The organism is Rhizobium sp. 62_C5_N11_2 (assembly GCF_051811185.1).
Classification (GTDB): domain Bacteria; phylum Pseudomonadota; class Alphaproteobacteria; order Rhizobiales; family Rhizobiaceae; genus Rhizobium; species Rhizobium leguminosarum.
Genome location: NZ_JBPWPW010000001.1, coordinates 1 through 109,990 on the forward strand (window position 1 = coordinate 1; position 109,990 = coordinate 109,990).

General features: G+C 61.4%; 117 protein-coding genes and 1 tRNA gene (1 of these 118 cut by a window edge). 53 read left to right on the forward strand and 65 right to left on the reverse strand.

The genetic code is table 11. From position 1 onward, the window contains the following. Window positions 1-1,449, forward strand: a 1,449-nt coding sequence (gene dnaA, locus AB8B31_RS00005; protein ID WP_439001899.1) for a chromosomal replication initiator protein DnaA, incomplete at its 5' end; no start/stop codon positions are given. Window positions 1,450-1,586: 137 nt separating this feature from the next. Next, a complete protein-coding gene (locus tag AB8B31_RS00010) occupies window positions 1,587-2,669 on the forward strand; it encodes a saccharopine dehydrogenase family protein (protein ID WP_047617302.1) in 1,083 nt (360 codons plus the stop codon). A gap of 67 nt (window positions 2,670-2,736) precedes the next feature. Here AB8B31_RS00010 and hemW read toward each other — a convergent pair whose 3' ends face one another. From hemW to rph, 4 genes are read right to left on the reverse strand one after another with little or no spacing between them, the layout of a single operon-like run. Beyond that, window positions 2,737-3,939, reverse strand: a complete 1,203-nt coding sequence (hemW, locus tag AB8B31_RS00015) for a radical SAM family heme chaperone HemW (protein ID WP_018244484.1) — start codon at window positions 3,937-3,939, stop codon at window positions 2,737-2,739. A 9-nt stretch (window positions 3,940-3,948) separates the two neighbouring features. Further along, window positions 3,949-4,593, reverse strand: a complete 645-nt coding sequence (rdgB, locus tag AB8B31_RS00020) for an RdgB/HAM1 family non-canonical purine NTP pyrophosphatase (protein WP_018447798.1) — start codon at window positions 4,591-4,593, stop codon at window positions 3,949-3,951. Continuing rightward, on the reverse strand, window positions 4,594-5,019 hold the full coding sequence (locus AB8B31_RS00025; protein ID WP_128408369.1) for a VOC family protein: 426 nt from the start codon (window positions 5,017-5,019) through the stop codon (window positions 4,594-4,596). It abuts the gene before it with no gap. Next, a complete protein-coding gene (rph, locus tag AB8B31_RS00030; protein WP_011650181.1) occupies window positions 5,016-5,735 on the reverse strand; it encodes a ribonuclease PH in 720 nt (239 codons plus the stop codon). Before rph ends, AB8B31_RS00025 begins: the two co-directional genes overlap by 4 nt. 128 nt (window positions 5,736-5,863) lie before the next feature. Here rph and hrcA point away from each other — a divergent pair, with 128 nt between their 5' ends. After that, complete coding sequence (gene hrcA, locus AB8B31_RS00035) at window positions 5,864-6,952, forward strand: heat-inducible transcriptional repressor HrcA (protein ID WP_018244487.1); 1,089 nt, start codon at window positions 5,864-5,866, stop codon at window positions 6,950-6,952. Window positions 6,953-7,063: 111 nt separating this feature from the next. Then, the gene (gene grpE, locus AB8B31_RS00040) at window positions 7,064-7,696 is read left to right on the forward strand and encodes a nucleotide exchange factor GrpE (protein ID WP_018244488.1); all 633 of its coding nucleotides are present in this window, start codon (window positions 7,064-7,066) and stop codon (window positions 7,694-7,696) included. 39 nt (window positions 7,697-7,735) lie between these two features. On the opposite strand, the gene AB8B31_RS00045 is transcribed toward grpE, so the two are convergent. After that, the gene (locus tag AB8B31_RS00045) at window positions 7,736-8,680 is read right to left on the reverse strand and encodes a nucleoside hydrolase (protein ID WP_128408368.1); all 945 of its coding nucleotides are present in this window, start codon (window positions 8,678-8,680) and stop codon (window positions 7,736-7,738) included. 278 nt (window positions 8,681-8,958) lie between these two features. On the opposite strand from AB8B31_RS00045, the gene AB8B31_RS00050 reads away from it, so the two are divergent. Together AB8B31_RS00050 and AB8B31_RS00055 are read left to right on the forward strand one after the other, a co-directional pair. After that, on the forward strand, window positions 8,959-9,384 hold the full coding sequence (locus tag AB8B31_RS00050; protein ID WP_003583826.1) for an Hsp20 family protein: 426 nt from the start codon (window positions 8,959-8,961) through the stop codon (window positions 9,382-9,384). 47 nt (window positions 9,385-9,431) lie between these two features. After that, on the forward strand, window positions 9,432-9,689 hold the full coding sequence (locus tag AB8B31_RS00055; RefSeq protein ID WP_003556039.1) for a DUF1150 family protein: 258 nt from the start codon (window positions 9,432-9,434) through the stop codon (window positions 9,687-9,689). A gap of 278 nt (window positions 9,690-9,967) precedes the next feature. Here the strand turns inward: AB8B31_RS00055 and AB8B31_RS00060 are convergent, their stop codons facing one another. Continuing rightward, complete coding sequence (locus AB8B31_RS00060) at window positions 9,968-10,366, reverse strand: VOC family protein (protein WP_018244490.1); 399 nt, start codon at window positions 10,364-10,366, stop codon at window positions 9,968-9,970. 89 nt (window positions 10,367-10,455) lie between these two features. Here AB8B31_RS00060 and AB8B31_RS00065 point away from each other — a divergent pair, with 89 nt between their 5' ends. Then, a complete protein-coding gene (locus AB8B31_RS00065) occupies window positions 10,456-11,163 on the forward strand; it encodes a helix-turn-helix transcriptional regulator (protein WP_113541654.1) in 708 nt (235 codons plus the stop codon). Between the two features lie 129 nt (window positions 11,164-11,292). Here AB8B31_RS00065 and trmB read toward each other — a convergent pair whose 3' ends face one another. The 16 genes from trmB to AB8B31_RS00145 all read right to left on the reverse strand — a co-directional run bounded on the left by trmB (window position 11,293) and on the right by AB8B31_RS00145 (window position 25,707). Continuing rightward, window positions 11,293-11,994, reverse strand: coding sequence for a tRNA (guanine(46)-N(7))-methyltransferase TrmB (gene trmB / locus AB8B31_RS00070; RefSeq protein ID WP_018447791.1), 702 nt, complete (start codon window positions 11,992-11,994; stop codon window positions 11,293-11,295). Window positions 11,995-12,002: 8 nt separating this feature from the next. After that, window positions 12,003-13,241, reverse strand: coding sequence for a methionine adenosyltransferase (metK, locus tag AB8B31_RS00075; RefSeq protein WP_018244493.1), 1,239 nt, complete (start codon window positions 13,239-13,241; stop codon window positions 12,003-12,005). Window positions 13,242-13,419: 178 nt separating this feature from the next. After that, entirely contained in the window at window positions 13,420-13,836 is a 417-nt protein-coding gene (locus AB8B31_RS00080; protein ID WP_018244494.1) for a helix-turn-helix domain-containing protein, read from the reverse strand. Window positions 13,837-13,988: 152 nt separating this feature from the next. Next, entirely contained in the window at window positions 13,989-15,593 is a 1,605-nt protein-coding gene (gene lnt / locus AB8B31_RS00085; protein ID WP_026188588.1) for an apolipoprotein N-acyltransferase, read from the reverse strand. Window positions 15,594-15,673: 80 nt separating this feature from the next. Further along, window positions 15,674-16,819, reverse strand: coding sequence for a hemolysin family protein (locus AB8B31_RS00090; protein WP_018244496.1), 1,146 nt, complete (start codon window positions 16,817-16,819; stop codon window positions 15,674-15,676). Further along, window positions 16,816-17,331: an rRNA maturation RNase YbeY gene (ybeY, locus tag AB8B31_RS00095; protein WP_018244497.1), complete on the reverse strand. Its 516-nt coding sequence runs from the start codon at window positions 17,329-17,331 to the stop codon at window positions 16,816-16,818. Before ybeY ends, AB8B31_RS00090 begins: the two co-directional genes overlap by 4 nt. Beyond that, the gene (locus tag AB8B31_RS00100) at window positions 17,331-18,383 is read right to left on the reverse strand and encodes a PhoH family protein (RefSeq protein ID WP_018244498.1); all 1,053 of its coding nucleotides are present in this window, start codon (window positions 18,381-18,383) and stop codon (window positions 17,331-17,333) included. The genes ybeY and AB8B31_RS00100 overlap by 1 nt, the downstream gene beginning before the upstream one ends. Before the next feature lie 18 nt (window positions 18,384-18,401). Continuing rightward, window positions 18,402-19,835, reverse strand: coding sequence for a tRNA (N6-isopentenyl adenosine(37)-C2)-methylthiotransferase MiaB (gene miaB, locus AB8B31_RS00105; RefSeq protein WP_018244499.1), 1,434 nt, complete (start codon window positions 19,833-19,835; stop codon window positions 18,402-18,404). Between the two features lie 320 nt (window positions 19,836-20,155). Beyond that, a complete protein-coding gene (locus AB8B31_RS00110; protein ID WP_128408950.1) occupies window positions 20,156-20,953 on the reverse strand; it encodes a lysophospholipid acyltransferase family protein in 798 nt (265 codons plus the stop codon). 27 nt (window positions 20,954-20,980) lie between these two features. Continuing rightward, the gene (locus AB8B31_RS00115) at window positions 20,981-21,409 is read right to left on the reverse strand and encodes a Fur family transcriptional regulator (protein WP_003544875.1); all 429 of its coding nucleotides are present in this window, start codon (window positions 21,407-21,409) and stop codon (window positions 20,981-20,983) included. A gap of 82 nt (window positions 21,410-21,491) precedes the next feature. Continuing rightward, complete coding sequence (locus AB8B31_RS00120; RefSeq protein WP_018244501.1) at window positions 21,492-21,992, reverse strand: GNAT family N-acetyltransferase; 501 nt, start codon at window positions 21,990-21,992, stop codon at window positions 21,492-21,494. Next, complete coding sequence (tsaB, locus tag AB8B31_RS00125; RefSeq protein ID WP_018244502.1) at window positions 21,989-22,651, reverse strand: tRNA (adenosine(37)-N6)-threonylcarbamoyltransferase complex dimerization subunit type 1 TsaB; 663 nt, start codon at window positions 22,649-22,651, stop codon at window positions 21,989-21,991. Before tsaB ends, AB8B31_RS00120 begins: the two co-directional genes overlap by 4 nt. Window positions 22,652-22,740: 89 nt before the next feature. Next, a complete protein-coding gene (locus AB8B31_RS00130; protein WP_018447786.1) occupies window positions 22,741-23,307 on the reverse strand; it encodes a NifU family protein in 567 nt (188 codons plus the stop codon). 219 nt (window positions 23,308-23,526) lie between these two features. Further along, complete coding sequence (locus AB8B31_RS00135; RefSeq protein ID WP_003544884.1) at window positions 23,527-24,018, reverse strand: universal stress protein; 492 nt, start codon at window positions 24,016-24,018, stop codon at window positions 23,527-23,529. 129 nt (window positions 24,019-24,147) lie between these two features. Next, complete coding sequence (gene trpS / locus AB8B31_RS00140; protein ID WP_128408949.1) at window positions 24,148-25,212, reverse strand: tryptophan--tRNA ligase; 1,065 nt, start codon at window positions 25,210-25,212, stop codon at window positions 24,148-24,150. 96 nt (window positions 25,213-25,308) lie between these two features. Further along, window positions 25,309-25,707 (reverse strand): VOC family protein, encoded by a 399-nt coding sequence (locus AB8B31_RS00145; protein ID WP_128408948.1) that lies wholly within the window; start codon window positions 25,705-25,707, stop codon window positions 25,309-25,311. Between the two features lie 187 nt (window positions 25,708-25,894). On the opposite strand from AB8B31_RS00145, the gene AB8B31_RS00150 reads away from it, so the two are divergent. Next, the gene (locus AB8B31_RS00150) at window positions 25,895-26,323 is read left to right on the forward strand and encodes a YcbK family protein (RefSeq protein ID WP_128408947.1); all 429 of its coding nucleotides are present in this window, start codon (window positions 25,895-25,897) and stop codon (window positions 26,321-26,323) included. A gap of 24 nt (window positions 26,324-26,347) precedes the next feature. On the opposite strand, the gene murJ is transcribed toward AB8B31_RS00150, so the two are convergent. From murJ to mutS, 4 genes are all read right to left on the reverse strand, one after another. Further along, the gene (gene murJ, locus AB8B31_RS00155; RefSeq protein ID WP_128408946.1) at window positions 26,348-27,928 is read right to left on the reverse strand and encodes a murein biosynthesis integral membrane protein MurJ; all 1,581 of its coding nucleotides are present in this window, start codon (window positions 27,926-27,928) and stop codon (window positions 26,348-26,350) included. 24 nt (window positions 27,929-27,952) lie between these two features. Continuing rightward, window positions 27,953-30,859 (reverse strand): [protein-PII] uridylyltransferase, encoded by a 2,907-nt coding sequence (locus AB8B31_RS00160; protein WP_018244508.1) that lies wholly within the window; start codon window positions 30,857-30,859, stop codon window positions 27,953-27,955. A 134-nt stretch (window positions 30,860-30,993) separates the two neighbouring features. Continuing rightward, complete coding sequence (locus AB8B31_RS00165; RefSeq protein WP_018244509.1) at window positions 30,994-31,269, reverse strand: hypothetical protein; 276 nt, start codon at window positions 31,267-31,269, stop codon at window positions 30,994-30,996. 12 nt (window positions 31,270-31,281) lie between these two features. Continuing rightward, window positions 31,282-34,008 (reverse strand): DNA mismatch repair protein MutS, encoded by a 2,727-nt coding sequence (mutS, locus tag AB8B31_RS00170; protein ID WP_128408945.1) that lies wholly within the window; start codon window positions 34,006-34,008, stop codon window positions 31,282-31,284. 113 nt (window positions 34,009-34,121) lie between these two features. Between mutS and AB8B31_RS00175 the strand changes: the two genes are divergently transcribed. Further along, a complete protein-coding gene (locus AB8B31_RS00175; RefSeq protein ID WP_128408944.1) occupies window positions 34,122-36,407 on the forward strand; it encodes an NADP-dependent malic enzyme in 2,286 nt (761 codons plus the stop codon). Between the two features lie 325 nt (window positions 36,408-36,732). Further along, window positions 36,733-37,722, forward strand: coding sequence for a helix-turn-helix transcriptional regulator (locus AB8B31_RS00180; RefSeq protein ID WP_128408943.1), 990 nt, complete (start codon window positions 36,733-36,735; stop codon window positions 37,720-37,722). Window positions 37,723-37,751: 29 nt separating this feature from the next. Here AB8B31_RS00180 and AB8B31_RS00185 read toward each other — a convergent pair whose 3' ends face one another. The 6 genes from AB8B31_RS00185 to AB8B31_RS00210 form a co-directional block, all read right to left on the reverse strand. Beyond that, complete coding sequence (locus AB8B31_RS00185) at window positions 37,752-38,630, reverse strand: GNAT family N-acetyltransferase (protein WP_018244513.1); 879 nt, start codon at window positions 38,628-38,630, stop codon at window positions 37,752-37,754. A 108-nt stretch (window positions 38,631-38,738) separates the two neighbouring features. Then, the gene (locus AB8B31_RS00190) at window positions 38,739-41,021 is read right to left on the reverse strand and encodes an ATP-binding protein (protein WP_439007335.1); all 2,283 of its coding nucleotides are present in this window, start codon (window positions 41,019-41,021) and stop codon (window positions 38,739-38,741) included. A gap of 55 nt (window positions 41,022-41,076) precedes the next feature. Beyond that, window positions 41,077-41,580: a signal peptidase II gene (lspA, locus tag AB8B31_RS00195; protein ID WP_018244515.1), complete on the reverse strand. Its 504-nt coding sequence runs from the start codon at window positions 41,578-41,580 to the stop codon at window positions 41,077-41,079. Beyond that, on the reverse strand, window positions 41,577-42,437 hold the full coding sequence (locus AB8B31_RS00200; protein ID WP_028731670.1) for a TrmH family RNA methyltransferase: 861 nt from the start codon (window positions 42,435-42,437) through the stop codon (window positions 41,577-41,579). Before AB8B31_RS00200 ends, lspA begins: the two co-directional genes overlap by 4 nt. After that, a complete protein-coding gene (locus tag AB8B31_RS00205; protein ID WP_439007336.1) occupies window positions 42,434-43,531 on the reverse strand; it encodes a class I SAM-dependent methyltransferase in 1,098 nt (365 codons plus the stop codon). The genes AB8B31_RS00200 and AB8B31_RS00205 overlap by 4 nt, the downstream gene beginning before the upstream one ends. A gap of 187 nt (window positions 43,532-43,718) precedes the next feature. Further along, on the reverse strand, window positions 43,719-44,309 hold the full coding sequence (locus tag AB8B31_RS00210; RefSeq protein ID WP_131702163.1) for an NUDIX hydrolase: 591 nt from the start codon (window positions 44,307-44,309) through the stop codon (window positions 43,719-43,721). Window positions 44,310-44,430: 121 nt separating this feature from the next. On the opposite strand from AB8B31_RS00210, the gene AB8B31_RS00215 reads away from it, so the two are divergent. Together AB8B31_RS00215 and AB8B31_RS00220 are read left to right on the forward strand one after the other, a co-directional pair. Further along, window positions 44,431-44,886, forward strand: a complete 456-nt coding sequence (locus tag AB8B31_RS00215) for an SRPBCC family protein (RefSeq protein WP_047617260.1) — start codon at window positions 44,431-44,433, stop codon at window positions 44,884-44,886. 37 nt (window positions 44,887-44,923) lie between these two features. Continuing rightward, on the forward strand, window positions 44,924-45,358 hold the full coding sequence (locus AB8B31_RS00220) for a GNAT family N-acetyltransferase (protein ID WP_065277028.1): 435 nt from the start codon (window positions 44,924-44,926) through the stop codon (window positions 45,356-45,358). A gap of 48 nt (window positions 45,359-45,406) precedes the next feature. On the opposite strand, the gene AB8B31_RS00225 is transcribed toward AB8B31_RS00220, so the two are convergent. The 3 genes from AB8B31_RS00225 to sppA all read right to left on the reverse strand — a co-directional run bounded on the left by AB8B31_RS00225 (window position 45,407) and on the right by sppA (window position 47,182). Further along, window positions 45,407-45,739, reverse strand: a complete 333-nt coding sequence (locus AB8B31_RS00225) for a LapA family protein (RefSeq protein ID WP_018447771.1) — start codon at window positions 45,737-45,739, stop codon at window positions 45,407-45,409. 163 nt (window positions 45,740-45,902) lie between these two features. After that, a complete protein-coding gene (locus AB8B31_RS00230) occupies window positions 45,903-46,202 on the reverse strand; it encodes an integration host factor subunit beta (RefSeq protein ID WP_003544934.1) in 300 nt (99 codons plus the stop codon). Between the two features lie 29 nt (window positions 46,203-46,231). Then, a complete protein-coding gene (gene sppA, locus AB8B31_RS00235) occupies window positions 46,232-47,182 on the reverse strand; it encodes a signal peptide peptidase SppA (protein WP_026188591.1) in 951 nt (316 codons plus the stop codon). A 225-nt stretch (window positions 47,183-47,407) separates the two neighbouring features. On the opposite strand from sppA, the gene lptC reads away from it, so the two are divergent. From lptC to ptsN, 7 genes are all read left to right on the forward strand, one after another. Beyond that, the gene (lptC, locus tag AB8B31_RS00240; protein WP_018244522.1) at window positions 47,408-48,073 is read left to right on the forward strand and encodes an LPS export ABC transporter periplasmic protein LptC; all 666 of its coding nucleotides are present in this window, start codon (window positions 47,408-47,410) and stop codon (window positions 48,071-48,073) included. Window positions 48,074-48,088: 15 nt separating this feature from the next. Further along, a complete protein-coding gene (locus AB8B31_RS00245) occupies window positions 48,089-48,724 on the forward strand; it encodes an LptA/OstA family protein (protein ID WP_018244523.1) in 636 nt (211 codons plus the stop codon). 40 nt (window positions 48,725-48,764) lie between these two features. Next, window positions 48,765-49,541, forward strand: coding sequence for an LPS export ABC transporter ATP-binding protein (lptB, locus tag AB8B31_RS00250; protein ID WP_047617258.1), 777 nt, complete (start codon window positions 48,765-48,767; stop codon window positions 49,539-49,541). A gap of 155 nt (window positions 49,542-49,696) precedes the next feature. Then, on the forward strand, window positions 49,697-51,256 hold the full coding sequence (gene rpoN, locus AB8B31_RS00255) for an RNA polymerase factor sigma-54 (RefSeq protein ID WP_018244525.1): 1,560 nt from the start codon (window positions 49,697-49,699) through the stop codon (window positions 51,254-51,256). 129 nt (window positions 51,257-51,385) lie between these two features. Beyond that, window positions 51,386-52,309: a DMT family transporter gene (locus AB8B31_RS00260; protein ID WP_065276758.1), complete on the forward strand. Its 924-nt coding sequence runs from the start codon at window positions 51,386-51,388 to the stop codon at window positions 52,307-52,309. 292 nt (window positions 52,310-52,601) lie between these two features. Then, entirely contained in the window at window positions 52,602-53,177 is a 576-nt protein-coding gene (gene hpf / locus AB8B31_RS00265) for a ribosome hibernation-promoting factor, HPF/YfiA family (RefSeq protein WP_017958734.1), read from the forward strand. A 73-nt stretch (window positions 53,178-53,250) separates the two neighbouring features. After that, the gene (ptsN, locus tag AB8B31_RS00270) at window positions 53,251-53,715 is read left to right on the forward strand and encodes a PTS IIA-like nitrogen regulatory protein PtsN (RefSeq protein ID WP_018244527.1); all 465 of its coding nucleotides are present in this window, start codon (window positions 53,251-53,253) and stop codon (window positions 53,713-53,715) included. Between the two features lie 88 nt (window positions 53,716-53,803). Here ptsN and AB8B31_RS00275 read toward each other — a convergent pair whose 3' ends face one another. From AB8B31_RS00275 to AB8B31_RS00285, 3 genes are all read right to left on the reverse strand, one after another. Beyond that, on the reverse strand, window positions 53,804-56,143 hold the full coding sequence (locus AB8B31_RS00275) for a methyl-accepting chemotaxis protein (protein ID WP_065276759.1): 2,340 nt from the start codon (window positions 56,141-56,143) through the stop codon (window positions 53,804-53,806). A gap of 347 nt (window positions 56,144-56,490) precedes the next feature. Continuing rightward, window positions 56,491-57,390 (reverse strand): ribokinase, encoded by a 900-nt coding sequence (locus AB8B31_RS00280; RefSeq protein ID WP_065276760.1) that lies wholly within the window; start codon window positions 57,388-57,390, stop codon window positions 56,491-56,493. Between the two features lie 80 nt (window positions 57,391-57,470). Further along, window positions 57,471-58,697, reverse strand: a complete 1,227-nt coding sequence (locus AB8B31_RS00285) for a DNA recombination protein RmuC (RefSeq protein ID WP_065276784.1) — start codon at window positions 58,695-58,697, stop codon at window positions 57,471-57,473. A 205-nt stretch (window positions 58,698-58,902) separates the two neighbouring features. Here AB8B31_RS00285 and AB8B31_RS00290 point away from each other — a divergent pair, with 205 nt between their 5' ends. The 6 genes from AB8B31_RS00290 to truA all read left to right on the forward strand — a co-directional run bounded on the left by AB8B31_RS00290 (window position 58,903) and on the right by truA (window position 63,780). Beyond that, window positions 58,903-60,399, forward strand: a complete 1,497-nt coding sequence (locus AB8B31_RS00290) for a globin-coupled sensor protein (RefSeq protein WP_065276761.1) — start codon at window positions 58,903-58,905, stop codon at window positions 60,397-60,399. 368 nt (window positions 60,400-60,767) lie between these two features. Next, complete coding sequence (gene def, locus AB8B31_RS00295; RefSeq protein WP_026230889.1) at window positions 60,768-61,283, forward strand: peptide deformylase; 516 nt, start codon at window positions 60,768-60,770, stop codon at window positions 61,281-61,283. A gap of 64 nt (window positions 61,284-61,347) precedes the next feature. Further along, entirely contained in the window at window positions 61,348-61,608 is a 261-nt protein-coding gene (locus AB8B31_RS00300; RefSeq protein WP_018447761.1) for a FitA-like ribbon-helix-helix domain-containing protein, read from the forward strand. Then, entirely contained in the window at window positions 61,605-62,024 is a 420-nt protein-coding gene (locus AB8B31_RS00305) for a type II toxin-antitoxin system VapC family toxin (protein ID WP_065276762.1), read from the forward strand. Before AB8B31_RS00300 ends, AB8B31_RS00305 begins: the two co-directional genes overlap by 4 nt. 20 nt (window positions 62,025-62,044) lie before the next feature. After that, window positions 62,045-62,980: a methionyl-tRNA formyltransferase gene (fmt, locus tag AB8B31_RS00310; RefSeq protein ID WP_115157059.1), complete on the forward strand. Its 936-nt coding sequence runs from the start codon at window positions 62,045-62,047 to the stop codon at window positions 62,978-62,980. Next, a complete protein-coding gene (truA, locus tag AB8B31_RS00315; RefSeq protein WP_065276764.1) occupies window positions 62,980-63,780 on the forward strand; it encodes a tRNA pseudouridine(38-40) synthase TruA in 801 nt (266 codons plus the stop codon). Before fmt ends, truA begins: the two co-directional genes overlap by 1 nt. A gap of 25 nt (window positions 63,781-63,805) precedes the next feature. Here truA and AB8B31_RS00320 read toward each other — a convergent pair whose 3' ends face one another. The 3 genes from AB8B31_RS00320 to dapD all read right to left on the reverse strand — a co-directional run bounded on the left by AB8B31_RS00320 (window position 63,806) and on the right by dapD (window position 66,544). Next, entirely contained in the window at window positions 63,806-64,402 is a 597-nt protein-coding gene (locus AB8B31_RS00320; protein ID WP_065276765.1) for a hypothetical protein, read from the reverse strand. Next, window positions 64,389-65,582: a succinyl-diaminopimelate desuccinylase gene (dapE, locus tag AB8B31_RS00325; protein WP_065276766.1), complete on the reverse strand. Its 1,194-nt coding sequence runs from the start codon at window positions 65,580-65,582 to the stop codon at window positions 64,389-64,391. The genes AB8B31_RS00320 and dapE overlap by 14 nt, the downstream gene beginning before the upstream one ends. A gap of 101 nt (window positions 65,583-65,683) precedes the next feature. Then, window positions 65,684-66,544, reverse strand: a complete 861-nt coding sequence (gene dapD / locus AB8B31_RS00330; protein ID WP_018447755.1) for a 2,3,4,5-tetrahydropyridine-2,6-dicarboxylate N-succinyltransferase — start codon at window positions 66,542-66,544, stop codon at window positions 65,684-65,686. A 193-nt stretch (window positions 66,545-66,737) separates the two neighbouring features. Here dapD and AB8B31_RS00335 point away from each other — a divergent pair, with 193 nt between their 5' ends. Next, window positions 66,738-67,604 (forward strand): LOG family protein, encoded by an 867-nt coding sequence (locus tag AB8B31_RS00335; protein ID WP_026230888.1) that lies wholly within the window; start codon window positions 66,738-66,740, stop codon window positions 67,602-67,604. Window positions 67,605-67,853: 249 nt separating this feature from the next. On the opposite strand, the gene AB8B31_RS00340 is transcribed toward AB8B31_RS00335, so the two are convergent. Further along, complete coding sequence (locus AB8B31_RS00340) at window positions 67,854-68,480, reverse strand: calcium-binding protein (protein WP_028731655.1); 627 nt, start codon at window positions 68,478-68,480, stop codon at window positions 67,854-67,856. 173 nt (window positions 68,481-68,653) lie between these two features. Beyond that, complete coding sequence (locus AB8B31_RS00345) at window positions 68,654-69,379, reverse strand: pyrimidine 5'-nucleotidase (protein WP_018447752.1); 726 nt, start codon at window positions 69,377-69,379, stop codon at window positions 68,654-68,656. A 102-nt stretch (window positions 69,380-69,481) separates the two neighbouring features. Between AB8B31_RS00345 and AB8B31_RS00350 the strand changes: the two genes are divergently transcribed. Together AB8B31_RS00350 and AB8B31_RS00355 are read left to right on the forward strand one after the other, a co-directional pair. Then, on the forward strand, window positions 69,482-70,555 hold the full coding sequence (locus AB8B31_RS00350) for a bifunctional transcriptional activator/DNA repair enzyme AdaA (protein ID WP_065276767.1): 1,074 nt from the start codon (window positions 69,482-69,484) through the stop codon (window positions 70,553-70,555). Next, a complete protein-coding gene (locus tag AB8B31_RS00355) occupies window positions 70,552-71,322 on the forward strand; it encodes an isocitrate lyase/PEP mutase family protein (RefSeq protein WP_047617232.1) in 771 nt (256 codons plus the stop codon). Before AB8B31_RS00350 ends, AB8B31_RS00355 begins: the two co-directional genes overlap by 4 nt. Before the next feature lie 67 nt (window positions 71,323-71,389). Here AB8B31_RS00355 and AB8B31_RS00360 read toward each other — a convergent pair whose 3' ends face one another. Both AB8B31_RS00360 and argB read right to left on the reverse strand, forming a co-directional pair. Then, window positions 71,390-72,538 (reverse strand): alpha-hydroxy acid oxidase, encoded by a 1,149-nt coding sequence (locus AB8B31_RS00360; protein WP_018244544.1) that lies wholly within the window; start codon window positions 72,536-72,538, stop codon window positions 71,390-71,392. Between the two features lie 69 nt (window positions 72,539-72,607). Beyond that, window positions 72,608-73,495 (reverse strand): acetylglutamate kinase, encoded by an 888-nt coding sequence (gene argB, locus AB8B31_RS00365; RefSeq protein ID WP_018068726.1) that lies wholly within the window; start codon window positions 73,493-73,495, stop codon window positions 72,608-72,610. A 143-nt stretch (window positions 73,496-73,638) separates the two neighbouring features. Between argB and AB8B31_RS00370 the strand changes: the two genes are divergently transcribed. The 3 genes from AB8B31_RS00370 to AB8B31_RS00380 all read left to right on the forward strand — a co-directional run bounded on the left by AB8B31_RS00370 (window position 73,639) and on the right by AB8B31_RS00380 (window position 75,576). Next, complete coding sequence (locus AB8B31_RS00370; RefSeq protein WP_018244545.1) at window positions 73,639-74,178, forward strand: sigma-70 family RNA polymerase sigma factor; 540 nt, start codon at window positions 73,639-73,641, stop codon at window positions 74,176-74,178. After that, entirely contained in the window at window positions 74,175-74,894 is a 720-nt protein-coding gene (locus AB8B31_RS00375; RefSeq protein WP_018447749.1) for an anti-sigma factor, read from the forward strand. The genes AB8B31_RS00370 and AB8B31_RS00375 overlap by 4 nt, the downstream gene beginning before the upstream one ends. 127 nt (window positions 74,895-75,021) lie before the next feature. Then, window positions 75,022-75,576 (forward strand): fasciclin domain-containing protein, encoded by a 555-nt coding sequence (locus AB8B31_RS00380; RefSeq protein ID WP_065276769.1) that lies wholly within the window; start codon window positions 75,022-75,024, stop codon window positions 75,574-75,576. 142 nt (window positions 75,577-75,718) lie between these two features. Here the strand turns inward: AB8B31_RS00380 and AB8B31_RS00385 are convergent, their stop codons facing one another. From AB8B31_RS00385 to rpmH, 8 genes are all read right to left on the reverse strand, one after another. Further along, window positions 75,719-76,795: a sensor histidine kinase gene (locus AB8B31_RS00385; RefSeq protein ID WP_047617223.1), complete on the reverse strand. Its 1,077-nt coding sequence runs from the start codon at window positions 76,793-76,795 to the stop codon at window positions 75,719-75,721. Window positions 76,796-76,916: 121 nt separating this feature from the next. Beyond that, on the reverse strand, window positions 76,917-77,192 hold the full coding sequence (locus AB8B31_RS00390) for a hypothetical protein (RefSeq protein ID WP_065276786.1): 276 nt from the start codon (window positions 77,190-77,192) through the stop codon (window positions 76,917-76,919). Between the two features lie 122 nt (window positions 77,193-77,314). Beyond that, on the reverse strand, window positions 77,315-77,539 hold the full coding sequence (locus AB8B31_RS00395) for a hypothetical protein (protein ID WP_028731647.1): 225 nt from the start codon (window positions 77,537-77,539) through the stop codon (window positions 77,315-77,317). Window positions 77,540-77,672: 133 nt separating this feature from the next. Next, window positions 77,673-77,882 carry a cold-shock protein gene (locus AB8B31_RS00400; protein ID WP_018244551.1) on the reverse strand — a complete coding sequence of 70 codons (210 nt, stop codon included), beginning with the start codon at window positions 77,880-77,882 and terminating at the stop codon, window positions 77,673-77,675. Between the two features lie 267 nt (window positions 77,883-78,149). Then, window positions 78,150-78,803, reverse strand: coding sequence for a ribosome biogenesis GTP-binding protein YihA/YsxC (gene yihA, locus AB8B31_RS00405; protein ID WP_011650240.1), 654 nt, complete (start codon window positions 78,801-78,803; stop codon window positions 78,150-78,152). A 153-nt stretch (window positions 78,804-78,956) separates the two neighbouring features. Then, window positions 78,957-80,750 carry a membrane protein insertase YidC gene (gene yidC, locus AB8B31_RS00410; RefSeq protein WP_018447746.1) on the reverse strand — a complete coding sequence of 598 codons (1,794 nt, stop codon included), beginning with the start codon at window positions 80,748-80,750 and terminating at the stop codon, window positions 78,957-78,959. After that, window positions 80,750-81,151 (reverse strand): ribonuclease P protein component, encoded by a 402-nt coding sequence (gene rnpA / locus AB8B31_RS00415; RefSeq protein WP_018068735.1) that lies wholly within the window; start codon window positions 81,149-81,151, stop codon window positions 80,750-80,752. Before rnpA ends, yidC begins: the two co-directional genes overlap by 1 nt. A 21-nt stretch (window positions 81,152-81,172) precedes the next feature. After that, on the reverse strand, window positions 81,173-81,307 hold the full coding sequence (gene rpmH / locus AB8B31_RS00420; protein ID WP_003545006.1) for a 50S ribosomal protein L34: 135 nt from the start codon (window positions 81,305-81,307) through the stop codon (window positions 81,173-81,175). A gap of 418 nt (window positions 81,308-81,725) precedes the next feature. On the opposite strand from rpmH, the gene AB8B31_RS00425 reads away from it, so the two are divergent. From AB8B31_RS00425 to AB8B31_RS00435, 3 genes are all read left to right on the forward strand, one after another. Beyond that, window positions 81,726-83,723, forward strand: a complete 1,998-nt coding sequence (locus tag AB8B31_RS00425; RefSeq protein ID WP_018447743.1) for a methyl-accepting chemotaxis protein — start codon at window positions 81,726-81,728, stop codon at window positions 83,721-83,723. Between the two features lie 157 nt (window positions 83,724-83,880). Further along, a complete protein-coding gene (locus AB8B31_RS00430) occupies window positions 83,881-85,401 on the forward strand; it encodes an ATP-binding protein (protein ID WP_439007337.1) in 1,521 nt (506 codons plus the stop codon). Window positions 85,402-85,523: 122 nt separating this feature from the next. Further along, window positions 85,524-85,600, forward strand: a tRNA-Arg gene (locus AB8B31_RS00435). Between the two features lie 214 nt (window positions 85,601-85,814). On the opposite strand, the gene AB8B31_RS00440 is transcribed toward AB8B31_RS00435, so the two are convergent. Together AB8B31_RS00440 and AB8B31_RS00445 are read right to left on the reverse strand one after the other, a co-directional pair. Beyond that, on the reverse strand, window positions 85,815-86,132 hold the full coding sequence (locus AB8B31_RS00440) for a sunset domain-containing protein (protein ID WP_439007338.1): 318 nt from the start codon (window positions 86,130-86,132) through the stop codon (window positions 85,815-85,817). 397 nt (window positions 86,133-86,529) lie between these two features. After that, the gene (locus AB8B31_RS00445) at window positions 86,530-87,225 is read right to left on the reverse strand and encodes a hypothetical protein (RefSeq protein WP_130768784.1); all 696 of its coding nucleotides are present in this window, start codon (window positions 87,223-87,225) and stop codon (window positions 86,530-86,532) included. 123 nt (window positions 87,226-87,348) lie between these two features. Here AB8B31_RS00445 and AB8B31_RS00450 point away from each other — a divergent pair, with 123 nt between their 5' ends. The 3 genes from AB8B31_RS00450 (at window position 87,349) to AB8B31_RS00460 (ending at window position 89,664) form a co-directional block, all read left to right on the forward strand. Then, on the forward strand, window positions 87,349-88,164 hold the full coding sequence (locus AB8B31_RS00450) for a hypothetical protein (RefSeq protein WP_130768786.1): 816 nt from the start codon (window positions 87,349-87,351) through the stop codon (window positions 88,162-88,164). A 519-nt stretch (window positions 88,165-88,683) separates the two neighbouring features. After that, window positions 88,684-89,241, forward strand: coding sequence for a hypothetical protein (locus AB8B31_RS00455; RefSeq protein WP_065276776.1), 558 nt, complete (start codon window positions 88,684-88,686; stop codon window positions 89,239-89,241). A gap of 51 nt (window positions 89,242-89,292) precedes the next feature. Continuing rightward, window positions 89,293-89,664, forward strand: a complete 372-nt coding sequence (locus AB8B31_RS00460) for a hypothetical protein (protein WP_130768788.1) — start codon at window positions 89,293-89,295, stop codon at window positions 89,662-89,664. A gap of 64 nt (window positions 89,665-89,728) precedes the next feature. Here AB8B31_RS00460 and AB8B31_RS00465 read toward each other — a convergent pair whose 3' ends face one another. The 3 genes from AB8B31_RS00465 to AB8B31_RS00475 all read right to left on the reverse strand — a co-directional run bounded on the left by AB8B31_RS00465 (window position 89,729) and on the right by AB8B31_RS00475 (window position 91,515). Next, complete coding sequence (locus AB8B31_RS00465; protein ID WP_018445435.1) at window positions 89,729-90,352, reverse strand: outer membrane protein; 624 nt, start codon at window positions 90,350-90,352, stop codon at window positions 89,729-89,731. Between the two features lie 226 nt (window positions 90,353-90,578). Next, a complete protein-coding gene (locus tag AB8B31_RS00470; RefSeq protein ID WP_065276778.1) occupies window positions 90,579-90,824 on the reverse strand; it encodes a DUF982 domain-containing protein in 246 nt (81 codons plus the stop codon). A gap of 169 nt (window positions 90,825-90,993) precedes the next feature. Then, the gene (locus AB8B31_RS00475) at window positions 90,994-91,515 is read right to left on the reverse strand and encodes a hypothetical protein (RefSeq protein ID WP_047617204.1); all 522 of its coding nucleotides are present in this window, start codon (window positions 91,513-91,515) and stop codon (window positions 90,994-90,996) included. Between the two features lie 160 nt (window positions 91,516-91,675). Here AB8B31_RS00475 and AB8B31_RS00480 point away from each other — a divergent pair, with 160 nt between their 5' ends. From AB8B31_RS00480 to AB8B31_RS00495, 4 genes are all read left to right on the forward strand, one after another. Then, on the forward strand, window positions 91,676-92,476 hold the full coding sequence (locus tag AB8B31_RS00480) for a hypothetical protein (RefSeq protein WP_065276779.1): 801 nt from the start codon (window positions 91,676-91,678) through the stop codon (window positions 92,474-92,476). Continuing rightward, window positions 92,473-93,030 carry a sel1 repeat family protein gene (locus tag AB8B31_RS00485; RefSeq protein WP_065276780.1) on the forward strand — a complete coding sequence of 186 codons (558 nt, stop codon included), beginning with the start codon at window positions 92,473-92,475 and terminating at the stop codon, window positions 93,028-93,030. Before AB8B31_RS00480 ends, AB8B31_RS00485 begins: the two co-directional genes overlap by 4 nt. Before the next feature lie 97 nt (window positions 93,031-93,127). Next, entirely contained in the window at window positions 93,128-93,310 is a 183-nt protein-coding gene (locus tag AB8B31_RS00490) for a hypothetical protein (protein ID WP_065276781.1), read from the forward strand. A gap of 29 nt (window positions 93,311-93,339) precedes the next feature. After that, complete coding sequence (locus AB8B31_RS00495) at window positions 93,340-93,636, forward strand: hypothetical protein (RefSeq protein WP_065276782.1); 297 nt, start codon at window positions 93,340-93,342, stop codon at window positions 93,634-93,636. A 125-nt stretch (window positions 93,637-93,761) separates the two neighbouring features. Here AB8B31_RS00495 and AB8B31_RS00500 read toward each other — a convergent pair whose 3' ends face one another. Both AB8B31_RS00500 and AB8B31_RS00505 read right to left on the reverse strand, forming a co-directional pair. After that, window positions 93,762-95,237, reverse strand: a complete 1,476-nt coding sequence (locus tag AB8B31_RS00500) for a hypothetical protein (RefSeq protein WP_115157057.1) — start codon at window positions 95,235-95,237, stop codon at window positions 93,762-93,764. A 187-nt stretch (window positions 95,238-95,424) separates the two neighbouring features. Continuing rightward, window positions 95,425-95,880 (reverse strand): hypothetical protein, encoded by a 456-nt coding sequence (locus AB8B31_RS00505; protein ID WP_115157056.1) that lies wholly within the window; start codon window positions 95,878-95,880, stop codon window positions 95,425-95,427. Window positions 95,881-96,091: 211 nt separating this feature from the next. Between AB8B31_RS00505 and AB8B31_RS00510 the strand changes: the two genes are divergently transcribed. Then, entirely contained in the window at window positions 96,092-96,679 is a 588-nt protein-coding gene (locus AB8B31_RS00510) for a hypothetical protein (protein ID WP_065275881.1), read from the forward strand. 86 nt (window positions 96,680-96,765) lie between these two features. Here AB8B31_RS00510 and AB8B31_RS00515 read toward each other — a convergent pair whose 3' ends face one another. After that, window positions 96,766-97,467 carry a class I SAM-dependent methyltransferase gene (locus tag AB8B31_RS00515; protein ID WP_065275880.1) on the reverse strand — a complete coding sequence of 234 codons (702 nt, stop codon included), beginning with the start codon at window positions 97,465-97,467 and terminating at the stop codon, window positions 96,766-96,768. Between the two features lie 200 nt (window positions 97,468-97,667). Between AB8B31_RS00515 and AB8B31_RS00520 the strand changes: the two genes are divergently transcribed. The 3 genes from AB8B31_RS00520 to AB8B31_RS00530 all read left to right on the forward strand — a co-directional run bounded on the left by AB8B31_RS00520 (window position 97,668) and on the right by AB8B31_RS00530 (window position 99,008). Further along, window positions 97,668-97,988: a hypothetical protein gene (locus AB8B31_RS00520; protein WP_026188598.1), complete on the forward strand. Its 321-nt coding sequence runs from the start codon at window positions 97,668-97,670 to the stop codon at window positions 97,986-97,988. A 191-nt stretch (window positions 97,989-98,179) separates the two neighbouring features. Then, entirely contained in the window at window positions 98,180-98,551 is a 372-nt protein-coding gene (locus AB8B31_RS00525; RefSeq protein WP_065275879.1) for a cell surface protein, read from the forward strand. 154 nt (window positions 98,552-98,705) lie between these two features. Further along, complete coding sequence (locus AB8B31_RS00530; RefSeq protein WP_047617188.1) at window positions 98,706-99,008, forward strand: hypothetical protein; 303 nt, start codon at window positions 98,706-98,708, stop codon at window positions 99,006-99,008. Here the strand turns inward: AB8B31_RS00530 and AB8B31_RS00535 are convergent. Together AB8B31_RS00535 and AB8B31_RS00540 are read right to left on the reverse strand one after the other, a co-directional pair. Further along, the gene (locus AB8B31_RS00535; RefSeq protein WP_018447724.1) at window positions 99,002-99,325 is read right to left on the reverse strand and encodes a putative quinol monooxygenase; all 324 of its coding nucleotides are present in this window, start codon (window positions 99,323-99,325) and stop codon (window positions 99,002-99,004) included. The genes AB8B31_RS00530 and AB8B31_RS00535 overlap by 7 nt on opposite strands. Window positions 99,326-99,330: 5 nt before the next feature. Next, entirely contained in the window at window positions 99,331-100,362 is a 1,032-nt protein-coding gene (locus AB8B31_RS00540; RefSeq protein WP_047617182.1) for an NADP-dependent oxidoreductase, read from the reverse strand. Between the two features lie 107 nt (window positions 100,363-100,469). On the opposite strand from AB8B31_RS00540, the gene AB8B31_RS00545 reads away from it, so the two are divergent. The 4 genes from AB8B31_RS00545 to AB8B31_RS00560 all read left to right on the forward strand — a co-directional run bounded on the left by AB8B31_RS00545 (window position 100,470) and on the right by AB8B31_RS00560 (window position 103,792). Beyond that, window positions 100,470-101,036, forward strand: coding sequence for a TetR/AcrR family transcriptional regulator (locus tag AB8B31_RS00545; RefSeq protein WP_065275877.1), 567 nt, complete (start codon window positions 100,470-100,472; stop codon window positions 101,034-101,036). Window positions 101,037-101,295: 259 nt separating this feature from the next. Continuing rightward, window positions 101,296-101,967, forward strand: coding sequence for a class I SAM-dependent methyltransferase (locus AB8B31_RS00550; RefSeq protein WP_018447721.1), 672 nt, complete (start codon window positions 101,296-101,298; stop codon window positions 101,965-101,967). A 19-nt stretch (window positions 101,968-101,986) separates the two neighbouring features. Continuing rightward, on the forward strand, window positions 101,987-102,622 hold the full coding sequence (locus AB8B31_RS00555) for a TetR family transcriptional regulator (RefSeq protein ID WP_065275876.1): 636 nt from the start codon (window positions 101,987-101,989) through the stop codon (window positions 102,620-102,622). A 273-nt stretch (window positions 102,623-102,895) separates the two neighbouring features. Continuing rightward, the gene (locus AB8B31_RS00560; RefSeq protein ID WP_115157055.1) at window positions 102,896-103,792 is read left to right on the forward strand and encodes an aldo/keto reductase; all 897 of its coding nucleotides are present in this window, start codon (window positions 102,896-102,898) and stop codon (window positions 103,790-103,792) included. Window positions 103,793-104,211: 419 nt separating this feature from the next. Here the strand turns inward: AB8B31_RS00560 and AB8B31_RS00565 are convergent, their stop codons facing one another. Further along, window positions 104,212-104,595, reverse strand: a complete 384-nt coding sequence (locus tag AB8B31_RS00565) for a hypothetical protein (RefSeq protein ID WP_026188599.1) — start codon at window positions 104,593-104,595, stop codon at window positions 104,212-104,214. A gap of 199 nt (window positions 104,596-104,794) precedes the next feature. Between AB8B31_RS00565 and AB8B31_RS00570 the strand changes: the two genes are divergently transcribed. The 4 genes from AB8B31_RS00570 to AB8B31_RS00585 all read left to right on the forward strand — a co-directional run bounded on the left by AB8B31_RS00570 (window position 104,795) and on the right by AB8B31_RS00585 (window position 109,279). Then, on the forward strand, window positions 104,795-106,072 hold the full coding sequence (locus tag AB8B31_RS00570) for an alpha/beta hydrolase (RefSeq protein ID WP_065275873.1): 1,278 nt from the start codon (window positions 104,795-104,797) through the stop codon (window positions 106,070-106,072). Between the two features lie 183 nt (window positions 106,073-106,255). Beyond that, window positions 106,256-107,506 carry an NAD(P)/FAD-dependent oxidoreductase gene (locus tag AB8B31_RS00575; protein ID WP_065275872.1) on the forward strand — a complete coding sequence of 417 codons (1,251 nt, stop codon included), beginning with the start codon at window positions 106,256-106,258 and terminating at the stop codon, window positions 107,504-107,506. 9 nt (window positions 107,507-107,515) lie between these two features. Continuing rightward, window positions 107,516-108,226, forward strand: a complete 711-nt coding sequence (locus tag AB8B31_RS00580; protein ID WP_027681937.1) for an SDR family oxidoreductase — start codon at window positions 107,516-107,518, stop codon at window positions 108,224-108,226. A gap of 15 nt (window positions 108,227-108,241) precedes the next feature. After that, complete coding sequence (locus AB8B31_RS00585; RefSeq protein ID WP_065275871.1) at window positions 108,242-109,279, forward strand: 4-hydroxyproline epimerase; 1,038 nt, start codon at window positions 108,242-108,244, stop codon at window positions 109,277-109,279. 250 nt (window positions 109,280-109,529) lie between these two features. Here the strand turns inward: AB8B31_RS00585 and AB8B31_RS00590 are convergent, their stop codons facing one another. Further along, window positions 109,530-109,990 carry the 3' portion of a TetR/AcrR family transcriptional regulator gene (locus AB8B31_RS00590; protein WP_065275870.1) on the reverse strand. The gene runs 223 nt beyond the window's last position, so only the last 461 of its 684 coding nucleotides appear in the window; its start codon lies beyond the right edge, outside the window; the stop codon is at window positions 109,530-109,532.

The following is a 109,990-nucleotide window of genomic DNA, read 5'->3' on the forward strand; positions in this document are numbered from 1 at the left end:
ATGAAGCAGAACGTATTGTTTGAGCGCGTCAGTGCGCGCTTGAAGGCTCAGGTCGGTCAGGATGTCTACGCCAGCTGGTTCGCCCGGCTGAAGCTGCATTCGGTATCGAAGAGCGTCGTTCGCCTTTCGGTCCCCACGACCTTCCTGAAGTCGTGGATCAACAATCGTTATCTCGATCTCATCACCGGTCTGTTCCAGGCCGAAGATCCGGAAATTCTGAAAATCGAAGTCCTGGTGCGTACGGCGACGCGCCATGGCATGAAGCCACTCGACGAAGCGGCGGTGCCGGAACCAGCCGCCCCCACGCAGATGCGCCGCCCGACAAGCGCCCAGCCGGCCGGTCAGGCCGTCCAGCAGGCGGTGTCGGCTGTTGCCGCCGCAAGGCCTGCAAGCTTTGGCTCGCCGCTCTTCGGTTCGCCGCTCGATAGCCGCTTTACCTTCGACACCTTCGTCGAAGGCAGCTCGAACCGGGTCGCGCTTGCGGCGGCAAAGACGATCGCGGAAGCCGGTCAGGGCGCCGTGCGCTTCAACCCGCTCTTCATCCATTCGACCGTCGGCCTCGGCAAGACCCACCTGCTGCAGGCGGTCGCCAATGCGGCAGTGCAGAACCCGCGGGCGCTGCGCGTCGTCTATCTGACGGCCGAATATTTCATGTGGCGCTTCGCCACCGCGATCCGCGACAATGATGCGCTGACGCTGAAGGATTCGCTGCGCAACATCGATCTCCTGATTATCGACGACATGCAGTTCCTGCAGGGCAAGATGATCCAGCATGAATTCTGCCACCTCCTGAACATGCTGCTCGACAGCGCCAAGCAGGTCGTCGTTGCCGCCGACCGTGCGCCTTGGGAGCTGGAGTCGCTCGATCCCCGCGTTCGCTCGCGCCTGCAGGGCGGTGTCGCGATCGAACTCGACGCGCCGGATTACGAGATGCGTCTCGAAATCCTCAAGCGTCGCCTTGCTGTAGCCCGGCTCGAAGATCCGTCGCTCGAAATTCCCGCCGAGCTGCTCCAGCACGTCGCTCGCAACGTCACGGCCAGCGGCCGCGAACTTGAAGGCGCCTTCAACCAGCTGGTCTTCCGCCGCTCCTTCGAGCCGAACCTGTCGATCGAACGCGTGGACGAACTGCTCGCCCATCTGGTCGGCTCCGGCGAGCCTCGCCGTGTGCGCATCGAGGATATCCAGCGCATCGTCGCAAGACACTACAACGTCTCGCGTCAGGAACTGGTCTCAAACCGCCGCACTCGCGTCATCGTCAAGCCGCGCCAGATCGCCATGTATCTGTCGAAGACACTGACGCCGCGCTCCTTCCCGGAGATCGGCCGCCGTTTCGGCGGGCGCGATCACACGACCGTGCTGCATGCCGTGCGCAAGATCGAGGAGCTGATTTCGGGAGACACCAAACTTTCGCACGAAGTCGAGCTTCTGAAGCGCTTGATCAACGAATAATCGACGGGTTTTCTTAAGGATTCAACGGCTGGAAGCGATTCCGGCCGTTTTCCTTTATAAGTTTTTTATTCTATACCTCCCGCGCATTACGTGCATGTCAAAGACTGAAGCGCCAAAACGGCGCGTGGGAGGAATGAATGAGTTTTGAAAAGATCGCCGTTCTCGGCCTGGGCAAGGTCGGACGGCTGGCGGCGACGCTTTTGCATGAAGGCGGCTTCGAGGTCATCGGCGTCGACGCGCAATTGCCGCTTAGCGACGTCCCCTTCAAGTGCCGCACCGGCGACATCTCCGATCCCCAAGTGATCGGCGAACTGCTCTCGAATGTCGAGGCTGTGCTCTCCTGCCTGCCCTATCATTTGAACATCGAGCTGGCGCGCGCCGCCCATCTTGCCGGCATCCACTATTTCGATCTGACCGAAGACGTTCCCACAACCAATTTCATCATCGAGCTGTCGAAGACCGCCCGCGGCCTGATGGCGCCGCAATGCGGCCTGGCGCCGGGTTTTGTCGGCATCGTCGGCGCAAGCCTGGCCGACGGCTTCGATCGCTGCCGTTCGATCCGCATGCGCGTCGGCGCCCTGCCGCAGCATCCGACCGGACTGCTCGGCTACGCCTTCAACTGGTCGCCCGAGGGCGTCGTCAACGAATATCTGAACGACTGCGAGGTCATCGAGGGCGGTGTGCGCAAGCTCGTCTCGCCGATGGAATGGCACGAGACCGTCTATGTCGGCGGCGTCAAGCTCGAAGCCTTTACGACGTCGGGTGGCCTTGGCACCATGTGCGATACGATGCTCGGCAAGATCGACAATCTCGATTACAAGACCATGCGTTATCCCGGCCATATGGAGCTGATGAACTTCTTCTTCCATGAGCTATTGATGCGCGACAAGCGCAAGCTCGCCGGCGAGATCCTGACCAATGCCAAGCCGCCTGTTGAAGACGATGTCGTCTATGTCCATGTCGCTGCCGAAGGCAGCGAGAATGGCAGCCTGCGCCGCAAGGAGTTCGTGCGCGCCTATTACCCGATCGAGATTGCCGGCGCGCGCCGCACGGCGATCGCCTGGACGACGTCAGCCTCCGTCGTCGCCGTCATCGAGATGGTCCGCGACGGCCTGCTGCCGGCAACCGGCTTCCTGCACCAGGAGCATATTCCGCTGGAGATGTTCCTGAAAACGCCAACTGGCAGCCTCTTCAAGGCGGGTGCGACCAGCCACCGCTGAGACACACTTTTCGGCGCGGCGACAACATCGATGCCGCCGCGCTGCAATTCCGCTCGTCGTATTGACGTCAGCAGGCGAGATCGGCGACGACGGAATCGAGGATCAGCATGCCGGACGGCGTGCAGCGCAGGCGTGAATTGCCGATCCGCTCGATGAATTTGTGTTCGAGCAGGAATTCCTCGCGTTTCGGATCGAGGTCGCGGCCCGAAAGCTGCTGCCAGCGGGCAAGATCGACGCCTTCCCTGAGCCGCAGCCCCATCAGCAGCAGCTCGTCGGACTGTTCCTCGAAGCCGAGCCGCTCCTCGTCGAGAATGCCGTGCCCGTCACGCTCGACCATGTCGAGCCAGGTTTCCGGCTTGCGCTCGGTCGCCGTCGCGAGCTTCTCCGGGCCACGCGTCAACCGGCCATGGGCGCCTGGACCGATGCCGGCATAATCGCCGTAGCGCCAGTAGGTCAGGTTATGCCGGCTTTCAGCCCCCGGCCGGGCATGATTGGAAACCTCATAGGCCGGCATGCCCTCGCGCGCGGTGATCTCCTGCGTCGCCTCGTAGAGCAGCGCCGATTGCTCGCCGTCCGGTACGATCAGCTTGCCGGCCTTGTGCAGGCCGTAGAAGGGCGTGCCTTCCTCGATGGTCAACTGATAGAGCGAAAGATGGTCGACCGCGTAGGAGATCGCCTCCTTCAGCTCCTTTTCCCATTCCTCGACCGTCTGGTCGGGCCGGGCATAGATGAGGTCGAAGGACATGCGCGGAAAAATGTCGCGGGCCAGCCTTATTGCCTTCAGCGCGTCGGCGACATCATGCAGCCGGCCGAGGAATTTCAGATCCCGGTCATTCAGTGCCTGCACGCCGAGCGAGACGCGATTGACGCCGGCCGCCCGATAGCCGCGGAAGCGTTCGGCCTCGACGCTCGAAGGGTTGGCCTCCATGGTGATCTCGATACCGGCAGGCACATGCCAGTGCCGTGCAATGCCGTCGAGAATGGCCGAAACCGTTTCCGGCTTCATCAGCGAGGGGGTGCCGCCGCCGAGGAAGATGCTCGTCACCGTCTTCGGCCCGCTCATGGATCGGACCGTCGCCATCTCCGTCAGGAAGGCTGATGTAAAGCGCTCCTGATCCACCGGCTGGTGGCGCACATGGCTGTTGAAGTCGCAATAGGGACACTTCGCCGCGCAGAAGGGCCAATGCACATAGACGCCGAAGCCCGGCTCGCCGGTATCGGGCAGCAGGGCCGCGTCGCGCGAGATGCTTGGCGTGTCGAGATTGACCACGGACCGACCTTATGCCTCCAGGCAGGTTTCGACAAAGAGTTTGAAGGCGCGGGCCCGGTGCGACAGCGCTTGCGGCTTGCCGACATTCCAGCCGTGTTTTTCCTCGCCGCTCATTTCGCCGAAGGTGATGCCGTAGCCCTCAGGCTGGAACACCGGATCGTAGCCGAAGCCCTGGGTGCCGCGCGGCGGCCAGACGACGCTGCCTTCCACCTCGCCGCGGAACAGCTCCGTGTGCCCATCCGGCCAGGCGAGGCAGAGCACGCTGATGAAACGCGCCGTGCGCTGTTCGGACTTTGTCGCGCCCGCATCCTGCAGCGCCTTTTCCACCTTGGCCATCGCCATGTCGAAATCGCGCGTGCCGTCGGCCTTCTCCGCCCAATTGGCGGTGTAGACACCAGGATCGCCGCCGAGTGCGTCGACCACCAGCCCGGAATCGTCCGAAAGCGCCGGCATGCCGGCGGCATTGGCCGAGGCGACCGCCTTGATCGTCGCATTCTCCTCGAAGCTCGTGCCGGTCTCATCCGGTTCGACGAAGTTCAGCTCGGCGGCCGATTTGGCGGTGAAGCCGAGCGGCCCGATCAATTCCTGGATCTCGCGGATCTTGCCGGCATTGTGGCTGGCGACGACGATGGTCTTCGTTTCAAGCTTGCGCATTCAGATATCCTGTTCGATGCCCCAGATTTTAGCCTCCGCGCATTCCAGGCTGTTGCCGGCCGGATCGCGGAAATAGATCGAGCGGCCGCCGTTCGGCCAGCGCACCTCGGATTCGATCGCGACACCCGCCGCCGTCAGCCGTTCGGCCATGGCATCGATATTGCGGCCGGACACCCGGAAACAGGCATGGCCCTGGCCGGTCGTGCCATGCGGCGGCACCTGCAGTGCTTCAGGCGCCGGCGGCTTCACCGTTTCCTCGGGATTGAAGATCAAGAGAACGCCTGGCCCGCAGCGGAAGAAGACATGCCGATTGGCGGCGCGGGCGATCTTTTCAAGTCCGAGAACGTCTTCGTAGAACGTCTCGGCCTGGTCGAGATCCCGCGCATAGAGCGCCGTTTCCAACATGCCTTCCAGCATGGGGTTCATCCTTCGACGGCTTGCTTCTGCAGCGCCACGAGTTCGCCGATGCCGTTTCTGGCAAGCTGCATCAGCGAGGTGAATTCGCCTTCGCTGAACGGCGTGCCTTCGGCCGTGCCCTGGATCTCGACGATCCCGCCGGTTCCCGTCATGACGAAGTTCGCATCGGTCTCGGCCGAGGAGTCCTCGAGGTAATCGAGATCGATCACCGGCTGGCTGGCGAAGATGCCGCAGGAGATGGCGGCGACGTGATCCTTCAGGACCCGGTCGACCTTGATCATGTTGCGGCTTTCCATCCATTTCAGGCAGTCGTAAAGCGCGATCCAGCCGCCGGTGATCGAAGCGGTCCGCGTGCCGCCATCGGCTTGGATGACGTCGCAATCGAGCGTGATCTGCCGTTCGCCGAGCGCCTGCAGGTCGACGACGGCACGCAGTGACCGGCCGATCAGCCGTTGGATTTCCTGTGTGCGGCCGCCCTGCTTGCCAGCGGCGGCCTCGCGCTTCATGCGTTCGCCGGTCGCCCGCGGCAGCATGCCGTATTCGGCCGTGACCCAGCCCTTGCCGGTATTGCGCAGCCATGGCGGCGTCTTTTCCTCGAGGCTCGCCGTGCAGAGCACATGCGTATCGCCGAACTTCACCAGGCAGGAGCCTTCCGCATGCTTGGAAAAATTGCGCTCGAACGAGACCTTGCGCATCTGGTCGATTTTTCTGCCTGAAGGCCGCATTCTTATCTCCTGGAGTTTATTTGACCGCTTCTACGATTGGCGGCGCTCATTTGCAAATTCCCTTTTGCCACGGGTGCGAGTTTGACTTACTTTTCGGGAAGTATCATCAGCGCGGGTTCGAAAGCTTCATGGGCATCAGGTCGACGTCGGTTTCGGATGCCGTAGCTGCGCTGGACGAGCGCTCCAGGGAAATTTTTCGTCGCATCGTCGAAGGTTATCTGGAAAGCGGCGAGCCGCTCGGTTCGCGCAACCTGTCCCGGCTGCTGCCGATGTCGCTGTCGCCGGCCTCGGTGCGCAACGTCATGAGCGATCTCGAAGAGCTCGGCCTGATCTATTCGCCGCATGTCAGCGCCGGCCGGCTGCCGACCCAGATCGGCCTGCGCTTCTTCGTCGATGCCTTCATGCAGGTCGGCGACCTCTCCGCCGAGGAGCGCGCCAACATCGACCGGCAGGTGCGGGCCGAAAGCGGCGGTAACCCCGTGGAATCGATGATGAACGAGGCAAGCCGCATGCTATCCGGCATTTCGCGGGGTGCCGGCCTTGTCATCACCTCGAAAAGCGATCCGGTGCTGAAACATGTCGAGTTCATCCGGCTCGAACCGACAAAGGCGCTCGCCGTGCTCGTCGGCGATCACGATCAGGTGGAAAACCGCATCATCGAGCTGCCGGCGGGTGTCACCTCCTCGCAGCTGACGGAGGCGGCGAATTTTCTCAATGCCCACATGTCCGGCCAGACCCTGCCGGAGCTTCGCAAGCAATTAAGCCGGCTGAAGGACGACGTCCGCCACGAGCTCGATGCCCTGTCGCGCGATCTCGTCGAGCGGGGCATCGCTGTCTGGTCCGGCAGCCCGGACGAGGGAAAGCCCGCTCAGCTGATCATCCGTGGCCGCGCTAACCTGCTCGAGGGCCTGGCCGGCGCCGAGGATCTCGACCGGCTGCGCCTGCTGTTCGACGATCTCGAGAAGAAGGACAGCCTGATCGAGATCCTCAATCTCGCCGAAAGCGGTTCGGGGGTGCGCATCTTCATCGGTTCGGAAAATAAGCTCTTCTCGCTGTCCGGCTCGTCGCTGATCGTCGCGCCCTATCGTGACGATGATGATCGCATCGTCGGCGCCGTCGGCGTCATCGGCCCGACGCGGCTCAATTATTCCCGTATCGTGCCAATGGTGGACTATACAGCCCAGCTCGTCTCCCGCCTTTCGCGCAATCAGCTTTGACACAGCAGCTATCAAGTGTGCGGAATTTTCGCTTCTTTGTCACGCAGACTTGATTTTTTTCGGTCAAACCTCGATATCGGGCGCATCTGAAGACACCAACCGGAGACCGTCATGACCGATGACACGACGAAAAACGGACCTGACGCAACTGCGGCCGATGCCGCAGCCGACGCTGCCGCCTACGTCGAGAACGAAACTGCGCAGCAAGAGCCCGCCCAGCCGGACCCGATCGAGCTTCTGAAAGCCGAAAACGGCGAACTGCGCGACCGCTATCTGCGCCTTGCTGCCGAGATGGACAATCTGCGCCGCCGCACCGAACGCGAGGTGAAGGATGCCAAGTCCTATTCCGTCGCGGGTTTCGCGCGCGACATGCTCGCCGTCTCCGACAATCTGCGCCGCGCCCTTGATGCCATCTCTCCGGAGACCAAGGCTGCGGCCGATGCCGGCCTGAGCACGCTGATCGAGGGTGTCGAGATGACCGAGCGCGCCATGCTGTCGGCTCTCGAGCGCCACGGCGTCCGCAAGCTGGAGCCGGTTGGCCAGAAGTTCGATCCGAATTTCCATCAGGCGATGTTCGAGGTGCCGAACCCGGACGTGCCGAACAACACGGTCGTCCAGGTCGTGCAGGCAGGCTTCACCATCGGCGAGCGCGTGCTGCGCCCGGCCATGGTCGGCGTCGCCAAGGGCGGCCCGAAGCCGGCCGAAGCCGAAACCAACTCTGTCTTCGACGAGAAGGACGCCTGATATCATTTCCCTCTCCCTCGGGAGAGGGAGGCCAAAGGATCAGATGCGGGCGAAGCGTTCGATCAGCAGATCGAAGAAGCCGTCCGCATCGACATAGCGCATGACCCTGGCATTGCGCTTGCGCTCGGTCACATGCCACCAGTCGACGACCGTCATGCCGACGGTGAGTTCGGACTGGACCTCGATCTCGACATTGCAATCCCGGCCCTGGAAAAGCTCCGGCTTCAGCAGGTAGGCGACAACGGTCGGGTCGTGCAGCGGCCCGCCGTCGGAACCGTATTTCTCGATGTCGAAGCGTTCAAAGAATTCCAGCATCTCGACCATGGCCTTTGCCGGCGCCGTGCCGATCTCGGCCATGCGTTTCACCCGGTCCTTGCGGGTCAGCAATTGATGCGTCACGTCAAGCGGCATCATCACGATCGGAACGCCTGAGCGGAAGACGATGTCGGCGGCCTCGGGGTCGACATAGATGTTGAATTCGGCCGCCGGCGTGATGTTGCCGCCCTCGAAGAAGCCGCCGCCCATCATCACCAACTCGCGGATGCGGGGGACGATGTCGGGCGCCTTCTGGAAGGCTATGCCGATATTGGTGAGCGGCCCGAGCGTGCACAGCGTTACCGTGCCCTCCAGCTCGCGGCGCAGCGTCTCGATGATGAAGTCGACGGCATGGCCGGGCTGCAGCGCCATCGTCGGCTCGCTGAGTTCCGGACCGTCGAGGCCGGTCTTGCCGTGCACATGTTCGGCGGTTACCAGCTTGCGGGCGATCGGCGCATCGGCGCCGGCAAAAACCTTGGTCTCCGTCCGGCCGCAGAGCTCGCAGACGATGCGCGCATTGCGGCTGGTGAACGAAAGCGGCACGTTGCCGGCGACCGTGGTGATCCCCAAAACCTCCAGCTCATCGGGACTGCCGAAGGCAAGCATGATGGCGGCCGCGTCGTCCTGGCCGGGATCCGTGTCGATGATGATCTTTCTTGCGCTTGCCATTCCGATCGTTCCATCCTCGCACTGCGTGTTATCGGCATGCACCGATTTCTTCACTTCCCGTCACAAATCAGCACATTCCGCGCGGGCACGTTTTGATGCGAGGCAGCGGAGGCTTTGTCAAGGAAAGAGCCGGGCCGCCACCACCTCAAAATTGAGAGGGCGCGCCGACAGGTCGCGCCCACGCCTTGCAGCGCCGGGCTCTTCTCCCCATATTAGCGGCATCCGGATGCTGCGTTTGAGGTCCGGGATGGTCGCTTGCGTCAAGGACTTGAAAAGAGATGAGCCGCATTACCCCTTTCGCCAGCCCCCTGCTTCTGGGCTTCGATGCCATGGAAAAGACGCTCGAGCGCATTTCCAAGGCGAGCGACGGATATCCGCCCTATAATATCGAACGCATCGGCGCCGACAGCGGCGCGCCGGAACGTTTGCGCATCACCCTTGCCGTGGCCGGCTTCAGCGAGGAGGAACTCGATGTCTCCATTGAGGAGAACCAGCTTCTGATCCGCGGCCGCCAGGTCGAACAGGGCGAGCGGGATTATCTCTATCGCGGCATCGCCGCCCGCCAGTTCCAACGCACCTTCGTTCTTGCCGACGGCATGCAGGTGCTCGGCGCCGGCCTGAAGAACGGTCTGCTCTCCGTCGATCTAATTCGTCCGGAACCTGCGAGAATGGTCAAGAAAATTAACATTTCGGTCTCACAGTAGCACAACGGTTTGTCGAACCGTTGGTCCCTTCTCCCGGAGGAACAGGAATGTTGATGAAAGAAGCCACGTCTCACTTGACCAAATCCGAGCTTGCCCATATCGGCAACGGCGAGGTCGCCTATATCAGAAAAATGCGGACCGATGAGGTCGCCAAGTGCTTTCCCGAGGCGCCGGATATCGATCCGACCGTCGATCTCTGGGCACTCTTCGGCGCCGACGGCACGCCGATCCTTTTGACGGACAACCGCTCCAGCACCTTCTTCAAAGCTGCCGAGGACGAGTTGAAGACGGTCAGCCTGCACTGACCGTCAGTTAGCGTCCGTCGCGTTTCAGCGCTCGTCCGGTGCGTGGCCGCTTATCCGATTTCGCTGCGGTTGAGGCTGCTTGTCGCGACCTATGCGCGGAGCCTCCTTTCGACGCCTTATGTGCGAAGACGTTGAAAATTCCAGGATTCGGTAGCACCTGTCACCAGGCCTATCGAGGGCAACTATGAGCCAGAGGCGGCCGACGAGTCGTGCTGGTTGCGGTCGTCGACGCGCGGAACGTTACTCAAACAAAAGCTCCGGCAAACAGCGTCGGTCAATCAACGGCCGGCGAAACGCTGTCTCGCGGCGTCGGTTACGGGTGTATAGAGGGCAACGCGTGTCCCCTCGGGATCGGAAATCTGCACTGTCCGATTGCCCCAAGGCAAATCCTTGGGGGCGTGCACGACCGTGACCTGGTCCTTGAGCCGTGCGAATTCCGCATCGACGTCCGATACCATGAACTCGAGAATGGCCGTCCTGTTGGCCCCGGGCTCCGCACTGCCTTCGCTGAACAAGGCCACGGTTTCCGCGCTGCCTATTGCGAGGCTCGCGCCGGGGGTGACGATCTCGGCGAAGAGGGGCGCAAGCCAGTCGGCGCGACAGCCCGTCACAAGCTCATAAAAGGCCACCATGCCGGTCATATCCGAGGCAATGAGGCGGGTGGATGCGAACTTCATGATCTTCTCCTTGGGTGCGCGACCGTCTCTTTCCTTGCTTTTGTGACATAGCCGTGCTGACAGCGTTGTGGCAGCAGGAGTCATCAGGCATGCGAAAAGCAGATCGACTTTTTCAGATCATCCAGATTCTTCGACGGTCGAGCCGCCCGGTGACCTCGTCTGAGCTTGCGGATGAACTTGAGGTCGCGCGGCGAACCGTCTACCGCGATATCGCACACCTGATTGCCCAGCGTGTTCCAATCGAGGGTGAAGCGGGGTTCGGCTACGTCCTCGATCCGCGATATGACATGCCGCCGCTCATGCTGACGCCTGACGAGATCGAGGCCGTCGTGCTCGGCGTTCAAATGGTGGCAAGGTTGAATGACGCGGCCATGCGGAATGCCGCCAGCGATGTGATGGCCAAGATCACATCGGTCATGCCGCAGGACCTTCTTCCCTATATTGCCCAACCCGCCGTCGGCATCAAACCGGATGATGTCGGCGGCGATGTGACATGCGATACGCGTCCGCTCAGGTTGGCGATCAGGGAAGGCCGCAAGCTTGAGCTCGACTATCGCGCGGCGGATGAGACGATCACCAGCCGCATCGTCTGGCCTGTGCTTCTCGGCTATGCCGACACGCACAGCCTCTTGATCGCGTGGTGCCAATCGAAACAAGCCTTCCGTCATTTCCGCACGGAACGGATCCTCAAAGTCGAGATTCTCGGTGAATCCATAGGCATGTCCCGGAGCAAGCTGAGGCAGCGATGGCAGCAGTGGCGCGATGCCGAAATGCGGAATTCCCGTGGGGCGCAGTGACCGTTTCGGGGCCGTTAGCGGTCATTGATGGCACTTGCCGCACAATACCGGAAATCCGTCAGGCCTGCGCCTCATGCGATCTTTCGCGCCGAGGAACATCCCGGCGCGTTCGCCGACTTGTCGGCAGCCTCAGATCTTCCTGAATGTCAGATAGGCCGAAGACCGGCCCTCGCGCCTGGCCTTGGCCTCGTAACGTGTGCTCGGCCAGCCCTCATAGGGCGTCAGCCAATCCGCTGCATTGTCGGCGATCCAGTCGAAACCGCCATGGTCGCGGCATTTGATCAGCGTCCAGTTGACATAGGTGTCGATGTCGGAGGCGAAGCAGAACAGGCCGCCAGGCTTCAGCACGCGATGAAAGCGGTCGAGATTGGTTTTCGAGACGAAACGCCGTTTCCAGTGTTTCCGCTTCGGCCAGGGATCGGGATAGAGCAAGTCGATCTGATCGAGTGAGCCGTCCGGCAGCCAATCGAGCAGTTGCGTCGCGTCGTCATTATACACGCGGATATTGGAGGCACCCGTCTCGCCGATGCGCGACAACAGCTTCTGCATGGAATTGACGAAGGGTTCGACACCGATGAAGCCGGTCGAAGGCGTCTCCAGCGCGCGGTGGATCAGGTGCTCGCCGCCGCCGAAACCGATTTCCAGCCGCAATCTCTCGACCGGAACCGGGAAGAGGGATGTCAGCGGCTCCGGGGGAGCCGCTGAGAGATCGATCAGGAATGCCGGCAGGAGACTGTTCAGCGTCTCGGCCTGCTGTTCGCGCAGAGCCTTGCCCTTGCGACGACCGAAGAAGGCTTCGGTCGCCCGGCCGCGGCGTTCCATATCCGTCATGCTTTATCTCAGGCCTTCACGCTTTCCTTGAGCGCCTTCACGAGGTCGGTGCGCTCCCAGGAGAACGAGCCGTCGCGGCCGGCCTTGCGGCCGAAATGGCCGTAAGCGGAGGTCTTGGCATAGATCGGCTTGTTGAGGTCGAGATGGCGGCGGATGCCGGTCGGCGAAAGGTCCATGTTCTTGCGGATCGCTGCCTCGATCTGATCCTCGGTGAACTTGCCGGTGCCGTGCAGGTCGACATAGATCGACAGCGGCTGGGCGACGCCGATCGCGTAGGAGATCTGGATCGTGCAACGGTCGGCAAGGCCGGCGGCGACGACGTTCTTGGCAAGATAGCGGGCGGCATAGGCGGCCGAACGGTCGACCTTCGTCGTGTCCTTGCCGGAGAATGCACCGCCGCCATGCGGAGCGGCACCGCCGTAGGTGTCGACGATGATCTTGCGGCCGGTGAGGCCCGCATCGCCGTCTGGTCCGCCGATGACGAACTTGCCGGTCGGGTTGATGTACCACTTGCAATCGTCAGCGATCTTCAGCTCGCCGAGCGCTTCGCGGATATAGGGCTCGACGACGGCGCGGACCTTGTTCGAATCCCAGCTCTCGTCGAGATGCTGGGTCGAAAGCACGATCGAGGTTGCTTCCGACGGCTTGCCGTCGACGTAACGCACGGTCACCTGGCTCTTGGCATCGGGGCCGAGCTTGGCAACTTCGCCGTCGCCCTTCTTGCGGGCAACCGCGAGCAGCTGCAGGATCTTGTGGGAATAATAGATCGGAGCCGGCATCAGGTCCGGCGTTTCGCGGCAGGCATAACCGAACATGATGCCCTGGTCGCCGGCGCCTTCGTCGCCCTGCTGGTCAGAAGCGCTGTCGACGCCCTGCGCGATGTCGGCCGACTGCGAGTGAAGCAGCACGTCGATCTTGGCCTTCTTCCAGTGGAAGCCATCCTGCTCGTAGCCGATATCCTTGATGGCGCGGCGAGCGGCGGCCTTGAACTTCGACGGGTTGATGACGTCCTTGCCGTCCTTGTCCTTCTTCATCAGGCTCGGCGGCAGACGAACTTCGCCGGCGATGACGACGCGGTTGGTCGTCGCCAGCGTTTCGCAGGCAATGCGCACGCCCCATGGATTGACGCCGGTCTTGGCCGCTTCGCGGTAGACCAAATCGACGATCTCGTCGGAGATGCGGTCACAGACTTTGTCCGGATGACCTTCGGCAACAGATTCGCTGGTAAAGAGATAATTCGCGCGCATTTCGGGATTCCCCTCAAAGAATAAAAGCCAGCTAGTAGGTACTCAGTTCGAGGGCCGATGACAAGCGCAGAAGGACATAAATATATCTTTATATCTGCGGCAAAGTGACAAATTTTGCCCCAAAAACGCAAAAAAGGCGGCCTTTCGACCGCCTTTCGAATTCTGCGATGGTCGTCGTTCAGTCGGCGTCGGCTTCAGCTGCCAAAGCTTTCACCAGCTCCACGACCTTGCGGCGAACCTTGGGATCGGAAATTTTGACGAAGGCGCGGTTGAGCTGCAGGCCTTCCGAGGAAGACAGGAAATCGACGACGTAATTCGAACTGGAGGCTTCGGCCATGCCGCCGCCGGCAGAATGTTCGCCGGGCGCGTCCTCGAAGAAAAAGGACACCGGAACATTGAGGATGTTCGAGATGTTCTGCAGACGGCTTGCGCCGACGCGGTTGGTGCCCTTTTCGTATTTCTGGATCTGCTGAAATGTGATGCCAAGGCTTTCGCCAAGCTTTTCCTGGCTCATGCCCAGCATCGTACGACGGAGGCGAATACGGCTGCCAACATGGATGTCGATCGGATTCGGCTTCTTTTTGTTTTCAATCATGGTCGTGCCCTAGCTAAGAATTTCAACCTGTTTCTAACCGGCATGCCCCTGATCCATCCCAAAACGCCACGTTGCAAGCGGTGAGGAACCCACCTTCAAACATACGTTAAGAACGCCGATTGTCATCACTATGCAATTTTAGGGGTTTTTGGTCAATTCAACCCGGAAATAAAACCTCTGCGAGAAATTAGCGCAATCAGAATCAGCAGCGCCTCGGTCAACCAGAAGTAAGTTTGCCGGGGGTATGTTGTTCCGCGCCCGTCGCTGATACTATCGAGCGTTGCATCGATGAAGCCGGTTTCCGCAAGATCGAGACCCGCAATAATTTCCCCATGGGCATTCACCAGCGCTGAAATGCCGCTATTGGCATCACGAATCAGCGGCAGGCCGGTTTCCACGGCCCGTACCCGCGCCTGCTGGAAATGCTGGTAGGGGCCGGGCGTCGCGCCGAACCAGGCATCATTGGTGATATTGAGGATCGCGTTGGCGTCTTTTATGTCGCCGGTCATTTCATCGGGGAAAATGATTTCGTAGCAGATCAGCGGATAGAGATTGAGCCCGCCGGGCAGCGTCAGCAGGTGCCGGCTTGCCGCGGCCGAAAACCCTCCCGGCATCTCGACGACGTTCTGGATGCCGAATCCGGTGAGCACGTCCTCGAAGGGCAGATATTCGCCGAAAGGCACCAGATGCACCTTGTCGGAGGCGGCGATGATCTGGCCGCGGCCGTCGATCACGTAAATGGAATTATAGTAGCGCACCGGGGTGCCCGGTCCCATTTCCTCGGCGCGTACGGCGCCGGCGATCAGGATCTGATTGTCGTCAAGCGTATCGGCGATCCGCGTGAGCGCATCCTGGTTGTCGGTGAGGATGAAGGGGATCGAGGTTTCCGGCCAGACGATGATATCGGGCTTGCGCCCGCCATTCTTCGGCGCTTCGGCTGACAGCTTCAGATGCGTCTCGAAGATCGCGGCGCGGTCGGCGTCGTTATCCATCTTCGCCGCCTGGTCGATGGCCGGCTGCACCAGCCGCACCACCGGCCGCTTGTCCTCCGGCAAGGCGTCCGGCCGCGGCGCGAGATGGAGAGCATAAGCGCCATAACCGAGATGGGCGGCAAAGAGCAGGACAGCAAGCGCGATGCCCGGCCGCGCCCCTTGCCGTGTCCCGGCAAGGGCAGGCGCGGAAAAGACGAAGACGGCAAGGGCCGTCACCCCCATCGCCCCGATCACATGTGCCGACTGCATCATCAGCGGAACCGGCATCATGCCGTAGCCGATGGCATTCCAGGGAAAGCCGGTGAGGATCACGCTTCGAAGCCATTCCATCAGCCCGAAGCCTGCCGCAAGGGCGGCGATCCGCCCCATGCCATCTGACCAGAAGATGCGGGCAAGGGCAGCCGCCAGCCCGTAGAAGATTGCAAGACAGGCCGGCAGCCCGAGGATTGCCAGCGGCAGCGCCCAGGCGAATTCTTCCTGATCGACCAGCAGCGCATGGCCGAGCCACCAGAGGCCGGCGACGAAATAGCCGAAGCCGAACAGCCAGCCGGTGGCAAACGCCGGCCATAGCCTGCCGATCAGGCCGCTTTCAGGCGAAGCCGCCGCCCCGTCGATCAGCCAGACGAGCAGTGTGAAGGAGACGAACATCGCCGCGAAAAAACCGATGGGCGGCAGCGCCAGAACCGCGAATGCCCCGGCGGCGATGGCCAGCAGCGACCGTTTGAAACCCCAGACGAGGATAACCCTGTCCGCAAGCCGCTCCATGCGCACTCCCATCAAACCGCGAATCAACCCGTTCGCAGTCTTTCAAAAAAGCGGCTCTTTGTCCCGTCAGTTGGGTGCTGTCAGTTCGCGGTCGATTCCGCCGGCCGGTCGTCGCCGGCCTCGGAGCCGGGGGAGATGTCGCCATCCAGCTTGGTCCGGCGGCGGATCGCATGGCGCTTGCGGGTGATGCGCAGCCGCTTGATGCGGCGCGGATCGGCGTCGAGGATGTGGAATTCGAAGCCCGGGAGCGCCTGGACGACTTCGCCGCGCACCGGGATGCGGCCGAGCGCCGAGAAGATCAGGCCGCCCAGCGTATCGACCTCGTCGACCTGCTCGCTGATGTCGAAATCCGGCCCGATCGCCGCGGCGATCTCTTCCAGTTCGACGCGCGCGTCGGCGATGAAGACGTCTTCGGCGACGCGCTTGAACATCACCTCTTCGTCGTCATGTTCGTCGTCGATGTCGCCGACCACCATCTCGACGATGTCCTCATGCGAGGCAAGCCCGTCGGTGCCGCCATACTCGTCGATGACGAGCGCCATCTGCGTGCGGTTCACCTGCATGCGACGCAACAGGTCGGACGCCAGCATCGACGGCGGCACGAACAGGATCTTGCGGATGATACCGGCTTCGGCCAGCGTCTTTTGCAGGTCGACGCGGGCGAGATCGAAATTCGTCTTGGCCGAACGCGTGGTCTTCTGGATGTTTTCGGGCGCAACCTCGATCGCCGGCACGGCAACGGCCGGTTTCGTCGGGCCGCGGCGCTTGTTGCGCGCCTGCTTGGCGACGTAGGAGAGCAGGTCGCGGATATGGACCATGCCACGCGGATCGTCGAGCGTATCGGCATAGACGGGCATGCGCGAGCGGCCGGATTCCTCAAAGAGGATCATCAGCTCGCCGATGGTGATATTCTGGTCGACCGCCTCGATATCGGCGCGCGGCACCATCACGTCGGCGACGCGCACCTCGCGAAAGCGCAGGATGTTGTTGAGCATCGCCCGTTCGTCGGGCGAAAAGGCGTCGTCGCCTGCCGCATCGGTCATCAGCGCGTCGGCGAGATCCTCGCGCAGTCGCGAGCCCTGCTGCGGGCGAAGGATGCGCGCGGCGCGCGACCAGAAGGATTGCGATCGGCCGGATGGCCGACTACTACTGCCTGCCTCGTCCGAAGAGGAGGATGACTCGGAGTCCTTGGCGTCTGCCGCCGGCTTCGTCGTAAAGTCGCTCATGGTTCCATTTTAAGGTCTTGACCCTCGTAGGGATCAGATAGGCCGAGCTGGGCCAAAATGCGAGTCTCCAGCCCCTCCATAATTTCGGCTTCGGCACTATTCATATGGTCGTAGCCGAGAAGATGCAAGAAACCGTGCACCAGAAGGTGGGTCAGGTGGTCGTCGAAACTCTTTTCCAGCTCGGCCGCTTCCCGCTCCAACGTCTCCCGGGCGATGATGATGTCACCGAGCATCGGGCCGGGCATCTTGCCGGGCTGAACCGGAAAGGCCGGAAAGGAGAGCACATTGGTCGCCTTGTCCTTGCCGCGCCATTCGGCGTTGATGTCCTGGATCGAGGCATCGTCGGTGAAGACGAGCGAAACCTCGGGCGGCATCGTCGGGAAGGGCTGCTTCTCGCTGTCGCGGAGATAGACCACCGCGGCACCGAGCACGCGTTCGCAAAACGACAGCAGCGTCTCCTCGCCGGGCCAGCCGACGTCCTCGACGCTGATCTGGATGTCGAGTTCGGCCATTAGTCCTGCCGGCTGACTTCTTCGGTTTCGACGGCGTAAGTGGAATCATAGGCCCTAACGATGCGCCCGACCAGCGGATGGCGGACGACGTCGGTATCCTTGAAGCGCACGATCGAGATGCCCTCGACGCCGTTCAGAAGCTGCAAGGCCTCGACGAGGCCGGATTTGACGCCGCGCGGCAGGTCGATCTGGCTCGGGTCGCCGGTGACGATCATGCGGGCATTTTCGCCGAGACGCGTCAGGAACATCTTCATCTGCATCGACGTCGTATTCTGCGCTTCGTCGAGGATGATGGCGGCGTTGGCGAGCGTGCGGCCGCGCATGAAGGCGAGCGGCGCGATTTCGATGACGCCGGCGGTGATTGCCCGATCGACCTTGTCGGCAGGGATCATGTCGTAGAGCGCATCATAAAGCGGGCGAAGATAGGGGTCGACCTTTTCCTTCATGTCGCCGGGCAGGAAGCCGAGGCGCTCGCCGGCCTCGACGGCCGGGCGCGACAGGATGATCTTTTCGACCGCGCCACGCTCCAGGAGCTGAGCGGCATGGGCGACGGCGAGATAGGTCTTGCCGGTGCCGGCCGGGCCGACGCCGAAGACAAGCTCGGCGCGTTCCAGCGCCCTGATATAGGCATCCTGGGTCGGCGTACGGGCGATGATCGTCTTCTTGCGTGTGGAAACCTGTGCCATCGTCAGCTTGGCCTTGCGCTCCATGGTTGGCAGGCTGAGCTGATCGTCGGCGGCGACCGCCATACGGATTGCGCCCTCGACGTCGGATCGTTCCACGCTGCCGCCTTTCTGAAGCTTTTCATAGAGATAGTCGAGTGTGCGCCGCGCCTGGTTGGTGGTCACGATATCGCCTGTGATGACGACCGAATTGCCGCGCGCCCGCGCATCGATGTTCAGCCGTTGCTCGAGCAGTTTGAGGTTCTGGTCGAATTGACCGAAGAGCTCGCTGGCGAAGCGGTTGTTCTCGAACGTCAGGACGAAGTGATTGGTGTCGCTCGGCGTGCGGGGGTGGCGCGGTGAAGAAGAAACCAATTCTTGTCCGTTCAAGCGGTCGGGCTCCTTAGGTTAAACCGCAGCCTCTGCGCGTTCGGCAAACAGGCTGTTCGTTCCGGTTCCTGTGATTCGCACTTTGATAATGTCACCGATTTGCGATGCTTTTGCATCAACATTCACAGATTGAAGCCAGGGAGAACGTCCGATTAGTTGTTCCGGCATGCGACCGGGCTTTTCGAGCAACAGGTCAATCTCTTTGCCGATGCAGGATTCGGCAAATTCCTGCTGCTGCTTCAGGAGAAGCATTTGCAGGCGTTCCAGCCGTTCTGCCTTGATCTCTTCCGGCACCTGGTCCTTCAGTTCCGCGCCGGGTGTGCCCGGCCGTGTCGAGTATTTGAACGAGAAGGCCTGTGCATAACGGACCTCCTCCACAAGCCTCAGTGTATCCTCAAAATCCTTGTCTGTCTCCCCCGGAAAGCCGGTGATGAAATCGCCCGACAGTGCGATGTCAGGCCGCACCGTGCGGATGCGCGCAATCAGCGCCAGATATTCGGCCGCCGTATGACGCCGATTCATCGCTTTCAGGATGCGGTCCGAACCCGACTGCACCGGCAGGTGCAGATAGGGCATCAGCGCCCTGAGGTCCCGATGGGCATTGATCAGCCGGTCGTCCATGTCGCGCGGATGGCTTGTGGTATAGCGCAGCCGGGCAAGGCCGGGGATCTCGGCCAGCCGGTAGAGCAGGTCGCCGAGGCTCCATGCCTCGCCCCGCGGCCCGGCGCCGTGCCAGGCGTTGACGTTCTGCCCGAGCAGGGTGATCTCGCGCACCCCGCCTTCTGCGAGCTTTTCGGCTTCCTCGACGATCTGGGAAACCGGCCGCGACACTTCCGAGCCGCGTGTATAGGGCACGACACAGAAAGTGCAGAACTTGTCGCAGCCCTCCTGCACCGTCAGGAAGGCGGTAACGCCGCGGGCGCGGATCTTTCGGCTCTCGGCGATCGGCAGATGCTCGAATTTGTCTTCGATCGCATATTCGGTATCGACGACGCGCTGGCCTTGTTTGGCCCGGCGCAGCGCCTCCGGCAGGCGGTGATAGGTCTGCGGGCCGATGACGACGTCGACGGCAGGCGCGCGGCGCAGGATCTCCTCGCCTTCGGCCTGGGCGACACAGCCGGCAACGCCGATCATCATCTCCCGGCCGTCCGCCGCCTTCTTCTTTTTCATCTCGCGCAGCCGCCCAAGCGCCGAATAGACCTTCTCGGCCGCCTTCTCTCTGATATGGCAGGTGTTGAGGAGAACGAGATCCGCCTCTTCCATATCGTCCGTCGGCTCATAGCCGTCGCGGGCGAGGGCATCGCTCATGCGCGTCGAATCGTAGACGTTCATCTGGCAGCCGTAGGTCTTGATGAAGACCTTGCGGCTGTTGCTGCCGTCGCGGAGGGCCTCGTTGGGGCCCTCGTGGGGGATTGCCTTCGGGGCCGGGAGAAGGGCGCTGTCCTGTGTCATGGCGCGCTATTTAGTGGTTTTTGACGCCGGAGAAAATCGAAATCTTGTTTTAGAGCCTTTCCTGGTCAGATTGAAGCATTCTGTTGGCTCAAACGGAGTCGGATGCTCTACCGGCCGGCGCGCGTCGTAGCCAAGCTCTACGGCCAAGCCGGCCGGTCGATCAGCCGGCCCGTTTTAGCCAACCCGAAGGGCCGGGCATTTTTCCGCCAGGATCAGAGGCGATTGGCTCGGACGTACCAAGAGGTATGCCCTTCGCCAATCGCCTCAGCCCTGACGAAAACCTGCTCCGGCAGAATGATTCAATCTGACCAGGAAAGGCTCTAGAAGATTTCCCGCCCGCGCAGTCGGCTGTTGAGGAGGTTGCGGATGCGCAAGGCAATCGTCGCGCTCACCTCCTTGCGGCTGGTATCGGCACGGTAATCCACCGCCTCACCGAAGGAAACTTCGGCGTCGATGGCGCCGCAGCGCACGATATCGATGAGATGCGGCAAGAGGTCGAGATCCCCCGGCCAGGCGGCGAGCCGCCGGTGATAGCGCCCCATGGCGATGCCGTGCACCCTGGTATAGGCAACCGCCACCGGCTGCACCACGACCGTTCCCGTCGGCGACGTCGGCACCGCCATCGCGGCAGCGCCGAACAGCGACGACTTGACCTCGAGCAGCCGGTTGCCGTCCGAGGTCGTGCCCTCGGGGAAGAGCACGACAATCTCACCGTCGGCCATGCGCCCGGCGATCTCGTTTGCCTGATGGCCGGTCTTGCGCCGCTCCTCACGCACGACGAAGACACTCTTCTGCAGTTTGGCGAGCGTGCCGAAGATCGGCCAGTCGCGCACCTCGATCTTGGCAATGAAGACGACGTCGGCAACGGCCGACATCACCATGATATCCAGCCAGGAGGAATGGTTGGAACAGAGCATCAGCGGCCGGCGATCTTCCTGCTTGCCGCTCACGCGGACGCGGATGCCGAGGCAATAGCAGACGATCCGGTGCCAGACGCGCGGCAGGCTGCGGCGCAGCCGCCAGTCGAAACGCAGCGCCAGCACCTGCAGCGGCATGAGCACGATGCTGACGGCAAGGATGACGACCGCGGCGAAGGCGATGCGCAACCAGGCGATCAAATGCTGGTCTCCCGGGCTGCCATTGCTTCAGAGGTCTTCCTTCTTCAACGGCACGCCGTAGAGCTCCAGCCGGTGGTCGACCAGCCGGAAGCCGTGTTCGCGGGCGATGCGCTCCTGCAGCGCCTCGATCTCCGGCGAGCGGAATTCGATGACCGTGCCGGTCTTCAGGTCGATCAGATGGTCATGGTGTTCTTCCGGCACCGTTTCGTAGCGCGAGCGCCCGTCGCGGAAGTCGTGCCGGGCGATGATGCCGGCATCCTCGAACAGTTTCACGGTGCGATAGACGGTCGAGATCGAGATCTTAGCATCGACCTTCACCGAGCGGCGGTAGAGTTCTTCGACGTCGGGATGGTCTTCCGAGTCTTCCAGGATGCGCGCGATCACGCGGCGCTGCTCGGTCATGCGCATGCCGCGTTCGGTGCAAAGCTCCTCAAGGGTCTTGGCTACATCAGTCATCGCCGGCCTATAGAGACATTCGTGTTTCGACAACGCCGCACGGCATTTGCGCCGGCCTGCATGTCATCTTGCTGCCAGGGAACTACCGAAGAACGCGCTTCATGACAAGCGCCGTGGAGAGGGCGCCGTTTTCCTGTCTGTAGTAACCCTGACGTTCGCCGACCTTTTCGAAGCCGAGCTTGCGGTAGAGGCCAAGCGCTGCCGTATTGCCGTTGTCGACCTCGAGAAACATGCTCTCGCCGCCGCGCGACCGCGCTTCCCGCATCGCCGCCTGCATCAGCCGCCAGCCCAGTCCGGCACGGGCGACCTTCGCCTGCACGGCAATGGTCAGGATTTCAGCCTCGCCGGCGACATGGCGGGCAAGAATGAAACCCGGAAGCGGCTTTTTCAGGATGGCATTGGTCTGGCGCGCGACGAAGCCGAACACAGTGTCCTGCATCAGCAGGCCGTGAAATTCACCGTCGCCCCAGGGCCGGGCGAAGCGCTCGCCGTGCAGGACGGCGACATCGCGGCAATCCTCGCGCTCCATGGCGATGATCTCGAATTCCGGTTTCAGCGTCAGATAGGCTTCCAGCATCGTCATACTCGTCGCGCAATCGCGTATCCGGCCTGCGGTTTGGCATCGGGTCCGCGCAGATAAAGGGGCTTCGGCTTTCCGGCATCGGGGGAGGCGGCAGCGCCCAGGCGCGCCACGATGGAGATCGGGAACCTGTTGGTGTGATCGCCGCCGGCGTCGGCCTTCAGCAGCGCCGTCGCCGAACCGGTGATCTCGCCGTCGAAGCCGGCGGCAAATGCCTGTGCTTCTGCAACGCTGACTGCCCGTGGCGTGTCGAGGGACGAACCGTCGGCTGCGAAGGACTGGAGGTAGATCTCGTCGCGCTTGGCATCCATCGCCGCCAGCACGGCGCGATGAGGCGTCTTGTCGCGCTGGGCTGATGCCATGACTTCGAGTGTCGTGATGCCGACGGCCGGCACATTGAGGGAGAGCGCAAAACCGCGGGCTGCGGCAACACCGACGCGGATACCGGTAAAGGAGCCGGGACCGATGGTGACGGCAAGGCGGTCGATATGAGAAAGTGCCAGTCCCGCCTGATCCAGCGCGCGATCGACGATACCAATCAGATGTTCAGCATGCCCCTTGCCGATCATGTCCGATGCCTCCCCCAGCACCGTATCCCTGCCGCTGTCATAGACGGCGGCAGCGCAGTCCACACCTGCCGTGTCGAGCGCCAGAATGATCATGCCATCAATTTCCGAATAAACTAGTGTCGCCTATCGATAAATCCGTTCGGCCGAACCCTGAGGTGAACGGCCGGACGAATTCAAGATTTTTAAGCGGCAATCACTTCCTGCACTTCCGGAACGAAATGGCGCAGCAGGTTCTGCACGCCGTGCTTCAGTGTTGCCGTCGAAGACGGGCAGCCGGCGCAGGAACCCTTCATGTTCAGATAGACCTTGCCGTCCTTGAAGCCGCGGAAGGTGATGTCGCCGCCGTCTTGGGCAACGGCCGGGCGCACGCGAGTTTCCAGAAGCTCCTTGATGGTCAGCACGATCGATTCATCGCCTTCGTCGAAGAATTCGTCGCCGGCATCGGCGTCTTCGGAAAGGATGGAGGCGTCGCCCATGACCGGCTTGCCGGACATGAAGTGCTCCATGATCGAGCCTAATATAGCCGGCTTAAGATGTTGCCAGTCGGCATTGTCCTTGGAGACGGAAATGAAATCATAGCCGAAATAGACGCCGGTGACGCCTGATATTTCGAACAGGCGGGCGGCGAGCGGCGAGGCTGCAGCCTCCTCAGTGCTGCGGAACTCGGCCGTGCCGTTTTCCATCACCACCTTGCCCGGCAGGAACTTCTGCGTGGCAGGGTTCGGCGTGGCTTCGGTCTGAATGAACATCTGGTTCTCCATGCGGCCGGCCCATGGTCTCGGCCGTCTTTAGAATTCTTCAAAAGAAGATAAGCCGATTGACGGCGCTAATCAAGAGACTTGTACTCAAGAAAAGCTAGAACAGGATGATTTTAGGCCCGGTTGGCCTAAAATCTGAATCCTGTTCTAAATTATATAGTTAGAGCATGATGTCGTCCGAAAACCGCTCACACTTTTCGGCATCATGCTCTAGCAGAGGGCGTCGATTTCCTCGTTGGTCAGCGTATCCGGCAGCACGGTGACCGGGATCGGAAACGCCGCCGCGCGGCCGGCGACCGAGGAGACCAGCGGCCCTGGACCTTCCTTCGCCGAACCGGCGGCCAGAACCAGGATCGCCACATCGCGGTCTTCCTCGATCACCGCGTTGATCTGTTCGGCAGCACCGCCCTCGCGGATGACGACCTCAGGCTCGATGCCGATGGTCTCGCGCACGATCTGGGCGATCTTGGCAACGACCGCCTCGGCCTCTTCACGCGCTTCGGCCCGCATGATTTCTTCGACGCCGAGCCATTGCTGGAAATCCCCATCCGGGATCACGTAGAGCAGCACCAGCCCGCCATTGGAATTCTTCGCGCGCCGGCCGGCATAATGAACGGCGCGTTGGCATTCGGGTGTGCCGTCAATCACCGCCATGAATTTGCGGCGGTGACCTTCGAGCCGTGAGAGTCGCTTCGATACCATGGCGCCGACTCTGACACCCGAAGCGGAAAATATGCAAGTCCAGTTTTTGCCCTGATGCCCGAGAAGAAATCCTCTTCTCCCCGGGGGAAGGTCCCCTTCTCCCACGGCGGAGAGAAGAGGAGATTTATCTCAATAGAGGAAGCCGATGACGTCGCGCACTTGGCTCATCGTCACCTCGGCGCGCGCCCTTGCGCGCTCGCCGCCCTTGCGCAGGATCGCGTCGATATGGCTGGTATCGTCCATCAGCCGGCGCATCTCGCCGGTGATCGGCGCCAGCACGTGGATCGCCAAATCGACCAGCGCCGGCTTGAAGACGGAGAACTGCTGGCCGCCGAATTCGGCCAGCACGTCCGCCTTCGACTTGTCGGCGAGTGCGGCATAGATCGCCACCAGATTGTCGGCTTCCGGACGGCCCTGCAGCCCGTCGATCTCGCTCGGCAAGCCGTCCGGATCGGTCTTGGCCTTGCGGATCTTCTTCGAGATCGCGTCCTCGTCATCCATCAGGTTGATGCGCGACAGATCGGAGGGGTCCGATTTCGACATTTTCTTGGTGCCGTCGCGCAGCGACATGACGCGCGGCGCCGGCCCGCCGATCAGCGGCTCGACCATCGGGAAATAGGCATGTACCGGCTCGTTGCCGACGGTGATGTCGACGCCGTAGCCGGTCCTGCTGATATGCTCGGCATAGTCGAGGTTGAACTTCATCGCGATGTCGCGGGCAAGCTCCAGATGCTGCTTCTGGTCCTCGCCAACCGGAACATGGGTACCGCGATAGACGAGAATGTCGGCGGCCATCAGGCTCGGATAGGCGTAAAGGCCGAGCGAGGCCTGCTCGCGGTCCTTGCCGGCCTTGTCCTTGAACTGCGTCATCCGGTTCATCCAGCCGATGCGGGCAACGCAGTTGAAGATCCAGGCGAGTTCGGCATGCTGCGGCACGGCCGACTGATTGAAGACGATATGCTTTTCCGGGTCGATGCCGGCGGCGATGAAGGCAGCGGCGATCGAGCGCGTCTGGCTCGGCATGTCCTCGTGCACGAGCTGGGCGGTGAGCGCATGCATGTCGACGACGCAGTAGATGCAGTCATTGCCTTCCTGCAGTGCCACGAACCGGCGGATCGCACCGAGATAATTGCCGAGATGCAGATTGCCGGTCGGCTGCACGCCGGAGAATACGAGTTTCTTGAATTCGCTCATGTCGTCCTCAATAGGCTGGTGGAGGGCCCCAGGGCTTTGCGCCCATGTTGCTAACGCGGCGGCTTATGCACGGCCGACCGGTCGCAATCAAGGGGTTCAGGCAGCCGCGTGTTGGATCAGATCGAAAGTGTTGCCGTAGGGATCCGCAAAGACTGCCACCGTGCCGTAAACCTCATGACGCGGCTCTTCCAGAAAGCGCACGCCGACTGCCAGCATCGCGGCATGGTCGCGGGCGAAATCGTCGGTATTCAGAAAGAAGCCGACACGGCCACCCGTCTGATTGCCGATGGCCGCGCGCTGCGTCTCGTCTGCCGCTTGCGCCAGCAGAAACGCGGCTCCATCCCCACCCCTCGGCTTCACCACCACCCAGCGCTTGCCCTCCGGCTGCAGCTCGTCCTGAAGGCAATCGAAACCGAGACCATCGCAATAGAAGGCCTTGGCGCGGTCGTAATCGTCGACCACGAGGGTGACGAGGAAAAGAGACTGGATCGTCATGTGCTGCCTCGCGATTGAGATGTTTATTCCACTTTTGAGCCGCAATTCCCCGGATTTTAAGCCGAATTGATCAACAGACTTACTCATAATTGAGTATAAAATTTCACAAAAAAGCTTTTTTTGAACCGAAAATCCTGCGCCTGGTGCCGGCGCCGTTGGGGTCGCTGGATAGCCGATCGGAGCGACCATGCAGAACGCAATTTTGCTCGCCATGGCAGGCCTTTTCGCCTTTCAATCAGCAACGGGTGCCGTCGGTCAAGACATGAAAAGGCATGGCGTTCATCTTCCAGAACATCAGGCACGTCTCGCCTATACGGTCCAGACAGTCAGCGTTCGTGCCGGCTGCTTTCCAGGGCGCCTGCGAGCGGTCCTGTCGCATATTGCTGCGAAGACCGGCCGACGCCCTGTGATAACCTCGGGCCACAGGGCGCATCCCCGCCGCCATGGGTCCCTGCACGGGAAATGTCTGGCGGCCGATATCAGGATGCCCGGTCTGTCGGAACGCACGATCATTGCTGCCGCAAGAAGTGCGCCGGGCATCGGCGGCATCGGCAGCTATTGCAACGGCATCATTCATGTCGACGTCGGACCGCAAAGGCGATGGGTCGATTGCTGAAGCAATACCAGGAAAAGTGCGACCTCACCCGTCCTTTGCCGGTGCCGGCTTGCGGTTCAGATTGCGTCGGATCATGCCGAGATTTGCCCCGCCGACCAGGAAAGCGGCGGCGAAATAGATCAGCATCGCAATCGCAATCAGCAGCCCGAGGGTACCGATCTTGGTGACAAGCGGCGCGCCGGAGGCAAGCCAGGGGGCCCAGTGCTGCTTGAGGAAGACGATGGCAGCACCCATGACGGCCGCGGCGACGATCAGCAGAGCCGTGCGCTTTGCCAGCGCCCATTCCCATGTCAGGTGGCCGCGGCGCAAAAGCGTGGTGAACAGCAGCACGGTGCTGATCCAGCCGGCCGTGGCTTCGGCAACCGCGATGCCGGGCGCGCCCATATAGGGGAAGAGCGTCAGCGCCGTGGCGCAGTTGGTCGCAACCGCGACGGCCGAAAAGCGCATCGGCGTCTTGGTGTCCTCGCGGGCATAGAAGCCGGGCTGCAATGCCTTGATCAACACAAAGGCCGGCAGGCCGATGCCGTAAATCGCCAGGATCGAGCCGACGACCGCAGTGTTTTCCTGATGGAAGGCGCCGCGCTCATAGAGCACCCGGATGATCTCGTCGGACAGGATCCAGAGCGCGAAGGCGGCTGGGATCGTCAGGAACAGCACGAATTCGATCGAGCGGTTCTGCAGGTTTCCGGCCTCCCGCAGGTTGCCGCCTTTCAGCGCCCGGGCAAGTTCCGGCAGAAGCACCACGCCGACGGCGACGCCGACGACGCCGAGCGGCAGCTGATAGATGCGGTCGGCATATTGCAGCGCTGCGATCGCGCCGTCGCGGGAAGAGGCGATCGCCTGGCCGATCAGCTGGTTGATCTGGGTGATGCCGCCCGTCACCGCAGCCGGCACCGCCAGGATCAGCAGCCGCTTGACGTTCGGTGTCATCTTCGGGAAACGGAAGCCGATGCTCATGCCGGCTGCAAGCACGCCGACATAGACGACGGCGAGCTGCAGGACGCCGGCGGCAAGAACGCCCCAGGAGAGGTACCAGGCCGTCGCCAGCGGATCGGCGCCGGTATAGAGCGCATAAAACAGCGCCCCGATCATCACCACGTTGAGGAAGACGGGCGCGATGGCGGCGGCGAAGAAATGATGCAGCGAATTCAGCATGCCGCTCATCATCGCCGTCAGCGACATGCACATCAGATAGGGAAACATCACCGCCGCCATGCGGATCGTGATCGAGAACTTGTCGGGATCGTCGGCAAAGCCCGGCGCGATGACGAAGCGCACCAACAGCGGCATGGCAAGCTCCATCACGATGGTGATGAGGAGCAGTACCGAAAACAGCACGCCGAAGACTTCTTCCGAAAAACGCTTGGCGCCATCCGTGCCGTTCGCCTCGATCTCCTTGGCAAAGAGCGGCACGAAGGCGGCGTTGAAGGCGCCCTCGGCAAACAGCCGGCGGAACAGGTTCGGAAAGCGGAAGGCGGCGTAGAAGACGTCGGCCATCGGTCCGGTGCCGAGGGCCGCAGCCATCAGCGTTTCGCGGGCGAAGCCGAAGATGCGGCTGCCGAGGGTGGCGCCGCCGACGGTCGCGAATTTCTTGACGAGGCTCATGCGTTTGGGCTCATGCGTGGTGGCTCATATGGGGGAACCGGCCTTCTTTTCGGTGGTAGGCGGGGTCCGGGCGGTGGCTGCAGGCGCGATGATGCCGGAGGGCATACGCTCGCGCAATTCATCCTCCTCCTCGGCCATGACCGCCTTCATCCGGGCGGTGATGTTGGCGCGCTTGCTGTCGCCTGATATTTTCTGGCCGACCAGGTCGGTGACGTAGAAGGTGTCGATTACCTTCTCGCCGAAGGTGGTGATGCGGGCCGACTGGATGTCAAGCGACAGATCAGAGAGCACGGCGGTGATCTCGGACAGCAATCCCGGCCGGTCGAGGCATTCGACCTCGATGACGGTGAACTTGTTCGACAGGCTGTTGGTGATGTTGACCGACGGCGGAATGACGAATGCCTTGCTTTTCTTGCGGTTGCGCGCGCGCGTGGCGATGACTTCGGGCAGCCGCTTGCGGCCGGATAGCACGTCCTCGATCATCCGTCCGATCGTCGCCGCCCGGCGCAGTTCGTCGGCATCGTCGGTAAATTCGCGGCTGACATGGATCGTGTCGAGCGCCCGCCCGTCCGATGTGGTGAAGATCTGGGCGTCGACGATATTGGCCCCGGCCGCAGCACAGGCGCCGGCAATGACGGCGAGCAGTCGCGGATGGTCGGGCGACAGCACGGTGATCTCGGTGATCGCGTGGAAACTGTCGGTGCGCACCGTGGTGGCGAGCGCCTGGCCCGCCTTATCCGACTGGCGGATGAAATGGGCGTGACGGATCTGGTCTTCCAGCGGTACCGAGAGCAGATAGGGCTGGTAGTGCAGCTTGGTATAGGTATTGCGGTCCTTCTGGCTCCAGTCGGCGAGTGCTGAATGCAGCGCTTCGGCAGCGGCATTGGCCCGCTCCTTGCGGGAGACCTCCGAAAAGCCGCCGGCCAGCAGCAGCTCGGTCTCATAATAGAGCGTGCGCAGAAGCTGGCCTTTCCAGCCGTTCCAGACGCCCGGACCGACGGCGCGGATATCGCAGATCGTCAGGATCAAGAGCATCTTCAGCCGGTCGAGCGACTGCACGCGGTCGGCGAAATCGGTGATCGTCTTGCGGTCGGTGAGGTCGCGGGTCTGCGCCACCATCGACATGGTCAGATGTTCCTCGATCAGCCAGACGACGATCTCAGTCTGTTTCTGCGACAGGCCGAAACGGGCGCAGAGCTTGCGGGCGACGCGGGCGCCGGCGATCGAATGATCCTCCTGGCGGCCTTTGGCGATGTCGTGGAGGAGAACGGCGACATACAGCGCTTCGCGATCCTCGATGCCGGGCATCAGCTTGTTGGCGAGCGGATGCAGATCCTCGGCGCGCCCCTTGTCGATCTCGGAGAGAATGTCGACGGTGCGGATCAGATGTTCGTCGACCGTATAGTGATGATACATGTTGAACTGCATCATCGCGACGATCTTGCCGAATTCGGGGATGAAGCGGCCGAGCACGCCGGCCTCGTTCATCCGGCGCAAGATGAGCGCCGGATCACGCTTCGACGTCAGGATCGACATGAACAGGCGGTTGGCCTCGTCATTTTCCCGTAGGCTGTTGTCGATCAAAGCGAGTGAACGGGTGACGCGTTTCAGCGCGTCCGGATGGAATTCCAGCCCATTGATGTCGGCGACGTGGAAGAGCCGGATGATGTTGACCGGATCGCGCTTGAAGACTTCGGGGTCGGCGAGCGCGATGCGGCCGCGGTCCTCGACGAATTCAACGCTGCCGGCGATCTTGCGGTTGCGATGGGTGAAGCGGCTGATGACGCCGGTGAGGCCCGGGATCGACTTCGCCTGCTGGTCTTCGAGCGCAGCGCAGAGGATGCGCGTGAGGTCGCCGACATCCTTGGCGACGAGGAAATAGTGCTTCATGAAGCGCTCGACGGCCGAAAGGCCCGGGCGGGTGTGATAACCGAAGGCTTCGGCGATCTCGCGCTGGATATCGAAGGACAGGCGCTCCTCGGCCTTGCCGGTCAGGAAGTGCATATGGCAGCGCACCGCCCAGAGAAAATCGTCGGCTTTCTCAAGCAGACGGTATTCGTGCTTGGACAGCACGCCGAGCTTGACCAGTTCCGCCTGGTCGCGCACGTGATAATAATATTTCGAGATCCAGAACAGCGTGTGCAGGTCGCGAAGCCCGCCCTTGCCTTCCTTGACATTCGGTTCGACGAGATAACGCGTGTCGCCCGCCTTGCGGTGGCGCTCGTCGCGCTCGGCCAGCTTGGCGGCGATGAATTCGGGACCGGTGCCGGTGACGATTTCCTTGTCGAAGCGGGTCTCGAGCTCGGTTTCGAGCCGCTGCAGGCCGCAGATGTAGCGCATTTCCAGGATGGCGGTGCGGATGGTCATGTCGGACTTGGAAAGCGCGATGCATTCCTCCACCGTGCGGGTGGCATGACCGACCTTGAAGCCCATGTCCCAGAGCACGTAGAGCATGAATTCGACCGCCTTGTGCGTCTCTTCCGCCGGCCTCGGCAGGAAGAGGAACAGCAGGTCGATATCCGAGCCGGGCGCCAGCGTGTCGCGGCCGTAGCCGCCGACGGCGGTCACCGCAAACTTGTCCTTCTGATGCGGAAAGATATGGGCGGTGGCGAAATTGTAGAGGGCGGCGATGATCTGGTCCTGCAGCCAGGAAATCCGGTAGGCGCAATTGAGCCCGCCGCCGTCGGCCATCAGTGCGGCGCGCGCCTTCTGCCGACCTTCCGTGCTCGCCTTCTTCAGCACGGCCAGAAGATCGGCGCGCAGGACGTCGGGCCGGCTGCGGTTGGCCTCGGCAACGGCGTCACACTGCTTCTGCAAGAGCTCGACGTCGAGGATATTGGAGAAATCGAGGTCGCGCATCGCTGTCGCCGGGACGGTTTCCTGTTCATGCCGGGCTGCCGGTTCACGGCCTGCCGCTTGTTTCGTCTGCATGCGCTATAGCCCCTTTGCCCGGCGATTGACACGGGCTTTCATACTGCAAGAACCTTTAAATTTGGCGAAATGGTGTTGGTTCGCTGCAAGATGCAATGGCGCTTTGACGCAAGGCGCCGGCTTTCCCGGAATCCTCAGCCGGCGGCTCGCGCATTCAGCAAATGCAGAACCTGCCGTGTCTCGCGCATGATCTCTTCAAGCGCCTGCCTGTCGCATTCGCGATAGCCCGCCTTGGCGATCGACGTTCCGAGTTCGCAGATCATCGCGCAACAGCGGGTGATTTTCAGCATGCCGATCGGCGAAGTCCAGCCGCGCGCATTGCGGTCCTTGTCGGCGCGCCGCATCGTGTCGAGCATGGAGCAGATGAGCGAGAGGCGCTCGGTTTCGCGAACCAGTTTTTCCATGAACATGGCGCGCTACTCCTATTTCAGCTTCTTCTTGAGATCGTAAAGTGCATCCATTGCCTCGCGCGGCGTCATGTCGTCAAGGCTCATCGCTTTCAACGCCTCCTCGACCTTGGAGGGTCCGCGGGCGGTATCCTCGCGGCGCACCGCCACCTGGAAGAGCGGCAGGTCGTCGATCAGCTGGCTCGCCGGGTTCTTGCGGTCGGCATCTTCCAGACGGGTGAGCACATCGCGGGCGCGGGCCACGACCGAGGCCGGAAGCCCGGCAAGGCGCGCGACCTGAATGCCGTAGGAGCGGTCCGCTGCACCCGGCCCGACCTCGTGCAGGAAAATGACGTCGCCGTCCCATTCCTTGACGCGCATCGTGGCGTTCGACAGCCGGCCAAGCTTTTCCGAAAGCACGGTCAGCTCGTGGAAATGCGTGGCGAAGAGGCCGCGGCAGCGATTGGCCTCATGCAGGTGCTCGACGGCGGCCCAGGCGATGGACAGACCGTCGAACGTGGCGGTGCCGCGGCCGATCTCGTCAAGGATGACAAGGGAACGGTCGCTGGCCTGGTTGAGGATCGCCGCCGTTTCCACCATCTCGACCATGAAGGTCGAGCGGCCGCGCGCCAGGTCGTCTGAGGCGCCGACACGCGAGAAAAGCCGGTCGACGATGCCGATATGGGCTGATGTCGCCGGCACGAAGGAGCCCATCTGCGCTAGAATGGCAATGAGCGCATTCTGGCGCAGGAAGGTCGACTTGCCGCCCATGTTTGGGCCGGTCAGCAGCCAGATCGCCCCGTCCCGGTCGCCGGTCTTTGGCGAGAGATCGCAATGATTGGCGACGAAGGGGCCGCCCGCCTGCCGCCGCAGCGCCTGCTCGACAACCGGATGGCGCCCAGCCTCGATGGCAAACATCTTCGAACCGTCGACCTGCGGGCGGCAATAGGCCTGCTCCTCGGCGAGAAGCGCCAGACCTGCGGCGACGTCGATGACGGCAAGCGCCCGGGCGCCTGATTTGATCGCCTCGGCTTCCGCAACGACGGCCGCCGTCATCCTGTCGAAGGCTTCGAGCTCGATCGTAAGCGCCTGGTCGGCGGCATTGGCGATGCGGCTTTCGAGATCGGCAAGTTCGGTCGTGGTGAAGCGCATGGCGTTCGCCATCGTCTGGCGGTGGATGAAGCGGGCTTTCGCGTCCGCCGTCTCCGTCATCGGTGAGGCATTGCCGGCGGTGACTTCGATGAAATAACCGAGGACGTTGTTGTGCTTGATCTTCAGCGACCGGATGCCGGTTTCCTCGGCATATTGCAATTGCAGGCCGGCGATGACGCGCCGCGACTGGTCGCGCAGCGCCCGGACCTCGTCGAGCTCGGTGCTGGCGCCGTCGCGGAGAAAACCGCCATCGCGTTTCAACAGCGGCAATTCGTCGGCAAGCGTCTCGGCAAGCAGCTTTTCCAGCGCCGCGGGAAGGGCCTGCAGCCCGGATAGCGCCTGGCCGAGCTCTTCGGGCAGCATCGCCTTGCCGAGCATCGCCGCAAGTCCGCCCGCCGCTTCCAGGCCCTGGCGGATCGCCCAGAGATCGCGCGGACCGCCGCGGTCGAGCGCCAGCCGAGACAGCGCGCGCGGCATGTCGGGCACATGTTTCAGCGTGTCGCGCAGATTGCCGCAGAGCAAGGGTTCGCCGATCAGGAAGCCGATCGAATCGAGCCGGGCATTGATGCGGGTGGGGTCGGTCAGCGGCGACATCAGCCGCTCGGCGAGAAGCCTGGCGCCGCCGCCGGTGACGGTGCGGTCGATCGCCTTCAAGAGCGAACCGTTGCGATCGCCCGAAAGCGTGCGGGCAAGTTCGAGATTGGCGCGGGTGGCAGGATCGATGAACAGCGTCGAAGCGGCACTTTCCCGCTCCGGCTTTCCAAGCGGCGGCCGCTCGGCGATCTGTGTCTTCTCGACATAGGCGACGGCGGCGGCGGCGGCCGCCAGCTCGGCGCGCGAAAAGGTGCCGAAGCCGTCGAGCGTCGCGACGCCGAAATACCGCGCGATCCGGCCTTCGGCGCTGGCGCTGTCGAAGAGCACGGCCGGCTGCGGCACGGCTGTCCGGCCGAGCACGTCGAAGACCGGCTTGAGTTCGGGATCGTGGAAGATCGTGTCGGGCAGGATGAGTTCGCGCGGATCGATGCGCAGGATATCGGCAAGCAGGCGCGAGGCTTCGGTCTCGGCAAGCCGGAAGACGCCGGTGGAAATATCGATCCAGGCCAGCGCCAGCAAGGCCTCGCCGCTGCCGCGAATACGGGTCAGCGCCATCAGATAGTTGGATTCCGAGGGCGAAAGCAGCTTTTCCTCGGTGATCGTGCCTGGAGTGACGAGGCGGACGACGTCACGCCTGACGACGGATTTCGCGCCGCGTTTCTTCGCTTCCGCGGGATCCTCGATCTGCTCGCAGACGGCGACACGGAAGCCGAGGGAAATCAGCTTCTGCAGATAGTCGTCGGCCGCATGCACCGGAACGCCGCACATCGGGATATCCTGGCCCATGTGCTGGCCGCGCTTGGTCAGCGTGATACCGAGCGCGCGTGAGGCTTCCAGGGCATCCTCGAAGAACAGCTCATAGAAATCGCCCATGCGATAGAACAGAAGCGAACCGGGATTGTTCGCCTTGATCTCGATAAATTGCTCCATCATCGGCGTCGCCGAGGCACGGCTTTCCGCCGTGGCGAGCTCGGCAGCCGAAAAGGCTTCATTCCCTGTGTCTATTCGTGCGTTCACGGAGGTGGAGTTTTTCCCAAAAAAACAGGTGCCAACCCTATCCGCGCGCCGCTATAGATGACAACAGCATTTGAGGAAGAGCAAAGCGTCGCCCACAGGACGTTGGAGGATTTATGCCCGATATCGATAAGAAGGACCGGCCGGTGACGTCTGTTACCGACCAGGAGGCGCTCGAATTTCACGCAATGGGCCGGCCCGGCAAGCTGGAGATCAACCCGACCAAGCCGATGGCGACGCAGCGCGACCTCTCGCTTGCCTATTCGCCGGGTGTTGCCGTACCCGTCAAGGCGATCGCCGCCGATCCGCAGACCGCCTATGATTACACGGCCCGCGGCAATATGGTCGCCGTCATTTCCAACGGCACGGCAATCCTCGGTCTTGGCAATCTCGGCGCGCTGGCCTCCAAGCCCGTCATGGAAGGCAAGGCGGTGCTGTTCAAGCGCTTCGCCGACGTCGATTCCATCGACCTCGAGATCGATACGGAAAATGTCGACGAGTTCATCAACTGCGTGCGCTTCCTCGGTCCCTCCTTCGGCGGCATCAACCTCGAAGATATCAAGGCGCCGGACTGTTTCGTCATCGAAAGCCGGCTGCGCGAGCTGATGGACATTCCCGTCTTCCATGACGACCAGCACGGAACGGCGATCATCGCCGCTGCCGGCCTGATCAATGCGCTGGAACTGACCGGCCGCGACCTGAAGACGACGAAGCTCGTCTGCAACGGTGCGGGTGCTGCGGCGATCGCCTGCGTCGAACTGATCAAGGCGATGGGTTTTGCGCCGGAGAACGTCATCCTGTGCGATACCAAGGGCGTCATCTACCAGGGCCGCACCGAGGGCATGAACCAGTGGAAATCGGCGCATGCGGCAAAGACCGACACGCGCACGCTGGAAGAGGCGATGGAGGGCGCGGACGTCGTTTTCGGCCTGTCGCAGAAGGGCGCGTTTTCGGCCGAGATGATCCGCTCGATGGCCGAGCGGCCGATCATCTTCGCCATGGCCAATCCCGATCCCGAGATCACGCCGGAAGAGGTGGCCCGCATCCGCGACGACGCCATCATGGCGACGGGTCGTTCGGACTATCCGAACCAGGTCAACAACGTCCTCGGCTTTCCCTATATCTTCCGCGGCGCTCTCGATGTGCGCGCCTCCACAATCAACGACGCAATGAAGATCGCCGCCGTCAAGGCGCTGGCAAACCTTGCCCGCGAGGACGTGCCGGATGATGTGGTCGCCGCCTATCAGGGCAACCGGCCGCGTTTCGGGTCGCAATACATCATCCCCGTTCCCTTCGATCCCAGGCTGATCTCGGCGATCCCGGTTGCCGTCGCGCAAGCCGCGATCGAAAGCGGCGTCGCCCGCAAGGTCATCACCGACATGTCCGGCTACGCCCGCGAGCTTTCGGCGCGCCGCGATCCGATCGCCTCGACGCTTGCGAGACTCTACGAGCGTGTCCGCCGCCATCCGAAGCGGATCGTCTTTGCCGAGGCCGAGGAAGAACAGGTCCTGCGTGCGGCGATGTCCTATGCCAACCAGCAGCTCGGCACCGCCATCCTGCTCGGCCGCGAGGATCTGATCCGGGCGACGGCGGAACGCGCCGGCATCGATCTCAACCGGCCGGGCCTCGAGATCGTCAATGCCCGTATCTCGACCCGGGTCGAGGCGTATATCGACTATCTCTATGCCAGGCTGCAGCGGAAGGGTTATCTCCACCGCGATGCCCAGCGGCTGATCCACAACGACCGCAACCATTTCGCCGCCACCATGGTGGCGCTCGGCGACGCCGACGGCATGGTGACGGGGATTACCCGCAATTATTCGACGGCACTCGAAGATGTGCGCCGCTGCATCGACCAGAAGCCCGGCCATCGCGTCATCGGCGTATCCCTGGCGCTCTGCCGCGGCCGCACCGTCTTCGTTGCCGATACCGCGGTGCATGACATGCCGACGGCCGAGGAGCTTGCCGATATCGCCGAGGAAGCCGCAGGTCTGGCGCGGCGCATGGGTTATCCACCGCGTGTCGCCCTGCTTGCCTATTCCACCTTCGGCCACCCCTCGGGCGAACGCTCCGAGCGGGTGCGCGAAGCAGTGAAGATCCTCGACAAGCGCCGCGTCGATTTTGAATATGATGGCGAGATGGCCGCCGATGTCGCCCTGAACCGCAAGGTGATGGAGCAATATCCCTTCTGCCGCCTCTCCGGACCGGCCAACGTCCTCGTCATGCCGGCTTTCCACTCGGCCTCCATCTCGACCAAGATGCTGCAGGAACTCGGCGGCTCCACGGTGATCGGTCCGATCCTCGTCGGCGTCGACAAGCCGGTGCAGATCACCTCGATGGGCGCCAAGGACAGCGACATCGTCAACATGGCGGCGATCGCCGCCTATGGGGCTGGTTCGTAAACCTCGTCCTGCCGACATATGAGACGGAATTCTCTGCCCGGCCGACCGCCCGTCGGCCGGGCAGAAGTTTTCGTGGGCAGCCGCGATGAAGCTTCTGCCCGTGGTGTCAGCGGACACGGTTTTCTTTCAATGTCGGTGCATCGGGAGCCTCTTCCCGCCCAGGTAGTCCTGAGGAAGCGGAGCGTGCTACTCTTCCGATAAGTCATACTTTTGATATAATAACCCTATACGGGCGGCATAAATTTGCCCGCAGGAACCTAAAAAACTGCGGGCAGTCGATGCGGTTTCGCAGCTCAGTTGTTTAATACCAGCCGGTTGGTTTCCCATGCCAGAAAACGCATCTCCCAATTTCATCGCCCGATTTCAGGGGGCAACTTTCGACGATATGGTTGAAGCTCTGACCAAGGGGTTCGGTTCGTTCGACGCATGGCGCAATGGTCGAGAGAAACCACTCGACTGGAAGGTCGGGTTTTGGGGTGATGAAAGGTTGTCGCTGGTCAGCAACCAGGATTCCGGCGGCTGGGGTGCAAGAACGGCACATGGAACGCCGGAAACTCTGGCAATCATCATGCCGCGTACGGGTGCTCTCGATGTAGCGCTTGGTCGGACTGTGATCGAAGGGACACCTGGGCGGCTGTTGTTGATGAACAATCTCGAGCCGGAACGGGTTTCCGTGCGGGCAGCGCCGCACCGGTCGGACACACTGAGTCTGAACTGGACAATCATCGCTCAGACCGTCGCCGCCGTATTAGAGACCCCCTTGACCGGGGCAATGGACTTGGCACCGCTCATTGATCTTTCCACGGCGGCGGGCCAGTTGATCGGCAGTCTCGCCCAAACGATCATCATCGGCATGCGCAACAACTGGCCGCTCCTTCACTCGCCAATCGCCATGTTGAACCTGACCCAGGCGTTTGCCGATCTGCTGGTGCGCTCGGTTCCTCATCGGCTCTCGCATCTTCTTGACAAGAAAATCCATCTGATCGCACCACGGCATGTCCGTCGGGCAGTTGAATTTATGCATGCGAACATCGCACAGCCATTGACGATGCAGAGTGTCGCGGAGGCGGCAGGCATTTCCATTCGCGCTCTTGAAAGCGGTTTTCGTGCCTTCAAGGGAACCACACCGGCTGCCTACCTCAGGACGATCCGCTTGCAGGCGGTCCGAGAGGATCTCTGCGATCCTTCAAACCGGCAGCCGTTGCGGGACATCTGCTTGAGGTGGGGATTCTTTCACTTTGGCCGCTTTGCGGCAACCTATCGGGCGGCGTACGGAGAGAACCCGTCGGACACCAGAAGGCGAGCCGATCTGTGACAGACGATCGTCACTCTGCGTAGACTAAATTAGCTCGCGAAGCGGCCGGCGTCGGCGCCGTAATAATTCAGGTAGCGGTCGGAAATGCTGGAGATCGGCAGCACGATCAGCACGTCGGTTGTGTTGAAGGCATGATCAATGACCGCGCTGGAGCCGACCATCGCGCCGAGGCGCAGATAGCCCTTGATCAGCGGCGGCAGCGCCATTAGCGCCCGCTTCGGGTTGATGGCCTCGACCGGCATCAGATCCATGTTGCGGGCGAGATCCGGCAGTGCCCCGACGGCCCACTCGTTCTTCGCCAGCACGTTGTGATAGAGGAAGGACAGCGCCAGCGCGTGGCTTTCGAGATAGACACCCGGGAACGAGGCGCAGCCGAACATGGCGCTGACGCCGTGTTTCAGCGCATAGGCCCAGTTGCCCTGCCACAGGAGCTCGACGGTGCGCTTGGTGCGGTATTCCGGCAGCACGCAGGAGCGGCCGAGCTCCATGAAGCGTTTGTCCGGATGTTTCGCGATAAGGCCCTCGATTTCGAATTCGGAAGCCGAGTAAAAACCGCCATTGGCGACGGCGACATCCTGACGCAACAGCCGGTAGGTGCCGACGATCTGGTCTTCCGGATCGCCCTCGATCGAGCGATCGAGAACGAGAAGATGGTCGCAGACAGCGTCATAGGCATCGACATCACGCTGCCGGCGCATGGCATCCAACGGCAGCTGCGCCTTCATTTCGTCGACGAACACGCGGTAGCGCACGGCCTGAGCAGCATCGATCTCGCGCGCCGTGCGGGCAAGGCGGGTCTCCAGATTGCCGATGCGGCCGAGGATATCGCCGTCCTTCTGCACAGCAGCCGTCGAGGGTGGTGCAGCCTCCGCGGTGGTGTCACGATTCAGGATGTCGATGGCGGACATGACGATTCTCCCGTTGCCGGCTTATCGACGCCATAAAACACTTCTCTGCGACAGGAAAGTGACATTTTGAATTTCCAAGCGCAAGCAGCGGGCCGGTTCCTGAGGCGCTCACCGCGCCTCTGCCCGGCGGGCGGAAAGTGCGGCGACCGCCTGAACTTCGGTCAGCAGCCGCACCGGATCGACCGGCTTTACCATGACGCGGTTGGCGCCGTTGAGCAAGACCTGGCGGCGTGAATCGTCGCTCTTGTCGGCAGTCAGGACGATCACCGGCACCGAGGCGAGATCGAGCCGCCGCTCGTGGCCGCGCAGGCGTCCCAGCATGTCGATGCCGTTCCCACCCGGCATCGAGAGATCGCTGATGATGATATCGGGCCGGGCATTCGCCTCGCAGAGCGCGCAGTCGAGCAGCGACTCGAAATCTTCGACATGGCGCACCTTGTGCCCGCCCTTTTCCAGGACGACGCGCACCAGCATGGCATTGATCGGATCGTCCTCGCCGAGCAGGATGCTGAGCCCGCTGGCGGGAACCACCGTCTCCGCCACCGAAAGGCCGAAGCCCGGCTGGTTGTCGTTCAGCGCGTCGCGCTTCTCCATGCCGCGCATGCGCCCGCGCAGCACGTCGATCAGCGACTGTTCGCGCAGCGGCCGGATCAACCAGGCATCGAAAAGGTCGAGCGGATGGGCGCTGCGTTCTTCCGGGTTGACGAGCAGGACCTTGCGCAGGCCAAGGGCGGCGATTTCGGCGCGATCGGCAAGATGATCGGAAAATTCCGCCGACATGCGATGGTCGATGATGATATCGGTCGGCCGCCGTCCGCCCTTTGCCAATCCGAGCAGCGTTGACCGCGCCGTCTCGCCGTCGCCGACGAGATGGCAGAGGCCACCGAGCGCGGTGATCGTCTCGGCGATGGCGGTACGCGCGGCACCTGCCGGCGCCAGCAGCACGACGCTGTTGCCGGCAAGCAGCGTGTTTCGCCGGTCGGGGCGCTCGCTGCCGATATCGACCGGGAAGCGGATGGCGAATTCGCTGCCTCTGCCCTTTTCGCTGGCAACCGTCAGAGTGCCGTTGAATTCGCGCATGATGCGGGCGGAGATGGCAAGGCCGAGCCCGGTCCCGTTGCTCTTGTCGGCAACGGTCCCGCCCTGCTCGAACTCGCCGAAGACGCGCGCCTGCTCCTCCGCCGTCATGCCGGGACCGCTATCGGTCACAGTGATCAGCAAGTCGCCGGCGTCGAGCGACACGCGGATGAAGACGCCGCCGACCTGGGTGAACTTCACGGCATTGCCGATGACGTTGAACAGAACCTGGCGCAGCCGCGCCGGGTCGAAGCTCATATTTTCGGGGACATCGGATGACACGGTGGCGCCGATCTCGATACCCTTTTCATGCGCCCGGTGGGCGAGCATCTCGACGACGCTTTCCAGAAGCTTGCGCAGCGATTCCGAGCGCGGATGCAGCGCGAAGCGGCCGACCTCGATGGTAGAGAAATCGAGAAGATCCTCGACGAGCTGCGTCAATGCATGGCCGGACTGGCGGATGCTCGCGAGATAGTTCTGCTGCTCCTGCGTCAGTCGCGTCTCCGCAATCAGATGCGTCATGCCGAGAATGCCGGAAAGCGGGGTGCGCACCTCGTGGCTGACGGTGGCAAGCAGCCTCGATTTGGCGGCGCTGTTATATTCAGCCTTCTGGCGGGCCTCCTCGCGGCCCTGCGCGATGAGCCGCTCGTCGGTCACGTCGCGGGCAACGCTCTGCAGCAGCAGGCGGCCGTTCGCCGGGTCGCGGGTAACGACGTCGCGCCAGAGGAAGATGCGCTGGCCTTCCGGCGTCGAGATCTCGACATCGTAGCAGTGCGATATCGGACCGGGGCGGAAGGCAAGGCCGATCTCCTCGCAGGTTCGTCCTTCCGGACGCAGGCGCCCGGTCAGGCGGCGAAAAGTGTCGTTGGCGGAGATGATGCGCCGGTCCATGGTGCGGCCGACCGTGATGTCGCCGAGCACGTCGTGCACGTCGGCAAACAGCTTTGCGCCGGCGTTCCAATCCGGCATGGATTGGCCTGGACGCTGCCCGGCCTTGCGCGACCGAACCATCAGAAGGGCATAACTGGCGATGACGGCAAGGCCAAGAACGACGAGACCGCCCGAAAGCAGCAGCGGATCGCCGGCATGGGCAAGCAGCATCAGGATCGTTGCGGCAAGAAGGCCGGCGCCGCCCAGCCAGTAGAACAGCAGGCGCCTGGTCGCTGCGGGCCCGCTCTGGCGATCATCGGCTCCCCGGGGTGCCGCTGCGTTCGGTCGTGAGGAAAGGGCCTCCATCCGCTTCTCATGCGGCTTAGCGGCGGGTCCACCGAAGGCGGCGGACAATCTTTCCTGCAACTGTCCCAGGTTCTGCATGCTACCTAGCTAACATGAGGCCCGTTCCGAATGCCTTCAGGATTTCGATAAGATTTTAGCGGCCGGCCTTTTTCGGCAGCAGCAGCTCGTCGAGAATGACGCAACCGGCGCCGATGGTGATGAAACTGTCGGCGAGATTGAAGACCGCGAAGGACCAGCTCTCGGTGTAGAAGAGAATGTAATCGATCACATGTCCATAGGCGAAGCGGTCGACGAGATTGCCAATCGCCCCGGCGATGATCAGCGCATAACCGAGATGAGCGAGCCAGCGATCCTTCGCCGTGCGGTACCATAGCCAGATGACGAAGGCGACGATGACGAGCCGCATGCCGACGATGAACCAGCCATCCATGCCGGACAGCATCGAAAAGGCGACGCCGAGATTGTAGGTGCGGTAGAGCGCCAGCATCGGAATGACCGGCACGACCTCCTGTAGCGGCAGGTAGTGATCGACGGCGATCTTGACGACCTGGTCAATGAGAACGGCGACGACGATGAAGAAGAGGATCGGTGCCGGGCGCGAAAACAGCGCGGGGCGTGCAAGCGTCTGTTCGGTCATTTGCCCTCGGCAAGTGAGAGGAGATGGCGGCGCGCCTCGAAAAGCATGATGGCGGTGGCGACAGCGAGGTTCAAGGAATCGGCGCGGCCCTGCTGCGGAATGCGGGCAAGCGCGTCGGCCTCCTTGGCCAGTTGCTCCGGCAAGCCGGATTGTTCGTTGCCCATCAGGAGCACGACAGGCTTTTTCCGGTAGTCGATCGTCCGGTAATCGACCGCGCCGGCAAGATGCGTCGCGACGACGGAAACGCCGGCCGATTTCCGCCAGGCAATGAATTCTTCAGGGGTTGCCCGCGCGACCGGAACGGCAAAGACCGAACCCATGGTGGCGCGTACCGTTTCGAGCGAGAAAGGGTCGGTCGTTTCTCCGACCAGAATGATGCCGGAAGCGCCGGCCGCATCGGCCGTGCGGATGATGGTGCCGAGATTGCCGGGGTCACGCACCCGGTCGAGCGCTACCCATGTCTCGCCATCCCTCGGCCGGATATCCCGCAGCGGCTTCCAGCGCTGCTCGAAGATGCCGACGACCATCTGCGGATTGTCGCGGCGGGTGATCGAGGCGATCACCTTTTCGCTGACTTCGAGCACCAGCCCGCCCGAGGCGACGGTCCTGGCCGCCATCTGCTCGACCAGCGGCTTGCCTTTGGCGGCCTTGGCATAGACCAGCGTGCGGATCGCCCAGCCGAGTTCGATCGCATCGATGACGAGCTTGAGCCCTTCGGCCAGGAAAGTACCGCTTTCCTCGCGCGACTTCTTGTTCGTCAGCGCCTTGATGTCCTTGATGATCGGATTGGCGAGCGAGGTGACTTCCTTCACCTGCCCGACCCTGCGCGGTCCCTGATCGTGGAAATCCTTGCTCATTTCGGCACCCAGCGGGAAAAGAGGGAGGTGGAAAGCGCGCGGCCCTGCGTCTTGCCGTCGGTGCCGGCTTCGCGAATCACCAGCTCGCCGGATTCAACCACGCCGCCGGCGCCCCGCATCGTCTCGCGCATCAGCTCGTGGATCGAATAGAAGCTGGCGCGGATCGAATAGGCCGTCAGCACCAGGCCCACGGCCTTCGGCGACAGAATCTCGCGGCAGACATCGAGCATCAGGGGCAGATGCTCGAAGAGATGCCAGACTTCGCCATTGGGGCCACGGCCGAATTTCGGCGGATCGGTGAGGATGATGTCGTACTGGCTGCCGCGCCGTTCCTCGCGCAGGATGAATTTCATCGCATCCTCGCAGATCCAGCGGATCGGCAGCTTCTCCATGCGCCCGAGCGTCTGGTTTTCCCGCGCCCAGCCGATCGCCTTCTTCGAGGCGTCGACATGGGTGACCTCGGCGCCGGCTGCGGCGGCAACCAGCGAGGCGACGCCGGTATAACCGAAGAGATTCAGCACCTTCAGCGGCCGGCCGGCCTTTTCGGCCTGCTCTTTCATCCAGCTCCAATGGACGATCTGCTCGGGGAAGACGCCGACGTGACGGAAGGAGGTGAAGCGGCCGAGGAAATCGACGCCGAGCAGATTGAGCGGCCAGGTCTCGCCGAGCGCATCTTTCGGGAACCGCCAGCGGCCGGAGCCTTCCTCGTCGGTATCGCCGGTGAAGACGGCATCGACCTTTTCCCAGACATGAGCGGGCAGCGAAGGCCGCCACAGCGCCTGGGCCTCGGGACGGATGATGCGGTAGGGGCCGTATTGCTCCAGCTTTTCGCCGTTGCCGCTGTCGATCAGGTGGAAGTCGCCGGCCCCGAGCGATTCGAGGATGACGGGCACGCGCTCGACCGGACGTTCGCCGCTGCGTGTCATCAGAGGACGCTCGACCGCGCCAGGCACGGCAGCCTCGCGCACTGTCTCGCGGGCCGCCGCAGGCCGCGCGACCGGCTTCGGCGGCCGGCCTGTCCGATCGTTCCTCCGGCTTTCACCGGAAGAACCTGATGTTTTCTTCTGGCCCGGCCGGCCTTCTCTCTGTTTCAACGTGCTCTTCCGCATCTCTGTCGGGGTGTCTTATCGGCTTTGTGTCCGCTGCGGCGCCGTGCGTCTTTTCAGACGTGCAAAGGACGCTGCAGCACTTTGAATATGCAGTAGCCCAGAAAAGCGTGGCGGATCAACTGCGCAGCCGCCTGAGCCCGGGCAAGAGGAGCGGGTTCTCCCGGCGCAATGCCTATTTCAAGCCCTCGGAGGCCTGTGTGCGAAGCCAGCTTTCCGCCGTATAGAGGGCTGCGACATGCATCGACTGCATGATGACGGCGCCGGACTGCAGGTCGGCAAGGATGGCAGCAAGATCGGTAAACAGCAGCTCGACGTTCTCGCCCGGGTCGAAAAACGGTTCGCCGGCCTTGCTCAGGCCGAGCGCCAGCCAGCTGGTTACGGCGTTGCTGTGGCTGGCGGCATTCGGATAGGAGGTGAGCAGTTTGACGAAGGTCGAGGCTTCATAGCCGGTTTCCTCCCGGAGCTCGCGCCGGGCTGCCGCCAACGCCGCATCGCCGGTGTTGCTGTCGCTGCGTTCGACGCCGCCGGCGACGAGACCGAGCACAATCTCGCCGCGGCCGTGTCGGTATTCCCGCGTCAGCAGCACGCGCCCGTCGGGCATCACGGGGATGACGTTGATCCAGTCGGGATAATCGAGCACATGAAAGGGCGCGATGACGGTTCCATCGGCGGTGACACAATCGTCGCTCCGGACCCGGATCCAGCGGTCCTCATAGGTGATCCGGCTTGCCGTCACGCTCCAGGGCTTCAGTTCGTCGGTCATCGGCCCATCCCTTGTGTGTCAGATGTGTGACATCGGAACCCGGCAGATAACATTCCGTCCCGCCTTGGCAAAGCGCTTTCCCGCTGGGATAAGATGAGCGAATCGAAGATGGGGCCATCGAATGGATTTCACCGGCGAAGAACGCATCGCCGCGCCGCGGGACGTCGTCTGGGCAGCACTCAACGATCCCGACATCATGCGTGGCTGCATTCCAGGCTGCCAAGGTATCGAGCGGCTTTCGCCGAGCGCCTTCGAGGCGACGATCAAAGTCAGGTTCAGCCTGCTGTCCGCCACCTTCCATGGGCTGCTGACGCTTTCCAATGTAGACGCGCCGAAGAGCTATACGCTGTCGGCCGAAGGCAAGGGCGGTCTTGCCGGCTTCGCCAGGGGCAGCGCCGATATCGTGCTTGAGGAAAGGGGTGCCGAGACTATCCTGCACTACCGCTCGAAGGCCGAACTCGGCGGCAGGCTCGCCCAGCTCGGCGCCCGTCTGCTCGACTCGGCTTCGCAAAAGCTCGCCGAAGGGTTCTTTTCGGATTTCAATGCCGCGGTCGTCGCGAAGATGGCGGCCGGTTAGGCTTGGCGCGGGTTGGAGCTTCGTTTAAATCGGCATGATGACGTGGACCATTAGGCCGCCGCGGGCGGAAGACCAGGAAATGCTCGCGGAGATTTATCTTTCCGTGCGCCGCGAAACATTCGTCTGGGTCGATCCCGGCAAGTTCCATCGCGAGGATTTCGCCGCCCATACCAATGGCGAGACGGTCTTCGTTTGCGAGCATGCGGATGGCAGCGTAGCCGGCTTCCTGTCGCTCTGGCCGGAGGACGATTTCATCCACATGCTCTACTTAAGACCGGAATTCCAGGGTCGGGGCGCCGGCACGGCGCTGTTGCACGCCCTGCCGCAATGGCCGCAACACCGGTACCGGCTGAAATGCCTGGTCAAGAACCGGCGGGCAAAGGCGTTCTACCTTTCCCATGGTTTCCATGTGACCGGCAACGGCGCGTCGCCGGAGGGCGACTATGAGGAGCTGAGCTTTTTTCCGGTTTGACTGCCGCCGCCGGCCGCCGAAACCGAGCCAAACGAATATTGACCGGTTTTATCGCGCCGGCAGCTGCCCGGCGATCTCCTCGGCGCGGTTCTTGTGGCGGTCGGCCTCGCTTTGCCAGCGGATGGCTTCCTTGGCCTCGGTGCGGGCGCGCTTGCGGTGTTTGCCCTGGCTGAACCAGGTGGCGGCCGCGCCGATCAGCATGCCTGTAATCAGCGCGATGAACAGGAAGACGAAGAAGGGCGCGGAAACCGCGAGCACCTGATCATCAGGCCGGAACGGATTGAAGGCGAGCGTGACGCTCTGCCGGTTGGCGACGCAGAAGACGATGAGGATGACGCCGAGCGGCAGCAGAATCAATAGGTTGACGATCTTCTTGGCCATTTGAGGTCTCCACGCGGCAGATTGCGCCGGTCTTTTTGAGGGGCGCGTTTCATGCTTACAGCACGACGCGTCTTTGTAAGACGCGCAAAGCACGATGCGTTACCAGAATAGGAAAACGGCCCTCGAGTTCAAGTGCGGTTTCGCCGCAGGCGGTTCGCGCCGCTCAATCCTCTTCGTCGGCCTGGCCGGGATTGAGCCGCTCGCGCAGCTCCTTGCCGGTCTTGAAGAAGGGCACCCACTTCTCCTCGACGAAGACGGTGTCGCCGGTCCGCGGGTTGCGGCCGGAGCGCGAAGGGCGGTTCTTGACCGAAAAGGCGCCAAAGCCGCGCAATTCGACTCGGTTGCCCGCAGCCAGTGCATCCGTGATCTCGTCGAGAACCGCGTTGACGATATTCTCGACGTCGCGATGATAGAGATGCGGGTTGCGTGCGGCAACAATCTGCACCAATTCGGACTTGATCACATTCGCCCCCTTAAATTATTGATTTCTTATCAATCGTGGCCAACCTGCCAAACTGAAAGCAGCCCGTCAAGAAGCAACTTTGGGGGCAGGATTCCATTGATATCCTGGGTTTTCATGAGATCATCATAACCGAAGATCGTAATCAACCGCGAAACAGCCCCAGCGAGCAGAAAGGGCGTATTGCTCTTCTTGTCCCAGTCGACCATCGGCAGATCGCCGTCGACGCCGCGTGATTTGAGATAGGCACGGATCTCAGCCTCGCCGCCGATGGCATCGACGAGTTTCACCTTCAGCGCCTGGCGGCCGGTATAGATCGTGCCGTCGGCCAGTTTCAGCACCTCGTCGCGCGGCAGCTTGCGCCGGTCGGCGACCAAGTCGACGAACCAGTTATAGCTGTCGACCACCATGTTGCGGATCATCGCTTTGGCTTCCTCGCTCGCCTCGTGGAAGGGCGAGGGCTCGGCCTTCAGCGGCGAAGACTTGATCTCCTGCAGCGAGACGCCGATCTTGTCGAGCAGCGGCTGGATCTGCGGATACTGGAAGATGACGCCGATCGAGCCGGTAATCGAGCTGTCGCCGGCAATGATGGTATCGCCGGCGGTGGCGATCATGTAGCCGGCAGAGGCGGCAAGTGTGCGCACGTCGGAGACGACAGGCTTCTTGGCTGATATCGCGCGGATCGCCTTGAAGATTTTTTCGCCGCCATAGGTCGTGCCGCCGGGCGAGGAGATCGAAATCACTGCTGCCTTCACCTGGTCGCTGGTCTCGACCTTCTTCAGCCGCTCCAGAAGCTCGTCGTCGTCGACGATCAGCCCCGATATCGTCACATGGGCGATGTGCGGGCGCTCCGTCCCGGTATCGCCGAGGGCGAAGCGGTAGAAGGCGAAACCAAGTGCCACGATGAGGGCCACCGCGATGAGGCGCCAGAAGCCGAGCTTGCGGCGCAGCCGACGGCGATCCGCGATGATCGAACTGTCCATAAAAACCTCCAGCGCTGGCACCGGCTTCGGCATGGCGCCGATCGACCCGGTGAAATAGGGTGGCAGCGGCCCGTACGAATGCCACTTTTCAATGTTTTTCCGTTTTGTTGCTTGTTGCAGAAAAAATTCCATATTGGCAAGCCAATGTAATAATGCGAAACGAACTGTGATTGGCGGCCGGCTTTGTTATGAAGGCGCGGCGATCACCGCACATGGACGAGGCCTATGCTCGATACCCTGAAGAACAACGGACATGCCGCCTATTCAGGGTCGGGCAAGAATGCCTATGGCGATGCGTTGTTCCATTCCGCCCGCGTGCGGCGGCTGAAAATATTGCTGCCGGTGGCGGCCCTGGTCATCGCAGCGAGCCTCACCGCGGTGGCGTTGGTCCGCATCTATCTGCCCGAGAACATCAAGTTGGAAGGCGCCAAGATCGAGAACGGCAAGGTCGTGATGGAAAAGCCGGCGATCGCTGGCCGCAATTCCGACGGCATCAACTATTCGATGCTGGCCGAAAGGGCGCTGCAGGACATCCGCAATCCCAATCTCATCACGCTCGAAACCATCAAGGCCGCCGTGCCGATGAATGACGGCCTGATCGCCCGCGTCGTCGCCTCGACCGCAGACTACAACCGCACTACCGACAATCTGCATATGACGGCCCCCTTCACTTTGGTGCTGAGCAGCGGCCTCAATGCGAATTTCCAGTCCGCCCAGCTCGACATCAAGGGCGGAAACATGCGGAGCGACGATCCCGTCACCATCACCAAGGACAATGCCTCCATTGTTGCGCAGTCGATGGAGATAACCGATAAGGGGCGGGTGATCACATTCGAGGGGAATGTTCGCATGAATGTCGATCCATCCACCATCCATAAACAGGGCACTTAACCAGCCGGGTCATCCATGACAAAAGATTGTCGCATTTCCACTTGCAAGACAGGCATGGCATTCGTTGCCGGCGCATTTGCCCTCATTCTGACGGCCTCGGGCGCGGGTGCGCAGTCGACCACGATGTCGGGCATGAAGCTTTCCAACGACCAGCCGATCCAGATCGAAAGCGACAAGCTTGAGATCCATGACCAGGAACACACCGCGCTTTTCACCGGCAAGGTCAAGGTCGTTCAAGGCACGACGACGATGCAGTCCGGCAAGATGACCGTCTATTACAAGGACAAGGCGGCAAAGCCGGCTGCCGACGGGGCGCAACCCGCTGCCCAGCCGGAGCAGTCGGCCTCGCTTGCATCGGGAAGTGCAGATATCGACAAGATCCTGGTGACGGACAAGGTCCTCTTGACCTCGGGCACGCAGACGGCGACCGCCGATGACGGCAATTTCGACATGGCCTCGCAGACATTCATCCTCACGGCAGATGAGGGGAACAAGGTTATCCTGTCGGACGGGCCGAACGTCTTTACCGGCTGCAAACTGACGGTTCACATGCAGACTGGCCAGGCGGAGCTTGAAAGCTGCGGCGGGCGTGTCCAAATTCAGCTCGATCCGAAATCGAAGCCGAATACACCGCAGCAGAAGCAGAACTGAGAAGCCGGCCTCCCACGTGAAATTATCATCGCTATCCACCATGTTCGGCAAGCCCGGGCCACAAGCTGCGGGTGCCGCCGACAAGAGCCGTTATCAGGGAACGTTGATCGCACGCGGTCTGACGAAGACCTATGCGACGCGGCGCGTCGTCAACGGCGTCTCGCTGGTGGTGCGCCGCGGCGAGGCTGTCGGCCTGCTCGGCCCGAACGGCGCCGGCAAGACCACCTGTTTTTATATGATCACCGGCCTTGTGCCGGTGGACGAAGGCACGATCGAGATCGACGGCAACGACGTCACGACCATGCCGATGTACCGCCGCTCACGTCTCGGCGTCGGTTACCTGCCGCAGGAAGCCTCGATCTTCCGTGGGCTGACGGTGGAAGAGAATATCCGCGCCGTCCTCGAAGTGCATGTGAAGGACAAGGCTGAGCGCGAGCAGAAGCTGAACGAGCTGCTGGAGGAGTTCCATATCCAGAAGCTGCGCAAGAATGCCGCCGTCGCCCTTTCCGGCGGTGAGCGCCGCCGCCTCGAAATCGCGCGTGCGCTTGCGACCGACCCGACCTTCATGCTGCTCGACGAACCCTTCGCCGGCGTCGACCCGATCTCGGTCGCTGACATCCAGAATCTCGTTCACCACCTGACGGCGCGCGGCATCGGCGTTCTCATCACCGACCACAATGTACGCGAGACGCTGGGTCTGATCGACCGCGCCTACATCATCCATGCCGGTGAGGTGCTGACCCATGGCCGGGCGAACGACATCGTCAACAATCCGGAAGTGCGCCGGCTCTACCTCGGCGACAATTTCAGCCTCTGATACCGGGCGGCCCGCAGAAATTCACCTTGTCGGCATAGTTCCGCTTGACCAAATACAATAAAAAAGCAATTTTTGGGCCAACTTGGATTTCCGTGGCCTGAAGCCTTGATCGGACGCGGTTTCCCGGAGGAATCGAGGGGAGTTTCGCGTCCGTCATGGCACTGTCCGCCAATCTTTTCCTGCGCCAGACCCAGTCCCTGGTGATGACACCGCAACTGATGCAATCCATCCAGTTGCTGCAGATGACTCATTTCGAACTCAACCAGTTCATCGCCATGGAAGTGGAGAAGAACCCGCTGCTCGAATTTCCGTCGAATGACGGCGAGGCGGTCGGAGAACGTGGCGAAAGCGAAGATGAGCAGTATGCTCATCAGCCGGAGGATGCCGGGTCGGACGATGGCTATGACAACCGCGCCGAGGCGCTCTCCAGCGACTGGTATGACAATGGCGGCAGTGCCAGCACGAGCCGGCTGAACGACGAACTCGACGCCAATTATACCAATGTCTTTCCTGATGACGGCGCCCCACAGCGCCTCGATGCGCCCGAGCTCGTCAGCCAGTGGAAATCGATGCCGGGCAGCGGCGAGGGCGCCGACTACGATCTCGACGATTTCGTCGCCGGCCAGGTATCGCTGCGCGATCACCTCGCCCAGCAGATCCCCTTCGTCCTGCCTGACATGGCCGACCGGCTGATCGCGCAGAATTTCGTCGACCAGCTCGACGACTGCGGTTATCTGCAGGCCGATATCGTCGAGGCGGGCGAGAGGCTGGGCACGAGCCTCGCACAGGCCGAGCGCGTGCTCGCCACCCTCCAGAGCCTCGATCCGCCGGGTGTTTTCGCCCGCAGCCTTGCCGAATGCCTGGCGATCCAGCTCCGGCAGAAGGACCGATACGACCCCGCCATGCAGGTTCTGGTCGAAAACCTCGAACTGCTCGCCCGGCGCGATTTCGCCACGTTGAAGCGGCTCTGCGGCGTCGACGAGGAAGATCTTCTCGACATGCTCGGCGAGATCCGCCAGCTCAATCCGAAGCCCGGCAGCGGTTTCGAGGCAGGTGTTTCCGAAGCGATCATGCCGGATGTGGTCGTCAGAGCCTCCTCGGACGGCGGCTGGCTGGTCGAGCTCAATCCGGATACACTGCCGCGCGTGCTGGTCAACCAGTCCTATTTTTCCCGGGTGACAAAGAACGGCGAGGATCACGCCTTCCTCTCCGATTGCCTGCAGACCGCCAACTGGCTGACGCGCAGCCTTGATCAGCGGGCAAAAACCATCATGAAGGTGGCAAGCGAAATCGTCCGCCAGCAGGACGCCTTCCTGCTGCACGGCGTCGATTATCTGCGCCCGCTGAACCTGAAGACGGTCGCCGAGGCGATCAAGATGCATGAATCCACAGTCAGCCGCGTCACCTCGAACAAATATATGCTGACGCCGCGCGGCCTCTTTGAACTCAAATATTTCTTCACCGTCTCGATCAGCGCCGTCGCTGGTGGCGACAGCCATTCGGCTGAGGCCGTGCGTCACAAGATCCGTGCGCTGATCCTGCAGGAAAGCCCGGAAGCGGTGCTTTCCGATGACGATATTGTCGACATGCTGAAGAAGGGCGGCGTCGATCTCGCCCGCCGCACGGTTGCGAAATACCGGGAGGCGATGAACATCGCGTCTTCGGTCCAGCGCCGCCGCGAGAAGCGGGCGCTCGCCAAGGTCGCCGGCTTCTGACGCTGTCATGCTTCGACCTGGATCGAAGCATTCTGCCCGCAAATCCCGTTATTCCTCTCCAGCGCCCTGCGTCTTTTCAGACGCGCAACGGCGCTGCAACCCTTTGAATTTTCTTGAACGAAGATCGAAATGCCGACGATGACGCCGCGAAATCCGAACCTCGCCAGGGAGCTTTTCCTGCTGCTGGTGCTGGCGACCCTTTGGGGTTCCTCCTATAGCTTCATCAAGATCGGCGTCGAGACGATCCCACCTATAACGTTGATCGCCGCCCGCACGCTGATTGCTGGGGGCATTCTGCTGGCCGTGCTGCGCCACCGGCGTGTCCGCCTGCCGCGCGATCGTGCGACCTGGCGGCGGTTTTTCGTTCAGGCCTGTCTGAACAGCGTCGTTCCCTTCACGCTGATCGCCTGGGCGGAACAGTCCGTCGATGCCGGATTGGCGGTGATCCTGAATTCGGCAACGCCGATCTTCACCTTCCTGCTGACCGTGCTGATGACCCGCCATGAGCAGGTGACGCTGCGACGGCTTTTCGGCGTTATGGCCGGGCTTGCCGGCATCTGCCTCGTCATCGGCGTCGAAGCGCTCGGCGGTCTCGGCGAAAGCCTGATGGCGCAACTCGCCATCATCCTGGCGACCATCTGCTATGCAGGTGCCGCGATTTTCAGCAAGAACTTCAAGGGGCTCGATCCCGCAGTGCCGGCGGCCGGCTCGCTGATCTCAGGCGCGGTCATTCTCTTGCCCATGAGCCTCGTCGTCGATCGACCCTGGGAGCTCGATCCCTCGGCAGCATCGATGCTGGCGCTGCTTGCCCTCTCCGCTTTTTCGACGGCGCTCGCCTTTGCGATCTATTTCCGTCTCATCCAGACGCTGGGCTCGGTCGGAACCACCTCGCAAGCCTATCTCAGAGTGCCGATCGGTGTTGCGATCGGCATCGTCTTTCTCGGCGAGAGGCTGAGCTCGACGGCCTGGATCGGACTCGTCTGCGTCATAGCAGGCGTCGCTGCCATGACGATCCGCGCAAAGGTGAATACAACTCAAGAGCGAAACGCGTAAAGTGGTTGGGGTGGTGATTGGCGGCATGCGTTGCCCAGCAAGGTACCAGACACACGTTGTCCGAGTGCCGCTGATGGTGATTCGCCGCCCTATTGACTTTTCGGTAACCTGTGGCTAGAAGCGCGCCGCAATCGGTGCCGTGAACGGCATCTGGAGTTATCCCCATCATCCCCAGGGCACCAAGGACCCGCAGGCCTAAGCCGATCTTGCTTGAGATTGCGCGAAGTGCTTGGATGAACCTGATGCTTGGCGTAAACTGATACCCGCAAACGACCATAAGAAGGGAAACTCCATGAGTGTGCGTGTATCCGGGAAACATATGGAAATTGGTGAATCCTTCCGTCAAAAGATCGAGGACCAAATTGGTATGGCCATCACGAAATACTTCGACGGGGGATATTCCGGCCAGGTGACCGTGGAAAAGGCGAGTTCTCGTTACTCGGCGGATTGCAAGCTGCATCTGGACAGCGGGGTGGTGTTGCATGCGGCCGGCGAGGCGACCGACCCGCAGTTGGCTTTCGACGCCGCCTCCCAGCGGATCGAAAAACGGCTGCGGCGTTACAAGCGCAAGCTGAAGGACCATCACGCCGGAAACCATCTGAATGGTTTTGCAGAGGTCTCCTACACGGTTATGGATTCCGTTCCTGATCACGATGATGAAATCGCCGACGATTTCGCTCCCGCGATCGTCGCTGAAAGCACGAAGCAGTTGAAGACCATGTCGGTCGCCACCGCCGTGATGGCGCTCGACATGACCGACGAGCCGCTTCTCCTGTTCCGCAGCCCCGGCAAGGAACATCTGAACATCGTTTACCGTCGGCACGACGGAAATATTGGCTGGATCGATTCAGCCAGTATCAAAGGCTGAGATCAGGGTGGTGAGCGGCGGTATTGCCGCCGCTCCTTGCATTATCTGATCCCGGCGACAGAAGGAAAAAGAAATGGCATTGGCAGATTTGCTCCATCAGGATGCGATCATTCCCGCCCTCAGAGTAAATTCCAAGAAACAGCTGCTTCAGGAGTTGGCCGCAAGAGCCGCCAGGATCACCGGGCTCTCCGAACGGGAGATCTTCGACGTCATCCTGCAGCGCGAGCGCCTTGGCTCGACCGGCGTCGGCAACGGCATCGCCATTCCCCACGGCAAGCTGGTCAACATCCATTCGATCGTCGGCATCTTCGCCCGGCTGGAGCAGCCGGTCGATTTCGAGGCGCTGGACGACCAGCCGGTCGATCTCGTCTTCCTGCTGCTTGCGCCGGAAGGGGCGGGCGCCGATCATCTCAAGGCTCTGTCGCGGATCGCCCGCGTGCTGCGCGATCACGATCTGGTCGCCAAGCTGCGCGCCACCGATTCCTCCCAGGCGATCTATGCCTTCCTCAACGAAGAGCAGACGTCGAACGCTGCCTGACGCACGTCGCGCGATAACGCATCGATTCTCGAATGCAAAAAGGCGCCTGATCTCTCAGGCGCCTTTCGCATTATGATGCGCTGAACGATCAGAACTCTTCCCAGCTGTCCTGCGCCACGGCCGCGGATCCAGGCGACGGGGCAAGGGAGCGACGGACCGCCGGGGCGCTCACGCGAAGCGAAGGGGCCGTAGCTGCCGGCGCGCGCATCTTTTGCGCGACGGAGGCAAGGGCTGCGGCGTTCCTCGAACCCGAGACATTGAAGCGGGTGGCGAGCGCCTTCAGCGTCTGCGCCTCGTCGTTGAGTGCGACGCTCGCCGCGGTCGCTTCCTCCACCATGGCCGCATTCTGCTGCGTCACCTGGTCCATCTGGTTCATGGCCTGGTTGATTTCCTTCAGGCCGACAGCCTGTTCGCTGGCCGATGCCGAGATCTGCCGGATGAGGTCGTTGATGCCCATCACCTGTTCGGCGATCTTGTGCAGCGTGCCGCCGGCGCGCCCGACGAGATCGACGCCTTCCTTGACCTGGACGGCCGAGGTGTTGATCAGCGTCTTGATTTCCTTGGCGGCATTGGCCGAACGCTGTGCGAGTTCGCGCACCTCCTGGGCGACGACGGCAAAACCCTTGCCGGCTTCCCCGGCACGCGCCGCCTCGACACCGGCATTCAGGGCCAGCAGGTTGGTCTGGAAGGCGATCTCGTCGATGACGCCGATGATCCGCGAAACCTCCGTCGAAGATTGTTCGATCCCTTGCATCGAGGCAATCGCCTTCTGCACCACTTCGCCGGACTTTTCGGCATCCTGGCAGGCGAGGTTGACGTTCTCGGCTGCCGTGCGCGCATTCTCGGCGCTGGAATCGACCTGCGCGGTGAGCTCGTTGAGCGCGGCCGCCGTCTCTTCCAGGCTCGCCGCCTGCTGCTCGGTGCGCTTGGCGAGGTCGGAAGCGCTGTTGCTGATTTCACCGGTGCCGGAGCCGATATTGGCGACGCTGAGGTTCATCGTGTTGATGGTCTCTTCCAGGCTCGCGAGCGCTGCGTTGAAATCCTGTTTCAGCTTGCCGTATTCACCGGGGAATTCGTCGGTGATGCGGTGACCGAGATTGCCCTGCGACAGCGCGGAAAGGCCGGCGCCGACGATCGAGACGATATGGCGCTGCAGCGACACCGATTCCTGGCGTTCCGATTCCGAGCGGCTACGCTCGGTCTCGGCCGCCTGCCGTTCTCTGACGGCTTCGTCTTCGAGGCGGCGGCTGTCGGCGAGCGTGAAGCGGAAGCCTTCGAGCGCCTTGGCGACCGAACCGACTTCGTCGCTGCGATCTTGTGCAGCGACCGGTTCGCCATATTGGCCGTCGCTCAGCGCCTTGACGCTGGCGACGAGCCCGCCGAGCGGCCGCTGCACGAAAGAGCGGACGGCGAAATAGAGCGCCAGCATGACGGCACCAAGCACGATCAGCCCGTTGATGATCATCATGTAGGTCTGGTCTCGCACCGGCGCGTTAATCGCCGTGTGCGGCACGTCGACGAGCACGACCCAGGTGGCGTTGACGCCGGGAACCGCGAATGGATAGACAACGCGATCGAAGGGATCGAGGCCATCATAGGTGAGGTTCCTGACGAGACCGGGCTGCTTGCTGGACAGCGCCGTCTTGACGATGTCGGCGCCCTCGCCGTCAAATTCCTTGGTCATCAGGTCGGGGATCGGCGCGACGATCCAGTTGCCGGCCTGCGACAGCAGCGTGACGCGGCCCGAACCGAAAGGATGCAGCGCCTGCAGCTTGTCGGTCAGCGACTTCAGCGAAATGTCGACGCCGCCGACGCCGATCATCTTACCATCAGACATGACCGGATAGGCAATCGAGGTCAGCAGCGTCGGCACATCTGTTCCCTCGGCCATATAGGGCGTGGTGATCGCGCCCTTGCCGCTGTCGGCGGCAAGCTTCCACCATGCGGCGGTATAATCATTGTCGAAGGTCGAATATTGAATGCCGCCGTCCTTGGTCTTCGACCAGTAGGGCGTGAAGGCGCCGTTCTTGTTGGTGCCTTCGTCATTATTGTTGGCGATCTCGGTGGTTTTGCCGTCAAGCGCGCCGAGCTGCTCGCAGAACCAGCTGCCGAAGGCGAAGGCGTTCTGCTCGAGATTGGCCTTCAACACATTGATCATGCCCTTGCGATCGAGCGATTTGCCTTCATGGCCGCGGCCGATGACGCCCGACATGGTGCGTGCGGCGCTGGCGAGTTCGCCGACATTGGCGGCGATTTCATTGGCGATCGACTTTGCCTCGAGGTTGGCCTGATCCATCGTCAGCGTCTGGACGCGATCCCGGGTCTGGCCGATGAGGAAAAAGTTCGAAACGATGAGAACAAGCGCGATGGCGATGCCGGTGATGACGATGAGTTTCGCGGCAAGCGATTTCATGCGAAAAATGAACATGGGGTCCTCGGGCAAGGATGCGCCGAACGGGCATTCTCCGGCACAGGAGCAAAGGCTCGCCCCATCATGGGGCAGCCGCCTACAGCGCCGCGCGTCTTTTCGAGAGCCGCAAAGGACGCTGTAGCACTTTGAATGGCTGCATAATTTTTTCCTTAAATCGTTTCCGATTTAAGGAATTATGCAGTGGACGTCCGGAATCCGAAAGGCGGGAGGCGCCGGCGACCACGAGGAACATCGCTGGAAATCTCTTAAATTTAAATGAAACCCTATCGATCAGGGCCATGAAAATCGCCGGAACGCCCTGAATTACAGGGAGTTTTGCCGGCGGCTTCGCAAAGAGACGCGGACTATATCCTGTCTGCGACTTCCTCGCTCAAAGGGATCGACGGTTGCGCCCCGGCCTTGAGGCAGGCGAGCGAACCGGCAACCGCCGCACGGCGCAGCGCCGAGACAAAATCGAGGCCGTCGTCGAGGCTCGCGGCGAAATAACCGCAGAAAGTGTCTCCGGCGCCGACCGTATCGACAGGTTCGATCTTGAGACCTTGCGCCCTTGAAATCGCCCCGTCGCGAATGGCGATGACCCCATCGCCGCCGAGCGTTACGATCAGCGTCTGGCCCGTCTCCGCGTGCAGGCGCACAAGGGCTGCCTCACGCGCTGCGGCGTCCATGCCTTCCTGTCCGGCAAGCCGCTCGAATTCGGTCTCGTTGGCAATGACGATATCGGCGAGCCGGCCGAGACGCGGGGCATCGGGGATCAGCGGCGCGAGGTTGAGGATGCTGGTGACGCCCTTGGCGCGGGCGGCCGACAGCGCGCGCTCGACGGCAGCAGCCGGCACTTCGAGCTGCAGCATCAGGATATCGCCTTCGTTCATGCGGCCGATCGCCGTCTCGGCATCGGTGGGCGTGACCTGGCCATTGGCGCCGGGAACGACGGCAATCATGTTTTCGCCGTCGCCGCCGACAAGGATCAGCGCCGTGCCTGTGGGACCATCGACATGTTTGATCAGAGAAAGGTCGGTGCCTGCATCATCGAGCAGGGCCAGCGCCTCCGTGGCGAAAGCATCCTTGCCGACGGCGCCGGCCATATGCACGTAGCGGCCGGCGCGCCGGGCCGCCAGCGCCTGGTTGGCGCCCTTGCCGCCGGCGGCCGTGGCAAAGCCGTTGCCGGCCACCGTCTCGCCGGGCTTCGGCAGGCGCTCGGTCGTGGCGATGAGATCCATGTTGATGGACCCGAAAACTGTGATCATGAATGTGTCCCGTCTTCTGGAGCCTGCAAATGAAATCATGCTCCAACTGTTTCATGCGGGCGAGACACTGCCCGAAGCGGTCACTCCTCGTCAACCACCCGGAGCTTCAGAAGACCGGTGCGGCTTTCCACCGATTTGGCCGCGGCTTCGCTGTCGCGGGCGGGTTTTGCATCGCTGCCACCCGCCTCGAATTCCAGCGCTTCGATCTTGGCGCCGCGCCTGGTGAGCTTGTCGGCTGACGTGACCACCATGTCGATATCCTTCTGCGCCATGGCGAAATGGCCCTGCAGCTTGCGCACCCGCTCGTCGAGGCGGCTGAGATCGTCCATCAGGATCGCCACCTCGCCCTGGATCAGATGCGCCTGCGCCCGCATGCGCTGATCCTTGAGCACGGCCTGGATGACCTGGATCGACAGCATCAGCAGCGACGGCGAGACGATGACGATACGCGCGCGGTGCGCCTTCTGCACTACCGGTTCGAAGTGCTCGTGGATCTCGGCGAAGATCGATTCGGACGGCACGAAGAGAAAGGCCGTATCCTGGGTTTCGCCCTGGATCAGATATTTCTCGGAAATGTCCCTTATATGGACCTCCATGTCGCGGCGAAATTGCTGGCCGGCGATCTTGCCGGCCTCGGGGCTGCCGGCGTCGCGGATCGCGTTCCAGGCTTCGAGCGGAAATTTTGCGTCGATCACCAGCGGCGGCGCGCCGTTCGGCATGCGGATCGTGCAGTCCGGCCGCGAACCGTTGGACAGCGTCTGCTGGAAGGCGTAGGCGCCCATCGGCAGGCCGTCGGCGACGATCGTTTCCATCCTGGACTGGCCGAAGGCGCCGCGCGTCTGCTTGTTGGACAGAATGGCCTGCAGCCCGACGACATCTTTGGCGAGCGTCTGGATATTGTTCTGTGCGGCATCGATGACCGCCAGCCGCTCCTGCAGCCGCTGCAGGTTCTCATGCGTCGATTTGGTCTGCTCGGTGATTGTCGAGCTGACCCGCTGCGACATGCCGTCGAGGCGTTGGCTGATCGCCTGGTTGAGTTCGCTCTGCCGCGCGCCGAAGACCTCGGTCATGACAGCGATGCGGCCATGCATCTCCGCCTGGATCTTCAAAAGCTCTGCCATCCGCGCTTCGTTTTCCTCAGCCCGAAAGGTCGCTTCCTCCGCCTGCTCGCGGCGAAGGCTGGCACTGCGCAGGAGAAGCACGACCACCAGCAGGGCGAGGGCGGCGAGACCTCCGCCGATGAGCGCCAGCATGGCCGGGCTGATCGAGGCAAGGGAAAGGGCGAGCGATTCGGAATGGATGGTCATGCCGCGAGCATAACAGAAGAAATGGCAATACATAGATCAAAACGTGAACGGAATGGGCGGCCCCCAATATCCTCGCAAGCTATCGCTCTTCCTCGCTCGGAGAGAAGAAATCGCCGTCCGATTTAACGATTGCTCAACCATATTGGCCAAAACCTGCGCGCAGAAATTCCTTCCCGCGCGCGTCGCGCCAAGTACAGAGATCCCCATGACCGCCCAGCAGACCGACAACGCCCTCAGGCAGCGCCTCGATTTCATCGAACTGGATGAGGCAGCGCGCAAGTCGATGCGGGATCTGCGCCCGGTCATATCGGAGCTGATCGGCGGTGCCCTCGATAAATTCTACGCCAAGATCGCCAAGACCCCGGCTGTCGCAGGCTTCTTCGCCGATAAGAGCCATGTCGACCATGCCAAGAAGCGCCAGCAGGATCATTGGGCCAATCTCGCCGGCGGCGCGTTCGACGAGAGCTATGTCAACGGCGTGACCGCGGTCGGCCGGACGCACGCCCGCATCGGGCTGGAGCCGCGCTGGTATATTGGCGGTTATGCCATCGTCATGTCCGAGCTCGTCAAGGGCATCATGGAGAAGCAGTGGCCGTCGATCTTTGCGCGCCGAGAGGGCAAGGCATTGGCCGAGAAGCTGTCGGCCGTCATCAAGGCCGGTATGCTCGACATGGATTATTCCATCTCGGTCTATCTCGAGACGCTTGAAGCCAAGCGCCGCGCCTTGGAAGAAGAGCGTGCCCAGGCCGAATCCGATCAGGCGATCGCGTTGGAGCAGCTGCGCCGCGGTCTGGAAGCGCTGTCGAAGGGCGATCTCGAAGCCACCCTGCCGTCCGACCTGCCGGGCAATTTCCGGCAGATGGCCGAGGACTACAACCGCGCCGTCAGCGCCCTTCGCCAGTCCTTCGCCTCCGTGCGCGAGACTTCTGGCCATATCATGAGCGGCGCCGACGTCATTTCCAATGCAACCAACGATCTGGCGCTGCGCACTGCCCAGCAAGCGGCAGGCGTCGAGGAGAGTTCGGCCGCCCTGCAGCAGCTGTCCGTCAGCGTCGGCCAGACGGCGGCCAATGCCGAGAAGGCTTCGGACGCCGTGCGCGAGACGCAAGAGAAGGCGAAGAACTCCGGCGAACTCGTCACCAGCGCCGTCTCGGCGATGGCCGGCATCGAGAAATCCTCGACCGGGATCTCCAAGATCATCGGCGTCATCGATGAGATCGCGTTCCAGACCAATCTGCTGGCGCTGAACGCTGGCGTTGAGGCGGCGCGCGCCGGCGATGCCGGCAAGGGTTTTGCCGTCGTCGCCCAGGAAGTCCGCCAGCTCGCCCAGCGCACCGCGGAAGCGGCGAAGGAGATCAAGAACCTGATCTCGCAGAGCTCGACCCAGGTCAATCAGGGCGTCGGCATCGTCTCCAGCACCGGCGAAGCGCTGAACGACATGATCAGCCGCATCGACATCATCAACCGTTTCGTCGCCGATATCGCCGCCGCCGCCCGCGATCAGGCGACCGGCGTCAACGAGGTCAGCGTCGCCGTCCGCAACATGGGTGCGATCACCCAGCAGAATTCGGACATGGTCGAGCAGTCTTCGGCGGAAACCCGCCGCCTCAAGGACGAGGTGGAGACCCTGATCGAGCTGCTGCGGCGCTTCCGCGCCCGGCCGGAAGGCCATTCCGCCAGTGCTGCCCGCCGGGCGGCCTGAGGCGAATAGAGCCTTTCCTGGTCAGATTGCAGCATTCTGCCGGAGCAGGTTTTCGTCAGGGCAGAGGCGATTGGCGACGGGCATACCTCTTGGTACGTCCGAGCCGATCGCCTTTGATCCTGGCGGAAAGATGCCCGGCCCTTCGGGTTGGCTGAAACGGGCCGGCTGATCGACCGGCCGGCTTGGCCGTAGAGCTTGGCTACGACGCGCGCCGGCCGGTCGACCATCCGACTCCGTTTGAGCCAACAGAATGATTCAATCTGACCAGGAAAGGCTCTATGGCGAAATTCCAGGCGGGGATGCAAAAAAGCGTATTCCCCGCCTGCCGGATAATTCCATAGTCGGAAAAGATGGGTTATGGGAACGCCATGACCATCAAGCCACTCATCATTCTTCCTGATCCCGTTCTCCGCCAGCTGTCCAAGCCGATCGAGCGGGTGGACTCCGACCTGCAGCGTCTTGCCGACGATATGCTCGAAACCATGTACGACGCGCCGGGCATCGGCCTTGCCGCCATCCAGATCGGCGTGCCGCGCCGCATGCTCGTCATCGACATCTCGCGCGAGGGCGAGGAAAAGCAGCCGCAGGTGTTCATCAATCCGGAGATCGTCAAATCCTCCGACGAGCGCTCCGTCTATGAGGAAGGCTGTCTTTCGATTCCGGATTATTATGCCGAGGTCGAGCGCCCGGCTGTCGTTTCGGTCAAATATCTCGACCTGAACGGCAAGGAACAGACCGTGGAAGCCGACGGACTGCTCGCCACCTGCCTGCAGCACGAGATCGACCACCTGAACGGCGTGCTCTTCATCGATTATATCTCGCGGCTGAAGCGGGAGATGGTCATCAAGAAATTCACCAAGGCGGCAAAGTCAAAGGCGCTGTGATGCTGCGTTGAAAATTCACCGGCGAGGCACTATGATATCAGTGATATCATAGTGGAGGTGCCGAATGGGCGACCTGCTTATTCGAGATGTTCCGGATGCAATGAAGCTGCAGCTTCAGGAAAGCGCGCAGCGCAACGGCCGCAGCCTTTCGGAAGAGGCGATCGAAATCATGCGCCGGCAGATTGCCGTGGAGCGCTCAGGAGCTTCCGCCGGGCAGCGCCTGCGCTCTCTGATGAGTGACGAAAGATTGAGCGAAGATGAAGTGGAGGCCATCGCCGCATCTCGCCACGAACGCGACCGCGAACCGCCGCGCTTCGACACATGATCGTCCTCGATACGAATGTGATTTCCGAAATGCAGGGGAGGACCCACAGCGAGCGGATACTGAGCTGGCTGGACGCCTACGACGTCGAGACGCTTTTTCTGACGACGATTGCAGTCGCCGAAATGCGTTACGGTCTTGAACTCCTTGATGATGGCAGGCGAAAGACTGCGCTGGTGTCCGACTTCAATCGGATCGAGTCGGAATTTTCGGGCCGTATCCTCGGTTTTTCCCTGAGTGCGGCGCATCGCTACGGCCTGTTGGCTGCGGAGCGCAGAAAGGCGGGACGGCCGATGGAAACGAAGGATGCTATGATTGCCGCCATCTGCCTTGCCAACGGCGCGACGCTTGCGACCCGCAACAGCAGAGATTTCGAGGGGCTTGATCTCAAGCTCGTAAACCCGTTTGAAGACGGCTGATCCTCAATTGGCGAGATAAAATGTCTCTTCGCATCATCTTCATGGGAACGCCGGAGTTCTCGGTCCCGACCCTGCGCCTACTCGTCGATGCCGGGCACAGGATCGTTGCGGTCTATACGCAGCCGCCACGGCCGGGTGGGCGGCGCGGCCTCGATCTGCAGAAATCGCCGGTGCATCAGGCGGCCGAGCTGCTCGGCCTGCCGGTCTTCACCCCGGTCAATTTCAAGGACCCCGAGGAGCGCGAGAGGTTTCGCGCTTTCAATGCCGACGCCGGCGTCGTCGTTGCCTACGGACTGTTGCTGCCGGAAGCGATTTTGAACGGCACAAGGGATGGCTGCTACAACGGCCATGCCTCGCTGCTGCCGCGCTGGCGCGGTGCTGCTCCGATCCAGCGGGCGATCATGGCCGGCGACGCAAAAACCGGCATGATGGTGATGAAGATGGACAAGGGTCTGGATACCGGCGCCGTCGCGCTGACCCGCGAGGTTGAGATCGGCCCGAACATGACGGCTGGCGAGCTGCACGACAGGCTGATGCTCGTGGGCGCCAAGGCGATGGCGGAAGCCATGGTGAAACTCGAGATGAACGACCTGCCGCTGACGCCGCAGCCGGAAGACGGCGTGCTCTATGCCGCCAAGATCGACAAGGCCGAGACGCGCATCGATTTTTCCAGGGATGCCAGGGACGTGCACAATCACATCCGCGGCCTGGCGCCGTTTCCGGGGGCCTGGTTCGAGCTCGAAATCGGCGGCAAGCCGGAGCGGGTGAAGGTGCTGGCTTCCGAACTGGCTGAAGGGCAGGGTGCTGACGGGCAATTGCTGACGGATGATCTCGTGGTCGCCTGCGCCTTGGGCGCGGTGCGGCTGACCAGGCTGCAGAAGGCCGGCGGCAAACCGCTGGCGGCGGCCGATTTCCTCAGGGGCACCCCGCTTGCGGCGGGCACGAGGCTTACCTGATGCCGCGTTTCCGCATGACCGTCGAATATGACGGCGGCCCCTATGTCGGCTGGCAGCGGCAGGAGAACGGCCCCTCGGTGCAGGGCGCGATCGAGGCCGCGGTGCTGTCGCTGACCGGCGAGACGGTGTCGATCCGCGGCGCCGGACGCACTGATTCCGGCGTCCATGCCATGGGGCAGGTGATCCATGCCGATCTTTCGAAGGTGTGGTCGCCCTACCAGCTGCAGAATGCGTTGAACGCGCATCTGAGGCTCGCCGCCGAGCGCGTCTCCATACTCGACGTTGAGGCGGTTGCCGATTTCTTCGATGCGCGCTTTTCGGCGCTGCGGCGCCATTACCTCTATCGCATCGTCAGTCGCCGGGCGCCGCTGGCGCTTGAAGCCGGCAAGGCCTGGTGGGTGCCGAAGGTGCTCGATCACGAGGTCATGCACGCTGCCGCCCAGAGGCTGGTCGGCAGGCACGATTTCTCCACCTTCCGCGCCGCCCATTGCCAGGCAAACAGCCCGGTGCGCACGCTCGACCGGCTGGAAGTGACGCGCAATGGCGAACTGATCGAGATCCGCGCCACGGCGCAGAGTTTTCTCCACAACCAGATCCGTTCGTTCGCCGGCACGCTGAAGCTCGCCGGCGAAGGCAAATGGACGCCTGATGATGTCGAGGCAGCGCTTGAGGCGCGCGACCGCAAGGCCTGCGGCCCGGTGGCGCCGCCGGACGGACTCTATTTCATGCAGGTGGATTATCCCGAGGTGATCGTCGATCGCCGAAGGCCGGTCACCGATACTGATGATGATCTGTCATGAAAATACCGCTCCAGCAGGAGCCTGATCAGGCGGGATAGATGCCGAGGAAGTGCTGCAGATATTCCGAAAGGATCATCGATGGCACGAGCAGCACCAGCGTCAGCGCTCCGACCATCAGCGTGTGACCGTGGCAGATCATCCGGAGGATGCGCGCCAGCACGAAGACCTGCGCCAGCATGAAGGCGAGCAGCAGCAGCGAGACGAGGCCGACGGAGCCGGGCAGGAAGAACACCAGCGCCAGCAGCAGCCCGTTGATATAGGAGAGCGGCACGCCGAGCCAGTTGACGCTGACGACGACCGGGGCGAAACGCTCGCCCATGCGGACGGCAAGCAGCAGCAGCCCGGCAAAGACCAGCGGCACGAACCAGTTGGCGACCTCGACGAGGCCGAGCCTGATATAGAAGGCAAAGTTGACATCGGCTTCGGGCGGCATCGACCGCAGAAAGGCCTGTCGCCACCAGAGCCAGGAAATACCCATCGGTGGCAGGCACCAGAGCATCGCCCAGAACGAACGATTGACGCCGCGCTCGGACATATCGAGGTAGCGGAAGCCGCGCGGATCCAGCCGGATCAGCAGCCAGAGGCCGGCCAGGTAATATTGAACCTCCCTAAAGCCCGGCATTGGCAAACCAGCGGGCGATGAAGGTTTGGTAGATCGCCGTCAGCGTCTCCAGATCGGCGACGGCGACGCGCTCGTCGACCATGTGCATCGTCTGGCCGACGAGGCCGAACTCGACGACCGGGCAATAATCCTTGATGAAGCGCGCATCCGATGTGCCGCCGGTGGTCGAAAGTCGCGGCGACTGGCCGGAAACGCTTTCGACGGCTGAAGACAGCGAGGCGATCAGCGCATTGTTGCGCGTCAGGAAGACATGGCTCGGCCGATCGGCCCAGACGATATCGTAGGCCACCGGCTTGCGGTCCGGCCGCAACGCGCCGTCCCGGGCAGCAACGTCCAGACGGCGCAGGATTTCGGCACGCAGCGTTTCAACGGTCCAGCTGTCGTTGAAGCGGATGTTGAAGCTTGCCGATGCCTTGGCCGGAATGACGTTGGTCGCCGGATTGCCGACATCGACCGTGGTCACTTCGAGATTCGACGGCTGGAAATCGTCGGTGCCGCCGTCAAACGGCGGGTTCATCAGCGCGTGAGCGAGCTGCAGCATGCCGCGCACCGGATTGTCGGCAAGATGCGGATAGGCGGCATGACCCTGGACGCCATGAACAGTGATTTTACCCGACAGCGAGCCACGCCGGCCGATCTTGATCATGTCGCCGAGCCTGTCCGGATTGGTCGGCTCGCCGACGAGGCAGGCATCCCAGCTTTCGCCGCGTTCGGCCGCCCATTGCAGCAGCTTGATCGTGCCGTTGATCGCCGGCCCTTCCTCGTCGCCGGTGATCAGGAAGGAGATCGAGCCCTTGGGCGGCCCGTTTTTCTCGATATGCCGGGCGACGGCGGCGACGAAACAGGCAATACCGCCCTTCATGTCGACGGCGCCGCGGCCGAAAAGCTCGCCCTTGGAAATCTCGGCGGCAAACGGCGGATGCGTCCATGCGGTTTCGTCGCCGACCGGCACGACATCGGTATGGCCGGCAAACATCAGATGCGGGCCATCCTTGCCGAGGCGGGCATAGAGGTTTTCGATGTCGGGCGTTCCCGCTTCGCTCGCCTTCACCCTGTCGACCGTAAAGCCGAGCGGCGCAAGCATCGCCTCCAGCGCCGACAGTGCGCCACCTTCGGCGGGCGTCACGGACGGGCAGCGAATCAGTGTCTGGAGATTGGCGACGGGGTCGGTAGCGGTCATGGCGGTCGAACTATCCGGCGGGAATGGCAAAGACATGGCAAGGCGGGGCCGCCTCGCGTAAAAAGACGCCGTCTGTTTACCGGATCAACGTCCCGGTGTCATCAATCTCTGAGCAGCTCGTTGATGCCGGTCTTCGAGCGGGTCTTCTCATCGACGCGCTTGACGATGACGGCGCAGTAGAGATGCGGCGCCGGCTGGCCGTTGCCCATCGTCGCATTGCCCGACGGCATCGAGCCGGCGACGACGACGGAATAGGGCGGCACTTCGCCGTAGGTCACCTCGCCGGTGGCGCGGTCGACGATCTTGGTCGACTTGCCGATATAGACGCCCATGCCGAGCACCGAGCCTTCGCGGATGATGCAGCCTTCAACCACCTCGGAACGGGCGCCGATGAAGCAATTGTCCTCGATGATCGTCGGGCCGGCCTGCATCGGTTCCAGCACGCCGCCGATGCCGACGCCGCCGGAGAGATGCACATGCTTGCCGATCTGCGCGCAGGAGCCGACCGTGGCCCAGGTATCGACCATCGTGCCTTCGCCGACATAGGCGCCGAGATTGACGAAGGAGGGCATCAGGATCGCGTTCGGGGCGATATAGGCCGAGCGGCGCACGACGCAGTTCGGCACGGCGCGGAAGCCGGCGGCGCGGAAGTGGTTCTCGCCCCAGCCCTCGAATTTCGAAGGAACCTTGTCCCACCAGGTGGAGTTGCCCGAGCCGCCCTTCACCACATCCATGTCGTTGAGGCGGAAGGACAGCAGCACGGCCTTCTTCAGCCATTGATTGACCGTCCAGGCACCGTCGGCGGAGCGTTCGGCAACGCGGGCCTGGCCGGCATCGAGCAGATCGAGTGCTGATTCGACCGCATCGCGAACCTCGCCCTTCGTCGACGTGTTCACATTGTCGCGATTGTCGAAGGCGGCTTCGATGATCTTTTCGAGGGATGCGAGGTCGGTGGCGCTCATGAGAATTCCTTAAACTTCGATCTTTATCGTGGAGACGGCGGGGTCTCCGGAATTGCGGTTGGCGGGGTTTACCCTGCTCTACAGCATGAAGCCGTAGAACGGAATGATTTTTCCGACAAGATCATACCTGGATTCAAGGCGTTATAGCGACATATCCGGCTTCGTAGCCGGCAATACTGAAAGGCATTTCGACATGGCGAAGGGACGAAACGGCGGTTCGCGGCGCAAGGATGGCGTATGGGACCCGCTGAAGAGCAGCTCAACCGACAGGCAGCGCGCCGAAGCCGTGCCGAAGACGCCGCAGACGATGTCGCCTGCCTACCGCCTTGCCTATGTCGACGAGGATTTCCTCTGCCGCGAGGAGTTGCGGCCGATCCGCCTGCAGCTGGAACTGATGAAGCCGGAGATGATGCTGACCGAACGCGGCATCAGGTCGACCGTCGTCATGTTCGGCGGCGCCCGCATTCCCGCCCCCGGCCAGAGCGCCTGGGCGGCCCGCAACGATATCCAGCGCGTCAACCTGGAGGCGGCTTCCGTCTATTATGACGAGGCGCGCAAATTCGCCCGGCTCTGCTCGAAATATTCTGCCACCTTCAATTTCCACGAATATGTCATCGTCACCGGCGGCGGCCCTGGCGTGATGGAGGCCGGCAATCGCGGCGCGGCCGACGAGGGCGCCCCTTCGATCGGCCTCAACATCGTACTGCCGCACGAGCAGGCGCCGAACGCCTATGTGACGCCGGAACTCAGCTTCAACTTCCACTATTTTGCCATCCGCAAGATGCATTTCATGGTGCGCGCCAAGGCGATCGCCGTCTTTCCCGGCGGCTTCGGCACGCTCGACGAATTCTTCGAATGCCTGACGCTGATCCAGACCGGCCGCATGGAGCGCCTGCCGCTGATCCTTTTCGGGGAGGCGTTCTGGCGGAGCATCATCAATTTCGACGCATTGGCGGAATTCGGGACGATTGCGCCCGACGACGTCAAGCTGATCAGCTTCGTCGATACGGCCGAAGAGGCATGGAAGATCGTCCAGAATTTCTACGAACACCGCGAATAGGCGCTTCGGAGGGACACGCTGCAGAGCCTCTCCCCGTCGAGACGGGGAAAGGCAAGGGCAAGTCGTCGTCCGGCCTTAGAGCAATTCCAGCAAAAGTGCGTAGCGGTTTTGCGTCCGGAATTGCGTGAAAACAAAGAGATAGAGCATGATGCCGAAAAGTGTGAGCGGTTTTCGGACGACATCATGCTCTCACTCTTTAACTTAGAACAGGATTGAGATTTTAGGCCGATCCGGCCTAAAAATCCTGTTCTAGAGCAGCGGCCGGTCCGGCATGTCGTCGATCGAGATGACGCCGTCCTTGTTGCGGTCCATCCGGGTGAACAGCTTGTCGAAGGCGGCTTCGGCTTCCTGTTTGGAAATCTGGCCGTTCTGGTCGGTGTCGACCCGGTGCATCATGATCGAGGCACGCATGATGTTGCCGCCATGGCGCATCCAGCGCTGTCCGTCACGACCACCATGACCATCGCGCGGCGGCCGTCCTTGGTCGTTGTTGTCCGGCGTCGCGGCTGCGGCGTTCGCATCCTTGTTTTCGCCGGCCTCCTGCTTGCGCTGATCTCTCATCGCCTGCATCTGCGTTTGCCGGTACTCACGGATTTCGCCCGGTGTCAGCGAACCGTCCTTGTTGGTGTCGATCGCGGCGAAGAGCTTGTCGATGCCGGCCGTCGCCTCGTCCTTGGAGACCTTCCCGTCCTTGTTCGCGTCGAACTGCTTGAGCATGCGGACATAGGTGATTTCGCGGAAGGCGGCAGCCCCCGGACCGTGCATGCCGGCGTGCTGGCGCGGCCCGTCGCCGGGTGCGGCAAAGCCTGCCCCGGCGGTTGCACCGAAGATGAGGGTGGAGGAAAGCGCTGCCAGTATCAGCTTGTTGCGGTACATCGTGTTTGCCTTTCGTAAGGTGTCCCCTCACGAAAGAAGATATGGCCGCAGTCCCGGAAGACCCAGTTAAACATCGGTAAGCTGAGTGAAAACTTGGTAATCTAATGCATGTCGCTCAAAACTGTGCAGCGGTTTTGGGAGAGCGACATGCATCAAATGAAGACCTAAAGCCGTCAGCTGGTAGCCTTGCCGAGGCCGATAATCTTGCGGAGAAAAGCGGCGAGATCGTCGGTGACGAAATCGATATGATCCTCCTCGCCGCTGGTCTTTTCCCACCATTCGACGACCGTCTCTTCCAGATTGCGCGGCACGAGCAGTACGGTCTGCATGCCGAGCGCCTTCGGCACCGTCAGGTTGCGCGGTAGATCCTCGAACATGGCGGCCTTGGTGGTTTCGACCCGCTTCAGCGCTGTGAACTTGTCGTAGGTCGCCTGCGCCGGCTTCGGCACGTAGTCGGCAGCGACGATATCGAAGATGTCGTCGAAATGATCGAGAATGCCGAGCGCCTCCGCCGTCATTTCGGCATGCTTGACGCTGCCATTGGTGAAGATGAACTTGCGCCCCGGCAGCGCCTTGATCGCCTCGCCGAGTTCCGGCTGCGGCGTCAGCGCCGTGTAGTCGATCGCATGTGCCTTTTCGAGGAAGTCGTTCGGGTCGATGCCGTGATGGATCATCAAGCCCTGCAGCGTCGTGCCATGGTCGAGGTAATATTGCTTCTGCAGCTTGCGCGCCTCTTCCCGCTCCATCTGCAAAAGTGCCGCGACATAGGCGGTCATGTTCTTGTCGATCTGCGCGAAGAGATTGACATGATGCGGATAGAGCGTGTTGTCGAGGTCGAAGACCCAGTCTGTGACGTGCTCGAAATCGGATTTATCAGGCGTGCGGTCGATCTTGGTCATGGCGGTCTTATGGCACGGCTGCTGCCGCAAGGAAATCGACAAGAAAGAATAGACGCCCGATTTTCGGCGGACGGCGCAGGTACGGAATGTTAGAAAGCGGTCATGCTTTTCGAACGCCCCGACGATGATACGCTCTATGATGCCCTGATCGCGCGCAGCGCCGATTATGAGGGGCAGGCCTATGTCTGCGTGAAGACGACAGGCATCTTCTGTCGCCTGACCTGCCCGGCGCGCAAGCCTAAGCGGGAAAATACGATCTTTTTCGACACGATCGCTGCCTGTATGCATTCCGGCTTCCGCCCGTGCCAGCGCTGCAGGCCGCTGGAGCAGCCGGGCAGGGAGCCGATCGTCGATGAGCTGCTTGCCGCACTGGACGGCGAGCCGCAGCTGCGCTGGACCGAAGATGAGCTCGTGCGCCGGGGCCACGATCCCTCGACCGTGCGTCGCGCCTTCAAGCGGGCGCTCGGCATGACCTTTCACGATATCGTCCGTTATCGCCGGTTGGGTGAAGCGGCCCGGCAACTGGCCGATGGCGCGCGCGTCATCGATGCGCAGCTTGAGGCGGGATATGAGTCTCCAAGTGGTTTCCGGACGGCTTTTCAGCGGCTCGTCGGCAAGGCGCCGGCGCTGTCGCAGAACCGTGAACTTCTCTTTGCCGACTGGCTCGAGACGCCGCTCGGACCGATGGTGGCCGTTGCCGACCAGACGCATCTCCACCTTCTCGAATTCCACGATCGCAAGGCACTGCCGACCGAGCTCGAGGCGCTGCAGAAGCGTGTCCGCTCCTCGGTTGCGATCGGCCGCACGCCGGCGATCGACCAGATCGAGGCCGAAATCCGGGATTATTTCGATGGGCGGCTGACGGTCTTCAGGACGCCATTGGCGCTCGGCGGCACGCCCTTCGAAAAACATGTCTGGGCAAAGCTCATCGATATCCCTGCCGGCCAGACGCGCGCCTATGGCGATCTTGCAAGGGAGATGGAAAGGCCTGAAGTGGTGCGTGCCGTCGGCCGCGCCAATGGGGCCAACCAGCTTGCCATCATCGTACCCTGCCATCGCATCCTCGGCGCGGATGGTTCGTTGACCGGCTATGGCGGGGGGCTCTGGCGCAAGCAATGGCTGCTGCGGCATGAACAGAAGATCAGCACGCAAGCAAAGATGGAGGAGACAGCATGAACCAGAACGAAAAGGCCAGGGCATTTGGCGCATTGCACCGCAAGGGCGCCCCGGTTGTTCTCTACAATATCTGGGATGCCGGGACAGCGAAGGCGGTTGCCGATGCCGGCGCCAAGGCGCTTGCCACAGGAAGCTGGTCGGTTGCCGCAGCCCATGGTTATGCCGACGGCGAAAAGCTGCCGATGTCGGTGCTGGTCGAGACGGCAAGATCCATCACCGCTGTCGTCGATCTGCCGCTTTCTGTCGATTTCGAAGGCGCCTATTCGGCCGAGCCTGAGGGGGCCGCCGCCAACGTCGCCAAGCTGGTGGAGGTCGGCGCCGTCGGCATCAATTTCGAGGATCAGGTGGTCGGCGGTGGCGGGCTCTATCCGGCCGAGAGGCAGGCGGCCCGCATCCGCGCCATTCGCGCCATGGCGGAAGGCAAGGGCATTGCCTTCTTCATCAATGCCCGCACCGATCTGTTCCTGGCCGAGAGCGATCTTGCCAAACATGCCGGTCTGGTGGACGAGGCGATCGAGCGAGGCAAGGCCTATGCGGCCGCCGGCGGCAGCGGCTTCTTCGTTCCCGGTCTGATCGATCCCGCCTTGATCGAGAAGATCTGCGCCGCATCGCCGCTGCCGGTCAACATCATGATGCGGGCAGGCGCCCCTGAGGTGAAGACGCTCGCCAAGCTCGGTGTCGGCCGCGTCAGCTATGGTCCGGGGCCCTACCGGTCGATGATGGAAAAGTTGAAACAGGAGGCGGCGGCGATTTATAGCCTGCTCTGACGTCGAATGCCCGAGGGCCGCAGATCTGGTGCGAAAGGCTGCGGCCCGGAATGAAATCTCGTTCTGCTCAGGAACGGAAGCGCAGATTCCGCCGGCTGAGCTGGCTGACCGAGGTGCAGCCCATCAGCTTCATGCCGCGCTCGATCTCGGTGCGCATCGTCTCCAGCGCCCGTTCGACGCCGGGCTGTCCGGCAGCGGCAAGCGGGAAGAGATAGTAGCGCCCGAGCCCGACGGCCTTCGCCCCCAGCGACAGCGCTTTAAGAACATGCGTTCCCCGCTGCACGCCGCCATCCATCATCACGTCGATCCGGTCGCCCACGGCGTCGACGATCTCGGCCAGCTGGTCGAATGCGCTGCGCGAGCCGTCGAGCTGGCGCCCGCCATGATTGGAAAGCACGATGCCGCTGCAGCCGATCTCGGCCGCGCGCTTGGCGTCTTCAACCGACATGATGCCCTTCAGGCAGAATGGCCCGCCCCATTCGCGCACCATCTCCGCCACGTCGTCCCATGACATCGAGGGGTCCAGCATCTCGGTGAAGTATCGGCTGATCGACAGCGCGCCGCCATCCATCTTGACGTGGTTTTCGAGCTGCGGCAGCCGGAAGCGCTCGTGCGTCAGCCAGTCGATCGCCCAGGAAGGCTTGATCGCGAACTGGGTCATGCCGGCAAGATTGAGCTTGAAGGGAATGGCAAAGCCGGTGCGCTTGTCGCGCTCGCGGTTGCCGCCGGTGATGCTGTCGACCGTCAGCATCATCGCCTGCACGCCGGCATTTTTCGCTCGCGCCATCATCTCGCGGTTGAGGCCGCGGTCCTTGTGGAAATAGAACTGATAGACCTGCGGCCCGTTGCTGATCCGTCTGGCTTCCTCCAGGCTGATCGTGCCGAGCGAGGAGACGCCGAACATCGTGCCGTGTTTTGCCGCCGCCGCCGCGACCGCCCGCTCCCCCTGGTGGTGAAAAAGGCGCTGCAACGCCGTCGGTGAGCAATAGACCGGCATTGCGAGCTTCTGCCCCATGACGGTCACCGACATGTCGACCTCGGCCACACCGCGCAAAACGTCAGGCACCAGATCGCAAGCCTCGAAGGCCGCCGTATTGCGCCGGTACGTCACCTCGTCATCGGCACCGCCGTCGATATAGTCGAATATCGGTCCGGGAAGACGCCGTTTGGCCATGCGCCGGAAATCGTGAAAATTATAGCAGTCTGTCAGGCGCATTTCTTTCCCCGATACCCTGTTCCCGTGTGAGGAAGATCCGCCCTTCGCAAGTGAAGGGCGCAGCCTCGGTCAGGGAACGATCAGTGTTCCGACGCCGTGCTCGGTGAAGATCTCGAGCAGCACGGAGTGGGCGGTCTTGCCGTTCAGGATGACGACGCCCTGCACGCCGGCCTTGATCGCATCGATGCAGGTCTCGACCTTCGGGATCATGCCGCCCGAAATCGTGCCGTCGGCGATCAGCGCATGCGCTTCGGCGACGGAAAGCTCTTTCAGGAGCTGGCCGTTCTTGTCGAGCACGCCGGGCACATCGGTGAGGAACAGCAGCCGGGTGGCGTTGAGCGCGCCGGCAATGGCGCCGGCAAAGGTATCGGCATTGATATTGTAGGTGGCGCCGTCACGGCCAGGCGCGACGGGGGCGATGACCGGGATCATCTCGGAGCGGGCGAGCAGATCGAGCAGCGTGCGGTCGACCTCGACCACTTCGCCGACGAAGCCAAGATCAAGCACGCGCTCGATGTTCGAATCCGGATCCTTGACGGTCTTGCGCGCCTTTTCGGCGAAGACCATGTTGCCGTCCTTGCCGCAAAGGCCGATCGCCCATTCGCCGGTCTGGTTGATGAGCGCGACGATTTCCTTGTTGATCGAGCCGGCGAGCACCATCTCGACGATTTCGACCGTCTTTTGGTCGGTGACGCGAAGCCCGCCCTCGAATTTCGATTCGATGCCCATCTTGCTCAGCATGGCGCCGATCTGCGGGCCGCCGCCATGAACGACGATCGGGTTGACGCCGGATTGCTTCAAAAGGGCGATGTCGCTGGCAAAGGCCTTGCCGAGCTCGGGATTGCCCATGGCGTGGCCGCCATATTTCACGACAATCGTCTTGTTCTCGTAACGCTGCATGAAGGGCAGTGCCTTGGCCAGAAGCCGTGCCTGCATTTCGCTTTCGGTTTCGTTCATGGGAACCCCGCAGAATTGTTCGCGGCCTTTTATCGCAAGTTTCTGACAGAGGGAATAATCCAGAGGGCAATAGTTTTTCGTATCTGGCGCGGAGCGGGACGCTGTTACCGTCTGGCGCACGCAAGCTTGAGATGAGGAACGGCATGCAAGGCGATGACATCGCAGACCTGATCGGCCGCGTCGCACTCGGCGACCGCAGGGCTTTCGTGGCTCTCTACAATCAGACCGGACCGAAACTTTTCTCGATCTGCCTGCGTATCTTGAAGGATCGCACGGAAGCCGACGAGGCCCTGCAGGAAGTCTATATCAGCATCTGGCAGCGCGCGCGCAGCTTCTCCGTCGCCTCGGGTTCGTCATCGGCATGGCTGGCTGCGATTGCCCGCAACCGGTCGATCGATGCGCTGCGGGCGCGCAAGCCCGTCGCCGACGAACTGGACACGGTCTATGATCTTGCCGATGCCGGGCCCGACCCGGAAATGCAGACGGTGACGAAGGATGAAGGAAGGCGGATTGACACCTGCATGGAAGAGTTGGAAGCTGATCGCGCGGTCGCGGTGAAACGGGCTTATGTCGAAGGGCTGAGCTATCAGGAACTGGCCGATCAGTTTGGTGTCCCGCTGAACACGATGCGGACCTGGCTTAGGCGCAGCCTCTTGAAACTGAGAGAGTGCATGGAACGATGACATCGCCCGACAAAAGCAAGGGAGACCGCTCCCGCGACGAGGTTCTCGCCGGCGAATATGTGCTTGGCGTCCTGTCGCTGCAGGATCGCCGGGTGGTGGAAGAGCGCATGCGCCACGATCGGCCTTTCGCTGCGATCGTCAGCCGTTGGGAAACCAACCTCTCCTCCTTCAATGACGAGTATGAAGCCGCCGCTCCGAACCGGGAAACCTTCAAGCAGATCGAGGCGCGGCTTTTCGGCGATGGTCAAAGGCCCGCATCCTTTTCGCAAGGGCTCTGGAATTCCGCCGTTTTCTGGCGTTCGCTGAGCTTTGCTTGCATCGTCGTCGCCGTCAGCGCCGTCATCTTCGCTTCCGGCGTGGTGCCGGAGCCGCAGGGGCCGGCACCGCTGGTGGCCTCGCTTTCGGGCCAGAACAGCACCATCAATCTTCTCGCCTCCTATGAGCTGCAGAGCGGCCGGCTGAAGATCGTGCCGGTCGCCGCCGGCAAGCCGGAGGAGAAGTCGCTGGAACTCTGGCTGGTACCGGGCAGCGGCATGACGAGATCGCTCGGCGTCTTCCAGCCGGGCGAAAGCGGTGAACTTGTCATTCCCGCCGATCTGCGCAGCCAAGTCGCCGATGGCGCAACGCTTGCCGTCAGCCTCGAACCCTTCGGCGGTTCGCCGACCGGACAGGCGACCGGTCCGGTGATCGCAAGCGGCCCCTTGCACAGGCCGTAAATCGGGCGCCGGCCGTGAAATCATTTTCTCCTGTCTGAAACTCTTCGGCGTAGCCCTCCGTAGTTCGAATTGTCCGGACGACGCTCAGGCATAAGGCCCGCGGATGGTGTCCGGTGAGGAGAAAATCATGATCAAGTCCCTATTGCGCGGCTTCGCGCTCGCCACAGCCATGTCCGCCATCGCCTTTGCTGCCGCCAAGAACCCGGTGGTCGGCGGTGCTGCGATGTTCGATAGCAAGAACATCATCGAGAACGCCGTGAACTCCAAGGATCACACGACGCTGGTCGCCGCCGTCAAGGCCGCCGGCCTGGTCGGCACGCTCGAGGGCAAGGGCCCCTTCACCGTCTTTGCGCCGACCAACGAAGCCTTTGCCGCGCTGCCGAAAGGCACCGTCGATACGCTGCTGAAGCCGGAAAACAAGGCGACGCTGACTAAGGTTCTGACCTGCCACGTCGTTGCTGCCGATGCGATGGCCAAGACCGTTGCCAAGATGATCAAGGATGACGGCGGCGAGCACGACATCAAGACCGTCGGCGGCTGCGTGCTGAAAGCCAAGGAAAGCATGGGCAAGATCACGTTGACCGATGAAAACGGCGGCGTCTCCCATGTGACGATTGCCGACGTCAAGCAGTCGAACGGCGTCATCCACGTCGTCGACAAGGTGCTGCTGCCGAAGATGTAAGCCCGCTCGTATCGGCAGACGCATTGGGGCGCTCTTGGGGCGCCCCAAACACAAATCGATAAGGTGGCTAGCGCATAACCCCGAAAATCGGAATCGATTTTCGGAAAGGATTACGCGCAGATTCAAAGGGAAAGGCGGCGCTCTATCGGGCCGCTTCAACTCTCGGGAAGACGAGGGAGACACTCATGCCGGTGTCAGGGGACGAGCTCACTTCAACCTCGGCGCGGGCATTCTGTTTCAGCGACTGTACGATCATCGCGCTCAGCTTTCCCGGTTGCGGCCAGGTTACATCCTGGGGAAGACCGACCCCGTTATCAGCAACGGTGATCCTGCACCCGGTATCGCTGACGACACAGCGGAGCGTGATTTCGCCGCCATCACGCCCCACGAAGGCATGCTTCAGCGTATTGGTGAGGAGTTCGTTGATGACGAGACCGGCCGGCATGGCGACATCGACCGAAACCGGCCAGGTATCGACCTTCATGTCCAGCCGGATCCCTTCCACGGCGTGGGCCGCCATTACCGAGGCGGCAATCTGGCTGACATAGGTGCCAAGATCGACTGTGGCGCCTTTCTCTTCGTCCGACAGCGAGCGATAGAGCAGGGCCAAGGCTTCAATCCGCCCGGCCAGCCGTGCAAATCTCTCGCTTTCCTCATTCTGTTGAGCATTGCGCGCCTCCATTCGGATGAGCGCCGTGATCATCTGAAGATTGTTCTTCACGCGATGTTGAAGTTCCCGCAGAAGGACATCTTTCTCCGTCAGCAGTTCGCTGAAGCTCTCAGCGGCCGTCGCCTCATTGCGGGCAGCAAAGGCCACCAATCGGAAGAGTGGCGTGTCATCGTCGTCGACGATCGTATTCGACCAGACATCGACAATGACGGTACTCTCGGGTTCGGCGGCCAGCGAGAAGGCACCAATATACTCCTCCGCAGAGGTCACAGCGGCCGTGAGCGGCACCTCTCCGGAGACGGCGATGGACTCCAATTCAATTTCCGCCCAGGGTTTTCCCTGGACCGCGGTTGCCTCAAGCGCCGTCAGCCGTTCGAATTCGAGGTTGACGTAAATCAGCGGCTCGTCGCCACCGAGTTCGGAGACAGCCACCGCGAATGGCACATGATCGAGAAAGTGTCGAAACCGGTCGTCATCGAGGGCTTCGGCAAGATGGGGCAAGTTGCCGACGCCTTCCGGCGAAATCGGCGGGTCTTTGCTATCGGTCATCAAATATTACTCGTGGACGCGGCTGCTCCCGCACGGCAGGAGAACTAGGGTTGCTTTAAAAACTGCGGGGACGCAAGCGTTGATCGGCGGCTCGTCCATCGATTGCCGGCCCCAGGGTGATTTAAGCCCGGTCATAGGTAAATGACGTCAGCAGGGTCGTGACGAAATTGCTCGCCCTTTCCTTGACCAGGACTTCCGTCCATTCATCAGTCCCGCGCAGCCGCAAATCCGTGTAAATGCTGTCGACCGCCGCTTCTTCGATACGTTTGATATGGGTCCTGAACGACGCTTCGCCGCCGGCGTGATACATGTCTCTGATGACCATGCGCAGGATCTCCTGAATGGCGATCTGCCAGGCCGTATTGATCGATTGAAGTTCGTTCGCAGTCTCTGCCATTGACGCTTCCTTGGTTCGAGTGAATGCCAGCACGCCTTCGGCCATGCTGCAGCGCGCGATCTGCAAGCCCGTCCATTTCAGACGCGGTTTAAGTCTCGAGCCCTGTCGATCGGGTGGTGATCTCAGCGAGCCCTGGCGCGTTTGGCAATGAGGGCAGAGGTTGCCGACACCCGGTCACTCTGTTCCCTCGCAAGCCGGGCTTCCCGCAGCCGCAACGTCTTTGCCTGCTGCGATTGGGCGTCGGATTCGAGCTCTTCGGCCGCCTGGTTCTTCGCGAAGAACTGGGTCTGGACGCTGCCGAAGGCAATCTCCGCCCGCTGGCGAGATTTGCTGTATGTCTCTGTCATGTTGGCTCCGATACGGGAGGGCTCGACGCGCGAGCGAAAACAAAAAAGGCCAGGCAAATCGCCTGGCCTTGGATTGATAACGTGCTTCCGGCAGTGCCAGTACATCCGTGGTCAAAGGGAAGCAGATACCGATTTAAGCGTTCTGGAGATTGCAAGCGGACATCTTGCCCGACTTGTTGTCACGCTCGAGGTCGAAGCCGATCTTCTGGCCTTCGACGAGGTCGCGCATTCCGGCGCGCTCGACGGCGGAGATGTGAACGAAGGCGTCGTCGCCGCCATTATCAGGCTGAATGAAGCCGAAGCCTTTGGTGGAATTGAACCATTTAACTGTGCCAGTGGCCATGATGATGAACCCTTTCATAGCAATATTGAAAAACCGCAACGCCAAGGCGATGCGGATGGTAATAGCGATTTTTGAAAGGAAGTTCGTTCAGGGCGCGGTGCCAATCGCGCGATAACCAAGCCAGCAAGCAAAATTCGATGCTCGCTATCTAGCTCATCAAGCTTGCGTCGTCAACCGTTAGTTTTCCATTGGCGCTAAGTTCAACTATGGGATGTCGCGAAAGCCTTTACACCAAACAGGGCGCCGCGTCCGGGGCGCGTACGCCCTTTACTTCCAGCGGGCGATGCCGACGGTTTCGGCGATCGCCTGGCGCAGTTCGTCCAGCCCATCGCCCTTTTCGGACGAAGTGGACAGCACGCCGGGATAGGCGGCCGGGCGCTTGCGGATCTTTTCCGCCGTTTCTGCAAGCAGCTTCGGCACGCCCGCCGCCTTGATCTTGTCGGTCTTGGTCAGCACGATCTGATAGGAGACCGCGGCCTTGTCGAGCAGATCAAGCACGTCATCGTCGTTCTTCTTGATGCCGTGGCGGCTGTCGATCAGCACATAGACGCGCTTCAGCGTCGCGCGGCCGCGCAGGTAATCGAAGACGAGCTTGGTCCACTTGTCGACTTGCTCCTTCGGCGCCTGCGCATATCCATAGCCCGGCATGTCGACGATGGCCGTCGGCGGCAGGTCGCCGCCTTCGCCGGAATAGCCGTCCGGAACGAAGTAATTGAGTTCCTGCGTGCGTCCCGGCGTGTTCGAGGTGCGCGCCAGGCCCTTCTGGCCAACCAGCGCATTGATCAGCGAGGATTTACCGACATTCGAGCGACCGGCAAAGGCCACTTCCAACGGCCCTTCCGGCGGCAGGAAGTTCAGGGACGGTACGCCGCGGATGAAGATCCATGGGTGGCCGAAGAGCGGCTTTTCGGTTTCGGGCATGCGGGCTCTGCAATCTCTGGGTTGGGTCTTTTACCGGGCTTCGTGGTTTTGCGGGCGGATGTCAAGCTTCGAGGCCGTTTGCAGGCTATTGCCCTGCCTCCTTCTTCCGCTGCCGGAAAAGAAAAGCCCCGCCGGAGCGGGGCTTGGCAAGCGTCATTTCGATGGCGCCGTTTTTCGTCGGAACAGACCCTTCAGATTGTCGAAGAGTTCGACCTTGACGCCGTGGCGCTTCATGATCACCGACTGCTGCGCCACCGAGAGCGTGTTGTTCCAGGCCCAGTAGATGACTAGGCCGGCCGGGAAGCTTGCCAGCATGAACATGAACACCAGCGGCATCCAGGTGAAGATCATCGCCTGCGTCGGATCGGGCGGCGTCGGGTTCATGCGCATCTGCAGGAACATGGTGATGCCCATGATCAGCGGCCAGACGCCGAGATGCAGAATGGTCGGCGCCTCGAACGGCAACAGGCCGAACAGATTGACGATCGTCGTCGGATCGGGCGCCGAAAGGTCCTTGATCCAGCCGAAGAACGGCGCGTGCCGCATTTCGATGGTGATGTAGATCACCTTGTAGAGCGAGAAGAAGATCGGGATCTGCAGCGCCACCGGCCAGCAGCCGGCGATCGGATTGATCTTCTCTTCCTTGTAAAGCTGCATCGTTGCCTGCTGCAGCCCCATGCGGTCATCGGCGAACTTCGCCTTCAGCTCCTCCATCTTCGGCTGCATGCGCTTCATGTTCGCCATCGAAGCGTACTGCTTGCTGGCGAGCGGGAAGAACAGAGCCTTGACGACGATGGTCGTGCACAGGATCGCCACGCCGAAATTGCCGAAGTAGCGGAAGAAGAAGTCCATCAGCTTGAACATCGGCTTGGTGATGAAATAGAACCAGCCCCAGTCGATCAGCCGGTCGAACTTCGGGATCGAGTAGCTGGCCTCATAACCGTCGATGACGGGCACTTCCTTGGCGCCGGCGAAGACGAGGTTCTTCAGCTCGATCGATTGGCCGGGCGCAACGGTGAAGGCATCGTCCTTGTAATCGGCCTGATAGCGCGGCTGGCCATCGGCAAAGTGCGAGAAGCGCGCCTCATAGGCCGCACTCTGCGGCGGAACGATCGTCGCCGCCCAGTATTTGTCGGTAATGCCAAGCCAGCCGCCGGTGGATTTCGCCGGCATCACGGCTTCCTTTTCGGCGGCGCTATATTTGGTTTCGATCAGGCCGTCTTCGCCGATGACGCCGATGAAGCCTTCATGCAGCACGTAGACGGAGGGTGTCGTCGGCTTGTTGTAGCGCGTCACCCGGCCGTAGGAAGACAGCGAAGCAGGCGCCTGGCCGGCATTGCTGATCTTGTCGGCGACGGTGAACATGTAGCGTTCGTCGACCGAAATCGTGCGGGTAAAGGTCAGGCCCTTGTCGTTGGTATAGGAGAGCGTCACCGGCGTCTTTTCGGTGAGCTTGGCGCCCTCGGGTGCAGTCCACAGCGTCGAGGCGCCGGGAACGTTGCCCGTTGCGTCGCTGCCGATATAGCCGAGCTCGGTGAAATAGCCGTCCTTGGTCTCGGCCGGGCTGAACAGCGTGATGATCGGGCTCGAGTCGTCGACGGTCTCGTGATAGCCCTTGAGCTTCAGATCGTCGAGGCGGGCGCCGGCAAGGTTGATCGAGCCGGAAAGTGCTGGGGTGTCGATGACGACGCGCGGGGTCTTTGCCAGCGCCTGCTCGAGCGTCGCCGTCGCGGCTGCCTGGCCGGAAGGGGCCGTGCCGCTCGGCTGGGCCGGCGTCTCGCCGCCTGCTGCCGGCTGCTGCACCTGCTCGGTCTGCTGCTGCGCCTTCTGGGCTTCCTGCGCCTTGCGCTGGGCCTCGATGCGCGGATTCATATAGAGAAACTGCCAGCCGAGGACGATCAGCACCGAGAGAGCGATCGCAATGAAGTAATTGCGGTTGTTTTCCATCATACGTTCCTGGGGCGTCCGTCTCCGGAGCGCCGGTGTTTCGGCCTGGTTTCCACGCGGGATTTCAGTTCCGCGGCCAATTCCTGGAAGGACGCGTCAAGCACGTCCCTGCGCGCGACAACCACATAGTCGTGTCCGGGCTGCATTGCAAACCCCGCATGAAGCCGCACCGCCTCTTTCAGGCGGCGGCGCATGCGGTTCCGTTCGACCGCGTTGCCATGTTTTTTGGTGACTGTAAAACCGACGCGTGCCTGGCTGTCGGGTTCCTTCCGGTCGAGGACTTCGAGAAGGAAGAGGCCGCCCCGGCGTTTTTCGCCCTCGCGTACGGCAAGAAACTGCGGGCGGCTCTTCAGCCGCCCGACAGTGTGTTTCTTCTCACTGGTCGTCAATTCGCCCGCCATCTGTTACCGGGCTACCCGGCCTTAAGCCGACAGACGATTGCGGCCCTGCGCGCGGCGGGCTGCGATGACCTTGCGGCCACCCTTCGTGGACATGCGGGCACGGAAACCGTGGCGACGCTTGCGAACAAGCTTGGATGGTTGGTAGGTACGCTTCATTTATTTTAAACACCGCGGAGTGCGGCCCTTCTTGAATTTGCATAATGCAAGGAGCGTTGTTTTTCGAACGGGCGGGCCATGAAAGGCTTGAGTGACCGAACGTGCGCGGGCTTATAAGGATGAAGCCCGCAAAAGTCAATTATGCCGGATAATTTCACTCTGCACTGCCGGCCTCGAAAGTAATTTCGCACTCTGGTGTTAAGAAATAAGGCATGCCCTGAGTGGTTGTAGTTTTGCGCCGCGGCAGATCGATCGCCCCGGTTTTCAGGTGTTTACGCCGCCCGACCGCATTCGGCACGGATCATTTCCGAAGCCATAATCGTAAATATTAGAAATCTAACTTTAATAAATTTCGCCGATATTCAACCATCGACTGGGAATTTGCTTTCCAGGCAGTGGCGTAGCTAGGAGCATTGCATTGAAGATCCGGGGCAAAATTAATCTGCTGGTTTGCGTGATGGGTGCGGTCGCACTTCTGATCGGCGCAACGGCATTGTCGGCCATGCACGAATACAGTCGCAACCTGACGGCTTACGAGCATGCCGCCGCCCGCGCCTATGCCGGCGAACGGCTCAACCGTTTCGTCACGGCGGTGGTCATGGAATCGCGCGGCATCTATGCGGCCAAGACGATCAAGGATACGCCGAACTTCGCCAAGGGCCTGATGGCCGACCTCGACGAGATCGACAAGGTCATCTCGGGCTGGGCGCCGCTTGTTCCCGAGAGCCAGAAGGCCGACTTTGCCAAGCTTGTCGCCCGCGCCGCGGAATTCCGCACCTTCCGCACGGAAACTGCCCGCCTCGGCACGGAAGTCGGCCCCGAAGCCGCCGGCCAGCAGGGCAACAATGACGCCAACCGCGCCAACCGCAAGGCGTTCCAGGCGGAAATCGATGCCGTCGTCGCCACCGACAAGGCAGCACTGGAAACCGTCAACGCCGAGATCGAGAGCTTCCGCTCCCAGGTGCTGATGCTTGTGCTCAGCATCACCGGCATCGGCATCGCGGTCGGCATCGGCATGGGCTTCTATATCGGCACCAGCCATCTCAGCCGCCCGATCAAGCGCGTCACCCATGCGATCAAGGAAGTCGCCGATGGCAATTTCGACGCCGAGGTCCCCTTTGCCGGCCGTCCGGACGAAATCGGCGAGATGGCCGCAGCGGTTGCGGTCTTCAAGGCGAACGGGCTCGCCGTCAAGCGCTTGAACGCCCAGGAGGCGGCGATGCGCGCCAAGAGCGACGACCTGCAGTCGAGCATGTCCGTCGTCGTGGCTGCGGCTGCGGCCGGCGATTTCGGCCACCGCATCAGCAAGGACTACGAGGACGACAACCTCAACCAGTTCGCCGGCAACATCAACACGCTGCTGTCGAGCGTCGATGCCGGCATCGGCGAGACCCGCCGGGTCATTGCAAGCCTTGCCGAAGGCGACCTCACCCAGACGATGAGCGGCAACTTCCAGGGCGCCTTCGCCGAGCTGCAGCAGAACGTCAACAATACCTTCGTCACCCTGCAGGCGACGATGCGCGAAGTGCGCGAGACGACGGAAGCGATGAACGGCAACACCGCCGAGCTGCGCAATGCCAGCGACGACCTGTCGAAGCGCACCGAGCAGCAGGCCGCCGCCCTCGAAGAGACCTCGGCAGCGCTCGACGAGATCACCGCCGTCGTCCAGAATTCCACCGAGCGGGCGCATGAAGCCACCATCATGGTGTCGGAAGCCAAGGAGAATGCCGGCCGCTCCGGCGTCGTCGTGCGCAATGCCGTCGAGGCCATGGGCCGCATCGAGCAGGCCTCGCGCGAAATCAGTCAGATCATCAACGTCATCGATGAGATCGCCTTCCAGACCAACTTGCTGGCGCTGAATGCCGGCGTCGAGGCCGCACGCGCCGGCGATGCCGGAAAGGGCTTCGCGGTGGTGGCGCAGGAAGTGCGCGAACTCGCCCAGCGTTCGGCAACGGCTGCCAAGGACATCAAGGCGCTGATCACCAAGTCGGGTAACGAGGTGCAGGTTGGCGTCAAGCTGGTCCAGGCAACCGGCGAGGCGCTGGCCGAAATCGGCACCCGCGTTATCGCCATCAACGACCATATCCATTCGATCGCGACGGCTGCGACCGAACAGTCGACCGGCCTCAAGGAGGTCAATACCGCCGTCAACCAGATGGACCAGGTCACCCAGCAGAATGCTGCGATGGTGGAAGAGACCTCTGCCGCCACGCACAGGCTTTCGGCCGAAGCCGGTGGACTGGTGCGCCTCATTGCCCGCTTCAAACTGTCGGATGATGCGCCGGCAGCTGTGGCGCTTGTCCGCAACGAGCCGCAAAGACCGGTTGCCTCGCCCGCCCGCCGCGCGATCGCCAAGGTCGCCCGCGCCTTCGGCGGCAATGCGGCCGCAGCCGAGCAGAGCTGGGAAGAGTTTTAAGCTTTACCGATCACGCGCCTTCGAACGCCGCCTTCGGGCGGCGTTTTCTTGTGGCGACATGACGCTGCTCGCAAAGATTTGAAAGCGGAGCATCTTGGTCTAATATAGAGCTCAGCGGTAAGGGCGGCCGACGTGCTGCCGATCGGGCGAGACCAGAATGCCGAACCAAGATCAGGGCGATAATCCTTCGGCGGAAAACCCGGCGGCCGGCGAGGCTGCAAGGGCGCCGTGCCCGCCTGCCGGCCTGTTCGGCGGCCTTTCCGGCAAGCTGCTCTGGCTCACCGTCGTCTTTATCATGCTCGCCGAAATCCTGATCTTCTTCCCCTCGGTCGCCAGCATGCGCGTACGCTGGCTGCAGGACAGGCTGAATACGGCCGCTGCCGCCGCCATCGTCATCGATGGGCTGCAGCCGGTCGAGCTGCCACGCGCGCTGCAGAAAGAGACGCTGGAGGCGACCGGCACCAAGGCGATCGTGCTGCGCAAGGACGGCACCTCGCGGCTGCTGGCGACGACCGATATGCCGACCTCGGTCGACGAGTCCTACGATCTCACCGACGTGCCGCCGGTAACGGCAATCCGCGATGCGCTCGACACGCTGGTTTTCGGCGGCGGCAGGATGATCCGCGTCTATGGTCCCGTCGGCGACACCAATACCGGCGTCGAGGTGGTGATGAAGGACAGGCCGCTGCGCAGGGCGATGTTCGTCTATTCCCGCAATGTCCTGTTGCTGTCGGTGCTGATCTCGCTGTTCACGGCGACGCTGATCTTCTTTGCGATCAACCGCATCCTCATCGGCCCGATCCGCCGGCTGACCGGCAGCATGCAGCAATTCTCCTCCGATCCCGACAACCCGGCCCATATCTATATCGGCGACGGCGGCCGCGACGAACTGGCGGTCGCCGGCCGCAACCTCACCTCGATGCAGATGGAGCTGCAGAAGACGCTGAAGCAGCAGAAGAACCTTGCCGCTCTCGGTCTCGCCGTTTCCAAGATCAATCACGACATGCGCAATATCCTGGCCTCGGCGCAGCTGATGTCGGACCGGCTGGTCGATGTCGATGACCCGATGGTCAAGAGCTTCGCTCCGAAGCTCTTGCGCACCATCGACCGCGCCGTCGGTTATACCACCGAGGTGCTGTCCTACGGCAAGGCGAGCGAATCCGCGCCGCGCCGCCGCCACATCCGCCTTTTGGAGCTGATCCAGGATGTCAAGGACATGCTGGCGATCGATCCGCTCAGCGGCATCGAATTCGCAGAGCAGATCGGCGCCGAGCTTGAGGTCGATGCCGATGGCGAGCAGCTCTTCCGCGTCATCCACAATCTCTGCCGCAACGCGCTGCAGGCGCTGACGTCGCCTGGCGAGGGCGGCCCGGGCTCCGTCAGGCGCATTACCGTCTCCGCCCAGCGCGTCGGCAGCGTCGTCAGCATCACGGTGGATGATACCGGCCCCGGCATGCCGCTGAAGGCGCGCCAGAACCTCTTTGCCGCCTTCCGCGGCTCGGCCCGCTCCGGCGGCACCGGCCTCGGCCTCACCATCGCCCGCGAGTTGGTGCTTGCCCATGGCGGCACCATCGCGCTGGTGGAAAAACCGACGGTCGGCACGCAGTTCCGCATCGAGATCCCCGATCGCCCGGTTTCGCTGGAGGATTACCGCAGCCGGACGCACATCGAGAAGTGAGGTGATTTCCGAAGGCGCGGCTACTGGCAGACAAACACGCGATTTTTTCAGAAATGCTCTTGCATTGTCCCGAAGGACGTTTTAGAGGATCGCCACGCAAGCGGCACCGCCGCATTTTGCACGCACCCGTAGCTCAGCTGGATAGAGCACCAGACTACGAATCTGGGGGTCAGGAGTTCGAATCTCTTCGGGTGCGCCATTTTCCCTTTGTATCATCAGTATGATAGCGGAGCTGCGGTAAGGCCTTCGCCGCACCTAGGGCAGCGCCGCCATCAGCAACGCTAGGCAAGACGAAACGCTTCAAGGCGGTTTCTGACTCTAATCCATCGCCAAATCTTACGCTGCGCTTATTCAGCGTGGGACGTGTCGGGCGAACCGCAACGGCATAGGACCAGCGCCCCGTGGGACGACCATCACGATTTCGATTTCCGCCAGCCAGCCGCCCAAGCTTCAAATTCCGAGCAGAACCACCGTTCTCCATACTTGGGGCTGATCTTCGTCTCTGCGTAGCGTCGCTGCCCCGGCACATGGAGGATACGCTCGCCGGTGGCGATGCTGACGTTGCCCTTGATCCTGCACGATTGTCCGGAGCCGCCAGAAGCGCCCCATGAGGCCAGCAAGTCGCTCGCGGTCCAGCCGCCGGCTGCACCAAACGCGAGCGCACCAATGAGCAAACCCGGTGCCCTGAACAGCACCGATTTCTTCTGCGGACTGCGATAACCCTGACGCATGCCCCCATCTCCGCCATGTCGCGCGAAAGATCGTAACCGCGTTGGCGCACGGCGAACATTTATCCAAAAGCGGTATCACGCCCATTCCAACCTGCCTTGCTCCGCTAGTTGGGTGATTGTCGGGGGCGTATTGCTTTCAACCTGTCGCTCAAATTCCTCGGCGGGAACATTGGCGACGCGGATAGCCGTAACCTGTTGGCCCTCGGACACTCCAGCTGCCTCGGCGGCCTCGCGCTGGGAAATCAAGCTGCCCGCACCTTCAGTTTGTCTTGCGGCATCTTTGCGGGTCACAACTTTAGGGCCGCTGGTGGCCGCAATGTTTGATTTGCGCCATGAGCCGGGTCGAGTTCTACAGCAGCAGGTCAGTGCCGGGCAATTCACAGAACGGGTTTACAGGTCAGGTGCCTGTAAAATTCACACCTAGTTGCAAACGATCATTCAAGAGCGGCACAAGCTTGCTGAGAGCATTGTTCGCTTCGGCGAAATCCTGTTGCGCACGGCGCACAAGCTCTTTTGCTACGGCCTCTACTTCGAACATCATCGCCTCAAGGTGACTACCCCGCCTGACGTCAAATTGGCCTTTGCCGTCGGAAACGTCAAACGTGTGATCTTCCCCCTGCGCAGCGATTGAAGAACGTCTAGCTTCGTACATCGTCCATGCGGGGATAATCGAGTTATGGATTTTGTCGAGAGAAGCTAGTGCGTTAAAAACATCGTCGTCCTTGAGGGAAAGCAACATCGCCATTTCGGAAGGAGCAAAATCTATTGGAGAAGGTGGATTTACTATCGGTAACAAAATCGCGAAAACCTGTTCAGTTTCTACACTCTTCCCGAATTCCAGGCGCTCATCGACGTGGGCCTTAATATGTGCGAATGAGGCGTGGATGGAAATAACCTTGAATAAGAGAGAATAGGCTTGGCCCTTAGCCTCGATCTTTCGATCCTCTGCACGCTCCTGTCGAGACGCCTTTTGCTCCTGTCGCTGGGCTATGAGCGTTATTAAGCCACCGACAACAGCGCCGATGATTGCCGCCCAAAATTCACTCCCCGGCCACGCAGCCAGCTCTTTCAACGATGCTAGAAGTTCTGCCACAGCTGTCCTCCGTAAATCCTCGTTTGTGAGTATCGCCGCGCGGCCCAGCGGGATGTTCCGCATTTCCTTCCGAATCAGGCAGCGCCGCAGTACATTGCTGATATGGCTACAAAATTCTTGTACATGGACGAGCAGTACATAGACCCTAATACCCATCGCAACGGAGAGACGTCGCGGCGCAAAAAGTGTGTATCGCTGACCGGCGTGCTGATCCCGACCGACATCCATAGGACATTCAGAAGCCGATACTACAAGGCGGTGGGGAAGGCACTCGGCGATTCAAACGACTTTCCTGAGCTGCCGGTGATCCACGCATCAAAGCTGTTTCCGGATCATAGCGACGATGTTAAGTATCAATTCCTTGAAGAAGTCGTCCAAACCTGCGCTGACCTTAATTTTCGCGTTTTCCGTGTCGGATATTACGTAACTCCGCAGCTTGTGTCGGTCTTGAAGTGCAACAAGCCACAGAAAATTCTTAACATTTGCTTCTCTAGTTTATTGTTCTGCCTTGAGGAGGAGCTTGCCAAAAACGAAATATGGCCGGTGATGGAGACTGATAACTCTTCCCATCAGGACCGTGTCTTCGCGGGCCTTATTCAGACGACCGATTATATTTCAGCTGTGATTGGTACGGGATCCCTATCTATTAACAACGAAAATCTAGGAGAACTGCACTACAGCACCAAACGGTCGGCATACGGGACTGTCACCGACTGCATTTCATATCTGCTAGATGCGAGATCATCCGTCGAATCGCTCGGGGCTATTGCGTCACCCTTCAAACAAAAGCTGGCCGAGATCGCTGCGAAGCTTGAACCGCTAACGGCCTTCAATGAGATTATTGAAATGAATTTCGAAATTCCGCCGCATGGCTACATTGCCAAAGGACCTTTTCGTTACGCCTTCCCCATTGCGCCCAGCGGGGCTGACGGCGGATAAGAATTCCAAGCAGCTGAGACCGCGTGTTCACTGCCATCCCATCCAGTGTAACCAGCCGACCTCCCGCCAGTAAATGGCGCGGAAAGTGTCTTCCCCAAATGATCATCGGCAATGAGACGGACCAGATGAAGGTACAACCATCGTTGCCTGTATGCCGACCTTGCCGTTCCCACAGAACACCGCATCGACCTGCTCGACGGCATGAACATCATCATTCTGCACGCCTTGAGGGCGCCGTGACACGCACGACTGGCTTCGACTTGGCCTCAGCTTCCAGCGCCGCGATCGCCGTCCGCTAGGCACGGCATCGGCCGAACGTGGGGTCGGTCACTGAAAACGATCGGGAAGGACGTCGATCCTCATTGGCCGGCCGTAGATTCGGCTCGCCTCCTCGGTTGCCAAGCCGAGAGCGGTTTCCAGCGGGTATTGACATTGGCGTGACCCAAGCATTTGAAAACCAGAAGGTGAATTTACACGTACTCTTAATAGATTGTGCGGTTGCAAAGCGTTGGGGAATGCATGTCTCTTTTGAATTTGCCTTGGGTCATTGGCCCAATTCCAATTGTGATAACAGTTTGGGCTGCGTACGCGTGCGGTATCGCTGTGGCAAAGCAAAGGCCAACTAGCGGCGAGGCGTTTTTAGCTGCTTTAATGTTTCCGATCGGTCTGATTGCAATCGTGTATCAGTTGTTTCTTTCAGATCGCAATTTGAATGTTGCGTTAATTACAAGTCAGTTAATGGGAAGTATTTTCTTTCTTATTATAATGCACGCTAGTGGATGGCGGCGGATAACCGAAAGCCACGATGGAAAAGAATCCCCTATTGTCATGAGATACTTTACAATGTTGGTTTTCGTGTTTGTTTTATACAATACGTTTATTTTGAACTTTCGCGGCGATGACCACTGCACTATAGCGAAATGCTTCGTTCTGGAGTGGGGCCTAGGAAGGATAGACCAGCCCTTTTCTCGGTTGTACTTGGGAGGTGCTTTTGGAGCGCTTATCTTGATAGGAGTATTGCCTATTCTTTTTAAGGGGCTTTTGAAATTTATTCGCGACGGATTTCGTATTAAATAGGGGAGAAGTGCGTCGGGTGATCTTTTACAAGAAGCAATTCGCGACGGTTGAGTGCCATCTGCAGATGCCGTCAACAACGGCTTTACAGGCATTGGACTGGCTTACGGCCTTAGGGCAGCTCGTGCGCCGCGTGATACCCAAGCGGGTTCGTCAATCGATATGATTTTGCCCTGCGCCCGCTCCTCGGCAATCTTTGCACCTTCGGCCATAATCTCGTCGTCGGTCGGCCAGATCGGCTACGTCACGGTTGAGCCGGTTGATCCAAGTGACCAGGAGGCTTGGCATAGGATTGGCCGGGTTGCTGAGGCGTTCGGCGATGTCGGCCATCTGAAAAAGGACATCATCGCCTACCTTTACCAAATCGGGCGGGTGGAGGAGATATGCCGCGCCGATCGACAGCGCAACGTCATAGAGTATGAATAGGGGTGAATACAAAAGCCCCGCCAACATGGCGAGGCTCTCATTCTGCTGATCTGACGGGCCGTTCTTAGAACTTCACGCCGACCCCGAACTTGAGTTCGTGCTGATCGAGGTCAACATCGACACCAAGGATGTCTTTCTCGCCGAAGTCATTGAACCGGTACTCACCACGGGCAAAGATGTTGTTGGTGATAGCAAAATCGACGCCACCCCCGACGGTGTAGCCGTTGAACGTCTCCGTTTCCTTATCGAACCCTGGCACGTCGACGTAACCGCGCGTGGCGGTCCAGCCAGCTGCTCCATAAATCAGAGCTTTGTCAAAGGCGTAACCAACACGGCCGCGAACAGCACCGGACCAATCCGTTCCAATGTCCGCTCCGAGCGCGTCCTTTTCATTCCAGTTGTGTTCCAGATTGCCTTCAATGCCGACAACAACATTGTCAAACTGGAAGTTGTAACCTGCAAATCCGCCGAAGACGCCGCCGTTAAAATCCTCAGAAGCGCTGGCACCACCGACGCTGAAATCACCGTTCAGCCATCCCGCGCCGCCATCGATACCGAAATACGGCCCCGACCATGTGAAAACAGGCGCCGCTGCAACTGGAGCAGCCGGGATGTCCTGAACGGCATCAGCCGCGAGCGCGGTGGTAGTGAAAAGTGCGAGGAAAGTGGTGGCAATAGTTAACTTCATTTTCGTACCCCATGGCATTACATTGCAACCAAAGGATACACCATCAGCTCAACAAAAAGCTGTAGCAATAAGAGCACACCCGCTGGATTCTGCGTATAGTACAAGTTGTCCTGTCGCCGAGAGGGCGGGCCGAAGCCCGCCCAGCCACTTAGCACCTACACCCGCGTGATCGACAAATTCGTATAGGCAGCCACGGTCGTGATCGGCACGGCCGATGCATGTGGCCTCATTCCTTGATCGGGATTCCGGCTTCGATCGCCGCTTCGATGAACGCCTGCCGCGCCTCTTCCCGGTTTCGTTTGCCCGACATGACATCCGCGCAAACCGCACAAGCCCTATCCAAGGCGGGACCCTCTTCGGTCGGCCAGTCCTCAACCAACGCCCATGTTGCGGCCTGGGTCGTCTGGATCACCACCCACTGATCCGGGCCCTCAAGGGCGATCGTCACCGGCTTCTTCCAAATGGTCTGCATGATCTCAGGATCTCCGCTCCGCTCTCTGTAGGCTGCTCACATAGCGCGGTTCATCCAGCGTGGCGAGGAGAGGGGATGAACGAGATGCTTTTCTTAGACAGTGAACTGCTGGGATATGCTTTTCGAAAGGGGTTTCGTGCCGCCGTTTTGCGCGCTTATGCGGAGCCTCCTAGAATTCCTGCACGAATTCACACGCCAGCAGGGTTTTGCCTGGCAGGGCGTTGCCTTGGCGGGCAACGATGGAGACCTTTCCGGGACCGGCCATTCCAGGTTCTGGCTGCAGATCCGCCGGCAGCTCGCGCGAATAGCCCTTGGTGGATGTGCCGAGCAGGTCCGAGGTCTCCGGCTTCAAGCCGTATTTTGCGGCCAGATCGTCAGCGCGCTCGCCTTCGACCAAAATTCCAACCGCGTTGCTTGCAAAGAAAACCTCGGTCGACTTAAAGCCATCGCGGTCTATCTGGTTCGGGAGTTTGTAGATCGCCGCACCCAAAGACGACGTGTCCGGCTTGGCCAAAGCTTCAACGACATCATAGATCTTCATTGCCGATGTCATCGTATAGGGTGGCTTGCAAAGGGCTGCGTCAAAGAACTTGTCATTGGCCGAATCGGCCAGAACCTGTCCGGCCTGAAATGCCGCAAAAGCGACGCAGGCGGAGAAGGCGGCGTAACGAATGAATTGAGCGTTGTGCATGGAATATTCCTGAGAATGCTGTAGCGGGTTGGTAGTCGTGCAATGCATCCGGATGCTTAGGGGATTCGAAGCAATTGTGCTACCTTAAGTTTACCTCTCGACATTTTCGGAAGGGCTGCCAAATGTTTAGCGGAAGGTGGCGGTGGAGACGGAAATTTAAATGATGTCACTAACCCAGGCGCAAATCGCCGAATTTCAGGGCATCGCAGGCAATGCTCCATCGATTTCACCAAGCGATCCAAAGTCTCTTCTCAAGGTCACGGCTAGCCTGCTTGATGAAGACGATCTGCAGAGCATTGCGCGTGCTGACTACGGCAACGACACCCATGAACATCTCACCCAACTCGTTAACATCGTCCGGCTGTGCGAATTGCCCTCGCCATTGAAATGGCATCCCCGCGAGGTTCTGGAACTGACCCGGTGGTCTGAACCTGGGCAACAGGATCCCGGTATGGCGGCGAGACTATCCAGGCAGTGCGCGTTCGCGTGCACGGTTCTTCTCGTCTCCTATGGCGATCCGCGCAATGCGGGTGCTTCTTATGGCAGCAACCAGACACTCATAAGCTTGGTCGGCAGCCTGGAAGCGCTCGGGTTGGACATCGAGGATGAGGTTCTGTCGCTGTTATCCTGGCTTATTCCGCGCCTGCCCGAACATGAAGCGGGAGAAATCCCCTTCTTCGGACTGGCCACGCTGTGGTTCGCGCTCGGCAGCAGGCACCAATGGAACGACGCAGCACTTCTCGGTCTCTGCGAGTGGATCATGGTCACCGAGGAGGCAGCCAGGCGCCGCAAATCCATCGTCTTGGGCGCAAGCGGATCGTGGCTGGTTTCGGGAACTGGCTATGACACCCATATCGACCGGTGGCAGAAATTGGGGCGGAAGCTGGTGGGTCGGCTCGACATGCGTCACGGCCCGGACGTCAGAGAGGCAGTTCAACTGATCGGAGCGATGCTGACATGACTGCGTCCAATGAGGAGATGGCCCAACAATTGTACAAACAGAAGCGTTATAGAGAAGCCCTCCCTCTTCTGGAGGAGGCCGCAAATGCCGGATCTGCCTGGGCTCATGGAGTGCTTGGTTGGATGTATTGGTATGGCCACGCTGTTCGAAAGGATAGAGATCGATCGCTTCACCACTACCAGCTGGCCTATGACGGCGGAGACGAGTCCGCTGCAAATCCTCTTGGGCTCAGCCATTTCGACGCGGGACGCGCCCAACTCGCGCTGGAATGGTTCCGGAAAGATCGCCATTACCCGATATCGTCGCTCTATTGGCAATACAGGACGATCGAGGCGCATCCGCATTTGGCGCGATATGCCGACGAAGCCGACGAGATTCTGTTGGAAGCAGCCGATAGCGGCCACCTGTTCGCGAAACGCGATGTGGCTTTTCGAATGATGAAAGGGCACAAGCGCTTCGGGACACGACTCCAGGGTTTGTTTCTATGGTTGGGTATCTATCCCGATCTGTTCCGTCTGGCCCGTGCCGATTCATATGATGAACGGCTTCGCTAAAGCATGTCGCGCAAAACTGTGCAGCGGTTTAGCGACCGTGACATGCGCAAAACCAAAGACAGAGATTGTCGCGGCGCCTTTTGCAGGAAGGAAAGTCATGATTGCAGCTTATATCGATGAAATCATCATGTTTTGCGCCGGCCTGTGGATGACATCAGTCGGCTTTGGTTATCTGCCATATCCCGGCAATCCGGCCAACCGGCCGCCGGTGGTTCGCCACTTCAAGTGGATGGGTCCCTTGCTGCTCGCCATCGCCATCGTTCTGGCCGCCGCCTCCTAGAGGCGCGTGCTCATGCTAGGGGTGAAGCAATGACCAATATGGTGGCCTGCACCTCGTGCGGATTGGACAAAACCGAATCGATCGTCCACCGCGGTTCATACATTCTTCGCTGCGCCGCCTGCGGCGAAGCGATTGTCGCCACATCATTCATGGCGATGCTCGACTCGGATCATCAGTGTTCGGCCTTTATCGATCCGGGTCCCGGAAAACACCCTCCGCCAGAGACGCTCGTCGCGCGTGGACCGTTCCGGCAGATCGCAACGGCAATCAGCGCTGCGGCGAGTGACGGAACGCTGATACGTCTGATCCCTGAAGCGAAGGATTGAAGCCCCGCGTCGTTCACCCTTTTTATTTTGCGGTCGGCGACCGACCCCGCTGCTGAGATGAAGGGCAGCTCACCAAGGCGCGGCCGATGATGACGCTCGGAACGCGGACGACACAGGTGGCGCCCTTATGGGCGTAACCGGACGAGAATCCTGGCCCCGGGAACCCTCAACTGTTCCGCCATCGCTTCCAAATCTTTCCTATCCGTTCCCGCCAGCACGATGCGACCATCCATGATCGGCTCCCTCATCCAGGGTTCCATGACAACCTTGTCGTTGATCAGCATCTGCGTTTGTCGTCCCAATGCCGCCTGCGTGAAATCACGGAATTTGGCAGCGCTTTCCGGGGCGAGCACGATATTCAGGCCATGGTCGTAGGAGGGCGACAGGCTTACCTCCGCACTCTTCACTTCAAGCGAGACAGGCGCGATCGCCTTGGCCGCGTCGTTGTCTGCAGCAACGGTCGTATCTTGCAATGCCGTCGGTGGGGCAGGCGGTGTCGAAAGCTCATCCAGGATGCTCGGCCCGGCCTCGGCCGATGGCAGCGGCTCAATATGCAAATCGGGCGTCTGCAACTCTTTTGCCGTCAGCACAGCGGGAAGCTGCAAGCTGGTCGGCATATCCTCGCGTTGGATGTGGGTGTACGTGCGCAACGTCGTCCCTCCTGCCTCAACGGTTACGATCTCCGACGCTTCGAGCGTCGAACCATCGTCCAGGGACACCACGAGCTCGACGCTGCGGCTCTTGCTGGCGCGTTTGAGGGAAGCCAGCTGATCGGCGGTCAGGTTCTTTGCCCGCTCGGCAAAACCGTTCATCAGCTTTGCGATCGCCGGCTGCTGCGACTGGCTGAATGCTGCGGCATCAGCTTCCTCCGACAGCGAAAGGGTTGCCGTGTGTGCGGTTGCGTCGGTCGATTCCAGTGTCCAGGTCGACGTCACCGGGACATTGACGCCGACATAATCTTCGTCTCGCGAGGTCGTCGAAGCCTGACCAATCTCCATGGTCTCCGCCTGATAGGATTGCCCTGTGGCAAGCAGTTGCGCCTCCGGCACCAAGGCGACCACAATTTGAAGAGGGTTTGCCTCGATCTTGGCGATGATGTCATAGAGCCCGCTTTCCCCCGTCACGGGGACTCCACCCGGTCCATTGGCCGCCATCTCCCGCACATGCGCCACGATCTGATCGACACCGGAGAGATCGCGCGGGTTGCCGTTCAGGTCGGTTTCGAGTTCGAGCGCAGCGGTGCCATAGGCCGTGAGGGAATTCCGATAAAGCGGGTTCATCTGATAGCTATCGGCAAGACCCGCAATGCCTTCCGGCAAGTCGGCGCTGAGGGACCAGCGGACCCGCATGCCGTCTTCATCCCGAGACACGACCGTCATGCGCTGGCGAAACGCGCCGCGCATCGTCATGGCCGAGGCGCCTGGCTTGTCGAACCAGAACGACATGTCGGTCTCGGTCGCTTTTTGAACGCGGTAGCTGCGCTCGACACCCATCGCCGGTGCGTAGCCCGGGATCTCGATGCCGCCGGCAGACCATGCCGGATGGGAGAGTGTGAGGCACAGGCAAAACCAGGCAAATCTCTTCCAGTGCGGTGATGTCATGCGGGCAGGGCCTCTGAACATTGAGGGTTGTGGGGCGCCGTCCGGCTGCCGGCCCGCGAGCATATTTGCTGATGAAGAGGACGGGTAGTGCCGTTGCCGCAATAATCGTTTTGCGCGAAACTGCTTCAGGTTTTCAAGATTGAGATCAGGAGATCAAGGCTCAGCTTCTTCGGCTATAGGGTCTCTCTCAACCCCCTTCGGATTCTCTTTTCCACGACGCGCCGTTGCAAATGATATAGGAGCATTCGTCCTTATTGCCCTCATCCCATCCCGGCCAGCAGATCACGACGCGATGGAATTTGGCGTTGCAAAGCCCGTGGTTTGCCAGCGCACGCGGATCATTCAAGAAATAGGGGCTTATGGCTTTGTCGCGGGTCCATTCAGGCACCGCCTTCCAATCAGCGGCGCCACCCTCATCGCTCAAGGGGGCGACCTGGCAAGACTTCCAGTTGGACAGCACGATGGTCTGATCGCAGGGAAAGGCTTGGACAGCGCTTGCCAGTAAGATCGAAACCAATGCCGACAATCGCCGGATGCAAACGACCACGCTCTTCTCCCTCATACCGCTTATTCGCATCGTGCTTCTACCCCCGAGATTCATTGCAGGGATCCTAGCAGAAGGGACTGGATAATAGAAGATCATAACTAGGAATATTTTCCTAGTTCATGGATCGTTCTTGCGCTAGGTTTGCCGCCATTGCAACCATGGACTGTCAGATGTTGAGCAAATTTTTTCTCAGAGATGAGGTGATGGTGTGGACGAGCTTTGGCCGTCACGCGCTGCATGAACGGAGTTCCCGCAACAGGCTCCGGAGGGCGGGCGGATACCGATCGACAACACGGGCGAGGGGCTGATGGCGGAATTCAACCCTCGCGACAAAAGCCGAACCAGTCAGGGAAAGACGCGGGCGATGGTGCGCACGCATACCGCTCCGCCGAGCGGGACGGATGACGGTAGCCTTCGCTGGCAATGGTTCACCATTCAGTTGCTGGAATCTACGGCCTTCACGACATTGAGTGCGAATGCCTGCCGCGCCTTCTTCCGCATCGTCATCGAGCACGCGTCGCACGCCGCCTTGGAAAACGGCAAGCTTGTCGTGACCCATCCTCAATTCGTGTCTTACGGCGTGACCGGCGAATATGTAGCCGATGCGATCGATGAGCTCGAATATAAGGGGCTGATAAAAGTTCGCCGTGGCCGAGCGGGCAGCGGTGTCGCGCATCCCAACCGGTTCACGCTGACTTTTGTCGGTGACCATGAAGGCGCGCCACCCACCGACGAGTGGAAGCGATGCACGGCGGAAAGGTGCCGGAAATGGTCCGAGACCGACCGCAAGATTGCCGCCGACAAACGCGGGCGCGTCGGCAGGAAGAAAAAAATCCCACTTCGGACTCCCGAAATTCCCCCGCTTCGGGATTCCGAAATCCGCCGCGCTTCGTGAGGTATCGACAGCGAGAAACGTTGAATGATTTCAATGTCGCAACCAATTTCGGGATTCCGAAGTGCTATATAGATCTTGGTGGGGAGTTACTGACGAAGACACTTTGCCACGATCAGGAACTCCGTCTCCCGACCCCCGATCTTCCCAGCCGAAGTCGTGCGAAGCAGAAGGCCGAAAGCTTCATAGAGCCAATAAAGCGGGGGAATTCGGTCCTTGAGCGCGTGCACCTGCGTCGACACATACTCGCCGACGAAGACGACATCCATGCCGAGCTCCTTCAATGTTCCTGCAATCTCCGAATGGGATGCCTCCGCAGCGTGCTCGACGCGGAAGGGGGCATAGCCCGGTTTTCCGGCGTTTTTCTGCCTGAGCACGTAGCGATAGAACAAGACGTGGGTCCACCAGGGTGTCAGATCGGTGAAGATCCCCTTGGCTGAGTTCAGGATCGGACCCTTGACGAACACCAGGCCACCGGGAGACAGGGTGTCATGGGCTCTCAACAAGGCAGAGCGCGGGCTTTCCAAATGCTCGAGAACGTCCCAGAAGACGCAGGCGTCGAAGCGGCGATCTCCATAGTCGATGGTTTGAGCATCGCCGAGGATCCGCTCAGCGGCGTCCTTGTTCTTCTCGAGCTGCTCCTTGGAGATATCGACAACGGTATATCTCGCTCCTTGCAAGGGGATATGCGTGCGAGAGCCACCTCCAACCTCAAGGATATTTGTGTCGGTCTTGCTGGAAAACGCTGATTGTGCGTGCGACAGCGCGTCGTTTACCCACGGCGAAGCCATAATCTTTCCCTCCTGAAAGATTAGCGTTTACGACTATAAGTAAGCATTAATATAATATTTTAGCAATATTTTAAACATATCTGGTTGAATGGCGCCGTCTGGTCGGAATTGGCAGGCAACTCGTCAGCCTAGTTTCGCGCAACCTTCCTGATGTATCCGCAGGTCTGATGATCTTTGAGGCGCTTCAGCCGGAGGAATGCATGACGGTGGGAATTATTCGGGCTCTGGCTGCCCTGGCGATGATGACGGGCCTTGCCGGCTGCATCGACCATGCCAATGATCCCGTGCTCCTGGCGGTCGGCGTGCCGGTCAATCCGCCTGCTGTTGCGCACGGCCTGTGCATGACTGACGGCAACGCCATGTATGACGAGGCGAGGAAGCAGTATCAGCTGCGCGCCCAGCTGACCGGATATGCCGGGGCCGATGAGCTGGAGGCCGAAACGACGGCGCGCGCCGCCGCCCATCGGCAATATGTCGCCTGCCTCTCCGGCCAGGGCTACCGGACATTATACGCGAATTGAGAACAGAGAATTCAGCTTTCCTCACCAGCGCCGTTTGAGCCCTCTTCCTGATCGCGACTTTTCACGTTTTTCGGCGATTTAGTCACGCCGGATCGCCTGCAATCACGAGTTTTGGAATTGCATGTGAGCCGCGGAACTCCACACCTGGGAAAGGCATTCTCTCGAGATAAATCCAGTAAGGAGGGTTTATCATGAAGATGCTCAGGCTCACCCCTTCCACCGCCGCACTCGGCGCCCTTCTCGCCCTCGCGTCGATTGTCCCCGCGCGAGCCGCACCCGCCCAGACGGGTTCCCCGCCAACTGTCTCGGACGTGAAAATGGTGCAATATAAACCACATGCCGGGTCCTGGCATGGCTATCAGGGCTTCCGCACCGAGCGCCCCGGCACCCGGCGCCATTCCGATGGCTACTGGTATCCACTTGCCGCTTTCGGCGTCGAGGCCGGCACCACGGGCTCCATCGTCCGCCCGCCGGTGAACAGGCCGGCAGCTCCGGAAATGTGCAACCCTACGTTTTCTGGATCGATCGGCCCCGGTAGCATGCCCTGTGACAACGGCTATTGAGCCGGCAAATGAAAGAGGCGGCGATGAGCCGCCTTTTTCTCGATCGGGCCGCCGCTCACATGTCCGTGACCCCCGCTTTGGCACCGTAGTATGTGACAGATCGCCTTCCTAACTCCGGGGCGTAAATTCCACGAATCCTCCCAAGGAGACGATCATGACCACGACTTTCAAGCACGGCCTGATGGCCGCTGCCTTCGGCGCAATCCTCGGCCTGTCGGCCTTCTCGGCCACGGCAGCTCCCCTCCAGTCGAGCGCGACGGAGCAGGGTGCAGCCACGCGTCCGGTTGCCCAGCAAGAAACCACGGTGCAGCACGACAGGCGCACGACCGGTTCGATCGGCGAGCGCGCCTCGGAAACCACGGGCTCGACACATTATATGATGAACCCGAAGAAGCCGCTCAACATGGATTGCAAGCTCGGCTTCAACCCGACGAGCAGCTCCAGCTGCAATTACTGACGAGACGCTCGGCCGTTCGCCATCGCGAGCGGCCGTTCTTCCAGAACGTCATAGGCTTGCAGATCGACTTTCATCCTGTCCCTCCAGGTCTCCAGAAATGCCAGGGTCTCGCCTCTCTCAAGATGGGCCGTCAATGATTCCCGATCCTGCCAGCGCTGAGCGACCAGAAAGCGTCCGGTCGGCCCGTCCTCCAGGACAATGCCGTAAAAGAGGCATCCCTCTTCAGTTCTCGTGCCGAGGCTGATCGCCTCAACGTCGGTGACGAAATCATGAAGGTCGGACGGATCAAGGTGGATGTAGCCCATGAGGATAAGCATGCTTGTTACGCCCCCTTCTTCAATGGCATGACCGTGAGCACGATCTTGCCTTGGATGTGGCCTTTGGCGGCGCGTTCGTGCGCCTTGCGAGCCTCGGCGAGCGGGTAGGTGCTGTCTATGACGACGCGGATCGTCCCGTCATCGAGCAAGCGGCCGACGTCCGTCAGCTGGGCCCCGCTCGACCGGACCTGGGTTGCCGAGACCGTGACGCCCAGCTTCTCGGCATCCTCGGCACCGGCAAAGCCCAAGGGGTACACCGGGAACAATGCGCCGCCGCGCTTCAGCGTGCGCAGGAAGCGACCTGATGTCGGCCCGCCAAGCGCGTCGATGACAAGGTCAATGTCATGCGCGACGTTCTCGGGTGGCGTTCTGGTGTAATCGATGAATGTGTTGGCGCCGAGTTCGCGCAAGAGGGGCTCATGTTTGCCCGATGCCACGGCGATGACGTCAGCGCCTTTCAGTTTGGCGATCTGCACCGCGAAATGCCCGACGCCGCCGGCCGCCCCGTTGACGAGCACGGTCTTGCCCTTGAGCGGCACGGGCTGATGCCTATGCGGCTGAAGCGGATTGGGCTCGTTGTGCCCCAGTTCGATCATGAACTGCCACGCGGTGAGCAGCGACATCGGCGCGCCGGCGGCATGCACGTGATCGATGCCGGCCGGCTTGAGGGCAAGATCCGACGCCGGCACGCTGACATACTCGGCATAGGCCCTGCTTTCCCCGACACTGAAAAATCGAACCATGGAGTAGACCTCGTCGCCGACGGAGAAACCTCCGACATCGTCGGCGACCGCTTCGACGACACCTGAGACATCCGTGCCCAGAATGATCGGGAACGGCACTTGCGGCCGCCATTCCGGCGGAAGCGCCCTATAGCCATCGCGCAGGTACCAGTCGGGAGGATTGATGCCGATAGCGTGCACGCGAACAAGGACCTCACCCGGCTTCGGCTCAGGCTTCGGCGCGTCCTCGTAGCGCAGCACCTCGGGGCCGCCAAAGGCATGAATCCGGATCGCTTTCATTGTTTCACCCGACATCGCTTTTCTCCATCAGGACAGATGTGCTATTGAATTCGGAGCGCTGCCCCGGTTTATCCGGAGCGTCGCCCCGTTTAAGCGGAGCACTGCCCCGCTTGTCAAGAGGTATGATGAGAGCCGACGCGAAAAAGAACTACGATCACATCCTCGCCGTTGCCCGTGAACTGCTGACGGGAGGAGGTGCCGATGCCTCGCTGCGCGACATTGCCCGCAAAGCGGGGGTGGGGGATGGGACGCTGTACCGCCACTTTCCGACGCGGGAGGCGCTGCTGGAGGCGCTTCTCCGCAACGGCTTCGACGCGCTGAAGGAAAGGGCGCACGCACTCGAAACGTCGAACGAGCCCGATGCCGCTCTGGTGACCTGGCTGCGGGAGGTCGTCGCTATGGCGCATCATTATAGTGGTGCCATTGCCGCGATGGTCGCCGCGATCGCCGACGAAGGCTCCGCGCTTCATGCCTCCTGCGTCACCATGAAAGCAGCCGGAACGCGCCTGCTTGTCCGCGCCCAGGCTGAAGGCGTGGCGCGATCCGACATGGACGGGACGGATCTGTTTGCAATGGTCGGAGCATTGGCATGGATCGGCGACCAGCCTTCGCTCGCCCCACGCGCGGATCATCTGTTCGACATCATCTCGAGCGCGATCCTGACGGACAAAGTGCGATCACCAGCTTGAAATCCGTTCGATCTCAGCGACCGACAGGCGACGGGAAGATCGGTGGCTGCAACGATGGCAGTCATTCCTCTCGCATTTGCGGCACAAATGTTGCGTCGAATGCAAAAATGCAATAAGTACAGAATCGTGCAAACTGGTGACAGTGGGTGTTGCGAAAAGCCGCAGCCAAGAGCGATTGACGCGTCTGCCTTGGAATTGCCATGCTCGCCGCGATGGTCGCATTTCATAATCAATCGAATTTCAGACAGGTGGGATAGTCATGACTGCAAAGGCCGCATGCTCCGATTTCCTGCATTTTTTCCGCTCCTGGATCAGCAACCCGCTTCGGGTCGCGGCCATCGCGCCGTCGGGGGATTCGCTTGCCAGGATCATGACCAGTGAAATTGCCGCACTCGACGGTCCGATCATCGAGCTCGGCCCGGGAACCGGCGTCTTCACCCGTGCGCTGTTGGCGCGCGGCGTCAGTGAGGCGGATCTGACCCTGATCGAGTATGGCCCGGAGTTCATCAATTCGCTGCAGGCGCGGTTCCCGACGGCGCGCGTGTTACAAATGGATGCCGCCCATCTCTCCCATGCCGATATTTTCGAAGGCGAACCGGTCGGCGCAGTTGTCAGCGGCCTGCCGCTTTTGTCCATGTCGCCGCGCAAGATCACCTCGATCATGGCTGGCGCCTTCGCCTATATGCGGCCGGGCGGGGCGGTTTATCAGTTTACCTATGGTCCGCGCTGCCCGGTGTCGCGGCCGATCCTCGACCGTCTCGGCTTGAAGGCGGTGCGCATCGGCGGCACGGTGCGCAACCTGCCGCCGGCCTCCGTCTACCGGATTTCGCGCCGCAAGCCGCTGGAATTGTCGAGCGAGCGCATCAGCTATCGCCAGAGCGACACCGAAATCGACGACGTCGCCGCCTTTTCCAACGAAACCGGCGGCTGAACGATGATGCCGGGCCGGAATGGCTGAGAACAAGCGGACGGAGACCACGGAAGGCAGGCGGGAACGCAAGCGTCGGCAGACGCGCGAGCGCATCGAAAACGCTGCGATGACCCTCTTTCTCCAGCGCGGCTTCGACGCCACGACCATCGAGGACATCACCGAAGCGGCCGATGTCTCCAAGCGTAGTTTCTTCGATTATTTCCCCTCCAAGGAAGAGGTGGTTTTCGCTTGGCAGGATAGCTTTGCCGATCGGCTGATGGCGGCAATCGCCGCGAGGCCTGCAGATGAATCTTCCGTCGAGGCGGTCGAGGCGGCAATCACCGCAACCGTCATCGCCTCCGTCGACGAGCGCGGCCTGGCGCTTGGCGAACTCATCCGTTGCACGCCGGCGCTGAAAGCCCGCGACCAGCTGAAATACGCCAAGCTCGAACAGAAGCTCGCCGAGGCGCTGCTGCTGCGCAGAGGAAATGATCCAGAGCAGCGGTCGCGCATGCGCCTCCTTGCGGCGATCGTCATCGGTGCGCTGCGCGTCGGTGGCGAACTCTGGCAGCAACGCCCGCCGGGCGCCTCGCCGCAGGATTTCGCCCGGGAGATCTTCGCCGACCTCTGGAAGATGCTGGCGGAGTTCGGCGACCAGGCGAAGACCAGGCTTTGACGTACGTCGCCTGAGGATCAGCGTGCACGCCCGCGCACCAGTGGCCGGTAATGTTTTCATCGCCGTCACTGTTATCCCCGCGGTGCCATCCTATATCTGCAAGCGTCGCAGCGACCACATTCTCATTTATCATCTCGATGGGCGGGTCATCACCATGCCAGCATCACTTTCGATCAGGGCAGGCATTCGCGTCCGAAGACGTCTCCAAAAGCCCAGGCATCTCCGACCATTCCACCGACTTTCAATGATCTATTGACCAAGAGAGGAAAGACCATGTCCAGTTACACCGCAGCCAACTACAACGCAGCGAAGTCAGGCACCTTCAAGATCGGCGGCGAGATCGAGGTCAACCGTCTCGGTTTCGGCGCCATGCGCGTCACCGGCAAGGGCATCTGGGGCGAACCGGCCGATCATGCCGAATCCATCCGCACGCTGAAGCGCCTGCCGGAACTCGGCGTCAACTTCATCGATACGGCTGATTCCTACGGCCCCGATGTCTCCGAATGGCTGATCAAGGAAGCGCTGCATCCCTATGGCGGCAAGTCGATCATCGCCACCAAGGGCGGCCTGACCCGCCACGGTCCCGATATCTGGCTGCCCGTCGGCCGTCCGGAATATCTGATCCAGCAGGCGCATAAGAGCCTGCGCAATCTTGGGCTCGAGCAGATCGATCTCTGGCAGCTTCATAGGATCGATCAGAAGGTGCCGGCCAAGGAACAGTTCGATGCGATCAAATCGCTGCTCGATAGCGGCCTCATCCGCCATGCGGGTCTGAGCGAAGTGTCCGTTCCCGACATTGAAGCCGCCTCGAAGTACTTCAAGGTCGCGACCGTCCAGAACCGCTACAATCTCGTCGATCGCACCAGCGAGGACGTGCTCGATTACTGCGCCAAGCATAATATCGGCTTCATCCCATGGTACCCGCTGGCCGCCGGCGACCTCGCCAAGCCGGGCTCGCTGCTCGATACGATCGCCAAAAAGCACAATGCCGCGCCAAGCCAGATCGCGCTCGCCTGGGTGCTGAAACGCAGCCCGGTCATGCTGCCGATCCCCGGCACCTCCAAGGTCAAGCATCTCGAGGAAAACGTCGCAGCCGTCGACATCACCCTCTCGAGCGAGGAATTCTCCGCCCTCGACGCCGAAGGCCGGAAGCTCTTTAAGGCGGCTTGACGGGCGCTGACAGCTGCCCCTGACCCTAACCTTGCCGGGTCGAGCCACTCGTCTCGACCCCGGTTGGTGCCGGCAGGCGGATGCGGGGCAAGCCATCGGCGATCCGCGAGGCCGCAATTTTCGGCATAATTTTGACCATCCGGTCAAACATGCTGCAAAATGAGGCGGTGACCTGTTATTTTGAGGGCAAGCATTGCGTCCAGTGCATTGCTGCATTGCGGTATTTTCGCTATTCCGAATCAAAAGAATTGGGTATCACTATCTTCGTAAGCAGCGCACTCCTCCTCCCAGCGCTCTTACATCGGACTGACAACACTCCTCCTCCCAGTTGTCAGTCAGGATCAAGAGCCCGGCGCACCTCCTCCCGCGTCGGGCTTTTTTCTTTTCCTGCAAGTCTGTTTTCTCCCAAGTCGAATCGATCAATTGCCAATACGGGCAACGCCGCTTTTGCCGTTGTCCCGGGTCCATTTGACCTTGTTGGCGCCGGCGCGTTCGAGTTCGAAGCACATCGGCTTGCCCTTGTTCCAGCTCTGGAATTTCTGGCAGAGGCGGTTGGCGTCGATCCACCATTGGCCGGTATCGCTTGGCTTGACATAGCGGCCGAGACCGATCGCCTGGCCGTTGCCGTCGACCTTGCCGGAAGAACGGAAGATCAGCGGCAGTTCACCGCCAAGCGGTGTGGAGAGGTAGACCGTCTTGCCGATGATGTCGCGGCGGATGTCGGCCTCGCCGAGCGTCTCCGTCGAACCCAGAGAAGGCATCAGCATCAATGTCGATAAGCCTGTGATCGCGAGCAACTTCATCACCCTGATCCATCGATTGAATGTGATCGGACAAAACGCCGTGGACAGCCGAAAGTTTCAGGCGCAATTCCAGCAAAAGCGCGCAGCGGTTCTCACAGGAAAGCTCTTTTCCACCTCCCGCGGTTTGACTCGGCAAGCCTCGTCGGACTATTTGAACGGGCGCCGCCTGTCCGGTGCGTGAACCGATTGGAGTTTGGTCATGATCGGCAAAAGGCGCGCCCCGCGCGCGGCCCTGACAGGTCTTCTCGTTGCAACGATGGTGCTCGCCGGCTGCGGCGGCAGGCCGGTCGGTGTCATGCAGGCGGCCGGCACCGTCGCTCCGGGCACCTCCAAGGTCGATCTTCTCGTCGCCACGACACGCGCTGCCGACGACAATCCCGCCGTGCTTTTCTCCGGTGAGCGCGGCACTGGCCTCGCCGTCAATGCCGTCGACGTCTCCATTCCGCCGGAAGCCAATCGCAAGGTCGGCCAAGTGCAATGGCCAAGCCGCCTGCCGGCCAATCCGCTGCGCGATTTCGTCACCATTTCCGTCGATCCCCTGGAGGGCGAGCGGGCCGGCGAGACCTGGCTGAAGACCCATATGCCGAAGAGCCGCCGCGTGCTGGTCTTCGTCCACGGCTTCAACAATCGTTATGAGGATGCCGTCTACCGCTTCGCGCAGATCGTCCACGATTCGCATGCCGACGTCGCCCCGGTCGTCTTCACCTGGCCGTCGCGCGGCAGCATCTTCGATTATAATTACGACAAGGAAAGCACCAACTATTCCCGCGACGCGCTGGAGGAATTGTTGACCCGCACCGCCGCCAATCCTGCTGTCAGCGACGTCACCATCATGGCCCATTCGATGGGCACCTGGCTCACCGTCGAAGCGTTGCGGCAAATGGCGATCCGCAATGGTCATGTCGCCGCCAAGATCAACAATGTCATCCTCGCTTCGCCGGATCTCGATGTCGATGTCTTCGGCCGCCAGTTCGCGAGCCTCGGCAAGGAAAGGCCGCATTTCACCATCTTCGTCTCGCAGGACGACCGGGCTCTGGCGCTGTCGCGGCGCATCTCCGGCAATGTCGACCGGCTCGGCCAGATCGATCCCTCCGTCGAACCCTATCGCAGCAAGCTTGAGGCGGCCGGCATCACCGTGCTTGACCTCACCAAGCTCAAGGGCGGCGACCGGCTGAATCACGGCAAGTTCGCCGAAAGCCCCGAGGTGGTGAAGCTGATCGGCGACCGCCTGATTGCCGGCCAGGCGATCACCGATTCCAATGTCGGGCTCGGCGAGGCCGTCGGCGCCGTGGCGATGGGCGCTGCCCAGACCGCCGGAAGTGCCGTCAGCGTCGCCGTCAGCACGCCGATTGCGATCTTCGATCCGCGCACCCGGCGCAACTACGATGCCCAGCTGAAGCGTCTCGGCCAGTCGATGAACAACACCGTCGGTTCGGTCGGCGACAGCGTCGGTGCCAGCCTGCCGGAAAGCCAGTAAAAATTCCACAAAGCAATTCCAGCAAAAGTGCACAGCGGTTTTGCGTTTCGGAATTGCGAAAACCAAAGAAGATAGGGAATTTCCCGTAATTCGGAGAAAACGGAAATTCTCTAGGCATCGCATCTTGATGTGATATATCAGGCTACGACGGCAATTCTGTCTGCCGTGCGATGGGTTGATGGCATGGCGGATGAGATGAAGAAGAGGGTAGCGGTCGTCGGCGCGGGCGTGATCGGCGCCTCGATCGCTTTCGAACTGCAGCGGCGCGGCCTTGAGGTGACGCTGATCGACAAGGGCGAGCCGGGACGCGGCACCTCTTTCGGCAATATGGCGAGCATCGCGCTGGATTTTGCCGCCGGCTCCGGCCCTTCGACCTGGAAGAAGATCCCCGGCTGGCTGCTCGATCCGGAAGGCCCGGTCTGGCTGCGGCCCTCCTATGCCGCCAGGATGCTGCCCTGGTTCCTGCGCTTCCTCGCCGCCGGCCGGCCCTCGCGGCTGAGAGCGATCGAGGATGCCGGCATGAGCCTGTCCAACCGCGCGCTCGGCGATTTCAGGCAGATGCTCCAGGCGATCGGCGCACCCGAATTGATGACCGAGGAAGGTTGCCTGGCGATCTACGAGACCGAGGCGGAATTTGCCGCCGATCGCGGCCATCTCGCCATGATGCAGCGCTACGGCCTCGAATTCGAGGTTTTGAGCAACGGCGCCATCCAATATTACGAACCCACCCTGTCACCGGCGATCGCCAAAGCCGTGCTGCTTCCCGACAACAAGTCGATCCGCGACCCCTACAAGCTGGTGGTGAAACTCACCGACGCCGCCAAGGCCGCGGGCACGACCTTCGTCTCCGGCACTGTGCGGAATATCGAGCGCAGGGGCGATGGCACGGCCGTTGTTCTCCTCGAGGATGGCAGGCGGATCGAGGCCGATTCGGTGGTGCTTGCCGCCGGCGTCCACACCCGTTTCCTTGCCGAAAAGCTCGGCGAGCCGATCCCGCTCGAAACCGAGCGTGGCTATCACACGCAGATCATGAAGCCCGGCATCTCCATGCGTTATTCGGTGATCTGGCCGCATCGCGCCTTCATGGTGACGCCGACGGCGGGCGGCATCCGTGTCGGCGGCAATGTCGAGCTCGCCGGTCTCGATGCCGCGCCGGATTTCCGCCGTCCGCGGGTGCTGGTGCGCCATGCCCAGCGCGCGCTGCCCGGCCTGAAGGTCGAGGAGACGACGGAATGGATGGGTCATCGTCCGGCGCTGCCCGATACGATCCCGATCATTTCGCCGTCGTCGAAAATGCCCGGCGTCTTTTATGCGACCGGCCACGGCCATCTCGGCCTGACCTTTTCGGCAACGACAGCGCTCGTGATCGCCGATATGGTGACCGGGCTCAAACCATCCCTCGATGTGACCCCGTTCCGCATAGACCGCTATTAGGAGGCCCCGATGTCCGATACCAGCAAACCCGTAGCGCTGATCACCGGCGGCGGCCGCGGCATGGGCGAGGCGATCGCCCGCGAGCTCTCCGCCCAGGGCTATCAGTTGGCGCTGATGTCGCCGTCGGAAAGCTGTGAGAAGCTGGCGGCCGAACTCGGCGGCGTCGCCTCGCGCGGCGTTGCCGAAAAGGCCGAGGATCTCAAGGCGATCTTCGACCTGACGATGAAGACCTATGGCCGCATCGACGCCGTCGTCAACCTGAGCGGTCACCCGCCGAAGGGCGACCTGCTCGATATTTCAGACGAGAACTGGACGCTCGGTTCCGACATGATGATCCTGTCGCTGGTGCGCATGGCCCGCCTGGTGACGCCGGTCATGCTGAAACAGGGCAAGGGCGCCTTCGTCAACATCACCACCTTCGCGGCCTACGAGCCGTCGCTGGTCTTCCCGGTTTCCTGCACCTATCGTGCCGCTGCCGGCGCCTTCACCAAGCTCTATTCCGATCGTTATGCGGCCGACAATATCCGCATGAACTGCATACTGCCGGGCTATATCGACAGTCTGAACCACAAGCCCGAGACCGCCGAGAAGGTCCCGATGAAGCGCATCGGCCATGTGGAGGAGATCGCCAAGACCGCTGCCTTCCTGCTCTCCGACGGCGCCGGTTACATCACCGGCCAGAATATTCGCGTCGATGGCGGCGTCACCCGTCACGTCTGATCTGGAGTTTTCGATATGAGATGGAAGCGCACGATCCAGTTGCTGGATGTCCACGCCGAAGGTGAGATCGGCCGCGTCGCGATCGGCGGCGTGCCAAAAATCCCGGGCGATACCATTGCCGCCCAGCTGCATTGGCTGAACACCGATCCGAAGGGTGATGAGCTCCGCCGCTTCCTTTGCCTGGAGCCGCGCGGCGCGCCGATCGGCTCGGTCAACCTGCTGCTGCCGGCACGGCACCCGGAGGCCGACGCCGCCTTCATCATCCTGCAGCCCGACCAGGCGCATGCGAGTTCCGGCTCGAACTCGATCTGCGTCACCACGGCCTTGCTCGAATCCGGCATCGTCGAGATGAAAGAGCCGGAGACGATCGTCACCCTCGAAACCGCCGCCGGCCTGGTCAAGGCGACGGCGACCTGCCGCGACGGGCGCTGCGAAAAGGTCAGGCTCACCATGGTGCCCTCCTTCGTGCATGAGCTCGATGTCGGGATCGACACGCCGCATTGGGGAAAGATCAAGGCCGACATCAGCTACGGCGGCATCTTCTATGCGCTGGTCGATGTCGGCCAGATCGGTCTGACGATCGAGAAGGCCAATGCCGCCGGCCTCGTCCAGGCCGGCATGATCCTCAAGGAGCTGATCAACCGCGGCATCAAGGTCGTCCATCCCGAGATCCCGGCGATCTCGGGCGTCGCCTATGTCATGTTCCGCGATACCGAAGCCGACGGCACGGTGCGCACCTGCACCACCATGTGGCCGGGCCGCGCCGACCGCTCGCCCTGCGGCACCGGCAACTCCGCCAATCTCGCCACCCTTTATGCGCGCGGCAAGGCCAAGGTCGGCGACGTCTTCACCTCGAAATCGATCATCGGTTCCGAATTCGAGGTCGGCCTCCAGGCAGTGACCGAGGTGGCCGGCCGCCCCGCCGTCATCCCCACCATCACCGGCCGCGGCTTCACCTTCGGCCTGACCCAGGTAGCCCTCGACCCCTTTGACCCGCATCCGAACGGTTTTGCGCTGACGGATGTCTGGGGACCGTCGGCGGGAGAGATTTGAGCGTTCAGGGCGGGATGCCGGAACTGTGAGGCGGGTTCCTGACGGTTCGCGCCGATGGCTGCCCCTCACCCTAACCCTCTCCCCGTAAACGGGGCGAGGGGACGTACCCTGCGACAGGCCAGTGGGGAACGGAGAGGTCGCGACATGTCCCCTTCGCCCCGTTTACGGGGAGAAGGTGGCGGCAGCCGGATGAGGGGCAGCGGTGCGCTCCAACGATCCTGCGAAGCCTCCGCGACCGACTGCCTAGAGGTTATGCATGATCGGCGTAAGTCTGCCTGCGCTCAGCATCCCCGGTTCGAGTGTCCCAACCCAGCATGGCCAGCTCGGCCACGGCCTCCAGTTCGCCACGGGTCGCTCCGTCGCGGGCCAGGATCGACATGCCATTCTGAACGGTCTGCACGAAGCGGGCAAGCGCGTGGACGTCGGTCGAGACCGGAATTTCGCCTGCTGATATCGCCTGGTTCAGGCGCAGCTTCAGGCGGTCGAGCGTGACAGCGCGGGCGGCTCGCACGAGTTCGCCGAGTTCCACATGGCCCTCGCTGCCGACCGAAGAGAGCGCCACCATGCAGCCGCGGGGAATATCCACGACACAGCCGGTCAGGGCAGCGGCCGAATCCATCAGAAGCGACATCACCGCTTCACGGGCCGTGCCCGCGGAGAGGAAGCCTGCCCAGACGAGCGCCTCGTTGTTGTCGCGATAGTGGCGCAACG

Excerpts from the sequence above, each read along its gene's own strand:
- AB8B31_RS00010 (WP_047617302.1), top strand. The coding sequence starts at position 1,587 with ATGAGTTTTGAAAAGATCGCCGTTCTCGGCCTGGGCAAGGTCGGACGG.
- rdgB (WP_018447798.1), bottom strand. The coding sequence starts at position 4,593 with ATGCGCAAGCTTGAAACGAAGACCATCGTCGTCGCCAGCCACAATGCC.
- AB8B31_RS00025 (WP_128408369.1), bottom strand. The coding sequence starts at position 5,019 with ATGAACCCCATGCTGGAAGGCATGTTGGAAACGGCGCTCTATGCGCGG.
- rph (WP_011650181.1), bottom strand. The coding sequence starts at position 5,735 with ATGCGGCCTTCAGGCAGAAAAATCGACCAGATGCGCAAGGTCTCGTTC.
- hrcA (WP_018244487.1), top strand. The coding sequence starts at position 5,864 with ATGGGCATCAGGTCGACGTCGGTTTCGGATGCCGTAGCTGCGCTGGAC.
- grpE (WP_018244488.1), top strand. The coding sequence starts at position 7,064 with ATGACCGATGACACGACGAAAAACGGACCTGACGCAACTGCGGCCGAT.
- AB8B31_RS00045 (WP_128408368.1), bottom strand. The coding sequence starts at position 8,680 with ATGGCAAGCGCAAGAAAGATCATCATCGACACGGATCCCGGCCAGGAC.
- AB8B31_RS00050 (WP_003583826.1), top strand. The coding sequence starts at position 8,959 with ATGAGCCGCATTACCCCTTTCGCCAGCCCCCTGCTTCTGGGCTTCGAT.
- AB8B31_RS00055 (WP_003556039.1), top strand. The coding sequence starts at position 9,432 with ATGTTGATGAAAGAAGCCACGTCTCACTTGACCAAATCCGAGCTTGCC.
- AB8B31_RS00060 (WP_018244490.1), bottom strand. The coding sequence starts at position 10,366 with ATGAAGTTCGCATCCACCCGCCTCATTGCCTCGGATATGACCGGCATG.
- AB8B31_RS00065 (WP_113541654.1), top strand. The coding sequence starts at position 10,456 with ATGCGAAAAGCAGATCGACTTTTTCAGATCATCCAGATTCTTCGACGG.
- trmB (WP_018447791.1), bottom strand. The coding sequence starts at position 11,994 with ATGACGGATATGGAACGCCGCGGCCGGGCGACCGAAGCCTTCTTCGGT.
- metK (WP_018244493.1), bottom strand. The coding sequence starts at position 13,241 with ATGCGCGCGAATTATCTCTTTACCAGCGAATCTGTTGCCGAAGGTCAT.
- AB8B31_RS00080 (WP_018244494.1), bottom strand. The coding sequence starts at position 13,836 with ATGATTGAAAACAAAAAGAAGCCGAATCCGATCGACATCCATGTTGGC.
- lnt (WP_026188588.1), bottom strand. The coding sequence starts at position 15,593 with ATGGAGCGGCTTGCGGACAGGGTTATCCTCGTCTGGGGTTTCAAACGG.
- AB8B31_RS00090 (WP_018244496.1), bottom strand. The coding sequence starts at position 16,819 with ATGAGCGACTTTACGACGAAGCCGGCGGCAGACGCCAAGGACTCCGAG.
- ybeY (WP_018244497.1), bottom strand. The coding sequence starts at position 17,331 with ATGGCCGAACTCGACATCCAGATCAGCGTCGAGGACGTCGGCTGGCCC.
- miaB (WP_018244499.1), bottom strand. The coding sequence starts at position 19,835 with ATGACACAGGACAGCGCCCTTCTCCCGGCCCCGAAGGCAATCCCCCAC.
- AB8B31_RS00115 (WP_003544875.1), bottom strand. The coding sequence starts at position 21,409 with ATGACTGATGTAGCCAAGACCCTTGAGGAGCTTTGCACCGAACGCGGC.
- AB8B31_RS00120 (WP_018244501.1), bottom strand. The coding sequence starts at position 21,992 with ATGACGATGCTGGAAGCCTATCTGACGCTGAAACCGGAATTCGAGATC.
- tsaB (WP_018244502.1), bottom strand. The coding sequence starts at position 22,651 with ATGATCATTCTGGCGCTCGACACGGCAGGTGTGGACTGCGCTGCCGCC.
- AB8B31_RS00130 (WP_018447786.1), bottom strand. The coding sequence starts at position 23,307 with ATGTTCATTCAGACCGAAGCCACGCCGAACCCTGCCACGCAGAAGTTC.
- AB8B31_RS00135 (WP_003544884.1), bottom strand. The coding sequence starts at position 24,018 with ATGGTATCGAAGCGACTCTCACGGCTCGAAGGTCACCGCCGCAAATTC.
- trpS (WP_128408949.1), bottom strand. The coding sequence starts at position 25,212 with ATGAGCGAATTCAAGAAACTCGTATTCTCCGGCGTGCAGCCGACCGGC.
- AB8B31_RS00145 (WP_128408948.1), bottom strand. The coding sequence starts at position 25,707 with ATGACGATCCAGTCTCTTTTCCTCGTCACCCTCGTGGTCGACGATTAC.
- AB8B31_RS00150 (WP_128408947.1), top strand. The coding sequence starts at position 25,895 with ATGCAGAACGCAATTTTGCTCGCCATGGCAGGCCTTTTCGCCTTTCAA.
- murJ (WP_128408946.1), bottom strand. The coding sequence starts at position 27,928 with ATGAGCCTCGTCAAGAAATTCGCGACCGTCGGCGGCGCCACCCTCGGC.
- AB8B31_RS00160 (WP_018244508.1), bottom strand. The coding sequence starts at position 30,859 with ATGCAGACGAAACAAGCGGCAGGCCGTGAACCGGCAGCCCGGCATGAA.
- AB8B31_RS00165 (WP_018244509.1), bottom strand. The coding sequence starts at position 31,269 with ATGTTCATGGAAAAACTGGTTCGCGAAACCGAGCGCCTCTCGCTCATC.
- AB8B31_RS00175 (WP_128408944.1), top strand. The coding sequence starts at position 34,122 with ATGCCCGATATCGATAAGAAGGACCGGCCGGTGACGTCTGTTACCGAC.
- AB8B31_RS00180 (WP_128408943.1), top strand. The coding sequence starts at position 36,733 with ATGCCAGAAAACGCATCTCCCAATTTCATCGCCCGATTTCAGGGGGCA.
- AB8B31_RS00185 (WP_018244513.1), bottom strand. The coding sequence starts at position 38,630 with ATGTCCGCCATCGACATCCTGAATCGTGACACCACCGCGGAGGCTGCA.
- AB8B31_RS00190 (WP_439007335.1), bottom strand. The coding sequence starts at position 41,021 with ATGCAGAACCTGGGACAGTTGCAGGAAAGATTGTCCGCCGCCTTCGGT.
- lspA (WP_018244515.1), bottom strand. The coding sequence starts at position 41,580 with ATGACCGAACAGACGCTTGCACGCCCCGCGCTGTTTTCGCGCCCGGCA.
- AB8B31_RS00200 (WP_028731670.1), bottom strand. The coding sequence starts at position 42,437 with ATGAGCAAGGATTTCCACGATCAGGGACCGCGCAGGGTCGGGCAGGTG.
- AB8B31_RS00210 (WP_131702163.1), bottom strand. The coding sequence starts at position 44,309 with ATGACCGACGAACTGAAGCCCTGGAGCGTGACGGCAAGCCGGATCACC.
- AB8B31_RS00215 (WP_047617260.1), top strand. The coding sequence starts at position 44,431 with ATGGATTTCACCGGCGAAGAACGCATCGCCGCGCCGCGGGACGTCGTC.
- AB8B31_RS00220 (WP_065277028.1), top strand. The coding sequence starts at position 44,924 with ATGACGTGGACCATTAGGCCGCCGCGGGCGGAAGACCAGGAAATGCTC.
- AB8B31_RS00225 (WP_018447771.1), bottom strand. The coding sequence starts at position 45,739 with ATGGCCAAGAAGATCGTCAACCTATTGATTCTGCTGCCGCTCGGCGTC.
- sppA (WP_026188591.1), bottom strand. The coding sequence starts at position 47,182 with ATGGACAGTTCGATCATCGCGGATCGCCGTCGGCTGCGCCGCAAGCTC.
- lptC (WP_018244522.1), top strand. The coding sequence starts at position 47,408 with ATGCTCGATACCCTGAAGAACAACGGACATGCCGCCTATTCAGGGTCG.
- AB8B31_RS00245 (WP_018244523.1), top strand. The coding sequence starts at position 48,089 with ATGACAAAAGATTGTCGCATTTCCACTTGCAAGACAGGCATGGCATTC.
- lptB (WP_047617258.1), top strand. The coding sequence starts at position 48,765 with ATGTTCGGCAAGCCCGGGCCACAAGCTGCGGGTGCCGCCGACAAGAGC.
- rpoN (WP_018244525.1), top strand. The coding sequence starts at position 49,697 with ATGGCACTGTCCGCCAATCTTTTCCTGCGCCAGACCCAGTCCCTGGTG.
- AB8B31_RS00260 (WP_065276758.1), top strand. The coding sequence starts at position 51,386 with ATGCCGACGATGACGCCGCGAAATCCGAACCTCGCCAGGGAGCTTTTC.
- hpf (WP_017958734.1), top strand. The coding sequence starts at position 52,602 with ATGAGTGTGCGTGTATCCGGGAAACATATGGAAATTGGTGAATCCTTC.
- ptsN (WP_018244527.1), top strand. The coding sequence starts at position 53,251 with ATGGCATTGGCAGATTTGCTCCATCAGGATGCGATCATTCCCGCCCTC.
- AB8B31_RS00275 (WP_065276759.1), bottom strand. The coding sequence starts at position 56,143 with ATGTTCATTTTTCGCATGAAATCGCTTGCCGCGAAACTCATCGTCATC.
- AB8B31_RS00280 (WP_065276760.1), bottom strand. The coding sequence starts at position 57,390 with ATGATCACAGTTTTCGGGTCCATCAACATGGATCTCATCGCCACGACC.
- AB8B31_RS00285 (WP_065276784.1), bottom strand. The coding sequence starts at position 58,697 with ATGACCATCCATTCCGAATCGCTCGCCCTTTCCCTTGCCTCGATCAGC.
- AB8B31_RS00290 (WP_065276761.1), top strand. The coding sequence starts at position 58,903 with ATGACCGCCCAGCAGACCGACAACGCCCTCAGGCAGCGCCTCGATTTC.
- def (WP_026230889.1), top strand. The coding sequence starts at position 60,768 with ATGACCATCAAGCCACTCATCATTCTTCCTGATCCCGTTCTCCGCCAG.
- AB8B31_RS00300 (WP_018447761.1), top strand. The coding sequence starts at position 61,348 with ATGGGCGACCTGCTTATTCGAGATGTTCCGGATGCAATGAAGCTGCAG.
- AB8B31_RS00305 (WP_065276762.1), top strand. The coding sequence starts at position 61,605 with ATGATCGTCCTCGATACGAATGTGATTTCCGAAATGCAGGGGAGGACC.
- fmt (WP_115157059.1), top strand. The coding sequence starts at position 62,045 with ATGTCTCTTCGCATCATCTTCATGGGAACGCCGGAGTTCTCGGTCCCG.
- truA (WP_065276764.1), top strand. The coding sequence starts at position 62,980 with ATGCCGCGTTTCCGCATGACCGTCGAATATGACGGCGGCCCCTATGTC.
- AB8B31_RS00320 (WP_065276765.1), bottom strand. The coding sequence starts at position 64,402 with ATGCCGGGCTTTAGGGAGGTTCAATATTACCTGGCCGGCCTCTGGCTG.
- dapE (WP_065276766.1), bottom strand. The coding sequence starts at position 65,582 with ATGACCGCTACCGACCCCGTCGCCAATCTCCAGACACTGATTCGCTGC.
- dapD (WP_018447755.1), bottom strand. The coding sequence starts at position 66,544 with ATGAGCGCCACCGACCTCGCATCCCTCGAAAAGATCATCGAAGCCGCC.
- AB8B31_RS00335 (WP_026230888.1), top strand. The coding sequence starts at position 66,738 with ATGGCGAAGGGACGAAACGGCGGTTCGCGGCGCAAGGATGGCGTATGG.
- AB8B31_RS00340 (WP_028731655.1), bottom strand. The coding sequence starts at position 68,480 with ATGTACCGCAACAAGCTGATACTGGCAGCGCTTTCCTCCACCCTCATC.
- AB8B31_RS00345 (WP_018447752.1), bottom strand. The coding sequence starts at position 69,379 with ATGACCAAGATCGACCGCACGCCTGATAAATCCGATTTCGAGCACGTC.
- AB8B31_RS00350 (WP_065276767.1), top strand. The coding sequence starts at position 69,482 with ATGCTTTTCGAACGCCCCGACGATGATACGCTCTATGATGCCCTGATC.
- AB8B31_RS00355 (WP_047617232.1), top strand. The coding sequence starts at position 70,552 with ATGAACCAGAACGAAAAGGCCAGGGCATTTGGCGCATTGCACCGCAAG.
- AB8B31_RS00360 (WP_018244544.1), bottom strand. The coding sequence starts at position 72,538 with ATGCGCCTGACAGACTGCTATAATTTTCACGATTTCCGGCGCATGGCC.
- argB (WP_018068726.1), bottom strand. The coding sequence starts at position 73,495 with ATGAACGAAACCGAAAGCGAAATGCAGGCACGGCTTCTGGCCAAGGCA.
- AB8B31_RS00370 (WP_018244545.1), top strand. The coding sequence starts at position 73,639 with ATGCAAGGCGATGACATCGCAGACCTGATCGGCCGCGTCGCACTCGGC.
- AB8B31_RS00375 (WP_018447749.1), top strand. The coding sequence starts at position 74,175 with ATGACATCGCCCGACAAAAGCAAGGGAGACCGCTCCCGCGACGAGGTT.
- AB8B31_RS00380 (WP_065276769.1), top strand. The coding sequence starts at position 75,022 with ATGATCAAGTCCCTATTGCGCGGCTTCGCGCTCGCCACAGCCATGTCC.
- AB8B31_RS00385 (WP_047617223.1), bottom strand. The coding sequence starts at position 76,795 with ATGACCGATAGCAAAGACCCGCCGATTTCGCCGGAAGGCGTCGGCAAC.
- AB8B31_RS00390 (WP_065276786.1), bottom strand. The coding sequence starts at position 77,192 with ATGGCAGAGACTGCGAACGAACTTCAATCGATCAATACGGCCTGGCAG.
- AB8B31_RS00395 (WP_028731647.1), bottom strand. The coding sequence starts at position 77,539 with ATGACAGAGACATACAGCAAATCTCGCCAGCGGGCGGAGATTGCCTTC.
- AB8B31_RS00400 (WP_018244551.1), bottom strand. The coding sequence starts at position 77,882 with ATGGCCACTGGCACAGTTAAATGGTTCAATTCCACCAAAGGCTTCGGC.
- yihA (WP_011650240.1), bottom strand. The coding sequence starts at position 78,803 with ATGCCCGAAACCGAAAAGCCGCTCTTCGGCCACCCATGGATCTTCATC.
- yidC (WP_018447746.1), bottom strand. The coding sequence starts at position 80,750 with ATGGAAAACAACCGCAATTACTTCATTGCGATCGCTCTCTCGGTGCTG.
- rnpA (WP_018068735.1), bottom strand. The coding sequence starts at position 81,151 with ATGGCGGGCGAATTGACGACCAGTGAGAAGAAACACACTGTCGGGCGG.
- rpmH (WP_003545006.1), bottom strand. The coding sequence starts at position 81,307 with ATGAAGCGTACCTACCAACCATCCAAGCTTGTTCGCAAGCGTCGCCAC.
- AB8B31_RS00430 (WP_439007337.1), top strand. The coding sequence starts at position 83,881 with ATGCCGAACCAAGATCAGGGCGATAATCCTTCGGCGGAAAACCCGGCG.
- AB8B31_RS00440 (WP_439007338.1), bottom strand. The coding sequence starts at position 86,132 with ATGCGTCAGGGTTATCGCAGTCCGCAGAAGAAATCGGTGCTGTTCAGG.
- AB8B31_RS00450 (WP_130768786.1), top strand. The coding sequence starts at position 87,349 with ATGGACGAGCAGTACATAGACCCTAATACCCATCGCAACGGAGAGACG.
- AB8B31_RS00455 (WP_065276776.1), top strand. The coding sequence starts at position 88,684 with ATGTCTCTTTTGAATTTGCCTTGGGTCATTGGCCCAATTCCAATTGTG.
- AB8B31_RS00465 (WP_018445435.1), bottom strand. The coding sequence starts at position 90,352 with ATGAAGTTAACTATTGCCACCACTTTCCTCGCACTTTTCACTACCACC.
- AB8B31_RS00470 (WP_065276778.1), bottom strand. The coding sequence starts at position 90,824 with ATGCAGACCATTTGGAAGAAGCCGGTGACGATCGCCCTTGAGGGCCCG.
- AB8B31_RS00475 (WP_047617204.1), bottom strand. The coding sequence starts at position 91,515 with ATGCACAACGCTCAATTCATTCGTTACGCCGCCTTCTCCGCCTGCGTC.
- AB8B31_RS00480 (WP_065276779.1), top strand. The coding sequence starts at position 91,676 with ATGATGTCACTAACCCAGGCGCAAATCGCCGAATTTCAGGGCATCGCA.
- AB8B31_RS00485 (WP_065276780.1), top strand. The coding sequence starts at position 92,473 with ATGACTGCGTCCAATGAGGAGATGGCCCAACAATTGTACAAACAGAAG.
- AB8B31_RS00490 (WP_065276781.1), top strand. The coding sequence starts at position 93,128 with ATGATTGCAGCTTATATCGATGAAATCATCATGTTTTGCGCCGGCCTG.
- AB8B31_RS00495 (WP_065276782.1), top strand. The coding sequence starts at position 93,340 with ATGACCAATATGGTGGCCTGCACCTCGTGCGGATTGGACAAAACCGAA.
- AB8B31_RS00500 (WP_115157057.1), bottom strand. The coding sequence starts at position 95,237 with ATGACATCACCGCACTGGAAGAGATTTGCCTGGTTTTGCCTGTGCCTC.
- AB8B31_RS00505 (WP_115157056.1), bottom strand. The coding sequence starts at position 95,880 with ATGATCTTCTATTATCCAGTCCCTTCTGCTAGGATCCCTGCAATGAAT.
- AB8B31_RS00510 (WP_065275881.1), top strand. The coding sequence starts at position 96,092 with ATGGCGGAATTCAACCCTCGCGACAAAAGCCGAACCAGTCAGGGAAAG.
- AB8B31_RS00515 (WP_065275880.1), bottom strand. The coding sequence starts at position 97,467 with ATGGCTTCGCCGTGGGTAAACGACGCGCTGTCGCACGCACAATCAGCG.
- AB8B31_RS00520 (WP_026188598.1), top strand. The coding sequence starts at position 97,668 with ATGACGGTGGGAATTATTCGGGCTCTGGCTGCCCTGGCGATGATGACG.
- AB8B31_RS00525 (WP_065275879.1), top strand. The coding sequence starts at position 98,180 with ATGAAGATGCTCAGGCTCACCCCTTCCACCGCCGCACTCGGCGCCCTT.
- AB8B31_RS00530 (WP_047617188.1), top strand. The coding sequence starts at position 98,706 with ATGACCACGACTTTCAAGCACGGCCTGATGGCCGCTGCCTTCGGCGCA.
- AB8B31_RS00535 (WP_018447724.1), bottom strand. The coding sequence starts at position 99,325 with ATGCTTATCCTCATGGGCTACATCCACCTTGATCCGTCCGACCTTCAT.
- AB8B31_RS00540 (WP_047617182.1), bottom strand. The coding sequence starts at position 100,362 with ATGTCGGGTGAAACAATGAAAGCGATCCGGATTCATGCCTTTGGCGGC.
- AB8B31_RS00545 (WP_065275877.1), top strand. The coding sequence starts at position 100,470 with ATGATGAGAGCCGACGCGAAAAAGAACTACGATCACATCCTCGCCGTT.
- AB8B31_RS00550 (WP_018447721.1), top strand. The coding sequence starts at position 101,296 with ATGACTGCAAAGGCCGCATGCTCCGATTTCCTGCATTTTTTCCGCTCC.
- AB8B31_RS00555 (WP_065275876.1), top strand. The coding sequence starts at position 101,987 with ATGGCTGAGAACAAGCGGACGGAGACCACGGAAGGCAGGCGGGAACGC.
- AB8B31_RS00560 (WP_115157055.1), top strand. The coding sequence starts at position 102,896 with ATGTCCAGTTACACCGCAGCCAACTACAACGCAGCGAAGTCAGGCACC.
- AB8B31_RS00565 (WP_026188599.1), bottom strand. The coding sequence starts at position 104,595 with ATGAAGTTGCTCGCGATCACAGGCTTATCGACATTGATGCTGATGCCT.
- AB8B31_RS00570 (WP_065275873.1), top strand. The coding sequence starts at position 104,795 with ATGATCGGCAAAAGGCGCGCCCCGCGCGCGGCCCTGACAGGTCTTCTC.
- AB8B31_RS00575 (WP_065275872.1), top strand. The coding sequence starts at position 106,256 with ATGGCGGATGAGATGAAGAAGAGGGTAGCGGTCGTCGGCGCGGGCGTG.
- AB8B31_RS00580 (WP_027681937.1), top strand. The coding sequence starts at position 107,516 with ATGTCCGATACCAGCAAACCCGTAGCGCTGATCACCGGCGGCGGCCGC.
- AB8B31_RS00585 (WP_065275871.1), top strand. The coding sequence starts at position 108,242 with ATGAGATGGAAGCGCACGATCCAGTTGCTGGATGTCCACGCCGAAGGT.